The sequence below is a fragment of the Streptomyces sp. NPDC015532 genome (genome assembly GCF_043078065.1).
Lineage (GTDB): Bacteria > Actinomycetota > Actinomycetes > Streptomycetales > Streptomycetaceae > Streptomyces.
Map to the genome: position 1 here is coordinate 171660 of NZ_JBIBSY010000013.1, position 115343 is coordinate 287002.

A 115343-nucleotide genomic window follows, 5' to 3' on the forward strand; every position below is an offset into this window, starting at 1 on the left:
GGAAGCCGTCGTCGTCCCGATACCGCTCGAGCTCGTCGGCGGTGACCAGGTACGGGCCGAGGGTGGTGGCGGTGTCCTTTCCCTTGCACGGGCCGAGACCCACCTTCATCTCGGCGGACTGAAGGTCCCGTGCGGACCAGTCGTTGAAGACCGTGTAGCCGATGATGTGGTCGCGTGCCTGGTCGGGAGTGAGGTCGCGGCCTTCGCGGCCGATGACCGCGGCAACCTCCAGCTCGAAGTCCAGGACGGCGGAGCCCGGCGGCATCGGAATGTCGTCGCCGGACGGGTAGATGGCGTGCGGGTTGGTGAAGTAGAAGGTGGGCGCGGCGTACCACTGTTCGGGCACGCCGCCTGTTCCCTCCACCGAGCGGCGTACGCCCTCGACATGCTCCTCGAACGTGACGAAGTCCCGTACGGAGGCGGGCCGAAGCGGTGGCAGCAGGCGTACCTGGGAGACGTGCGGGCCGGCCGGGACGTCGAGGGTGGCGGCACCGAGATCGAGGAGTGCCGGGAGACCGTTCCCGGTGCCGATGATCTCGGTCAACGAACGGACGCCGGGCACGGGATACAGCACGCCATCGTCGTCGAGGACGGCAACGCGCAGCTGATGCCGGTGTTCGTAGGAGGCGAAGCGCATGAGCAGCTCCTGGCTGGGGCTGGGCCCGAGGCGCGGCGCCGTGTGTCAGGGCAGGTGACAGGCTGCCGCGCCCCGGGAGTTCGGAGAGGGATCAAACCGGCGGGGCGACGAAGCAGCCGCGGTCGGGGTCGTTGAAGGACTCCTTGGCGACGAGCTCGTTCATCGCGTTGGCGGTGCCCCACTGGTCGGTGACCTCGGGCTGGGAGAAGTCGTAGACGTGCGGGTGCCAGGTGTCCTCGTCCAGGCATTCCAGTTCGGTCGTGTACTCGACGGTGTTGCCGTGCGGGTCGAGGAAGTACGTGAAGGTGTTGTCGCCGGCCATGTGGCGGCCGGGGCCCCAGATCTTCTTGAAGCCGGCCCGGATCACACGGCCGGAGCCGCGCATGTACTCGTCGATGCCGCGCATTTCGAACGACACGTGGTGCAGGGAAGCGTGCGGTCCCTTCGCCAGTGCCATCGAGTGGTGCTGGTTGGAGATCCGCATGAAGTGCATGACCTCGCCCATGTGCGGCGAGCTCAGGGTGTCGGAGAGCCGGAAGCCGAGGTGCTGCTCGTACCACTCCTTCGTCCGGTCCAGATCGGGGGAGTTGAGCACGACGTGGGACAGCTTGACCGGGATCGACTCCTTCTCCTCGATCTTGCGGTGCTGCCGTACCGCCACGTCGGCAGAGACCTCGATGGTCCGGCCGTCCACGTCGAAGAAGCGGAAGCCGTAACCGCCGCCGGGTGTGTCCACCTTGCCCGGTTGGGTGATCAACCGCACGCCACCGGACAGGAGTTGTTCGGCGAGAGTGTCCACGTCAGCCGGCGAAGCGGCACCGTAGGAGACGAGGTCGAGGCGCTTCTCCTCGGCCTTGCGCAGCCTGATGACGTACTGCTCGGGGGAGCCTTCGGCGGCGAGGAAGGAGATCCCGGAGTCCTCGGCGACCTTGGTCAGACCCCAGACACCGGCGTAGAAGTCGAGCTGCTTGTCGTAGTCGGGCACGGCCAGGTCGACGTGCCGCAGATGGGTGAGCAGTCGTGCGCTCATGAGGGTTCCTCCTCAGGACAGGGTCAGGTTGAGCAGGGCGGAGGCGGTACCGCCCCGGATGGCCTCGAAGTCGGCCGCGGAGACACGTGCGGCGCGCAGAGCGCCCACGGGGTCCTTCGTGCCCATGTCGAAGGGGAAGTCGGAGCCGAGCAGGACACGGTCGGGCCCGGCGACCCGGATCAGCTCCCGCAGGACGGACGGGTCGTGGACGAGCGAGTCGAAGTACAGGCGCTTCAGATAGCTGCTGGGCGGATGAGCGCAGCCGGCGGCCGCGTCGGTGCGGGCGGACCAGGCGTGGTCGGAGCGGCCGATGTGAGTCGGCAGATAGCCACCGCCGTGGGCGGCGATCACCTTCAGCCCCGGGTGTCGGTCGAGCACTCCTGAGAAGATCAGGTGCGACAGTGCCACGGCGTTCTCCGTGGGCTGGCCCACGGTGTTGGACAGATACCACTGGTCCAGGCGCTCGTCCAGCGTGCATCCGAAGGGGTGCAGGAAGATGACCGCGCCGGTCTCCTCCGCTCGCGACCAGAACGGCTCGTAGGCCGGGTCGGACAGTTCCAGGCCCGGAGCGTGGCTGGAGATCTCCACCCCGGCCAGGCCCTGCTCCAGCGCGTGATCGAGCGCCCCCACCGTGTGGTGCGGGTGCTGGAGCGGTACCAACCCGAGGCCGCGCAGCCTGTGCGGAGCGGCTGAACAGTGCCTGGCTGTTGCCTCGTTGGCCAGCCGGTACAGCTTTTCGGCTGTCTCCTCGTCCGTCCAGTAGTGGTAGTGCGAGGGTGAGGGGCTGACGAGCTGGACGTCCACGCCCTGTGTGTCCATCGCGGCCAGCCGTGCGGCCGGGTCGGTGAGCCGCGGGATGCGCTCGCGCACCATGGGGCCGCTGACGGCGAGGGCCGCGGGGCCGTTGCGCCGGGCATCCAGCGCTCTCGCCATCGCCAGTCCGGGCAGGCCGTCGACGAGGGACTCGACTTCGGGCAGCAGCACGTGAGCGTGGACGTCGACGGTCGGTGAGGTCACGGCAGCTCCCTGAGCATCGTCATCGTGCGGCCCATCAGACCGGGTACGTCCGCGTCGCGTACGCCGTCGAGCTGCCACTGTCCGATCTGCACGGACGCCTCGACCACCGGACGGACGCGGGCGATCCGCCGGTCGTAGTACGCCTGGAAGAGCGCGTCGTCCCAGACCTCGGTGCTGGTCAGCAGACGCGAGAGGACCCACGCGTCTTCCAGGGACAGGGCGGCGCCCTGCGCGAGAGTGGGCGGACAGCAGTGGGCGGCGTCGCCGACCAGGACCACACGGCCCCGGTGCCAGGAGCCTTCGACCAGCATCCGGTCGAACCAGGTGTAGTTGACCTTCGTCGGATCGGTGATGTGCTCGGTGATCTCCGGCCAGAATCCCCCGTAGGCGGCGGCGAGGCCGCGCATCTCGTCGGCGTAGGACTCCGGCGGGATCGACGCCCGGTCGCGATGGGCCTCGACCACGTAGGCGTAGATCGTGGTGTCGCTCGTCGGACAGTAACCCGCGATGTAGGCCGGACCGCCGTAGGCGAGATCCGTGCGGGTCACGCCGGCCGGCCGCGGGACGGCGACGCGCCAGATGGCCATGCCGGTGGGTTCCGGCTTGGCGGTGATGCCGATGGCCGCGCGGGTGGTGGAACCCAGTCCGTCGGCGGCGATCACCAGGTCGTAGCGGCCCTCGCTGCCGTCGGTGAAGCGCGCGTTCACCCCTGTGCCGTCCTGCTCCAACTGCTCGACCCGGGTGCCGAGGCGCACCGACGCGCCGCTGGCACGGACGGCGTCGATCAGGATGCGCTGCAGCCGGGGGCGCTGCATGCCGACGGTGGCGGGCAGGTCGTCGCCGCCGGTCCGAATGTCGCGTGCGACGTGCAGGACCGTTCCGTCGGGAGCGGTGATGCCGACGGATCCGAATCCGAAGCCGGACGCGCTGACCTCCTCCCACACGCCCAGTTCGCGCAGCACACGCAAGGCGTTGCCCTGCAGGGTGATGCCTGAACCCGCGGTGGCGTTCCAGTCGTCCCTCGCCTCGATCAGGTCGACGGTCAGACCGGCCCGGCGCAGCAGAATGGTCATGGCGTTTCCGGCAGCGCCACCACCGATCACCAGGACCGTGCGGGCTGTGCTCATGGAGGACTCCCTTGCTGAGCGCGTCACTTGATCGCGATCGGGTTGACGGGGGAACCGACAGCGCCGGTGATGCGCAGGGGCGCGGCGGCGAGCAGGAACTCGTACACCCCGTCCGCCGCGCAGTCCTCGGCCAGGGCTTCCAGGTCCCACATCTCCCCGATGAGGAGGCCGATGTTGGGTATCGCGACCTGGTGGAGGGGCTGGAAGGCGTTCTCGAACTCGTTGGGACGGACCTCGAAGCCCCAGGTGTCCGTGGCGATCGCCGCGATCTCGGTGCCGTGGAGCCAGCCGGCCGTGGTGAAGGAAAGCCCCGGCGCGGGTCCGCCGGCGTAGTCGCCCCACCCGTCTCGGCGTACGCGGGTCAGCTGACCGGTGCGTATCAGCACGATGTCACCGCGTCCCACGCTCACGCCGTGCGCTTCCGTGGTGCCGGCCAAGTGCTCCTCGGTGATGGCGAATCCGTCGGGCAGCTCGCCGGCGGTGCCCACGACCCGTCCCACGTCCAGGAGCACGCCGCGTCCGGCGACATGGGGAGCCATGTGCTCGATGCCGGTGACCAGGTCGCCGTCGGAGGTGACGACCTTCTCGGCCGCACGGCCGTTCCATGCCTTGCCGTGATCGAAGATGTGCCCGAGCCCGTCCCATTGCGTGGAGCACTGGAGCGGCATGGCGATCACGTCGTCGGCGCCGCCGATGCCGTGCGGGAAGCCCTGGTGGCCGAGCGCGGCGTCGGTGCCGGTGTCCAGCATGGTGTGCACCGGGTTGGTGCGCCGCCGCCAGCCCTTCTGCGGGCCGTTCATGTCGAAGGACTGCGACAGGGAGAAACTGGTCCCGCGCCGGACGAGACCGGCACCTTCGCGGCGCTTTCCCTCGTCCAGGAAGTTCAGTGTGCCGAGCCGGTCGTCCTCGCCCCAGCGGCCCCAGTTGGAGTACGTCTTGGCCGCCAGCGCGATCGCGCCTTCCGGATCGCGGGGATCGACGGCCGTCATGCCTTCGCCTCCGCCACACACCGGGTGCTCTGGACGCCGAGCCCGGTGACCGAGCCCTCCATCACATCGCCGTCGCGCAGAAGGCGGCCCCAGTGCATGCCGTTGCCGGCCGGGCTGCCCGTGAGCACAAGGTCACCCGGGAGGAGACGCGCCGTCTGCGAGGCGTACGACACCATCCGCGCGACCTTGAAGATCATGTCCTTGGTGGACTCGTCCTGCATGGTCTCGCCGTTGAGCTTCAGCGTCACCCGCAGGTCGTCAGGGTCGGCGATGGACTCGGCGGGCACGATCCACGGGCCGAGCGGCGTGAAGCCGGGCGCGTTCTTGCTGCGCAGCCAGTCGGTGCCGATCTGCGGCATGTCCCTGCGGAAGACGGTCGACCGGTCGGTCAGATCGTTGGCGATCGTGTAGCCCGCGATGTGCGCGGATGCCTCCGCGACGGACACCTGGTACGCGGGGCGGCCGATCACGACCGCCAGTTCCAGTTCCCAGTCCGGCTTCTCGGCCCAGGCGGGCAGCACGACGTCGTCGTGGGGACCCGTGATCGCACTGGGCAGGCCGATGAACACATACGGCAGGTCCTCGGTAGCTCGCCGGTCCATGATCTCGGCCGCTTCCGCTCGCCGTTCGGCCTCGGACCGGTCATCGCCGGGGGCACGGTGGGCGACGTGCAGGTCGATCACGTGCTGCCGGTAGTTCGCACCCGACTGGAAGACCTGGCGCGGTTCGACCGGGGCATGGACGTGATAGTCCGTGATCGGCGTGCGGCTGACGCCGGTGTCGGCGGCCAGGGCACGCAGCTGCGGCAGGGTCTTGTCCCAGCGATCCAGCAGGCTCAGCACGGTCAGCTGTTCGTCACCCATTGCGGCCCGAAGGTCGAGAGCGTTGCCGTCCGGCATGACGAGAGCGGGAAAGCGGGGCCCGTCGGGGGCCGAGAGAGTCGCGAGGGCGAACGGTCCGGCGAAGAGTGCGGACGCGGATTCAGGTTTCACGGACATGTCCTCCTGATTGCGGTGGGACTAATCTGGACCCCGCACTACTGATCAGGGAAATCGATTCTATGGATGACCTGCATCCATGCTGTGGATTGCTCCGGGTCGGCATCGCTCTGTAGAGGGACTTTCATGAACCTGGCCCGCTTGGATCTCAACCTCGTCGTCGCTCTGCGCGCCCTGCTGGAGGAGCGCAACGTCACCCGTGCCGGGCAGCGTGTCGGCCTCAGCCAGCCGGCGATGAGCGCCGCCCTCTCCCGGCTGCGCCGGCACTTCGACGACGACCTGCTCGCCCGCGTCGGCGGCCACTACGAGCTGACCGCGCTGGGGCAGGTCCTTCTGGACCGAACCTCGACCGCCTATGACGTGCTGGAACGCCTCTTCGCCAGCCAGGCCTACTTCGACCCGGCCAAGGAGAACCGGGAATTCAAACTGGTGGCGTCCGACTACGCCGTGGCGATCTTCGGCACCGAGCTGGCTCGCGTGATCCATGAGGAGGCTCCCGGGATCCGGCTGCGCTTCTCCCAGACCCCGACGACCGTGGTGGACGACACCGCCACCCTGCTGAGCGCCAGCGACGGTCTGTTCATGCCGCACGGCGTCATCAGCGACTTCCCCGCCACCGACCTCTATGACGACCGCTGGGTCTTTCTCGTCGCGCGGGACCACCCGAGCGTCGACGACCGGCTCACCCGCCAGGACCTTGCCCGGCTTCCCTGGGTGACGTACCAGCGAACGTACGACGCCCCAGCGGTACGCCAGCTCGGCATGCTGGGGATCGAACCGCGGGTCGAAGTCTCCGTCGACAGCTTCCAGTCGCTGCCGCTGCTGGTCGCGGGCACCCGGCGCATCGCGCTGGTCCAGGCACGTATGGCCCAGTTGATGGAACCCATCGCCGCCGTCAAGGTGGTGGAGCCGCCCTACGAAGCCGTACCGCTGAGAGAGGCGCTGTGGTGGCACCCGGTGCACACGCATGACGCGGCACACATCTGGCTGCGTGAGACCGCCGCGCGCGTCGGAGCCCGTCTAGGCCCCCGGGGCTGAGCGCCGAGCCGGCTGTAGCGGCTACCGGGCGGGAAGGCGCTGAAGCCCGACGCAGCCAACGACATCACTATCCACACGATGGATCGAAGGCATCGGCAACTTGGATGACGTGAGGGGTGGGCAGGCCGAGACCCGGAACGCATAGTCGTGGGACACCACCGCGCCCGTGAGCCGACTGCGGGGGCCGCCTGCACAGCCGATTCGGCCCGGTCCGCTACACGGCGCTCCTCCCTTCCTCACGTCCCACGGAGTGCCGCCATGCCCGCTTCCGCCGCCCTGCCCGCCCACGAACGTACGGGGGACCCGGCCGTCTGGGGCAGGCTGCCCGCCGTGCTGCTGATGGCCGGCAGCTGCCTGCCGATCCTGGGAGCTGTCCTCATCGCTCCGGTCCTGCCACGCATGCAGGACGAATTCCAGCACGTCCCGGGCAGCGCCGCTCTCGTCCCGCTCGTGCTCACCGTCCCGGCCCTCTCCCTGGCCGTGCTCGCCCCGTTCGCCGGTGTCCTCGTCGACCGGCTCGGCCGCAAGCGCCTGCTGGTCGTAGCCACCGTGCTGTACGCGCTGTTCGGCACCGCACCCCTGTGGCTGGACTCGCTCGTGGGCATCCTGCTCAGCCGTGTCCTGGTGGGCGTCGCCGAAGCGGCCATCATGACGTGCTGCACCACGCTGATCGGCGACTACTACAGCGGACGGACCCGTGACCGGTACCTCGCCCTGCAGACCATGTGCGCATCGGCGTCCGCCACACTCTTCTTCGTCCTTGGCGGGGCCCTCGGCTCGATCGGCTGGAGGGCGCCCTTCTGGCTGTACGCCGTCGGCCTGCTGCTCGCTCCGGCCATGGCCAGGGTGCTGCCCACTCCGAATCCGACGGCCGAGCCGGCAACAGCCGGCCAACACCCCTTCCCGCTGCGGCGCATGGCGGGGATCTGTCTGCTGACCGTCTTCGGCGCGATGGTCTTCTACACCGTGCCCGTGGAGATGGCGTATCTCATGGACGATCTGGGCGTGCGGTCCACCGGAGTGGTGGGTGCGGTCACGGCGCTGGCCAGCGCGGCCACCGTCCTGGGCTCGGTGCTCTTCACCAGGCTCACCGACCGGCCCCGCCGCCGTATGCCGGCCCTCTTCCTCCTGTGCGCCGTGGGCTTCCTGCTGATGGGGGCGACGGACCACGTCGCCCTTGTCGTCGTCGGCGCCGTCGTCAACTGCGTCGGTACGGGGCTGCTTCTCCCCTCCCTGCTGACGCTGGCACTGTCCCGGCTCGACTTCGCCGATCGCGGGCGTGGAACCGGCCTGTGGACGGCGGCCTTCTTCCTGGGTGAATTCGCCTGCCCGCTCGCCCTGCTGGCCGCCAAGGGCATGCTGGGCACGCTGGCCTCGGCCGTCGTGCTGCTCGGCCTGCTCACGATGCTGGTCTCGGCCGCGCTTCTTCCCCTGACCCGCCGATCACCGAAGACGCTGCCCCAGCATGTTCCCGAAAGCATCTGACTCACTTGGGTCACCGCGCCGGCGTCCGCATGGTCGACCGGCGCACGACCAGTTCCGGCTGCAGCACCACGTGGGTGTGTTCGTGCGTGGCGGCTTCGGCCGTGTCCTCGAGGAGCAGCCGGCCTGCCTCGCGGCCCAATGTGAGGGCGGGGCGTCGTACCGAAGTGAGCGGAACGACGGCGGACGCGGCGAATTCGATGTCGTCGTATCCCACCACTCCGATGTCTTCCGGCACCCGCAGACCGGCCTCGTACAGCGCCTGCATCACGCCGAGTGCAAGCAGGTCGTTGGCGCAGAAGACAGCGGTGGGGCGCTTTCTGAGGCCGAGGATCCTGTGCCCGGCGTCCCTGCCGGCGCCCACGGTGAGCGCCGGGCACGGCAGGTCCCGAAGCGACTCCGCCGGAAGACCGGCCAGGTTGACCGCGATGGCCGCTCCCCGGCGCCGGTCCCGAACCTGCTGGAGACAGTCGGGTCCGCTGACGTAGCCGATCGACCGGTGTCCCTGCTGGATCAGGTGGCGCACGGCGGCCTGTCCTCCCGCGACGTCGTCGATGCCGACCGAACAGGCCCCCGGCTGAGGGGCGTTCTGGTCCGCGATGACGAACGGCACCCCGTTGCGGCGGAAGCCCGCCACCCTGCGCCCCGTGCCGTCTCCCGAGGCCAGGACGGCGCCGCGGACCTGGTGCGAGGTGATCAGCGAAAGGTGGCGGGCCTCGTCGGCCGGTCCTCGGCCGGCCGTGCACACCATGACCCCGAGGTCGGCCTCGAGCGCGGCCTGTTCCACGCCGGCGGCCAGCGCGGTGAAGAAGGGATTGGCCAGGTCGAGGACCAAGACGGCCACGAGCCGGGAAGCGAAGCCGCGCAACTGGCGCGCGCCGTCCGAACGTACGTATCCCAGGGCGTCGATGACGTCCAGGACCCGCTGCCGGGTCGGCGCGGCGACGATGTCGGGGCGGTTGAGGACGTTGGACACCGTGCCGAGCGAGACGCCGGCTTCCCGCGCGACGTCCTTGATGCCCACTCTGCGCCGGGCTCTGGCTTCCCGGGCGGCTGCTGTGTGGTGGCGCGGTGGCTCGCGCCGGACCACGGGCACGGTGGGCATCGTCCGTTCCACGGTCTACCGGCCTCCTGGCGTCGCCGTGCTCTTCCGCACGACCAGGCGCGGAGTCATGGTGGTGCGGATCGCCCGGTCGCGGCGGCCTTCGACTCTCTCGATGAGAAGGCGTGCGGCTGTCGAGCCCATGGTGTGTCCGGCCTGGTCGACGCTGGTCAGCTGGACCGGGGCCAGGGCCGCGAGGGCCGTGTTGTTGTAGCCGACGAGGGAGAGATCGTCGGGGATGCGCAGGCCGAGTTCGTGGGCGGCGCGGTAGATGCCCAGGGCCGCGACATCGGCGCCGGTCATGATGGCTGTGGGTGCGCGTTCCGCGGTCAACAAGGTCATACCGGCTTTGAAACCACCTTCGTCGGAGTACGCGCCATGGTGCACCTGGGCGTGGTCAGCGAGGCCGTGCCGTCGCATGGCCTCCATGTAGCCGGAGGCGAGCACGATCTCGGGTGTTCTCTTCCACCGGCCCGTCTTGGCTCCAGGCGCCGAGACAAGGGCGATGTCGCGGTGGCCGAGGGAGACCAGGTGGTCCACCACCAGGCCCGCGCCGACATCGTCGGCGTCGACGACCGAATCGTGGCTGTCCGCGGCGTCGTCGTGGCCGATCACGACCGTGGGCGTCGACGCAGCCGTGGCGAGGACCTCCGGGCGGGGCGTGCTCGGCGCGATGAGGACCAGGCCGTCCATCTGGCGGTCCACCATGGAACGGATGGTGCGGGCCTGGTCCTGCGCGTCGAACCCGGCCGCTCCGATCAGCACGGTGTAATCGGAGCTGCGCAGCTCGTCCCGGATGCCGTCCAGGATGTCGGCGAAGAAGGCGTTGCGGACGTTGTCCAGCAGGACGCCGATGGTGTAGGTCCGCCCGCGCATGCCACGGGCGGCGGCGTGCGGGCGGTAGTCGAGCGCGGTGATCGCGGCCTGCACCTTCTCGTGCATGGCAGGGCTCACCCCGTAGGCGTTGTTGAGCACCTTGGACACGGCCGCGATGGACACGCCTGCGTGCCGGGCGACGTCGGTGATCGTCACGCGCTTGTTCTGCCTGGGTCCCGCAGCCCCGTCCATCGTCCGCACTCCGGTTCTCGTGGTCGTTGGTGTAACGGTTTACAGGATGTCACACGCTCAGCGTCAAGTCTCTGGTTGAAATCCCGGGTGTTACAGCTCCGTGTCTTGACGGAGTAGGGCGACGGGTGCAGGGTGTTGCCCACTCGACATGGAGAACGTTTTACGAACTCCAGCGTGGCGCGGCCGCCTGTCGCTCTCGGCGCCGTCCTTCCGCCTCACATCTCGCTTCTTCTCCAACCCCTGGGAGTCACCCGTGTCCCTTCGCACGTTCCGCGCTCGGCGCACACGTCTGGGTCTGTTCACGGCCGGCGCGGCCTCAATGGCCCTGCTCGCCACCGCCTGCGGCGGCAGCGGGAGCGGTACCGCGGCGGCGCCGAAGAACTTCAGCTACCTCAGCGTCACCGAGAACACCACCGTCAAGACGGCCCTGACCAGCCTCTCCGAGGGCTCGTGCAAGTCCGCGAACGACGCGCTGCCCCTGAAGGTGGAGACCGTTCCCCAGGCGAGCCTCGACCAGAAGCTGCAACTGCTCGCAGGGCAGGGCGCCCTGCCGGTGCAGTTCGCGGCGGGCAACGCCCCCGCGCTCACCCAGAAGCTCGCCAAGTCGGGGAAGATCGCCGACCTGGAAGCCAAGCTGAAGGAGCTGGGAGTCGACGACCAGCTGGAGCCGGCCGCCGTGTCGACGATCAAGGCACTGTACGGCGGCAAGCTGGAGGTACTGCCGTACGAGTACAACATCGAGGGCGTCTTCTACAACAAGAAGATCTTCGAGGCCAACGGCCTGAAGGTCCCCGCCACCTGGGACCAGCTGGTCGCTTCAGCCGCCAAGCTCCAGGCCAAGGGCATCCAGCCCTTCTCCGCCTCCGGTCAGCAGGGCTGGCCGCTCACCCGCCTCCTCAGCGGCTACCTCTACCGCAGCCTCGGCCCGGACGCACTCAAGGACGTCGCCGACGGCAAGGCGAAGCTGACCGACCCGCAGTACGTCAAGGCCGCCACCGAGATCGCCGCCCTAGGCAAGAAGGGCTACTTCGGCAAGGGCGTCGGCTCCATCGACTACGACACCGCCATGAACCAGTTCCTCACCGGCAAGGCCGCCATGCTCTACATGGGCAGCTGGGCACTGGCGAACATCTCGGACGCCAAGCAGGACAAGATCGGCGCGGACAACGTCGGCTTCATGCCCTTCCCGGCCGTCTCCGGCGGCAAGGGCTCCATCGACCAGTACCCGTCCAACGTGGGCCTCGGCATCACCCTGGGCGCCAAGTCCTTCGACAAGAACACCGGCGCCTGGGTCTCCTGCATCGCCAAGAACTACGGCAGCAAGGCGCTCAAGGACCACGGCTCGATCTCCGGTTTCAAGGTCAACACCCCGGTCACCGACGCCAACGAGGTCACTACCCAGGTGCGCGACACCATCAGTGCCTCCAAGCAGAACGTTCTGTGGTTCGAGGCCCTGTTCGGCACCAAGGCCACCACGATCAGCCAGACCAACGCCGCGGGCCTGGTCAGCGGAAGCATGAGCCCCGAGCAGTTCATGCAGACCGTCCAGGACGCGCTGTCCGCTCAGTGAGCCGACCGGGGCGGCGTGCCTGACGCCGCACGCGCCTTCCGCGCGCCGCCCCGGCGCCTGCTCGGCACAACTCCTCATCGTCATCGAAGTGGATACCACTCATGCACCGCGTACTCGGTGACCGCAGGGCCATCGCGATCCTGCTCGGTCCCGCACTCGTCGTCTATTCCCTGATCATGCTCGTCCCGATGGTGTGGTCGCTCGGCTACTCCTTCACCAAGGGCAACTCCATCGACGGCTTCACCGGCAACGGCGTCGCCAACTTCTCCCGCCTTCTCGATGATCCGGCCGTCCGCCACGCCCTCTGGTTCACCCTCAAGTACGCCGTCGTCGTCACCGCCGGCCAGGTGGTCGCGGGCTACCTCCTGGCCCTGCTCTACGTCTTCTTCCTCAAGCGCGCCTCCGCGCTCGTGCGAACCCTCGTGTTCTTCCCCGTCGTACTGCCCACGGTCGCCGTCGGCCTGCTCTTCCAGAAGTTCTTCCAGGTCGCCCCGCAGACCGGCCCCGTCAACTCACTGCTGAACGCGGTGGGCATCGACTCCATCGACTTCTTCGGCAGCTCTTCGAGCGCCTTCTGGGTCCTCGTCGTCATGGACATCTGGCGCTCCATGGGCTTCTACGCCGTCCTGCTCTTCGCCGGTCTCGTCGACATCCCCGAGGAAGTCCTGGAGTCCGCACGCCTCGACGGAGCGACAGGCCTGCGACTGGTGCGCCACATCGTGCTGCCGCTGTCCCTGCCCGTGCTCATGTCCTCTCTGATCTTCAGTGTCAACGGCACGCTGAAGGCCTTCGACTCCATCGTCGCGCTCACCAACGGCGGCCCGGGCAACGACACCACACCACTGACCCTGTACATGTTCCAGACGTCGTTCACCTACGGCGACTACGGCTACGGCAGCACCATCGCCGTGCTGCTCACCGTGGTGTGCCTGCTGGTGAGCCTGGTCGTCTTCCGCGTCTCACGGCGCGACCTCACGGAAGGCTGACAACCATGGCCATCGACACCCCTGTGAAGGCCACCGCCCATCAGGCGAGCCGCGGACCGTCCGCTGCTTCCGGACGGTCCCGTTCCCGGCGGCGCGTCCGGGTCGGCAAGGTGTGGGTGAAGATCGTCGTCACCCTGCTGCTGGTCGTCGAGATCTACCCGCTCGTCTGGATGTTCCTGACCTCACTGAAGTCCAACAGCGACTACCTCAACCACTCGACCTGGAGCCTGCCCACCACGTGGGAGTGGGGCAACTACACCGAAGCGTGGACCACCGGCCACATCGGCTTGTACGTCAGCAACAGCCTGCTCGCCGTCGTCCCGGCGCTTGCCCTGATCCTGCTGCTGGGAGCGGCAGCCGGTTTCGCGCTCCAGGTCATGGTGTGGAAGGGCCGCAACCTGACCTTGCTGGTCTTTCTGGCCGGCATGATGGTGCCGCCGCAGATGATCCTGCTTCCCCTGTTCACGGTGTACTTCCAGACCGGTCTGTCCGGCACGCTGTGGCCGCTGATCCTCACCTACACCGGCACAGGCCTGCCGCTGACCGTCTTCATGATGGCCACCTACTACAAGTCCGTCCCCCGTGAACTCTTCGAGGCCGCCACGATCGACGGCGCCGGGATCCTGCGCTCCTTCTGGACCATCAGTGTCCCGATGGTCCGCAACGCGCTCCTGACGGTCGGCCTGGTCGAGTTCTTCTTCATCTGGAACGACCTGCTGATCGCCCTCACCTTCACCAACAGCCAGGACCTGCGCACCGTCCAGGTCGGCCTGCTCAACTTCACCGGCGACTTCGGCGCCACCCAGTACGGCCCCCTGTTCGCCGCCATCTGCCTCAACGTCTTCGGCACCCTCCTGATCTACCTCTTCCTCAACCAGAAGGTCATGAAGGGCCTCACTTCCGGAGCGCTCAAGGGCTGAACCTCCGAAGCCCAACCGCTCCCGCACGTGAAGAAAGGTTCCCCTTGTCGACCTCCCAACCCGCCCCGGTCTCCTTCGAACACCTCCCGGACGGCCTCGGTATCGGTACGGCCACCCCACGACTGACCTGGAAGCTTCCCCCCGGCACCGGCAGCCAGCAGGCCTACGAGGTCCGGCTCGAACGGTCCGGCCGTGAGCACAGCACCGGCCGGATCGAAGGAAGCGACCAGCTACTGGTGCCCTGGCCCGGTGAACCGCTGGCCTCACGCGAGAGCGTGACCGTCCGAGTCCGGGTCTGGACAGCCGGAACCGCGGCTCCTTCCGCATGGAGCGAGCCCAGCTTGGTGGAAGCCGGGCTGCTCGACCCGGCGGACTGGAGTGCGATGCCGGTCGGCGGCGGATGGGCCGAGGATCCGGCCGCCGAACGCCAACCGGCCCGGGTACGCAAAGACTTCGACCTGGATCGCCCGATCACCCGAGCCCGCCTCTACGTCACCGCTCACGGCCTGTACGAGGTGGAGATCAACGGACTCCGCGTGGGCAGCGAGATCCTCGCCCCGGGCTGGACGGTCTACCCCCACCGCCTGCGCTACCGCACCCATGACGTCACCGCCCACCTCGCCACAGGCACCAACGTCATCGGTGCCTGGCTCGGCGACGGCTGGTACCGCGGCAAGTACGGATTCGACGGCGGCACCCGCAACATCTACGGCACCGACCAAGCCCTCATCGCCCAGCTGGAAGTGACCTACGACGACGGCACCACCACGGTCATCGCCACGGACGCCACCTGGACGGCGGCCACGGGGCCCATCGCCAGTAGTGGCCTCTACGAAGGCGAGCACTTCGACGCCCGACTCGACGACCCCTATTGGGCGACCCGGGCGCCTGAGCAGCACACAGAATGGACCCCCGTTCGGCTCGGCAACCGGAACCCGCGCACACTCGTCGCCCCCCAGGGCCCGCCCGTGCGCTGCACCCAGGAGATGGCCCCTGTCGCCATCACGCGAACGGCCGACGGCCGTCACCTCCTCGACTTCGGCCAGAACCTCGTCGGCCGGCTCCGCCTCACCGCAGACGGCCCCGTCGGCACCACCATCACCGTCCGACACGCCGAAGTGCTCCAGGACGGAGAACTGGCCACCCAACCCCTGCGCGAGGCGTACTCCACCGACACCCTGATTCTTTCCGGACGTGGTCCGTACACGTGGGAGCCCCGGTTCACCCTGCACGGCTTCCGCTACGCCGAAATCAGCGGCTGGCCAGGGGAGTTGACGCAGGAGTCGGTGACGGCCCGTGTCTATCACACAGACATGCGCCGTACGGGCTGGTTCGAGTGCAGCGACCCGCTGATCAACCGGCTCCACGAAAATGTCGTATGGAGCATGCGCGGCAACTTCGTCGACATCCCCACCGACTGTCCCCAGCGCGACGAACGCCTCGGCTGGACGGGCGACCTTCAGGTCTTCGCCCCGACCGCGAGCTTCCTCTACGACTGCGCCGGCATGCTGGACTCCTGGCTCACCGATGTCGGGCTCGAGCAGCTTCCCGACGGCACCATCCCCTGGTACGTGCCCGTCATCCCCGGCAAACCGATGTGGACGCCGATCCAGCCCGGTGCCGCCTGGGGAGACGTCGCCACGCTCACCCCCTGGACCCTGTACCGGCGCTTCGGCGACCTGCAGATCCTGCGCCGCAACTACGCCATGGCCAAGGCGTGGGTGGACCTCGTCGAACGGCTCGCCGGCCCCGATCGCCTCTGGGACACCGGATTCCAGCTGGGTGACTGGCTCGACCCCGCCGCCCCGCCGGATGACCCGGCTGCCGGCCGCACCGACCGCTACCTGGTGGCCACGGGCTACTTCGCCTATTCCGCCCGTCACCTGTCCCTGGCCGCGGCCGAACTGGGCATGGAACAGGACGCCGAGCGGTACGCCGCACTGGCCGCAGAGGTGGCGGCCGCCTTCCGCCGCCGGTACGTACTGCCCGTCGGCCGCATGACCAGCGACAGCCCCACCGCCTACGCACTCGGTATCGCCTTCGACCTCCTCACCGAGCCGCAACGACGCGCGGCCGGCGACCGGCTGGCCGAATTGGTCCTCGCCGACGAAGCCCGTATCGCCACAGGATTCGTCGGGACTCCGGTGATCTGTGACGCCCTCACCGACACCGGTCACCTGGACGTCGCCTACCTCCTGCTGACCCAGACCGAATGTCCTTCCTGGCTCTATCCGGTCACGCAAGGGGCAACCACCATCTGGGAGCGGTGGGACAGCCTTCGCCCCGACGGCACCCTCAATCCCGGCGGTATGACCTCCTTCAACCACTACGCTCTCGGAGCCGTCGCCGACTGGCTGCACCGCGTCGTCGGAGGCATGGCCGAGTCCATGCCCGGCTATCGGCAGCTTGTCTTCCAGCCCCGGCCCGGCGGCGGCATCACCTGGGCACGGACACGCCACGAAACGCCCTACGGCGCAGCCGAGTCGTCGTGGGAGACAACCGCCGACGGCCGGATGCGCATCCATGTCGTCGTGCCCGACGGCTGCTCCGGCGTCGTGCGGCTCCCAGGGTGTCCGCCGGTCCATGTGGAGCCGGGGGAGCATGAGCTCGACTCCTGGGAATTCCTGGAGAAATCAGCCTGAGAAACATTCACCGATTCCAAACAGTCCGGCGCTGATCACGGCGCCGGACTGTTTGTTTTCGGCATCCTCTGCGGCTTTGCCATTCGGCCTGTCGATGACGCCTATCGATACGGTTTATAGTCAGTCACGCTGCCTGCTGGTTTCAATTGAAATTTCACGCACACTTTTCAATGTGAGTATCAAACTGGCTGGTCAACGGCTTTTTGTTGCACGGCTGACGAAAGGGTTGACCCTGCTGGGCGGGTCCTCTAGTTTTTCCGTTCAACAAGCGTACGCCGCATGGAAATCTCCATTCCCTCACTGCTTCTGCTGCCGCGGGACTCGGTAGGCAAGCAGGTGAGTCCGGGAACACCGCAGGGATCCGTTTCCCTCCCCGAGTCGGGGCCGGCCGTGAACCTGACCCCTCGGCCGGCCCCTTTTTCCATAAGCGTAGATCCGCCCCCCTTTCGGAGAGCCGCCGTGAAAAGAAGATCATTTCTGTCTGCCGCCACCCTCACCGCAATGAGCCTGAGCATGGCTCCCCTGATGACCGAAGCGGCAGCCGCCGCACGGTCCGAGGCACCGCGGGATCAGGCGGACGCGATGCTCGGCCGAATGACAGCGGCTGAGAAGGAAGCGCTCGTCCGGTGCGACTTCGCGACCGTCGCTCACCTGGGTATACCGGCTCTGACCATGGTGGACGCCTCGGCCGGTCTGCGCGGCGAGCAAGGCGTGACCGCATTCCCGGTTCCGGTCGCGCAGGCGGCGACGTTCGACGAGAACCTGGCGGCACGTATCGGCCGCGCGATCGGCGCGGAGGGCCGTGCCAAGGGTTACAACAACCTCCTCGGCCCCACCGTCGATCTCACCCGGACCTGGCATTCCGGCCGACAGTCCGAAGGCATGGGCGAGGACCCGTTGCTCGCCGGCCAGTTGGGCGTGGCTCTCACCACCGGCATACAGAGCCAGAACGTCGCAGCCACGGTCAAGCACTTCGCCGCCTACACGCAGGAGACCAACCGCTTCTCCACAGACACCAAGGTCTCCGACCGTGCGCTGCACGAACTCCACGAAGCACCGTTCCGCCGCGTGGTCACCGCCGCCCCGACCACTTCGGTCATGATGGCCTACCCGAAGATCAACGGGACCTTCGCGACACAGAGTTCGGCTCTCTTCGACGACTTGAAGAAGGCCATCGGACTGCAGGGCTACACCGTGCCGGACTTCTGGGCGGGTGACGACCAGGTCGCCGCCGCGCGAGCCGGCATGGACCTCGCCGGGCTCGGACCCTACGCAGTCAAGATCCCCGCCGGAGCGCTCACGGGCGGTGCGATACCGAGCACCCGGCTCGACGACGCAGCCCGACGCATCCTCGTCACGATGTACGCGAACGGTCTCTTCGACCATCCTGTGCCCACTCCGGCGGCCGACGTCAGCACCCAGGCCCACCAGGACCTCGCCCATGAGACCGGCGTCGCCTCCCTGGTGCTTCTGGCCAACCGCTCCGCAGCACTCCCTCTGCCGGCCACCCTGAAATCCCTGGCCGTCATCGGCCCGGCCGGTACCGACGTCCTCACCGGCGTGGGCGGCTCCACCTACGTCGACCCGGGTACATGGACGACGCCCCTGAACGCCATCCGCGCCCGCGCCGGCAGCGGCGTCACGGTCACGCACGCACAGGGCACCAAGGGAGATCTTCCCCTGACCGCGGTTCCCTCCACCGTGCTGCGCAGCGGCGCTGGGACCCCCGGTCTGTCCGCCACCTACTACTCAGGGGCAGAGGCCTCCGGCACCCCGCTCATCACTCGCACCGACGCCACCGTCGACTTCACCGCTGCTCCCGTGGACAACCTGCCCGACGTGTGGTCGGCGAAATGGACCGGCACCCTGGTGCCGACGACCACGGGCCTGCACCGGTTCTCCCTGCTCGCCGCCGGAACCGCCACCTTGAAGGTCAACGGCACCACGGTCGCCACCGGCACCCGGCACAGTCGCCGATTCTTCCTCGGCCCCTACGACTACCCCCTCCAGGGCGCCACCGCGCTGACCGCCGGAAAGACCGTCACCATCGAGGTGACCTACACCAACGCGACCACCGACCCCGGCACCTGCGGGCTCACCCTCGGATGGCAGCCCGAATCCCTGATCCCCGCCGCTGTCGACGCGGCGCGTGCCGCGGACGCCGCCATCGTCTTCGTCAACCGGGTCGCCGGCGAGGACATGGATCACCTGGCACTCGGTCTGCCTGGTGATCAGGAACAGCTCATCGCCGCCGTGGCAGCGGTCAACCCGCGCACCACCGTCGTCCTCAACACCGACGGTCCCGTAACGATGCCCTGGCTCGGCGACGTCGAGGCCGTGCTCCAAGCCTGGTACGGGGGTCGCGGCATGGGCACGGCGCTGGCCGCTGTCCTCTTCGGAGACAGCGACCCTTCCGGCCGCCTGCCCGTCACCTTCCCCGCCGACGCCACCCAGGGGCCGGGCACCACACCCGCGACCTACCCCGGCGGCAACGGAGCCGTCTCCTACGACGAGGGCATCTCCATCGGCTACCGCTACTACGACAGCGAGGGGCAGCAGCCGCTCTTCCCCTTCGGGCACGGCCTGTCGTACGCCACCTTCGCCCACGGCTCCCTCGAAGCCACATACGACAAGCGCGCCAAGACAGTGACGGTGGGCGTGACCGTCACCAACACCAGCTCACGCAAGGGCACGGAACTCGTGCAGTTCTACGCCGCACTGCCGAGCGCCGCCGCCGCCGAGCCGCAGCGGCTCGTCGCGTTCCGCAAACTCACCCTGGCCCCCGCGGGCTCCCAGCGGCTCACGGTCACCATTCCCGTGGACAACCTCACCATCTGGAAGGCAGGTGCCTGGGCACTTGTCCCCGGCAGGTACACCTTTGCCACAGCGCACAGTTCCCGTGACCTGACCGCGCAGCGAGCCGTTCCCATCAGTTGACCGCAATCCCAGCCGGCGCGTCACGCCGTCCGCCTCCTCGCCACGGCGTGACGCGCCTCAGTCATTCCCGTCCGGCTCGTCGAACCTCCGCCTCCACCACCGCATGGAGCCCGCCAGTGTCCCGCAGACCGAGACCCCTTCGCTTCGCCGCATCCCTTGCGTTGAGCATGACGCTTCTGACCAGCTGCTCCGTCATCGGAGCCGGCAGTGACACGTCGGACACCGAGGTGTCCGTCAGGGCCAACAACACCGACAAGGCTTCGATGCAGGCCGTCGTCGCGGCCTTCCACCGAGCCCGTCCCGGCATCCACGTCAACGTCAGCTACGCCGACACCGACACCCTGCAGAAGGAGCTTCCGCAGCAGCTTCGGGCAGGCAAGGCGCCGGACGTCTTCACCGTCTGGCCCGGCAGCGGCAACCCTGCCTCCGTCCTGGCCTTGAAAGAGGACGACTTCCTGGAAGCACTCAGCCTGCGCTTCTTCGCCGGCCGGATACCGGACAGCATGCGGCCGGTCACCGACGGCGGCGTCGGTACGTACCTGGTACCCGTCACCTTCAGCGCTGTCGGCGCGATCTACTCGGCGGAAACGCTCAGGGCCATCGGCGGAACCCGGCCCACCACCTACAGCGGCCTCCTCGCCCTGTGCGACACCGCCCGCCGGCACGGGAAGGTGCTCTTCGCACTGGGCAACCAGACCCCGTGGGTCACCCAGCTCGTCGACTACGCACTGGTCGCCACCACGGTGTACGCCCACGACCTCGACTTCGACACGCAGATGGAGTCCGGCAAGGAGAGCTTCGCCCGGTCGGGATGGCGCCAAGCCATGGCCAAGTACCTGGAGATGCGCGATCGTGGCTGCTTCAGCACTGCTCCGCTCAAAACCAGTTACGAGGACGCCCTCGACCAAGTGGCCGACGGGCGAGCAGTGGGAGTGGTCCAGGTCGCCGGCACTCTCGCCGCTCTGCGTGCCGCGGCCCCAGGAATGCACTTCCGGATGACGGCCCTGCCGGCCACGGATCAGCCGAACGAAACCCGGATTCCCGGCGCCGTCTCCGCCGCCTACGGGCTCAACGCCAAGGCCCCCCACCGCAAAGCGGCACTGGCGTTCGTGGACTTCCTGGGATCAGAACGGGGCCAGAACCTGTACAACCGGTCCGGAGCAACGCTGCCCGCTCTGCCCAGCAACTCCTTCTCCGTCGATCCCGCCGTCGCGGAGGTGGCACGGAGGCAGAAGGACGGAACGACGGTACCGTTCATGGATCAGCGATGGCCCAACTCAGAGGTGCAGCAGACGCACTTCGAGCAGGTGCGTGCCCTCTTCGCAGGCACCACGGACATCGCTCACGCACTGGCTGCCATGGACAGTGCGTACGAGTAGACGCAGAGACGGACACCGCCCCCGGCCGGGAGACCAGCAGAACGGTTCGCCATGCACACACCTCATCAGGAGTCGGTGCTGTCCAGGGCAGCTCGCATTCTCGAAGCGTTCAGCCAGGACGAGCCGGCGCTGACGGTCTCCGAGATCGCCCGTCGAACCGGCCTGCACGTGGCCACGGTCTCCCGCCTCGTGGCCGAGCTCGCGGCGCACGGTTTCCTGAGCCGGGACTCCGACCGCAAAGTACGCATCGGCGTGCGGCTGTGGGAGCTGGTAACGCGTGCTTCCCCCACTCTCTCCCTGCGTGATCACGCAATGCCGTTCATGGAAGGCGCCCACGACGTCGTGGGCCACCACGTGCAGATCGGCGTCCTCGACGGCGACGACGTGCTCTTCCTCGAACGGCTCTCGGCACCACAGGCGGTGATCAACTACACCCGGATCGCAGGGCGGCTTCCTCTGCACGCCTCCTCCAGCGGTCTGGTGCTCCTCGCCCACGGCCCCAGTGACCTCAAGCAAAGGATCCTGGACAGCCCGCTGACCGCATACACACCGGCCACACCGGCCACTCCGGCACAGCTGCGCGCGACCTTGGCCGAGATCCGGCAGCAGGGTTATGCGTACTGCCCCGGCTACGTCCACGCGGAGGCCCTGGGCGTAGCCGCGCCCGTCCGCGGTGCGGACGGCACGGTGATCGCGGCGCTGTCGGTCATCGTGCCCAATGAGGCCGGCGCCCAGGCCGTGGTCCCCGTCGTACGGACCGCCGCCCGGGGCATCTCCCGCGCGCTGGCCGGACGCGGGACACAGGACACTCCATAGGCATGTGACGGCGATGCGACAGCCACATGACATCTCCGCGAAGTCGGTCTCTCGCTGAATGAGAATGCCGTCGCGGTCCGACGGTGCCCGCGCGCATGCTTCCTGCATTCCACAGACGGGAGGCGACAACGTGGTCGTACACAACCTGCTGCCCACCGCTCCGCTGCAGCAGAACCTCTCCACCGTGACGTTGCAGGTGCAGGACAAGGACCCTGTCGCCGACGGCGTCGTGTCACTCACCCTCGCGCATCCCGACGGCACACGGCTGCCGGACTGGACGCCCGGCTCGCACATCGACCTCATCCTGCCGAGCGGAGTGACTCGCCAGTACTCCCTGTGCGGCGACCGATGGGACCCGTACACCTACCGCATCGCTGTCCTTCGCGAAGCCCCTGGCAGGGGCGGCTCCGCCTACGTCCATGATCAGCTCATGCCCGGGAACCTCGTGGAGGTCGGAGGTCCGCGCAACCACTTCCCCCTGGCGCCTGCCGAGCGGTACCTGTTCATCGCGGGCGGCATCGGCATCACCCCGCTGCTGCCGATGATGCATCAAGCCGACGTGACCGGAGCCGACTGGCAGCTGCTGTACGGAGGCCGCAGCCGGGTCTCCATGGCCTTCCTCGAGGAACTCACAGCCTCCTACGGCGATCGCGTACACATCAGCCCCCAGGACGAGGTCGGCCTGCTCGACCTGGAGGCCTGGCTGAGCGAACCAGACGCGGGAACCAAGGTGTACTGCTGCGGACCGGGTCCTTTGCTCGCCGCTGTCGAGGCAGCATCTTCCCAGTGGCCGCCGTACAGCCTGCGGACCGAGCGATTCACAGCCAAGGCCCTGACAGAGCCGGTGCACCGCGGACCCTTCGAGGTGGAACTGTGCCGCAGCGGGCGGACAGTGACCATCACCCCCGACGTCACCGTCCTTCAAGCCGTTCGGCAGGCAGGTGCCGACGTGCTGTCCTCCTGTGAGCACGGCACCTGCGGCACCTGCCTCACCCCGGTCGTGGAAGGTACCCCGGACCACCGGGACTCGGTGCTGGCCGAACACGAACGCGCCGCCAACGACTGCATGCTGCCCTGCGTTTCACGTTCCCGTTCGGCCCGCCTGGTCCTGGATCTCTGAGCCAAGACCCGCCCCTTCCCGAGCCGCACTTCGCTGGAGCCGCCATGTCCGAAGCACCCGCCGTTGCCGTCGAACCGCCCACGAGCGACGCCGACCCGTTCGCCACCGAACACCTCACGACGCCCGAACCCCTGCACCACGCCCTTCGGGAAGCAGGTCCCGTCGTGCGGCTGTCCCGCTACGACGTCTACGCGCTCGCCCGGTACCGCGACGTGCACGCGGCCCTCGTCGACTGGCAGACATTCCAGTCCGCCGCCGGCGTGGGACTGGCCAACTTCCGCCATTCGAAGCCCTGGCGGCCTCCGAGCCTGCTGCTGGAGGCCGACCCGCCGCACCACGACGCACCGCGCCGCGTCCTGCGCGAGATACTCGCCCCACCAGCACTGCGCCGACTGCGTGCGGCATGGCAGCCGATAGCCGACGACCTGGTCGACACCGTCCTGGCCACCCAGGGAACCGACTTCGACGCGTTCGAAGCCCTGGCCAAAGCATTCCCGCTGCGCGTCTTCCCAGACGCCGTGGGACTGGGACCCGACGGCCGCGACAACCTCCTGCCCTACGGCAACATGGCTTTCAATGCCTTCGGCCCCGTCAACGCCCTCGTGCAGGCAGACGCTGCCAGGGCCGCCGACCTGTCCGCCTGGGTGAACGCCCAGTGCGCCCGCCAAGCCCTCACCGATGACGGATTCGGCGCCCGCATCTGGGCCGCTGCCGACCGCGGCGACCTCACCCACGAGCAGGCACCGCTGGTCGTACGCTCCCTTCTCACCGCCGGCGTCGACACCACAGTGCATGGCCTGGCCGCCACCCTCTACGCCCTCGCCAGCCACCCTGACGAATGGCAGCGGCTCCGCGAACGCCCCGAACTGGCCCGCGTGGCATTCGATGAGGCGGTGCGCTGGCAGTCACCCGTCCAGACCTTCTTCCGCACGGCCACGACCGACGTCGAGATCGCGGGATCCCTCATCCCCGAGGGATCCAAGATCCTCATGTTCCTCGGCGCGGCGAATCGTGACCCGGCCCGCTGGAACGACCCGGACCGCTTCGACCTCACCCGCGATCCATCCGGACACGTCGGCTTCGGCATGGGCATCCATCAATGCGTAGGTCAGCACGTAGCCCGCTTGGAAGCCGAAGCACTCCTCACGGCCCTGGCTCGACGAGTGGAACGCATCGAGCTCTCAGGCGAACCGCGTCGGCACCTCAACAACACCCTGCGCTCCTTCGCAGCGCTCTCCGTACGCGTGCGCCCCGCGAGCTGACCACCGTCCGTCGGAAACCCGAGCCTCACTTCCCATACAGACAGTCGAGAGGATCCATCCATGCCTCAGCACGTACGCGGCGGCGTCGCCCGCGCCAAAGGCGAGCCGGTGCGCGTCGAGACGATCGTCGTGCCCGATCCAGGGCCGGGCGAGGCGGTGGTAAAAGTGCAGGCCTGCGGCGTCTGCCACACCGACCTGCACTACCGGGAAGGCGGCATCAACGACGACTTCCCGTTCCTTCTCGGACACGAGGCGGCGGGCATCGTGGAGTCGGTCGGCACCGGAGTCACCGACGTGGTGCCGGGCGACTTCGTCGTCCTGAACTGGCGGGCGGTCTGCGGCCGTTGTCGCGCATGCCGACGTGGCCGCCCGCAGTACTGCTTCGATACGCACAACGCGCGCCAGAAGATGACCCTCACCGACGGCACCGAACTGTCACCCGCCCTCGGCATCGGCGCCTTCGCCGAAAAGACCCTCGTCGCCGCCGGCCAGTGCACGAAGGTCGATCCGGCCGCCTCACCGGCCGCCGCCGGCCTGCTCGGCTGCGGGGTCATGGCAGGCATCGGTGCGGCGATCAACACAGGAGGAGTAGGCCGAGGCGACACCGTCGCTGTCATCGGCTGCGGAGGCGTCGGCAACGCAGCCGTCGTCGGCGCCAGGCTGGCCGGCGCCGCGAAGATCATCGCCGTGGACATCGACGACCTCAAGCTCGAGACAGCCCGGACGATGGGCGCCACGGACACCGTGAACGCACGCGACACCGACCCGGTCGAGGCGATTCGCGAGGTCACCAGCGGATTCGGCGCCGACATCGTCATCGAAGCCGTCGGGCGGCCGGAGACCTACCGACAGGCGTTCTACGCCCGTGACCTGGCCGGCACCGTCGTCCTCGTGGGCGTCCCCACCCCCGACATGCGACTCGACCTGCCGCTGCTGGACGTCTTCGGACGAGGCGGCACGCTCAAGTCCTCCTGGTACGGCGACTGCCTCCCGTCCCGCGACTTCCCGATGCTCATCGACCTCTACCTCCAAGGCCGCCTGGACCTCGACTCCTTCGTCACCGAGACGATCACCTTGGACGAGGTCGAAGACGCCTTCGCCCGCATGCACAAGGGCGATGTCCTCCGCTCGGTGGTGATCTTCTGATGACCGGGGTCCGCGTCGAACGCCTCACAACCTCAGGCACCTTCAGCCTGGACGGCGGCCTCTGGGACGTCGAGAACAACGTCTGGATCGTCGGATTCACCGGCGACACTCTGTTCGCGGGCGGCCCCGGAGCAATGGGCGCTCGTACTCGGACTTTCCCAGGTTCGTCCGTCGCGGAGGAGTGCCCGGAGGACGTCGACGCGGCGGTGGGCCAGGGCGAGGACTTCCGGCGCGAAGTGTGCACCGCCTGAGCGGTCAGTTTTTCGCCGGGCAGGCCGATCTGCCGGTTCACCTGGGTGTTCGTCGGCGATGAACGGCAGGTCCGTCCGCTCTGATTCGACTACCCTGGTGCAGCTGTCACACGTGAACGAAGGACGCAAATGGCTCGCCCCTACAAACCCGGACCGAAACAGTTCGTCTTCGCTGTCGGTGATGGCAACGACCAACAGGTCTCCGTGGGCGACCCTCAGGAAGCCTACGTAGCGTTCTCTGCGTTCTTCCGTGGTCGAGCGTCTGACACCTACACCATCAATGATGAGCCGTCGGGGCAGAGTTTGGTACTCATGCCCGGGCAAGGTGTGATCTCCCGGATCAAGCATGCGGACCCACCTCGGTCGGAATACCTCCGGGTCGACAGGGGCAATCGCTACCTTCCGAGCGCGATGCTGTTCTTCGAGAACGGCTATGCCGGCCTCGACCGCTTCGGCCAGTGGTTCTCCGACCTCTCCGACCTCGACGCGTCACCGGAGACTCGCGGTGCCGCCCGCGCCGCCACGATCACGACGGAAGCAGCGGCGATCGAAGAAGTCGCTCGGATCTGGGCAGATTCGGGCTGCGTAGACCCGAGCGACCAGTTCTATGTGTTCTTCGACTCGCATGGTGTCGACGACGACCGAGCCGAACGAGCCGAACTGCTCAAGTTGATCGAGTTCCTCGGTATCGAACGAGTCGACGCCCCGGCCGAGGCCGCCGGGGGCGAAGTCTGGGTGCGCACCGACACACGCCTCGACGTCGAATGTGCACGGTGGTCGTGAGCAGATGGTGCGGGACGGGGCTGCAACATCGCCGTGAGGCCGGCCGGTGCCGTTCCAGGAAAGACTGAGTCCATGAGCGACATCGTTTTCACGCGCACGAGCGGCTGGATCCCGAACGTGATCCGCGAGGACGGCGAGCTGAAGCTGATGCTCGGTGCCGGGGCCGACGCCAACCACGATCCCCGCACGTTCACGTTCTCGATCAGCGAAGCCCATCTTGCGGTGATCCGGGAGGACCTGGCCAGACACCTGCTGCTGTGGAGTGCGGTGCTCCCGCTGTGCGACGCCGCCGGAACCCGGGGCCGGCTCGACGAGAACGCTGCCGTCGCGCTCCTGGACCCGATCCTCCTCGCCGCGCCAGCGGACGTCGACACGCTCTTCCAGCGCATCCGCTGGGACAGGAGACGTCTCATCGCCCACGGGGCCGACATCGGTCTACTGGAGCGCGGTCAGGTATGTGCGGCGATGCGCGCGGCGACAGAGACGTCGAACGAGAAACGAGCGCAGGAGTACCACGCGGACCGCCGTCGCGCCGAGCGCGGAGCAGTACTCGGTCCACTCGACGCCGCGATTCTGAGGTACACGGGTCAGTATCTGCACGGCGCGACAGTTCCGAGGCGGATACCCGATGCCGTCGCCCCCGCTCTGCTGCCCGAGGTCATGCGGGTGATCGCCACTGCGGAGCAGACGTGCGCCGGGATGCGGATCGGCCGTGATCCGCGACGGGGAAAACGTGCCACGGACAGGCGCGACTGGGAGCGGATGGAGACGACGGTCCAAGCGGCCGTGCGCCGTGCACACCCTGAGCTCGTCGACGACGCGGTGCGTACCGTGAGCCTCCTGATGTGCTCGGAGGCCGCGGACCGCTCCAGGACCACGCCCATGGAGGAGGACGAGGAGGCTGCCGGCCACCGCGCCGACTTCGGTGGGAGTACTAGGAAGACGGTCCTGTTGTTCACCGACGACAAGGGTGTCGAGAAGAAGTGGCAACGGAACAGTCCCCGCACTGCCGCCGCGGAGTTCTGGGAGTTCGTCGGGGATCGCTCTGCCGCGGACAACGAGGTGTTCACCATCGAGGACGAGGAGATGGGCGAAGGGATCCAGCTCCACTTCTACGCGGACTCCATCGCCCGGATCACGACGCTGCGCGAGGGTGAAGGCACGTCGGATCCGGAGTACCGGGTCGAGTACCGCCTGGTCGACGGGATGGGCGGGTACCGGAACCTGGTGAGCGCCTTCGTCCGCGGCGGTTACGCCGCACTCGAACAGCACGGTCCCTGGATGTCGGATGTCGCCGAGTTCGAGCGCGCGCGTCGGCGGCGCGACGCCCGGTAGTCCCAGCGGGAGTCCGCGCACGCGCCGTCGGAGGAACCTGCGAAGGGCGGGTACGGGAACCCGCGCACGTCCGGAATGGGGCTGGAGATTGAGCGGCCCGAACGCGTCCACGCTGAAGATGGCGCCGGTTTGACACGCCTCGTGACCTGCGGTGTACCAAAGGGCCAACTAGTTGCCGATGGCGGACCGGACGCTGTCCCCGAAACCCGGCACGGTGTCCCGGCGTGCACCGCCGTCGGTCACAGGGCGGTGGCGGCGCGGACCAGCCCCGCGACCGCCGTCGAGCGGCTGTGTGGGGGCCAGGCGATGACCGTGGTGACGCGGGGGGCGTCGGGGACCGGTACGGCGGTGAGGTCCTCGCGCAGGCCGGTGCGGCCCGACTCCGGCACGACCGCGCAGGCGCGGCCGAGGGTGATGAGCTGGGTGAGTTGCGTGTGGTCGCGCACCTGCGGTCCGGGGCCGTCCGGGAAGGTGCCGTCAGGGCGAGGCCAGCGGGGCAGGGGCAGGTCGGGAAGGTCGGTGACCTCGGCGAGCCGCAGGTGGGGGCGGGCGCTGAGAGGGTGGCCCGCCGGGAGGATCGCGACCTGACCCTCGCGGTGCAGGTCCTCGGTGTCGAAGCCGGCCGTGTCGTCGAACGGCCGGTGCAGCAGGGCTACGTCGGCCCGGCCGTCGTGCAGCAGCCGTGCCTGCTCGCCCGGCCCGCACAGCACGACGTCCACGGCGACGGCGCCGGGCTCGGCGGCGTAGGCGTCGAGGAGTTTCGCCAGCAGTTCACCGGAGGCGCCCGCCTTCGCGGCCAGGACCACGGCGGGGCGGCCGGTCGCCGCGAGGGCGGCCCGGCGGGTGCGCCGTTCGGCGGCCTCGACGGCGTCCAGCGCCGCCCGCGCCTCCCGCAGCAGTACCGCCCCTGCCCCGGTCAGGCTGACACCCCGGCTGCCGCGCTCCAGCAGGAGGGTGCCCAGGCGCCGTTCGAGCCCGCCGATCGCCCGCGACAGCGGGGGTTGGGCGATCCCGAGCCGCTGCGCGGCCCGGCCGAAGTGCAGCTCTTCGGCGACCGCGACGAAGTACCGCAGCTCACGTGTCTCCACCCCGCCAGCCTAACGGGGACGGCCAGGAGCGATACCCGGGCGGTATCGCCGTCCACCCAGGCGGTCTTGGACGCCCTGCCCGGTGGGGGAGAAGTATCGATGTCATGAGTGAGACGAACACCGTGAACCACCACAAGGTCGCGCTGGTGACCGGGGCCAACAAGGGCATCGGGTACGAGATCGCCGCCGGGCTCGGCGCCCTCGGCTGGTCCGTCGGAATCGGCGCGCGGAACGAGGAGCGGCGCGAGGCCGCCGTGGACAAGCTGCGCGCGGCCGGAGCCGACGCGTTCGGCGTGCCGCTCGATGTGACCGACGACGCCAGTGTGACAGCGGCGGCCCGGCTGATGGAGGAGCGGGCCGGGCGGCTCGACGTGCTCGTCAACAACGCGGGGATCACCGGCGGCGGACCGCAGGAGCCCACCACGGTCGACGTGAACCGGGTACGGGCGGCCGTGGAGACCAACGTGATCGGCGTCATCCGCGTCACCAACGCCCTGCTCCCTCTGCTGCGCCGCTCGCCGTCGCCGCGGATTGTGAACGTCTCCAGCAGCGTCGGCTCCCTCACGCTCCAGACCACGCCCGGCGCCGAGATGGGCCCCATCGCCATCGCCTACGCTCCGTCGAAGACGTTCCTCAACGCCGTCACCGTGCAGTACGCCAGGGAACTGGCCGGCACCCACATCCTGATCAACGCCGTCTGCCCCGGCTTCACGGCGACCGACCTCAACGGCTTCCGGGGAGTGCGTACCCCCCAGCAGGGCGCGGCCGCCGCGATCCGGCTGGCCACCGTGTCGGCCGACGGGCCGACGGGCCGCTTCTTCGACGACGGGGGAGAGGTGCCCTGGTGACGCGCTTCCGGTTGGCGCCACCCCGGGGAGATGGCGCATGCGCGTCCCCGTGACCGGCGCCGTCAGGCGATGTCGGTGCGGCCGTCGGGTCCGAGCCGCCGGCGGACCACGAGGTGAGGGATCGAAAGGCACCGAGCGGCCGTGACCCAGCAGCCCGCCTTCCAGGTGACAACCAGGCTGCTCCGGCCCGGCCCTTCTGCCGCAGGGGGCGGGCGGCGACCCGGCCGGTTCGCTCCGGGCTGACGGCTGATAGAAAGTTGCAGGTCACACCGGAAAACCTCGGGCGTCCGGTTGCCCGGTCGGTCCGGATCGTTCACCAAAGGATCGAGCATCGTGTCTTCTCGTCGAGTCGTCGTCATCGGTGGCGGGGTCATGGGCTCGTCCGCCGCGTGGCGGCTCGCTGCCCAGGGTGACCGCGTCACCCTGCTGGAGCGCTTCCCGCCCGGCCACGACCGGGGCAGCTCGCACGGCACCTCGCGGATCTTCCGGCTGGCCTACACGGACCCCTTCTACGTCGGTCTCGCCGTGCGGTCGCTGCCGCTGTGGCGGCGGCTGGAGCGGGAGACGGGACGGCAGGTGCTCACCCTCACCGGAGCCGTCGACCACGGCCCGGCCGTCACGACCGAGGCACTGTACGAGGCGCTGACCGTCGCCGGACACCCTGCCGAGCGGCTGGCCGCGGACGAGGTCGCCGAGCGCTGGCCGGGGCTGCGCGCCGACACCGGTGCGGTCTTCCACCCGGAGGCCGGACGCCTGCACGCCGACGAGGCGGTCAGCGCCTTCCAGCAGGCGGCGCGGGCGCACGGCGCGGAGGTCCGGCACGGTGTCCGGGTGACCGGGCTGTCGGTGCACGGCGACGCCGAGGTCCGGGTGGTCACGGACACGGAGGAGGAACTGCGCGTCGACGCGGTCGTGGTCGCGGTCGGCGGCTGGGCGCCCGGAATGCTGGGCGGCGGCACCGCTCCGCCGGTCGGCGGCGTGCCGGTGCTGCGTGTCACCCAGGAGCAGCCCGCGCACTTCCCCGCGGCGGACGCGCTCACCTGGCCCAGCTACATTCACCACCCGGGCGCCGCGCTGCCCATGGACGGCCTCACCGCGGACGGGGTGTACGGACTCGGCAGCACCGACGGCGTCAAGGCGGGCTTCCACGGCGTCGGCCCGGTCGTCGACCCCGACCGGCGCGACCGCACCCCGGACGCCGCGATCCTGCAAGAGCTGGCGGCGTACGCCGAGCGCTGGCTCCCCGGCGTGGACCACACCGCGCCCGAGGCCGTGACGTGCCTGTACACCACCACCCCCGACCATGACTTCGTCATCGACCGGCAGGGCCCGGTCACCGTGCTGGGAGGGTTCTCCGGGCACGGCTTCAAGTTCGCCTCGGTCATCGGCGAGCTGGCGGCCGCGCTGGTACGCGGAGAGCCCGGACCGAGCCGGTTCGCGCTCGGGCGCCCGCATCCCACGCGTCACTGAGTCCACCTCGCGGCCGCGGTCCGGGCCGTGGCGAACTGGACCCGCGCCGGCCCCCTTGGGTGGTGGCCGGCGCGGGGCCGCGTTCACCGGAAGGTCTGGCGCATCTCGCCCAGGCCGTCGATCCGGCTGACGAGGACGTCGTCCGGGCCGAGGAACCGCTGCGGAACGCGACGGTTGCCCACCCCGGCCGGGGTCCCGGTGAAGATCAGGTCGCCGGGGTGGAGCGGGCACACCCCACTGATGAACTCCACCAGCTGCGGAACGGAGAAGATCATCTCGCTGGTGCGCGCCGCCTGGACGCTCTCGCCGTTGAGCAGGCACTCGATCGCGATGTCGTCGCGGTCCGGCAGTTCGTCGAGGGTCACCAGCGCCGGACCGGTCGGGCCGAAGCCCGGATACGACTTGCCCAGCGAGAACTGCGGTGGTCTTCCGGTGAGTTGGAGGACGCGCTCGGAGAGGTCCTGCCCCACGGTGAGCCCGGCCACGGCCTCCCAGCCTTCGCTCGCCGGCACCCGATGGCAGGGCGTGCCGATGACGGCGACCATCTCCAGCTCCCAGTCGACGTTGCCCTTGGGCAGTTCGACCCGCGCGCTCGGGCCGACGATGCAGCTGGGGAACTTGGTGAACAGCAGCGGGATCTCGGGCGGGACGTGGCCGGCTTCGGCGGCGTGCGGACGGTAGTTCAGCGCCACCGCGAAGACCTGGCGCGGTCGGGGGACCGGCGCGTCCAGATCGGCGGTCCGGTACGGACTCGCCGCGGGCAGCTCGGCGCTCCCGGCCCAGGCCCGGAAAGCGGTCCAGTCGTTCAGGACGTCCATGGGGTCCGGGCCGAAGCGTCCCGAGGAGGCGTCGGCGATGTCGACCGCGCCGTCCTCGGTGAGCAGGACGGCCCGGTCGGAAAGCGTGGCCAGTCGCATCTGCTCCGCCTCAGTTCGCCGGGTCGTAGAGATCGATGGAGAACGGCTCGGTGTCGTGCGCGTCCTTCCAGCCGATCACGTGGTTCCGCAGCGTGCCGACGCCCTCGATCTCCGCCTCGATGCGGTCGCCCGGCCGGAGGTAGAAGTCGAACGGATTGGGCTGTACGGCGGCGACGCCCGAGATGGTGCCGGTGGTGATGATGTCGCCGGACGTGTAGCCCTGGGCCGAGTGGTGGGCGATCAGGTGCGGGATCGAGATGATCATCTTCTCGGTGTTGCCGGTCTGGCGTCGCTCGCCGTTGACCCGGAGCTCCATCCCGAGCGCGTGCGGGTCGGGAATCTCGTCCTTCGTGACGATCCAGGGGCCGATGGGGCAGAAGGTGTCGATCGCCTTCGAGAAGGAGAAGACGCCCGACTGCATCTCGCGGCGCTGGATGTCACGCGCGGTGATGTCGTTGAAGACCGTGTAGCCGGCGATGTAGTCCTCGGCCTCCTCCGGCCCGAAGAACTTGCCGCTCTTGCCGATCACGACGGCCAGTTCGAGTTCGTAGTCGAGCTCCTTGGTGAGCCCCTCGGGGTACACGATCGGCTGGTCGGGACCGATGATCGCGTCGACGTTCTGGAAGAAGACGATCCCCTTGTGCACCGGGTGCGACCAGTCCGCGGCGGTCAGCTCGTCGTGGTGGTCGGTGAAGTTGCCGGCGGTGTGGAAGAACTTCTTGGGCACGATCGGTGCCTGCAGGGTGACCTCCCCGAGGGGGAACCGGCGCCCGGTCTCCTGCGCACGGCCACGCCACGGACCGGTACGTACTCGCCGGGGACGCCGACGGCGAGCGCTGGGAGCCGTCCTTCACCCTGCACGGCTTTCGCTACGCCGAGGTGAGGGGTGACTACGACGAACTTGACGTGACGGCGGTCGTCTACCACTCGGACATGCGCCGGACCGGCTGGTTCGAGTGCTCTGACCTCCTGTTCAACCGGCTGCACGAGAACGTCGTGTGGGGGATGCGCGGCAACTTCGTCGACGTCCCCACCGACTGTCCGCAACGCGACGAGCGTCTGGGCTGGACCGGTGACCTCCAGGTCTTCGCGCCCACGGCCGCCTACCTCTTCGACTGCGCCGGCCTGCTCACCTCCTGGCTGGCCGATCTCGCCGCGGACCAGACCGCCGAGAGCGTCGTCCCGCTGTTCGTGCCGCGGATCGACTTCCCGGGCCCGTTCGCGGAGCCGGCGCCGACGGCCGGCTGGAGCGACGCCGCGGTGATCGTCCCCTGGGTGCTCCACCAGCGGTTCGGCGACGCGGGGCTGCTGCGTCGCCAGTACCCGAGCATGCGGGCCTGGGTCGACGGCGTGACCGCGAAGCTGGGGCCGGCCGGTCTCTTCGACACACCGGCGTTGCAGCTCGGCGACTGGCTCGACCCGGCGGCACCCGCGGACGCCCCCTGGCGGGCCGCGACCGACGCGCACCTGGTGGCCACCGCCTACCGTGCGCACGTCGCCGGCCTGCTGTCCCGGATCGCCGCGGTGGTCGGTGAGGAAGCGGACGCGGTCAAGTACGGCGACCTCGCGGGCGCGGTCCGCCAGGCGTTCCACGACGAGTACGTGACCCAGGGCGGCCGGATCGCCGACTCCGGGCAGACCGGTTACGCCCTGGCGCTCGAGTTCGCCCTGCTGCCCGACGCCGAACAACGCGCGCGGGCGGCACGGCGACTGGTCCGGCTGGTGCGGGAGAAGGGCCACAAGGTCGCCACCGGCTTCCTCGGGACCCCGGTGATCTGCGACGCCCTCACGTCCGCGGGAGCGATCGACGACGCCTACCAGCTGCTGCTCCAGACCGAGTGCCCCTCCTGGCTGTATCCGGTGACCATGGGGGCCACCACGATCTGGGAGCGCTGGGACTCCCTGCTCCCCGACGGTTCGGTCAACCCCGGGGAGATGACGTCGTTCAACCACTACGCCTTCGGCGCGGTGGCCGACTGGATGCATCGCGTGGTCGCCGGTCTCGGGCCCGGCTCGCCGGGGTACCGCTCACTGCGGATCGAGCCGCGGCCCGGCGGACGGATCTCGTGGGCACGCACGGCGCACCGCACCCCCTACGGCCTGGCCGAGGTCGCGTGGGAGCGGGCCGAGGGCGAACTCCGCGTCGGCGTCACCGTGCCGACCGGGTCGGTCGCGACCGTCGTCCTGCCGGGCCTCGAACCCACGGAGATCGAAAGTGGCCGGCATCGCTTCGTGGTGCCCCACCCGGGCCCGGCGGAGGATCGCGCATGGCACCCGTCCCCGCCGTTCCCGCTCGACGGAACACTCGCCGAAGAAGAACGCTGACGGACAAGGCCGCGGCCGCCGCCGGGGTGGCCGACATCCCCGGCGGCGCGATGTGGCCACGGGAGCGGTGATCACAGCCGCTGCTGCGGAGCGTCGCTCTCGAGGCCGCCCTGGTCCAGGCGGAACGGTGGGTAGGCGTCCGTCATCAGAGCGGCGTAGGCGGTGACGCGCAGGACCCACCGGTTGAGGCCGATGATCAGGTCGAACAGGTCCTTCGGATACTTCTCGGTGAACGCCAGGATCACGGCCGCGATGACCGTCAGCACGCCGATCAGCCCGCCGGACCACCATCCGAACTGGGCGCCGCCGAGGAAGAAGCCGATGACCACGTATTGCGGGATGGCCAGGAGCCACCACTTGACCAGTACCAGGCCGCGGGAGAGCCGCTGGGGGTAGGCGATGTCCAGCCGTGCCGGGTAGTCCGGTTCCTCGCCCAGGCTGAACGGCGGGTACCGGTCGGTGCCCAGGGCGTCGTACGAGTAGTACGAGACCCGCCAACTCCAGCGCAGCACACCCAGGTTGAAGTCGAACAGGCCACGGGGATAGCGCTCGGTGAACAGGATCGCGAAGAACGCGATCACGGTCACCACGGTGAAGGCGATCCACAGGAAGAACAGCACCACGTAGTGCGGAATGGCGAGGATCCACTTCACGAGCCACAGCCATCGGGACAGTGGCGAGTCGATACGCGCGTTCACCCGGACCGGGCGCTCCGGGAATCCCGCCAGGTTCGTCATGGTGATCAGCTCCTTCGCCTCGGCGCAGGAGTCGCCGAGTGGGCTCATGACCAGCCTGGCCGCTCCCGCCCGATGCCGCGAGGGCAGTCGGCGCCGACGGTTCCGGATCCCAGGTGAGACGGCAGGGCCTCCGCTGCCCTGACCTGCGGCGAAGGCCCTGATCAGGCGAGCACCGAGCGAGATCGTTTACGTCCCCATTGCGCGGGCGGCCTGGATGGCGGTCGGCGCGGGCCGTAGGGTCGAAGCATGGTCTCGGAAGTCATCGAAGCACTGGGCGACCCTGCCGGGGCACGAGAGATCGCCGGCCTTCTGCCGGCCGACCTCGACGAGCCGCCGGTGCGACACACCGCCGCGCTTCGTCCAGTCACCTTGGTGGAGGTGGCAGCGCGATGTGCCCTCCACTGCCTCGTTCCGGCAACGACGGCCGACCGCCGGTAGACCGCGTCGCTCCTGGACTCGCGAGCCGTGGAGATCCGGCATGTGTCGCGGCTATTCCCCGGTGTTGGTGTCAGGCGCCGATGTCAACGACTGCGGTGTACGTGACCTCAGCTGGAAGTGACGCCATACGAGATACGTGGACAAGGCAATCGTGGCACCCGCGACGATCTTGGACGCGAGACCAGGCCTCTGACCAGGTGAATCGGTCGGGGGCGTGCTCTTGCCTGCTGACCGCCGGCGATCGTGAACTCCCCGCAGTTTTCCGGTCGAACGGGCATGGGAGGAGCACGGTGTCGATTGTCTCCAGTGCCGCATCAGTCAACGTTCACGCGAGGCCGCCAAGAAGGACGGCACCGCACAGGCCGGGGAAACAGGCCGGTGGCCATCGGTCGCCGAATCCTGGGGAGTCGTCGCCACCGTCATCATCGGCATCCGCGCCCTGGCCTGGGCCGTGTGGGGCATCCCCTTCGACGCCTCGCACTGGTCCGACGTGCTCTTCGGCGTACAGCTGGTCTTCGGCGTCGCGCTGGTCTCCCGCGCCTACAAACGCCGGCGGGACGCCTCGCCTCCCAGGTGAACGCTCGCCCGTTCATAGCCGGCACAAGCCGTGGTCGACAGGGTGAACGTTGCCTGATGCGGCACTGGACGGCGACCATCTGCCTGGAGTTGAGATCCGCTGCCGACCTGCGGGAAGTCCGAGCTGGCGGCTTGCAGGGGGTATTACACATGGTTACGATTCGCTCACGTGCCGTTCCCTCGGTGCTCCTGGCCGTGCTGGCGCTGGCAGGGACTGGGTGCGGTACGTTCCCGACGGACCCGGCGGATCCTCCCTTGTTCGGCGCTCGCATGGACGGGGCGACGATCGTCGTCAAGATTCCCCTCTGCGACACGGACGACATCCAGCGCGTGGAAGTCGTGGACTTCGACGACGTGAAGCCCGCGAACCCGCGTGTGCTGTGGTGGGCCTCCGAGCCGACGGCAGTCGAGGCCAAGGCCGGATTCGTCAGGCTCTGGTCCGGTGAGGGATTCAAGCACCACAAGGCACCCCTCGCGAAGCACGCGGTTCCTCGCAACCTCGACGTGAGCTACATGGACCCCTCCGGCGACGGCCGCGGTGACGTTCTCACCCTGCGCTCGATCTCCAAGGCGGACCTGAAGGCCGGCGAGTACTGGACCAGCAATGGCCCCAAGACCGCACGACAGATCGACGCACAACTCCACTGCAGGAAAAGCAAGTGAGAGAGAAGCCTGCCGCCCGCCGACGTGCTGATGGTGACGGGCAGCAGCGATGGCGAGTGTTTCTGAGCGCTGGAATCTCTTGGGGTCAACCTTGTCCAGGAGCTCCTGGGCCTTGTTCGTGTGAGTCTCGTAGTCCGCCACAGTTCCCCCTCGTGGTAATGATCCGCACTGTGTTGGCTTACGTTCCGGCGGCGAGATGGTCCTTGCCCGTGGCCGAGTGAACGCCTTGTGGACCTTGATCCGGGACCGGTGCCTCTACAAGGCTGTGCCACTGAGGGTCACAGCGTCGCTCTGATCGTGGGACGCCATCCGTCCAGGACTTCCTGCACTTGACGGTGACCGGCCTCTTCGCGCGACCAGACGAGCGTCCGGCGTCGCGGATTCTCGTGGTCCCAGCTGTCGTAGTCCATGACGGCAACGGTGTCCGACAGCCGCCACTGCGAGGAACCCCATGAGGCTTCAGGCACCACCACCAGGCCGTCGAGGAGTTCAAGGGCCGACACGGCAAGGCTGTCCATGGGCCATGGCTTCCACGTCGCAACGGTGTCGGTGAGGGCATGGGATTCGATCAGATGCAGGAGCGACGGGGCAATAGGGAGGTAGGCACTGCCGCCGTCGATGTCGGTGCCCACACTGCCGTCAGTGTGGATCAAGTCCCGGCACGGCTTCGACACGCGCTCACCGGTCCATTCGAAGTACCAGCCTCCTCTTTCCGGGTCCTGCCATGCTGCCGTCCGCAGACCGAAGTGGTCGTATTCCCACCCGCGGGTGGTCTCGTACCGGTCCCTGTTCACAACCCAGCTACGGCGCACCTCGTAGCGCAGGCCTCCGAACCTCTGCTCGAATCCCTCGCACCGGATGATCAGGTCCATGGGAGCGGGGACGAGTTTCCCCGTGTGATCGCGCACTCGCCAGAGTTCGATCGGCAGCCCGAACCGAGCGGGGCACTCACGCCGGGCTGTTCGAAACAGGAGGTCTTGCGCCCGTCTCGAGAGCTCGGATGGATCTTCCAGGATGTGCACCCTGAACTTCTTTTCCAAAGGAACGTACGTGGCTGTCAGGCAGTCACGTTACCGGCCGTCAGCACGGCCGTGCAGCTTGGCTTCTCCCTTGGGAAGTCGATCACGTCGTTCAATTGACAGGGAGCAAACCTCGGTTGCTCGACGTGAACGCTCACCTCGTACCCTCCGGACATGACTGATGATCCGTTCCAGTGCCGTTGCGTCCTCTGTCATGACTACGGCGACCGGGAGGAAGCGGACAGCATGGATCTGACGATCATCGACCATGTGCAGCAGCACGGATGGCACGTCGCGATGGTTCCCGAAGACGAGATCGGTCCTGGATTCGCCTACACAATCGGTCTCGCGCACACTCACGGCGGACCTGAACTCGCCATGTTCGGGCTCGATGTCCACGCCATGCACCGCATGCTCAACACCCTCGGAGAGAAGTCGGCCGCCGGAGAAGCACTGGCGGATGGCCAGGTCCATCCTGATGTTGCCGTCGGGCATCGGGTCGCGCTCAGGCCGGTTGATCGCGGCTGGTACCGGACCTTCTTCGGGCAGGCGATCGGGTTCTACCGGCGGCCACCCCTCCCCGTGCTGCAAGTCGCGTGGCCTGATGCCAAGGGCCGCTTCCACTGGGATGAGCAGGCTGACGCAAGGCATCGCGAGTCACAGCCTCAGTTGTGGCTGCCTCCGAGTGACCATCCTGTCGGGATCTGGACGACTGAACTTTGATCTCGGACCTTGAAGCGGCGATCGAGTCGAGCCGAGCGAAATCGCCCACGTCGGCCTTGCAACTGCTGCCGAGTGGCCGTTCCTCGGCAGTTCGGCGGTCCCGGGTCCGCTCGGAGCTGCCCGGTCGGCGAGGGCCCGGGCTCGTATCCGAGGCGCATGGGCCGACCTGGGCATCCGGACAGCGGGCCCGGCGGCCGGGCGGTGACGTCAGGAATCGATCGTGTCCGGCTCCTCGGTGGTGTCCGCAAGCAGTCGGGCCGTCAAGGCTCGGCCTTCCTGACCCATCAGATCATCAGGGCCGTAGGAGCGCTTCGGCCAGTACGCCCGCCCGTCAATCCAGGGGACGCCCATCGGCAATCCGTCCGTTCGGCCATGGAGTTCGAGCCTGCCGACGGGCTCCACAGGCAGGTCGGCGGGGAGCTTGCCCGTTCCCAGGAATCGGCGCCAAGTCTGAAGCAGAGGCCTGAGTTCCAGCACCGCATCGGGTCGGTCGTCGTCGCCCCCGGCGGCCGGGAACAGCACCAGCAGGGCGATCCCGCCCCAGGGCGGGTCGTACACCAGGGCATACCGCTTCGGCACGGGCCCGGGCGCGCAGGCCGAACGGGCCAAGGACCTGGCCGTCGCCCCACCGGCTCCACGGAGTTGGTAGACCCCGAAAGTCGCCATGCCGACCGATACCGCGAGCGGGAACCAGGCGTCGGGCAGTATCGAGGGGCCGCCCAGCCAGCAGATCGCCAGCAGAAGAAGCGTGAAGACCAGCGCCGTGGCCAGGGTGGACAGACCTGAGATGGTCCGCAGCGTCCGTACCCGCCACCATCGCACCTTGCGGATGTCCGCCTCGCGACGGCTGCGTGCCGTGGGCCTGGTCAGCGCCGCCTGGCGCCGCGCCTCGGCCGTCAGCATCGCGTACGTGGGTGCGCCGGATCTCGGCGTCGGGCTTGTTCCATCGTCGTGCGACATCGGCCCCCTCTTCTCCGCGGGCATCACCCCGCGCCCCAAATGGCTGTAACGGGCACCGACTTTAGGCCCTCGAAGCTTGTGCAGGCGCACCGGGCCTGGCTCGGAGAACGAGCACCTCACGCTCCGCGGCGGGCAGTTCGGGAGGTGCGTGATGTCAGCGTCGAAATCGCTGAACTCGCCCGCGCCGTAGGCTTTGGACCTATGTGGAGAGAGACAGCGGCACAGACCTTCCCCGGTGTGGGCCTGCGGGAGGCGGTTCAGGAGTCCGGTCTTGCCGTGGCGCAGGAGCGGCTCGGGCGGAGGCTGCCGGCCGAACTGGGGGCGCTGCTCCTCGAAAGCGACGGGGTGATCGGACACACCGACACGGACACTGTCTGGCCCCTGGACCAGATCGTCGAGCAGAATCTTCTCTTCTGGTCTGACGCATCGCTCGCCCGGCTGTACATGTCCTTCGACGCTTTCCTCTTCTTCGGAGACAACGGAGGCGGCGACCAATTCGCCTTCGTGCAAAGGCCCGAGCGTCCCGACATCTTCGTCTGGGAGCACGAGAGCGACAGCCGCCGCTGGGTCGCCGGTGGCCTGCGGGACTACCTCGGCCGCGCGCTGCGCACCGGCGGAGACGACTGGTACCAGTCCTGACATCTGCCTGACGGGAGGTGAGGGGGAGCCGTTGGGGGTCATGACCAGCGGCGGAATCGCCCTGATCGGTCGCTTTGCAGCCGGGGAGTGAGGGCCATCGGACGGTCAGAACCACGGACTCTTCCGGAGGCGTCCGATGATAGGGACCAGGAGAGCGGTGCGTTCTTCGCCCGTCACCCACAAGGCCACCAACCACGTTGTTCCCGGGTCTAGCCTGCTCGTCGTGTACCTTCACGACATTCCCTCGCTCTGGCACCTGCGCATGGTCAATGGTGGGCTCGCCCACATCTGGGCCGATGGTTACGAGGAGGTGGACGGATCCTATGTCTTCGATGTTCTTGCTACGGTCTCCGTCGCCGATCAGCCTCACCTAGCGGTCACGGGGACCGGGCTGGCCAATCCGGAAAGGGTGTGCGTCACCGTCGCACGCATTCCGATGAACGCGGTGCAAGACCTCCACACGGCGAAGATGGGAATGGATCTCCCCTACTGCGCTTGTGATCAAGGGCAGTAGGGGGGTGGCCACGAGGGGACGTTCGAGCACTGGTTCGGAAGATCGCGTATGGGCATCCGGGCTGCGCTGGCGAGACGCTGACGTGCGGTTTCTCGCACTGCTCGCCGACGTTCCCCGTGACTCCCCGCCAGTCGCCGCCCGGTCGGGCACGCAGCCGATCGGCGCCGCACCCTGCGATTCAGCTGTCGACGGTTGTCGGTACTGGTTTTTCGAGAAGCGTGAATGACTTGGGTGCGCCGACCGGCTGCGGTTTGCCTGCCTTGTGTCCGACGATCCGATAACCGGCGTCCAGGTAGTAGTCGTTCAGCCGCGCGTTGTCGGCCAGGCAGTCCAGACGCACCGTACCTCTCCCCGTCGCGGCGACGCGGCGCTCCGCGGCGCGCAGGAGGAGCCGCCCCGTTCCCGGCCGGGCGCTGCTGCGGTCCACCATCAGCCGATGCACGTAGCCGGCCACGGGCGGCTGTGGTCCCCAGGCGTCCTCGTCTTCCCACCACAGCTCCCAGGCCCCGGCCACGCGGCCGTCGGCCTCGGCGATCCAGACCTCACCACGCGTCATGGCCCGGCGGAAATGCTCCTCGTCCAACTGGCCCGGCTGCCACTGGCCGGTGATGCCGTGAGCGAGCATCCAGTGGGCGGCGTCGTCGCGCAGACGAACCAGCGTGGCAAGGTCGGCGGTCTCGGCGAGGCGGAACTGTAGATCATTCACGTCGCGATCCTCGCACGGCCGACCTTGGCCACCCGTGGCCTCAGGCCGGGAGCCGTTGCAGCACCCCCGCGAAGTCCGTCCCCGGCGGCAGCGTTCCGAACGCCAGCCCCCGGTCTCCGGCCAGCCGCGACGCGCAGAAGGCGTCGGCCACGGCGGGCGGCGCGTGGCGCACGAGCAGGGACGCCTGGAGGACGAGAGCGGCCCGTTCGGCGACCCGGCGGGCGCGCAGCGGCGCGTCCTCCGTCAGGACGAGTTCGCCCCGCAACTCCCGCCAGGCGGCGTCGAATCGCGCGTCGGCGCCGGTCGCCGCCTCGATCTCCGCGTGGAACGCCTCCAGCGAGTCGGGCTCCCGGGTGAGCGCGCGCAGCATGTCGAGGGCGCTGACGTTGCCGGAGCCCTCCCAGATGCTGTTGAGCGGGGCCTCGCGGTACAGCCGGGGCATGCCGGACGCCTCGTCGTAGCCGTTGCCGCCGAGGCATTCGAGGGCCTCGGCGACGGCGGCGGGCTGGCGCTTGCACACCCAGTACTTTCCGACGGCCGTGGCCAGGCGCAGGAAGGCGCGCTCCTGAGAGTCGCCGCGCTGCGCGCGGTCCGCGGCGCCGGCCAGCCGCAGGGCGAGGGTGGTGGCGGCCTCCGACTCCAGTGCCAGATCGGCGAGGACGTTGCGCATGAGCGGCTGGTCGATCAGCTTGGCGCCGAACACGGAGCGGTGACGGGCGTGATGGGCGGCCTGGGCGAGGGCCGCGCGGGTACCGGCGGCGGAGCCGAGCACGCAGTCCAGGCGGGTCATGGTCACCATGTCGATGATGGTGCGCACGCCCTTGCCCTCGGCCCCGACGAGCCAGGCCACGGTGTCGTCGAACTCGGGCTCGCTGCTGGCGTTGGAGCGGTTGCCGAGCTTGTCCTTGAGCCGCTGCACACGGAAGGTGTTGCGACTGCCGTCGGGCAGCACCCGCGGCACCAGGAAACAGGAGAGCCCGCCGGGTGCCTGCGCGAGGACGAGGAAGAGGTCGTTCATCGGGGCGCTGGTGAACCACTTGTGGCCGCGCAGCCGCCAGGTGCCGTCGCTCCGCTCGGTCGCGGTGGTGGTGTTGGCGCGTACGTCGCTGCCGCCCTGCTTCTCGGTCATGCCCATCCCGGCGAGCAGGCCGGGCTTCTCGGCTGGGGTGCGCAGGCCGGATTCGTAGACGCGGCTGGTGAGCAGGGGCTCGTAGACCTTGGCGAGTTCGGGGGAGTGGCGCAGGGCGGGGACCACCGCGTACGTCATGGAGACGGGGCACAGATGCCCGGCCTCCAGCATCGTGGCCAGCATGAAGCTCGCGGCCCGGGCGACATGGGCGCCGGAGCGGTCGTCGGCCCAGGCGGCACCCGCGAGACCCTCGCTCACGGAGGCGTCCATCAGCGAGTGGTACGCGGGGTGGAACTCGACCTCGTCCACGCGATGGCCGTAGCGGTCGTGGGTGCGCAGTTCGGGCTCGTGCCGGTTGGCCTGGTCCGCCCACGTCTGTGCCTCCGCGCTGCCGACGAACCGGCCGAACCGGTGGAGGTCGTCGAGGTGCCATGAAGCGCCTTCGCGGCTCACACCTTCCAGCAGAACGGGGTCGGCCGCGGGGTCGTGACCTGTCAACGGCGGTGGCTGGTTGGTCACTTCGTGCGTCACGGCGGTGGGACGGCTGTGCGCCGCGGTGGTCACGGACATGCGGGAACCTCCGGTGTGCGGGTCGGCTGGGACGGTCGGGGACGCGGTGCGAGGGCCTGCCACCGGGGGACCGGTCGGGGGCGCGGTGCGAGGGCCTGCCACCGGGACTGGACGGGGACGCGTGCGAGGGTGCCACCGGGATGGGTCGGGACCGACCGGCTTCGACGCTGCTCTCCGGTCGGCGGGGCGTCCGGCCCTGGGGTGGCCGCACGTTGCCGGGCAGGCGAGACCGTGCGGACAGACACGCCCTAAGGCCCGTCGGACAGGATCGGGGCGGCGGGGGCGCCCGCGCACCGCAGGGCCATGGCGGTGAGCTCCGCGAGGAGCTCGTCGGCGGTGTGCTCGGACGGGGCACCGAGCGGGTCCACGAGAACCTCGCCGATCGCGCCGGTGAGCGCCGCGGCGGTGATCGCGCCGTTCTGGGCGGGCAGTAGGCCCGCCGCCATGCCCTGTTGCACCACCGCGGCGAACAACGCGCGGTAGCGGCGCCGGAATTCAAGGCGTTCGGCGCCCACCGCGGCCTCGGCCGGGGCGGCGAGCAGGGCGTAGGCCAGACCGCGGTTCTCCAGGGCCCGGCGCGCGAACACCTCGATCCCGCGAGTGAGCCGTTCGACGGGGTCGCCCTCGCCGTCCAGTACCGCGCCGAGCACCTCCACCTCCCGTCCGGCGGCGCGCCGGAACACCTCGACGGCGAGTGCCGCCTTGGAAGGGAAGTGCTGGTACACCGAGCCGGCCGAGATCCCCGCCGAGTCGGCGACCGCGGTCACCGACGCCTGAGCCCAGCCCACCTCGGCGACGACCGCCGTCGCGCGGGCGATGAGGTGCTCTCGGGCGGCTTCCAGCCGGCGGACCTCGGAAGGCGTCTTGCGGTAGGGCATAGAAGAAGTGAACCACCATTCAGAACTTCCCGCCAGAGCCGGTACGGCCCGCCGAGGCGCGTCGACTAGGGTCGCGGCATGGCGGAACAGCGGGTGGGACACGAGCGGAGGGGGCCGGGACGGCCGCGGCAGGAACACGTCACCGCGGCGGTGCTGGAGGCCGTCCTGGCGCTGGTCACGGAGAGCGGCATGAGCGCGCTCACCATGGACGCCGTCGCCGCCCGCGCCGGGGTCAGCAAGCCGGCGATGTACCGGCGCTGGCCCACCAAGCAGGACCTCGTCATCGCCGCCGCCGAATCGCGGATCGGGTCGCTGAGCCTGCCGGACATGGGCGACTTCCGTGCCGAGCTGCGCGCCGTCCTGATGGCGCGCATGGAGGCGTACCGGCAGCCCGGTGTCGCCCGCCTGCTCGCCGGGGTGATCGGCACCGCCGCCGAAGCGGGTGCGGAGCCGGCCGCCTATCGCGACTACACGGCCCGGGTGATGAGCCAGACGCGGCAGCTGCTGGAACGCGGTGTCGCCCGGGGCGAGGTGCGGCCCGACGTCGACCTGGGGGACGCCGCGACCCTGGTCGCGTCCTCGCTGTTCTTCCGGATGATCGGGGAACAGCGACTGCCCGACGCGGCGCTCGTCGACTCGATGGTGGACATGATCGGCCGGGCGGTGGCCACCCCGCCGTGACGCCCGGCGGTTGCCGCTCCTCGTCCCGTACGTGCCTGCTCCCCTGCTCCCGTACGTGGCTGCGCTTCCGTAGGTGCCTCCTCGCGAACGTGCCGGGACCCGGCGACCTTCTAGCGCGCCCGCCGGTCCACCCGCCGTGGTCACCAGCGCGTACGTCACCGAGGGGGCGCGCGGCCGGGGGCGTGCGCGCTGGCCTGTCGTCGTGCGCCCATACGCTCCGGGCAGGGCCGCACCGCCGCGTGCCGACGGGAACCGGAGCCGTGTGTCATGGGCACCACGGCGCGCTGTGTCCCCGCGCGCCCGTGCCGGCGGCTCCCGCCCGGGAACAATCTCCCGGCCGTGTCACGGCTCGGCCCCGGCTCGCCTCCGGCGCCGTACAAACTGGGCAGACGGCTCGTCATACTGGACGAGGCCCGGGGGCGGGCTCGGGGCCGAGCAGCGACGGGGGCGATCACACGAGATGGCGGAGAGCAGGCTGATCCAGGGCCGGTACCGGCTCCTCGATCCGATCGGGCGCGGCGGCATGGGCGAGGTGTGGCGGGCGCGGGACGAGTCGCTGGGCCGCCAGGTGGCCGTCAAGTGCCTGAAGCCGCTCGGCCCGCACCACGACCCGTCCTTCACCCGCGTCCTGCGGGAACGGTTCCGGCGCGAGGCCAGGGTCGCGGCGGCCCTTCAGCACCGCGGAGTGACCGTCGTCCACGACTTCGGCGAGTCCGACGGGGTGCTGTACCTGGTGATGGAACTGCTGGAGGGACACAACCTCGGCCAGTTGCTGGAAGAGAACCGGCACCCGCTCGCGGTCGACGAAGTCGTCGACATCGCCGACCAGGTCACCGCCGCGCTCGCCTATACCCACCAGCAGAGCATCGTGCACCGTGACCTGAAGCCGGCGAACATCATGCGGCTGACGGACGGCACCGTGAAGATCTGCGACTTCGGCATCGCCCGGCTCGGCCACGACATCGGGTTCACCTCGCGGCTCACCGGCACCGGCGTCGCGATGGGCACCCCGCACTACATGTCGCCGGAACAGATCAGCGGCTCGGAGGTCGACCAGCGCAGCGACCTCTACTCCTTCGGCTGCGTGCTCTACGAGATCGCCACCGGAGCCCCGCCGTTCGACCTCGGCGACGCCTGGGCCATCCTCGTCGGCCACCGCGACTCGGTGCCCGAGCCGCCCCGCAGCCACCGCGCCGAGATCCCCGAGTACCTGGAGCGGATCATCCTCGACCTGCTCGCCAAACGGCCCGAGCAGCGCCCGCGGGACGCCCACGAACTCGCCCGGCGCATCACCGCCGGGCGCAGCACACCGCTGTACGTGCCGACGGTGGTCGCCCCGGCCCCGTCGCACCCCGCCGCCGAACGGCACTCCACGGCACCGCGGTTCCCGGCCCGGCCCGACCGACCGCCCTCCCGCGCACCCCGGCTGCCGTCCTGGACCCAGGGCATGACCACCGGCCACAAGGCCACCGGCGCGGAATGGCGCGGCACCCCGCCCGACGCGTCCGCCGGACTCACCGGCGAGTGGACGACCCGCCCCTCCGCCGCCGTCCCGCCCCTCCCCGGTCGGGGCGAACGACCCGCTCCCACGACGCAGTCGGTCACCGCACTGGCCGGGCGGCACAACGCCGGACTGAACCTCGGACGGCTCGGCCGGTGGACCGAGGCGGGAGAGATCCACCGCTCGGTCGCCGCCGAACGGGAGCGGCTGCTCGGGCCCGACCACCCGGACACGCTCGCCAGCCGGTACGAGTTCGGCTTCACCCTCAGCCGCACCGGACACCCCGGCGAGGCACTCGGCGAGTACGCGCATGTCGCCCAGGCCAGAGAGCGGGTGTTCGGCGTCGACCACCCCGACACCTTGGCCGCGCGACAGGAAATGGCCTATGTGCTGGGCCAGTTGGGTCGTCATGTCGAGGCGCACCAGGCCTACACGTCGGTGCTCGCCGCCCGCGAGCGCGCCATGGGCCCCGAGCATCCGGACACCCTGCGCTGCCGCCACAACCTGGCCTTCAACCTCAGCAGGCTCGGACGCCTGGAGGACTCGTACCGCATGGCGGCCGAGGTCGCCGCGGCCCGGGCCCGGGTGCTCGGCCCCGACCACCCCGACACGCTCGTCACCCGCTACGAAGTCGCCTACGCGCTGGGACAGTTGGGGCGCTGGCCCGAGGCGCTGCACACCTACCAGGAGGTGGCGGCGGCTCGTGCGAGGGCGCTCGGCCCCGACCATCAGGACACCCTCGCCGCCCGCTACGAGGTGGGCATCTGCCTGGGCAGACTCGGCCGCAGCGCGCAGGCGCTGGACCTGTACCGCTCGCTCGTCGGCGACCGCACCCGCGCCCAGGGCGCCTCCCATCCCGAGACCCTGCGCGCCCGGCACGGGCTCGGCGTGAACCTCGGCCGGCTGGGCCGCTGGGAGGAGGCCCTCACAGAGGCCCGTGACGTGTGCGCCATCCGCGAGCGGGCTCTCGGCCCCGACCATCCCGACACCCTCGTCAGCCGCCGCGAGGTCGCCGTCGGACTCGGCTGGCTCGGGCGCTGGGCCGACGCCCTCACCGAGTACCGGCGGGTCGCGTCCGCCCGTGAGCGGGTGCTCGGCGCCGACCATCCCGACACCCTCGCCGGCCGCACCGACGAGGCGCACTGCCTGGAGCAGCTCGGGCACGGACAGGAGGCGGCGGAGCTGTACCGCAGGGTGGCCGCACTGCGGCAGCGGCGGGCGGCCACGGGACGCTGACCGCCCGATCGGGTGCGGCGCCCGTCCCCCGGAAGGGCCGCTGACCCGCGTTTTCCACGCGAGCCAAAAAATCTTGGCCGACGATGTCGAGAACCTGTGGTCCGCTCCGTCCCAGCAGTGAAGGCGACCACAATGGGTCCCACCAGTACCGAGGAGATCACGATGGCCAAGTACTTGCTGCTCAAGCACTACCGGGGCGCCCCGGACGCCGTCAACAACGTGCCCATGGACCAGTGGAAGCCCGAGGAGATCTCGGCCCACATGCAGTACATGAACGACTTCGCGGCCCGCCTGGAGAAGACCGGCGAGTTCGTCGACGGTCAGGCGCTCGCCCCCGAGGGACAGTGGGTCCGTTACGACGGTGAGGGGCGCCCGCCGGTCACGGACGGCCCGTTCGCCGAGACCAAGGACCTCATCGCCGGCTGGATGGTGATCGACGTCGACAACCACGAGCGCGCCGTCGCGCTGGCCGGGGAACTGTCGGCCGCCCCCGGCGCGGGCGGCGAGCCGATCCACGAGTGGCTCGAACTGCGCCCGTTCCTGACCGAGCCGCCCACCGTCACGGAGTGACCTCGCCCATGAACGAGGCCCTGCTCCGGAGCCTCACCCCGCAGGTGCTGGCCGTCCTCGTCCGCCGCGGAGCCGACTTCGCGGCGGCCGAGGACGCCGTGCAGGACGCGCTCGTCGAGGCCGTCCGTGTCTGGCCGGACGACGAGCCGCGCGACCCCAAGGGCTGGCTGGTCACCGTGGCCTGGCGCCGGTTCCTCGACGCGACCCGGGCGGACACCGCCCGCCGCCGGCGCGAGGACCTCGTCGAGGAGGAACCGGCCGCGGCACCCGCGATCGCCGTGGACGACACGCTCCAGCTCTACTTCCTCTGCGCCCACCCCTCGCTGACACCGTCCTCCGCCGTCGCGCTCACCCTGCGCGCCGTCGGCGGGCTCACCACCCGGCAGATCGCCCGGGCCTATCTGGTGCCCGAGGCGACCATGGCGCAGCGCATCAGCCGGGCCAAGCGCACCGTCTCCGGCGTGCGTTTCGACCGGAACGCCGACGTCGCCACCGTGCTGCGCGTCCTCTACCTGGTCTTCAACGAGGGCTACTCCGGCGATGTCGACCTCGTCGCCGAGGCCATCCGGCTCACCCGGCAGATGGCGGCCCAGGTCGACCACCCCGAGGTGGCGGGGCTGCTCGCCCTGATGCTGCTCCACCATGCCCGGCGCGCCGCGCGGACCGCGCCCGACGGCAGTCTGGTGCCGCTGGCCGAGCAGGACCGCGGCCGGTGGGACACCCGGGCGATCGCCGAGGGCGTCGCGATCCTCCAGGCGGCCCTCGCCCGCGACCGGCTGGGCGAGTTCCAGGCCCAGGCCGCCATCGCGGCACTCCACGCCGACGCCCCCACCGCCGAGGAGACCGACTGGACGCAGATCGTCGAGTGGTACGACGAGCTCGCGCGCCTGACGGACAGTCCCGTCGTCCGGCTCAACCGCGCGGTGGCCGTCGGGGAGGCCGACGGACCGCGCGCCGGCCTGGCCGCTCTCGCGGCCCTGGACGATTCCCTGCCCCGCCACACCGCCGTGGCCGCGTACCTCCACGAGCGCGACGGTGACCTGGTGAGAGCGGCACGGCTGTACGCGGAGGCGGCGCACAAGGCGCCCGACCTGGCCGAGCGTGACCATCTGACACGCCAGGCCGCCCGCCTGAACACCCGTCGGCCGCGCTGACGGGCCCGCCGTTCGCGGTGCCGCCGCTTGCCGCGCACCCCTGGCCGACGTAGATCATCACGTGCTACGAAGAGGCATGCCTGCACACGAGCAATATGACGCCGTGATCGTCGGCGGAGGCCACAACGGACTCGTCGCCGCCGCCTACCTGGCCCGGGCCGGGCGGTCGGTGCTGGTGCTGGAGCGCCTGGGGAACACCGGTGGCGCCGCCGTGTCCACCCGGCCGTTCGCCGGGATCGACGCCCGGCTGTCGCGCTACTCGTACCTGGTCAGCCTGCTGCCCCGGAAGATCGTGCGGGACCTGGGACTCGACTTCCGGGTCCGGGGCCGGACGGTCTCCTCGTACACCCCCGTCGAGCGCGACGGACGGCCCACCGGGCTGCTCGTCGGCGGCGGCGAGCGACGCACCCGCGAGGCGTTCGCCCGGCTGACCGGCTCGGACCGCGAGTACGAGGCGTGGCAGCGCTTCTACGGGATGACCGGCCGCGTCGCGAAGAGCGTGTTCCCGACGCTCACCGAACCGCTGCCCACCCGTGAGGAGTTGAGGGCGCGCGTCGACGACGAGGAAGCCTGGAGGATCCTCTTCGAGGAGCCGGTCGGCATCGCCGTCGAGGAGCGTTTCGCCGACGACCTCGTGCGCGGTGTCGTCCTCACCGACGCCCTCATCGGCACGTTCGCCGACGCCCATGACCCGTCGCTGCGGCAGAACCGGTGCTTCCTGTACCACGTGATCGGCGGCGGCACGGGAGACTGGGACGTGCCCGTCGGCGGGATGGGCGCCCTCACCGACGCGATCACCGGCGCCGCGCGCGCGGCGGGTGCCGTGATCGAGACCGGCCACGAGGTGCTGCGGATCGACACGGACGGCGCGTCCGCCGAGATCACCTACCGGACCGCCGACGGCGAGGGAGTCGTCGCGGCCCGTCATGTCCTGGTGAACGCCTCGCCCCAGGAGCTCGCGCATCTCACCGGGGACGAGCCGCCCACCCCCGCAGAGGGCGCCCAGCTCAAGGTGAACATGCTGCTCAAGCGGCTGCCGAGACTCCGCGACACCTCCGTCGACCCGCGCGAGGCGTTCGCCGGGACCTTCCACATCGCGGAGGGGTACGAGCAGCTCGCGGCCGCCCACGCGCAGGCCGCGGCCGGTGAGCTGCCCGCCGCGCCGCCCTCCGAGATCTACTGCCACTCGCTCACCGATCCCAGCATCCTCGGCCGGGATCTGGTCGAGCGGGGATACCAGACCCTCACGCTCTTCGGTCTGCACACGCCCGCCCGGCTCTTCGAACGGGACAACGACGCCGTACGCGAGGAGTTGCTGAAGTCGACGCTGGCCCAGCTCGACGCGCACCTCGCCGAGCCGCTCGCCGACTGTCTGGCCACCGACGCGGACGGACGCCCGTGCATCGAGGCGAAGACCCCGCTCGACCTGGAACGGGACCTGCGCCTGCCGGGCGGAAACATCTTCCACCGTGACCTCGCCTTCCCCTACGCCCAGGAGGGCACGGGCCGCTGGGGCGTGGAGACCCGGCACGCGAACGTGCTGCTGTGCGGGGCGGGTGCGGTGCGCGGCGGCGGGGTGAGCGGGGTGCCGGGTCACAATGCCGCGAAGGCGGTACTGGAGTCACTGGGCGAGGGACGCTGAGGCCCTTTCCCTGTTCGCCTGGATATCCGCTCGCTGAATGCGTGTTTCGGCGTTGAATAACGCGTTCAGCGGGTGCTTCGGGTTCTTGCCGGTTCTTGCCGGCAAGGTCCGCCACGGCGATTCTTCGGTTTCCTTCGGGCGTGGCAGGTGTATTCCGCTTCCCTCGGGTCGGGAATTCCGTAGCGGCGATCGGACGGAGTCGTGGGCGGTGGACTCGCTGCGACAACTCGCCTCCGAGACAGCCCCGTTCGGCCGTTCCGCGGAAATGACAGACAGGAGGGACATTGCTGAACGAATGTACCCTACAGTTGCCTGTGGAGTTCCCCTTCCGTTAACCTGTCGGCCGCGTGTTCAAGATCACCAGCAGGTCAATCTCGATCTTACGTGTGTTACGAGGCCTGCATTGGCGAGTACGGGGACCGGGACGTCTGGACGTCGACCTGTACCACCCCGGCCGGGCTCACCATCGCCTGATGTGACGTTGTGAAGCATGGCGGCCTTTGCCCCTTCAGGGCGAAGGCCGCTTTTGGTTGCATGGGCGCGGAAGCCGGCATGCTGGGCTCGAAGTGCCGGGATCAGTCCCGGGACGGCTCCCAGCCCGCCGCCGTGATGCGCGCCGCGTCCGCGGGCCGTGACTCGTCGAAGACGACACGGTCACCGGTCGCGACCCGCAGCGCGCCGACGTAGGCGCCACGGCCGACGTACAGCCGGTCGGTGGTGTAGCGCCAGCGCAGCGTGAGCACCGCCGCGCTCGGCAGGCCGGCGCCGAGCCGGTGCCATGCGCGGCCCGACCAGCCGGTGGCCGTGCCCGCCGGATGGTCCTCCGGGGCCCCGGACTGCCGCCGGGTCGTGAAGGGGACCGGCTGCCAGGTCGTGCCGCCGTCGATGGAGGACTCCAGGAACAGGACGTCCGACCGGGGTTCGGTGTCCCACCACAGCGAGCAGCGAAGCCGCGTGGGACCGGCGGTGGTGTCGAGCGCGGGCAGTGTCAGGGTCGCCGTCGACGAACTCGCCATTCCGGAGAACCAGGCTGGACGACCGTGCGCCGGACGCACCGCGACGGCGCGCGCGAGATGGTTGCCGGCCGCGACCCGGGGAGCGGATCCGGATCGCCAAGTGCGCACAGGATGAACGGAGTTGCCGAGGACGATCAAAAAGGAGTCGGTCGTCGGGTCGAGCACGAGCGAGGTGCCGGTGAAGCCGGTGTGGCCGGCGGTGCGCGGTGTCGCCATCGCGCCCATGTACCAGTGTTGGTAGAGCTCGAAGCCGAGGCCGTGCTCGTCGCCCGGGAATGCGGTATTGAAGTCGGTGAACATGAGGTCCACCGACTCCGGCCGCAGGATGCGCGCCCTGCCGTAGGCGCCGCCGTTCAGCAGGGCCCGGCCGAGGACCGCCAGGTCCCAGGCGCAGGAGAAGACCCCGGCGTGACCGGCGACCCCGCCCAGGGAGTAGGCGTTCTCGTCGTGGACCTCGCCCCACACGAGTCCCCGGTCCAGTCCCGACCAGGGCGCCCGGGCGTCCTCGGTGGCGGCGATCCGCGGTTTCCATGAGGCGGGCGGGTTGTAGCGGGTGCTCTCCAGGCCGAGGGGGCCGGTGATCTCGTCGCGCAGCAGTGTGTCGAGGGTCCGGCCGGTGATCCGCTCCAGGACGAGCTGGAGCGAGATCAGGTTCAGGTCGGAGTAGAGGTAGGCGCCGCCGGGCTGCGAGACGGGCCTCTCGTCCCAGATGAGCTGGAGTTTTCCCTCGCGGGTCGGGGCCTTGTACAGCGGGATCCAGGAGCGGAACCCCGAGGTGTGGGTGAGCAGGTGACGGATGGTCACGCCCTGCTTGCCGCCGCCGGCGAACTCCGGGAGGTACGAGGCGACGGCGGCCTCCAGTTCCAGGGCGCCGCGCTCCAGTTGCTGCACCGCGAGGATCGAGGTGAACAGCTTGGACACGGAAGCGAGGTCGTAGACCGTGTCGCGGGACGCGGGGAGCTGGCGGTCGGCGGGGAACTCCACGCCGGTGTCCGTCTTCTCGTCGTACGCCGCGTAGCGCACGGCCATGCCGATCGGTTCGTGCAGGGCCACGATGTCGCCGCGGCCCGCGAGCAGGACGGCACCGGCGTACCAGGGGTGTAAGGGAGAGGGTGCGAGGAACGCCTGCGCGTCCGCGACGAGTTGGCGAAGATGACCGCCGAGCAGCCCGGCCTGCCGGGGTGTGCCGTGCCGGAGCGTCCGGTGGCCGTTCCCCGGCGAGGCCGTGGCCGGGCCCGCGGGGAAGGGGGCGAGGGTCACCGCCCCGCCCACCGCCATGAGACCCCGGCCCCACTGGCGACGGGTCAGCCCGCCGCGCGCTCTGTGCTGTGTGTCGTTCGCCGGGTCCTTCGCGCCTTCGGTCATCGGGAAGCCTCTCGCTCGCGTCGCCTGAAAATATCTTTCCGGGTCTGCCGTGCCGAGTGAAACTTTCCCGTCAGGTGTGGGCGTGTCAACCCCGCCGGGCGGCCCTCTGGGATCTGACGGAGTATCAGAAAAGGGCTTCCCTCGTCCGGACGTCTGCGGCATCCTGCGCCCATGCAGACGGAGCTGAGCAAGGAACTGGGAGTCGAGCACGCCATCTTCGGCTTCACGCCGTTTCCCGCCGTCGCCGCGGCCATCAGCCGCGCGGGCGGATTCGGTGTGCTCGGCGCGGTCCGCTACACCGCCCCCGCGGACCTGGAGCGCGACCTCGACTGGATCGAGGCGAACGTCGACGGCAGGCCCTACGGCCTGGACGTCGTCATGCCCGCCAAGAAGGTCGAGGGCGTCAGCGAGGCCGACGTCGAAGCCATGATCCCAGCGGGCCACCGTCAGTTCGTCGAGGACACCCTCGCCAAGTACGGCGTCCCCGAACTCGCCGAGGGCGAGGCGTCCGGCTGGCGCATCACCGGCTGGATGGAACAGGTCGCCCGCGGCCAGCTCGACGTCGCCTTCGACTACCCGATCAAACTGCTGGCCAACGCACTGGGCTCCCCGCCCGCGGACGTGGTCCGGCGCGCCCACGACCGCGGGGTCCTCGTCGCGGCCCTCGCGGGCAGTGCCCGGCACGCGCGCAAGCACGCCGAGGCCGGCATCGACGTCGTCGTCGCCCAGGGGTACGAGGCGGGCGGACACACGGGGGACATCGCCTCGATGGTGCTCACCCCCGAAGTCGTCGACGCCGTGGGCCCGTTGCCGGTCCTGGCGGCCGGTGGCATCGGCAGCGGACAGCAGGTGGCCGCCGCGCTGAGCCTCGGCGCCCAGGGAGTGTGGCTCGGTTCGGTGTGGCTGACCGTGACGGAGGCCGACATGCACTCCCCGGCCGTCACCCGCAAGCTCCTCGCCGCCGGCTCCGGCGACACCGTCCGCTCGCGCGCGCTGACCGGCAAGCCCGCACGCCAGCTGCGCACCGAGTGGACGGACGCCTGGGACGACCCGGACGGGCCCGGCACCCTCCCCATGCCGCTCCAGGGACTCCTCGTCGCCGACGCCGTCTCCCGCATCCAGAAGTACGAGGTGGAGCCGCTGCTCGGCACCCCCGTCGGGCAGATCGTCGGCCGGATGAACAGCGAACGCTCCGTCCAGGAGGTCTTCGACGACCTGACCCGGGGCTTCGAGCACGCCGTGGACCGCATCAACCGCATCGCGGGCAGGGGAGAAGAGGCATGACCACAGCACCCAACGGCTTCTGGGCCCAGGCCGCCGCCGACCCCGAGCGCGTCGTCCTCGTCACCCCCACCGGCGAGGAGTGGACCGCCGGGCGGCTGCACGAGGCGGCCAACGGCCTCGTGCACGGACTGCGCGCCGCCGGACTGGAGCGCGGCGACTCCTTCGCCGTCGTCCTGCCCAACGGCGTCGAGTTCCTCGTCGCCTACCTCGCCGCCTCGCAGGCGGGCCTCTACCTCGTCCCCGTCAACCATCACCTCGTCGGGCCCGAGATCGCCTGGATCGTCTCCGACTCCGGCGCCAAGGCCCTCATCGCCCACGAACGGTTCGCCGACGCCGCCCGGCACGCCGCCGACGAGGCGAAGCTCCCCCCGGCCCAGCGGTACGCGGTCGGCGCGATCGAGGGTTTCCGGCCGTACGCCGAACTCCTCGACGGACAGCCCGGATCCGCGCCCGCCGACCGCACCCTCGGCTGGGTCATGAACTACACCTCGGGCACCACCGGCCGCCCCCGCGGCATCAGGCGCCCGCTGCCGGGCAAGCTCCCCGAGGAGTCGTATCTCGGCGGCTTCCTCGCCATCTTCGGCATCAGGCCGTTCGACGACAACGTGCACCTCGTCTGCTCGCCTCTCTACCACACCGCGGTCCTCCAGTTCGCGGGCGCGTCCCTGCACATCGGCCACCGGCTGGTGCTGATGGACAAGTGGACGCCCGAGGAGATGCTGCGTGTCATCGACGTACACAGGTGCACGCACACCCATATGGTGCCGACCCAGTTCCACCGCCTGCTGGCCCTCCCCGAGAACGTGAAGGCGCGCTACGACGTCACCTCCATGCGGCACGCCATCCACGGTGCGGCCCCCTGCCCCGACCATGTGAAACGGGCCATGATCGCGTGGTGGGGGGAGAGCGTCGAGGAGTACTACGCGGCCAGCGAGGGCGGCGGCGCCTTCGCGACCGCCGAGGACTGGCTGAAGAAGCCCGGCACCGTCGGCAAGGCCTGGCCCATCAGCGAACTGGCCGTCTTCGACGACGACGGCAACCGGCTGCCGCCCGGTGAACTCGGCACCGTCTACATGAAGATGAGCACCGGCGGATTCTCGTACCACAAGGACGAGACCAAGACCCGGAAGAACCGCATCGGCGACTTCTTCACCGTCGGCGACCTCGGCCTGCTCGACGAGGACGGCTACCTCTTCCTCCGCGACCGCAAGATCGACATGATCATCTCCGGCGGGGTCAACATCTACCCGGCCGAGATCGAGTCCGCGCTGCTCTCCCACCCCGCCGTCGCCGACGCGGCCGCCTTCGGCATCCCGCACGACGACTGGGGCGAGGAGGTCAAGGCCGTGGTGGAGGCCGCGCCGGGCCACGAACCGGGACCGGCGCTCGCCGCCGACATCCTCGGCCACTGCGAGCGGCAGCTCGCCGGGTACAAGCGGCCCAAGAGCGTCGACTTCATCGCGGCCATGCCCCGCGACCCCAACGGAAAGCTGTACAAGCGACGGCTGCGCGACCCCTACTGGGAGGGCCGCAACCGCGCCGTGTGATCCGGCGGAGCGCGGTGCCCGGAGCGGATCCGGACACCGCGCACACCGCCGTCCGCGGTCAGTGCCGGTCGCTCACCCGGACCACCCGCAGCCCCGGCGACGACAGGATGTCCTTCTCACAGAACCGGGACGTCACCCACCTCTCGTCCGAGAACAGCCGCGTCTGATCGCTGTGGTGCGGCGAGTTCGGGTTCGAGGACTGGGAGTACGTCAGCAGGGTGCGGGCGACCGGGCAGCGGCCGCCGTCCCAGCCGACGGCCTGGATGTACGAGGACCCCGTGGTGACCTCCGTATAGCCTCCGGCCGCCGGGTTCCACGGCATCTCCACCTTGTTCCACACCCCGAGCGACTCGGTGCCGCCCGGCACGGGGATGCGCCGGCCGCTCCGTACGACGAACTGGCCGGAGCCCAGCCGCGCGTCGAGCGCGATTCCCGCCGCCCGCAGGTCCGTCACCGTGTCGGCCAGCGCCGTCGCGAAGCCCGGCGCGGAGGTGTCGAGCGTGTTCGGGGTGCGGACCGGATCAGCCGCCGAGAACGGGACCTTCCAGAGCTGCGCCGCCGGTACCGTGGCCGTCAGCTTCCGCCAGAAACGGTCGAAGAACAGCGCGCCCCGGCTGCCGGTGTCCATCGACCGGTCCCACGCCCGCAGCACACCGCACGCCTCACTCACGTCGACGGCCCCGCCGTCGGAGCCCGCCGCCGTGCCGCCCGGCAGCGCGGCGCAGGCACGCGCCGCGTCGGCCGCGACGAGATCACCCGCAGGCACCCGGTTCGCGAACTGCTGCGCCTGGAGATCGCGTACCGTCAGCCGCCCCCGCACGGCCATCCGGGCCACGTCCTCGACGGCGCCGCGCGTACGCATCGAGCGTTGCGTGCCGATCGTGCCGAACACCCGCTCGTAGCCGGTCAGCGGCCGGTCCGCGTTCGCCAGCCAGGCACTGTCGTTGGAGTTCTCCGCGTACGGGGCGTCGTTCAGCACCGGCATCCTCGCCGGACCGAAGATGCCGGGCTGCACGGCGTCGGGATCGCTGCCGAGCGCGCAGTCGCCGCGCGACCCGTCCAGCACGGCGACCCCGGACGACGGGTACAGGGCCCGGCCCAGCGGCGTCGAGCAGCGCTGGACCAGCTCGTCGGTGATGCGCGGGAGCACCTGTGACTGGGTGAACAGCGAGTGGCCGCCGGAGTCGGCGGCGATCGTGTTCACCCACGGCAGGCCCTGGGTCCGTGCGAGGGCCGCGAGGACGCCCGCCGTGTCGCGGGCCCTGCTGAAGCCCAGCGCGGTGTCCGGGGCACGGAGATTGGCCGCGTTCGGGTCGTTGAGCGCGTACGCCGTCGTGGCCGTCCACGGCAGCGGCACCTGCGCGCCGAGCGTGGTGACGACGGGCCCGTACCGGGTCCACCACTGGGTGCGCGTCACCGGCGTGCCGTCCCGCACGGCGACGGTGACGGCGCGCCGCGTCATCCGCTCCGGCCTGCCGTCCACCAGATACGCCGTCGGATCGGCCGGATCGAGTGTGAGCTGATGGAGGTTGAGCGTGACGCCCGTCGCGACGGTGTGGCTCCAGGCGATCCGGGCGGTGTGACCGATGGACACCGTCGCCGTGCCGAGCAGGGCGCCGCCCTGGACGTTCAGCTCGCCGGGGATCGTCTGCTGCACCTGCCAGAAGCGGCGTCCGCCCTGCCAGGGATAGTGCGGATTGCCGAGCAGCAGACCACGGCCGTTCGCGGTCGAGGCACCGCTGAAGGCGACGGCGTTCGACCCCATGTCGGCGGTGTCGAACAGCTCACGCGCGGCCGCGGCGGTGCGCTTCACGTCGGGGTCACCGGTCGCTGCCGCCGTCGCCGATCCGGCAGCCGCCGTCCTTGCCGTCGCCGGCGGCTGCGCGGCGGTGATGCCGTCGACTCCGCGCCCCTGGCCGCCGAGTACGGCCAGCGCGAACCCCCGCGCGGCGACGTCCGCCTGGGTCACCGGGCGGACCCAGGCGGCTCCCCGGCACGCCGGATCGGTGACGCGGTTCCGCGCCAGCCACGCGTTGTAGCCGGCCGCCCAGCCCCGCATCAGGTCCTTGACATCGCGGCTGGGTCCCCGCGGCGCGGGCTCGGCCAGCAGCTTCTCGACCGTGCCGGCCTCACGCACACCGCGGTAGTAGAGGTCGCTGGAGAGGTTCGTGGACGCGGAGGAGAGCGAACCGTCCGGTGCCGCGGCGGACCCGAACCAGCGGGACCGCTCGCCGCGCAGGGTCACGAACCCGTCGGCCAGGGTGCACACCTGGTCGGCGGCCTGGGCCCAGCCGGTGCCGAAGCCGAGGTTCGCGTAGTCCTTGGCGACGATGTGCGGAATGCCGTACTCGGTGTAGCGGATCACGGCCGACAGGCCGCCGTGCGAGGGATGTTCCTGTCCGGCGTGCCGCTCGGCCGCGGCCGCGGGCAGCGTGGTCGCGGCGGTCAACAGAGCGACGGCCGCGACGAGTAACCGTCTTCCACGGGTGCGCATCGTGCCTCCCAACATCATTGAGGGAAGGGGCGGTTGAGCGTACCAACGGGCAGTACGTCGTCGGCCCGTCCGCCCGGCTTCCGCCCGGCTTCCGTCCGGGGCGCGTGCGGCTCGCGTGCGCTGACTTGACCTCCCCCTCCCGTGGACCGAGGATCACGTGACATGACGCCTGGACACGGCAGTACGGTTGACGGGGTACTGCGGCGCAGTGCCCGGCGCACACCGGCGCGGCGCGCCGTCGACTACCGGGAGCGCTCCTGGACCTACGCGGAACTCGACGAGGCCGTCTCCCGGGCGGCCACCGTCCTGCTCGACGCGGGGTTGTCCCAGGGGGACCGCGTGGGCGCCTACGGGCACAACTCGGACGCCTATCTGATCGGCTTCCTCGCCTGCGCCCGCGCGGGCCTCGTCCATGTGCCGGTGAACCAGAACCTGACCGGTGACGACCTCGCCTACATCGTCGGCCAGTCGGGATGCGCCCTGGTCCTGACCGACCCCGGCCTCGCCGGCAGGCTCCCGGAGGGCGTACGGACGCTGCCGCTGCGCGACGCAGACGACTCGCTCCTCGTACGACTGGAGGCGGCACGCCCGTACGACGGTGAGGAGCCCCGCGGCGACACGCTCGTGCAGCTGCTCTACACCTCGGGCACCACGGCGCTGCCCAAGGGCGCGATGATGACGCACCGCGCTCTGGTGCACGAGTACCTGAGCGCGATCACCGCCCTCGATCTGAGCGCCGGGGACCTGCCGGTGCACTCGCTGCCGCTCTACCACTCGGCGCAGATGCATGTGTTCCTGCTGCCCTACCTCGCGGTCGGCGCCTCGAACGCGATCCTCGACGCGCCGGACGGCGGGCAGATCTTCGACCTGATCGAGGCGGGCCGCGCGGACAGCCTGTTCGCCCCGCCCACGGTGTGGATCGGGCTGTCGAACCGCCCCGACTTCGCCGACCGCGACCTGAGCGGCCTGCGCAAGGCGTACTACGGCGCGTCGATCATGCCGGTACCCGTCCTGGAACGGCTGCGCGAACGGCTGCCGAAGCTGGCCTTCTACAACTGCTTCGGCCAGAGCGAGATCGGTCCCCTCGCCACCGTCCTCGGGCCCGACGAGCACAAGGGCCGGATGGACTCGTGCGGCACTCCGGTGCTGTTCGTGGACGCGCGGGTCGTCGACGAGGACGGCAAGGACGTGCCGGACGGGACACCGGGCGAAGTCGTCTACCGCTCACCGCAGTTGTGCGAGGGCTACTGGGACAAGCCCGAGGAGACCGCCGAGGCGTTCCGCGACGGCTGGTTCCACTCGGGCGACCTCGCCGTGCGCGACGCCCACGGCTACTTCACCGTGGTGGACCGGGTGAAGGACGTCATCAACTCCGGTGGTGTCCTGGTCGCTTCACGGCAGGTCGAGGACGCGCTGTACACGCACGAGGGGGTCGCCGAGGTGGCTGTCGTCGGGCTGCCCGACGAGCGCTGGATCGAGGCCGTCACCGCGGTCGTCGTCCCCCGGGGCGAGGTCACCGAGGACGAACTGATCGCCCACGCACGCGAGAAGCTCGCCCACTTCAAGGCGCCCAAGCGGGTCCTGTTCGTGGACGAGCTGCCCCGCAACGCCAGCGGGAAGATCCTGAAGCGAGAGCTGCGGGACCGGTTCGGCCGGGCGTAGGGCGTGTCGTGGCCGGCGGGGTCGCGGGGGTGTCAGGCGCCCCGCGGCCCCGCCGGCGGTCGCTCAGGCCCGCGGGCGCAGGTCCACGATCCGCTTCAGCTTGCCCACCGACCGTTCCAGGGACTCCGGTTCGACGATCTCCACCGTGACCGAGACTCCGATCCCGTCCTTGACGCCCGCGGTGATCGCCCGCGCCGCCGCCTCGCGCGCCTCGGGTGTGGCGCCGTATCGGGCCTCCGCCCGTACGGTGAGGGCGTCGAGGCGGCCCTCGCGGGTCAGCCGGAGCTGGAAGTGCGGAGCGACCCCGGGAGTCCGCAGCACGATCTCCTCGATCTGCGTCGGGAAGAGATTGACCCCGCGCAGGATCACCATGTCGTCGCTGCGCCCGGTGATCTTCTCCATCCGGCGGAAGACCCGTGCCGTACCGGGCAGCAGCCGCGTCAGGTCCCGTGTCCGGTAACGGATCACGGGCATGGCCTCCTTGGTGAGTGAGGTGAAGACCAGCTCGCCCTCCTCGCCGTCCGGCAGCACCTCACCGGTGAGGGGATCGACGACCTCCGGGTAGAAGTGGTCCTCCCAGATGTGCAGACCGTCCTTGGTCTCCACGCACTCCTGGGCGACCCCGGGGCCGATGACCTCCGAGAGGCCGTAGATGTCCACCGCGTCGATCGCGAACCGCCCCTCGATCTCGCGGCGCATCTCCTCGGTCCACGGTTCGGCCCCGAACACGCCGACCCGCAGCGAGGTGCCGCGCGGGTCCACGCCCTGGCGCTCGAACTCGTCGAGCAGGGTCAGCATGTACGACGGGGTCACCATGATGATCTCGGGCTTCAGGTCCTGGATCAGCTGGACCTGACGTGCCGTCATGCCGCCGGACGCGGGGATCACCGTACAGCCGAGGCGTTCCGCGCCGTAGTGGGCGCCGAGTCCGCCGGTGAACAGGCCGTAGCCGTAGGCGATATGGACCTTGTCGCCGGGCCGGCCGCCCGCCGCGCGGATCGAACGGGCCACCATGTCGGCCCACATGGACAGGTCGTTCTCCGTGTAGCCGACGACCGTGGGCCGCCCGGTCGTCCCGCTCGACGCGTGGATGCGCCGGATCCGGTCCTGCGGCACCGCGAACATCCCGTACGGGTAGTTCTCCCGCAGATCCGCCTTCACCGTGAACGGGAACCGGGCCAGGTCGGCGAGCGAGCGGCAGTCCTCGGGGCGCAGCCCGGCCTTGTCGAAGGCGTCGCGGTAGAAGGGGACGTTCTCGTAGGCATGCCGCAGCGACGCGCGCAGCCGTTCCAGCTGGAGCGCCCGCAGCTCCGTCGCGTCCAGCCGCTCGCCCGCGTCGAGCAGGCCCTTCGAGTCCGTCGAGCCCGCCATCGCGCCCTCTCCCTCGCCAACCGTGCCATAGCGGACGACCGATCATTCGGTCGTCCTGTTCCGGACAGTAATTCAGGTGTCCGCCGCCAGTGCAAGGGGTCGGCGGCGCTTTTCGGCGGAGCGGGCCGGGCGGCCGTTCAGCGCACCAGGGCGGGGCGCCGGGGGTCGAACTCCCAGCCGGGAACGAGGTGGCGCATGGCGACGGCGTCGTCCCGGGCGCCGAGCGCCTCCTTCAGGTACAGCTCGTGCGCCGCGAGCAGCCGGTCCATGTCCAGCCGGACGCCCAGTCCGGGAGCGTCCGGCACCGCGATCTCGCCGTCGACGATGCGCGGCGGGTCGACCGTGAGCCGCTCCAGGCCCTCCTGCCAGATCCAGTGGGTGTCGAGGGCGTTGTACGGGCCCGGTGCCGCGGCTCCGCAGTGGGTGACCATCGCGAGCGAGATGTCGAAGTGGTTGTTCGAGTGGCAGCCCCAGGTCAGGCCCATCGCGTTGCAGAGCTGGGCCACACGGACCGAGCCCCGCATGGTCCAGAAGTGCGGGTCGGCGAGCGGGATCGAGACCGACTGGAGTGCCAGGGCGTGGGTGAGCTGCCGCCAGTCCGTGGCGATCATGTTGGTCGCCGTCGGCAGCCCCGTCGCCCGGCGGAACTCGGCCAGGATCTCCCGTCCCGAGTAGCCGTCCTCGGCGCCGCAGGGGTCCTCGGCGTAGGCGAGCGTGCCGACCAGCGGTCCGCACAGGTCGATCGCCTCACGCAGCGACCAGGCGCCGTTGGGGTCGAGCGTGACGCGCGCCTCGGGGAAGCGGTCCTTGAGCGCCTGTACGGCCCGGACCTCCTCGGTGCCTTCCAGGACACCGCCCTTGAGCTTGAAGTCCCGGAACCCGTACAGCTCGTGGGCGGCCTCGGCCTGCCGGACGATCGCGCCGGGCGTCAGCGCCTCCTCGTGCCGCAGGCGGTACCAGTCCACGTCCGAGCCGCTCTCGCGTACGTACGGCAGATCCGTGCGGTCCGGGTCGCCGACGAAGAAGAGGTAGCCCAGCACCCGCACCCGGTCGCGTTGCTGCCCGTCACCGAGCAGGGCGGCGACCGGCACGTCGAGATGCTGGCCGAGCAGGTCGAAAGGGCCGACTCGACGGCCGTGACGGCGTGGACGGCCGTGCGCAGGTCGAAGGTCTGGGCGCCCCGGCCGCCCGCGTCGCGGTCCTGGAATCGCTCCCCGATCTCGCGCAGCACACGCTGGTGGTCGCCCACCTTCGAGCCGAGGACCAGGGGCCCGGCGTCCCGCAGTGTCCGGGTGATCTTCTCCCCGCCCGGCACCTCACCGAGCCCGGTCCGCCCCTCGGAGTCCTTGAGGACCACGACATTGCGGGTGAAGTAGGGACCGTGGGCGCCCGACAGGTTCAATTCCATGCAGTCGCGTCCCGCGACGGGATAGACGGAGAACTCGGTGATCGTCGGTTGCTGACTCTTCATCACATTCCTTGTTTACGAGGGTGACCGGTGCCGGGAATCCCAGGATGGCGGCGACGGGCCCGGCCGGGGGCCGGCCCGCCCAGAGCCTCGCGGGGCCGTTCGCCCGCCTGCCTCAGGCGGGCCGCCGCACCGCTCCGACCAGCGCCAGTCCCGTGTCGAGGATCCGCTCCAGAGCGGCGAGATCGGCCGGGGCGGGATCGGTGAGCGGCGCGCGCACCGGGCCGACGGGCAGGCCCCGCAGCCGGGCGGCGGCCTTGACCAGGGACACGGCATAACCGGGCACGGTGTCGCGCAGTTCGACGAGCGGGACGTAGAAGTCGCGCAGCAGCTTGTTCACCGTGGCTTCGTCGCCGGTGCGCAGGGCGGTGAAGAAGGCGCCGGCGATCTCGGGCGCGAACGCGTGGACGGCCGACGAATAGGCGGGGACGCCGACGGCGGCGTACGCGCGGGCCTGGATCTCGGCGGTGGCGGCCCCGTTGAAGAACAGGAAGCCGTCGGGCGCGGCGAGCGTGAGGCGCTGGAGCCGGTCGAGGTCGCTGTGTCCGTCCTTGAGCCCGATGACGCCCGGGACCGCCGCGACGGCCCGCAGCCCCTCGGGTGTGAAGGCGACCGGGCCGCGCTGATAGGCGATGAGCGGCAGCCGGGTGCCGGCGGCGATCCGGCGCAGCTGCTCGACCAGGCCGGACTCGGGGGCCTCGACGAGATAGTGGGGCAGGACGAGCAGGGCGTCCGCGCCGGCCTCCTCGGCGATGCGGGCGAACCGCAGCGCCTGTGCCCATCCGTAGCCGGTGCCGGCGACCACGGGCATGCGGCCGTCCGCGATCTCGACCGTGGCGATGACGACGGCACGGTACTCGTCCTCGTCCAGCGCGCTGAACTCGCCGGTTCCGCAGGCGGGGAAGACCGCGCCCGGGGCCGTGGCGAGCTGGGCGGCCAGGTAGGCCCGGTAGGACTCCGGGTCCAGGTCGCCGTCCGTCGTGAAGCTCGTGAGCGGGAAGGACAGGACCCCGCTCGTCATGCCGTCCCGCAGCCGCTGGACCACGCTGTCCGGATCCGCGTTGAACCCTGCCATGAGTCTCATCCCTGTATGCAGATGCTGTCTATGTATGAGAACTCAGGTTAGATTCGTGAACCTTCCGGGTCAATGGGGAGGGTGCCGCGGATCCGGTGCGGGCAGGCGCGGAGGGTGCCCGCACAACGCGACGGGCCCGCGGCCGGGGAGGCCGCGGGCCCGCAGTGTTCGGGTCGGAGGTTCGGAGCGGGCCGGGGATCTCCGCGGGAGCGGGAGGACCCGGCCGGGCTCGGGGCCGCCGGTGAGGCGGTCAGTGCGACGCGGTCGCGGCCCCCGGGCCGGGGTTCGGGCCGTACGCCGTCATGAACCGGTCGCGGAACTTGTTCATCGCCCATTCCGGGGCGTCGGCCGCGGGCTTGAGCCCGTCCGTCCAGCCCCAGTCGGACACGCGGTCCAGCACCTTCGGGTCGCGGGCGACGATGGTGACGGGCACGTCCTTGCTGGTGCTGCCCCCCGTGACCGTCGGGACGGGCTGGTGGTCGCCGAGGAAGACGAGGACGGTGTTGTCGTCGCCGTAGCGCTGGACCCACTGGGTCAGGCTGTCCAGGGAGTACTGGATGGCCTTGCGGTACTCGGTCCGCACCCGCTTGGAGCTCTTCCAGACCTCCGTGGGGTTCGTGCCCTCCTTCTTGATCTTGTAGAAGATCTTGCCGTCCCCGAGGTCCTTCCAGTCGATCGTGTGGGCGATGGGGGACCAGGGGTTGTGGCTGGAGGCGAGGATGATCTCGGCCATGATCGGGTCGCGGTTCTTCTTGCCGTGCTCCAGCTTCTGGAAGGACTCCAGGCTGAACTGGTCCGGCACCGGCGTCCAGCTGAAGTACGGGCCCTGGTAGCCGAGGTGCGTCGAGTCGTAGATGTGGTCGAGGCCGAAATACTTGCCCTCGGGCCAGGCCTTGCGCACGCCCGGGACGATGCCGACCGTGCGCCACGCGCCGGTCTTCTGGAAGTAGCTGGTGAGGGTCGCGCGGTCGCTGGTGGTCAGGGACCGGTACCGCTGCTGGTTCTTGACCCACGTGCCGGACAGGAACGTCGAGTGGGCGAGCCAGCTGCCGGCGCCCGTCACCGGCGACTTGAGCCAGCCGCTGCGCGCCGAGAAGCCGGCCGCCTCGAGCCTCGCGTTGCCCTCCTTGAGCGTCGCGTCGACCTCTGGTCCCATCGCCGGATCGTCGATGGCGACCCGGCCGTAGCTCTCGATGAAGGTGAGCATCACGTCCTTGCCGCGCAGCCCGGTCAGCAACTGGTCGGACGGGGTCCTGGCGAAGGCGTCGACGGCCATCTGCTTCTTGTAGACGTCGGCGTCGCCGAGGCCGTCGCGGACGTACTGCACACGGTTGGAGAGGTACTGGGCGTAGCCCTTGGTGGCGATCGTGACGCCGCCGTTCTGTACGCCCATGGTGAAGCAGACGACCCACGCGACGCCGAGGACGAGCGTGGCGCGTACGGCCCCGGTGCGGTGCCGGGCCAGGACGTTCGCCAGTCGCATCATCGCGAGCACGCTCAGGGCGAGCACGGCGATGACCAGGACGATCACGCCGACCACCGCGAGTATTTCGCCCGAGCGCCCGAAGGAGTCCTTCACCCAGTCCGCCCCATCGCTCAGCAGGACCCAGTCGAAGACCAGGTCGAACGGCCGGGCCAGGGTCTGGCGGAAGCCCATGTCGAGGCACTTCAGGATGGCGGACACCCCGAGGAGCACCCCGAGGAACCCGGCCGTGACGCGCCGCGCCCTCGCCGGCAGGACGAGCAGGACGGCCGACAGGAAGACCGCTTCGACCGGGAGGCGGAAGAACGCCTGGACCCTCATCCAGTCGAGGCGGTTGGGCACGATGAGGATGGTGACCACCAGTGCGGCGGCCAGGACGGTCGTGCCCACCCGAACGGCACGCGCGGCCCGGGGGTGGCGACGGCGCCAGCCGAACCAGCCGGGACGGCCGGCGAAGGCGGTGTCCGGGGCGGATTCGGCTTCGTCCAGGGACGCGGGCCCGGACGGAAGCCGCTCGTCGGACCCGGGGGCCGCTTCGTCGTCGGTGGGATGTGGGAGGGCCGGTTCGTCCTCGGCGGTGTCCCCGGAGGCGGCGGGTTCGTCGGGGGCGGAGGCGTGCGGGACGGAGTCCTCGTCGTCGGTGGTGTCCCGCGGGACGGATTCTTTGCCGTCGGTGGTGCTCCGCGAGACGGAGTCTTTGCCTTCGGTGGTGCTCCGCGAGACGGTGGGTTCGCCCTCGGCGGTGGCGTGCGGGACGGAGTCCTCGTCATCGGTGGTGTCCCGCGGGACGGCGGGTTCGTCCTCGGCGGGGTGCGGGACGGTGGCCTCGTCGTCGGCCGGATGCGAGGTGGTGGCCTCGTCGTGGGCGGCGGGGCGCGGGACGGTGGGTTCGACGGCGGTCTCGGGGCGCTCTTCGCCGCCGGCCGCCTCCTCCACCCGCTCTTCCGGGCCGGAACCGGTGTGCGCGCCGGCCCGCTGGGCCGTCTCGGAGTCCCCTCCGCCCGCGCCCGTCGCCGTCACGTCGGGGTCCGGACCCGCGTCGGCATCCGGCAGTTGACGAGGAGGCGTGTGGTGCGACACCCGAAGGTCCTTCCGTGCGTAACCCGGTGCTGGCGCGACGGAGGCTTTTTCCGTCACCCCCCATACGGCCGGCCGTCACCTCCGGTTCAACGGCGGAGGCCGACCGCGCACAGAGTACGTCGACAGGATCACCCGGATGACACCGGCGGCTACCGGTCCGCGGTCACCGCCACCTCCCGGGCCCACCGGTAGTCGGCCTTGCCGCTCGGTGAACGCTGGATGGAGTGCGTGATCACCAGCTGGCGCGGAACCTTGTACCCGGCCAGCCGGGCGCGGCAGTGCGTCTGGATGTCGTCGAGCGACGGCCGGGGCGCGCCCACGCGGAGCTGGACGACGGCCGCCACGTGACTGCCCCACTTCGCGTCCGGCACCCCGGCGACCAGGGCGTCGTACACGTCGGGATGCGATTTCAGGGCCTGTTCGACCTCCTCGGGATACACTTTCTCGCCGCCGGTGTTGATGCACTGGGAGCCGCGGCCGAGGACGATGACGATGCCCTCCTCGTCGACCGTGGCCATGTCGCCGAGGAGCACCCAGCGCTCGTCGCCCTTGCGGAAGAACGTCTCGGCGGTCTTCTTCGGGTCGTTGTAGTAGCCGAGGGGTACATGACCGCGCTGCGCGACCCGCCCCGGCTCACCGGCCGCGACCGGCTCGTACGTCACCGGATCCACCACCTGCGTACGGGCGTTGACGCGGATCCGGAATCCGCGCTCGGGTCCGGAGTCGGCCGTCGCGGTGCCGTTGAAGCCGGACTCCGAGGAGCCGAAGTTGTTCAGCAGCATCACGTTCGGGACGAGTGCCTGGAACTGTTCCCGCACGGTGTCCGACATGATCGCCCCGGACGAGGACACGCTGAACAGGGCGGAGCAGTCCGTGCCCTTCAGGGGGCCGTTCAGCGCGTCGATCAAGGGCCGCAGCATCGCGTCGCCGACCAGCGACACACTGGTCACCTTCTCCTTCTCGATCGTGCGCAGGACGTCCTCGGGGGCGAACTTGCGGTGGAGCACGATCCGTTGCCCGAAGTTGAAGGCGATGAACGCGGTGAGCGTGGAGGTGCCGTGCATCAGCGGGGGAGTGGGGAAGAAGGTGATCCCGGCACCGCCGGCCGCGACGCGCTCGGCGAGCTCCTGCGGCTTGGTCACCGGATCGCCGGTCGGCGCGCCACCGCCGAGCCCGGCGAAGAAGAGGTCCTCCTGCCGCCACATCACGCCCTTGGGCATCCCCGTCGTGCCGCCGGTGTAGATGATGAACTGGTCGTCCGCGGAACGCGGGGCGAATCCGCGCAGGGGTGATCCGGCGGCCTCGGCGTCACCGAAGTCCACGGCGTCCACCGCGCCTTCGGAGCCCGCCGGGCCCTCCGCGCCCGCTCCGGGTGTGGCGGCGCCCACCCGGACCAGATGCCGCAGCCGCGGTGCCCGTGGACGTGCCGCGGCCACCCGGTCGCTGAACTCCGCGTCGAAGACCAGGGCCACCAGGTCGGCGTCCTGGTAGAGGTAGGCCAACTCCTCTTCCACGTAGCGGTAGTTGACGTTGACCGGGACGATGCGCGCCTTCAGGCAGGCCAGCACCGTCTGGAGGTACTCGACGCCGTTGTACAGGTGCAGGCCGAGGTGTTCGCCGGGGCGGATCCCGCTGTCGATCAGATGGTGCGCGACACGGTTCGCGGCCGCGTCCAGCTCCGCGTACGTCAGACGGCGCTCGGCGCCCGTGCCCGGGTGGTCGATGTAGACCAGCGCCTCACGGTCCGGGACCACGTCGACGACCGACTCGAACAGGTCGGCAAGGTTGTACTCCACCGCTCCTCCTGACCGTGCACGTCCGTGGCCCAGTGCCCCGGGGCGTGTCCGCCCCGGACCCGACGGTCATCTCAGCAAAGCCCGACCCAAGTGGGAAGGGTCCCGGCAGAAGAAATCTGACTGTCTGTCAGAAAACCCTTGTACTGGCTCGACGCCTCCTGCAACCTGTTCTCGCATCCGAGACGGGAGGACGCCATGGGTGGGACGGAACACCTCACCGTGCGGCGTGAAGGCGCCACACTGGTGCTCACGCTCAACAGGCCCGAGGCCAGGAACGCGCTCTCGCTGCCGATGCTGGTCGGCCTGTACGACGGCTGGGTCGAGGCCGACGAGGACGACGCGATCCGCTCGATCGTGCTCACCGGCGCCGGTGGTGCCTTCTGCGCCGGCATGGATCTCAAGGCCCTGGCAGGCCGGGGCATGGAGGGCGAGCAGTACCGGGACCGGCTCAAGGCCGACCCCGATCTGCACTGGAAGGCCATGCTGCGCCACCACCGCCCGCGAAAGCCGGTGATCGCCGCCGTCGAGGGGTACTGCGTCGCGGGCGGCACCGAGATCCTCCAGGGCACCGACATCCGCGTCGCCGGAGCCTCCGCGACCTTCGGGCTCTTCGAGGTCAGGCGCGGACTCTTCCCGATCGGCGGCTCGACGGTGCGGCTGCAACGCCAGATCCCGCGCACCCACGCCCTCGAAATGCTCCTCACGGGACGCCCGTACACCGCTCAGGAGGCCGCGGGCATCGGGCTGATCGGTCATGTGGTGCCCGACGGGACGGCGCTGGAGAAGGCCCTCGCCGTCGCCGATCAGATCAACGCCTGCGGCCCGCTCGCGGTGGAGGCCGTCAAGGCGTCCGTGTACGAGACCGCCGAGCTGACCGAGACCGACGGCCTCGCCGCCGAACTGCGGCGCGGCTGGCCGGTCTTCGACACCGCCGACGCCAAGGAAGGCTCCCGGGCCTTCGCCGAGAAGCGCCCGCCCGTCTACCGGCGCGCCTGACCCGCAAGCCCGGCCCCGGACGCGACCGGTCCGCCCCGCGGACACGGCACGGCCGGCCGTTGGAAGGAGAGATCCGGGATGCCCGAAGTCCTCAAAGCCCCCCTCGTCGTCGAGTTCCCCTTCACCCGCTCGCTCGGCCCCGTGCAGAGCGCCTTCCTCACGGGCCTGCGCGAACAGGTCGTCCTCGGCGTGCGGACCGCCGACGGACGCACCCTCGTCCCGCCGGTCGAGTACGACCCCGTCACCGCCGAGGAGATACACGACCTCGTCGAGGTCGCCCCCACCGGCACCGTCACCACCTGGGCCTGGAACCACGAACCCCGCCGCGGCCAGCCCCTCACCACCCCCTTCGCCTGGGTCCTGGTCAGGCTCGACGGCGCCGACACCGGCCTGCTGCACGCCCTCGACGCCCCCGGCCCCGACGCCGTGCGCACCGGGATGCGCGTCCGCGTCCGCTGGGCCCCCGAACGCTCCGGCGCGATCACCGACATCGCCTGCTTCGAGCCCCACGACGGCGCCCCGGACGAACCAGCGGGCGAACCCGCGGGCCACGACGGCCGGTTCGCGGACATGGTCACCGGAATCGTCGCCCCCGCACGGCTCGACTACGTCTACTCGCCTGGCCGCGCCCAGGCCGCCTACATCGCGGGCCTCGCCGAACGGCGGACCCTCGGCGAACGCTGCCCCTCCTGCCACAAGGTCTACGTCCCGCCCAAGGGGGCCTGTCCCACCTGCGGGGTGGCCACCTCCGAACAGGTCGAGGTCGGCCCGCGCGGCACCGTCACCACGTACTGCATCGTCAACATCAAGGCGAAGAACCTCGACATCGAAGTCCCGTACGTATACGCGCACATCGCCCTCGACGGCGCCGGCCTCGCGCTGCACGGCCGGATCGGCGGCATCCCCTACGACGAGGTCCGGATGGGCCTGCGCGTCGAGCCCGTGTGGTCCGAGGACGGCCGCCATCCCGACCACTACCGGCCCACCGGAGAACCGGACGCGGAATACGAGACGTACAAGGAGATGCTGTAGATGGGGACCGCCAGGGACATCGCCGTCGTCGCCTTCGCGCAGAGCGACCACCGGCGCACCACCGACGAGGTCTCCGAGGTGGAGATGCTCCTCCCGGTCCTGCACGAGGTCCTCGACCGGACGGGCCTGCGGGCCGGTGACATCGACTTCACCTGCTCCGGCTCCACCGACTATCTCGCGGGCCGCGCCTTCTCCTTCACCATGGCGCTCGACGGCGTGGGCGCCTGGCCGCCGATCTCCGAGTCGCACGTCGAGATGGACGGGGCCTGGGCGCTGTACGAGGCGTGGACCAAACTGCTGACCGGCGACGCCGACACCGCGCTCGTCTACTCCTACGGCAAGTCCTCGCCCGGCTCCGTACGCGACGTCCTGACACGCCAGCTGGACCCGTACTACGTGGCCCCGCTCTGGCCCGACTCGGTCGCCCTCGCCGCACTCCAGGCACAGGCGCTCATCGACGCCGGTGAGACCGACGAACCCGGACTCGCCGCGGTCGCCGCCCGCAACCGCGCCGCGGCGGACACCAACACCCATGCGCAGCTGAGGGGTTCGGTGCCGCACGGCGACTACCTCGTACGCCCCCTGCGCACCGGCGACTGCCCGCCCATCGGCGACGGCGCCGCGGCCGTGATCCTCGCGGCCGGGGACCGGGCCCGTGAACTGTGCGAGCGGCCCGCCTGGATCCGGGGCATCGACCACCGCATCGAGGCGCACTCCCTCGGCGTGCGCGACCTGACCGACTCCCCGTCCGCCCGGCTCGCCGCCGAACGGGCGGGGGCCTTCGAACGACCTGTCGACACGGCCGAGTTGCACGCCCCCTTCTCCTCCCAGGAAGTCGTCCTGCGCAAAGCGCTGCGGCTCGGCGACAGCGTGCGCGTCAACCCGTCGGGAGGCGCCCTCGCGGCCAACCCGATCATGGCGGCAGGGCTCATCCGCATCGGCGAGGCCGCCGCACGCGTCCACCGCGGGGAGTCCGACCGGGCGCTCGCCCACGCCACTTCCGGCCCCTGCCTCCAACAGAACCTGGTCGCCGTACTCGAAGGGGACGCCCGATGAGCAAGGAGCCCGTGGCCGTCGTAGGGATCGGCCAGACCAAGCACGTGGCGGCACGCCGGGACGTGTCCATCGCCGGACTCGTCCGGGAGGCCGCCCAGCGCGCGCTGGCCGACGCCGAGTTGACCTGGGCCGACATCGACGCCGTCGTCATCGGCAAGGCGCCCGACTTCTTCGAGGGCGTCATGATGCCCGAGCTGTACCTGGCCGACGCGCTCGGAGCGACCGGAAAGCCCATGCTCCGGGTGCACACGGCGGGCTCCGTCGGCGGATCGACGGCCCTCGTCGCCACCAACCTCGTCGCCGGCCGCGTCCACGGAACGGTCCTGACCCTCGCCTACGAAAAACAGTCCGAATCCAACGCGATGTGGGGCCTGTCCCTGCCCATCCCCTTCCAGCAGCCGCTGCTCGCCGGCGCGGGCGGCTTCTTCGCGCCGCACGTACGCGCCTACATGCGGCGTACCGGCGCACCCGACACCGTGGGCTCGCTCGTCGCCTACAAGGACCGCCGCAACGCGCTGAAGAACCCGTACGCGCACCTGCACGAGCACGACATCACCCTGGAGAAGGTCCAGGCCTCGCCCATGCTCTGGGACCCGATCCGCTACTCGGAGACCTGCCCCTCCTCCGACGGGGCCTGCGCGATGATCCTCACCGACCGCGCGGGCGCGGCCCGTTCACCGCGCCCGCCCGCCTGGATGCACGGCGGCGCCATGCGCAGCGAGCCGACCCTCTTCGCCGGCAAGGACTTCGTGTCCCCGCAGGCCGGAAAGGACTGCGCGGCCGACGTGTACCGCCAGGCCGGGATCGCGGACCCGCGCCGCGACATCGACGCCGTCGAGATGTACGTCCCGTTCTCCTGGTACGAGCCCATGTGGCTGGAGAACCTCGGCTTCGCCGACGAGGGCGAGGGATGGAAACTCACCGAGGCGGGCGTGACCGAACTGGAGGGCGACCTGCCCGTCAACATGTCGGGCGGCGTCCTCTCCACCAATCCGATCGGAGCCTCCGGCATGATCCGCTTCGCCGAAGCGGCCCTCCAGGTACGCGGCCAGGCCGGAGAGCACCAGGTCGACGGGGCGCGCAGGGTGCTCGGCCACGCCTACGGCGGCGGATCCCAGTTCTTTTCCATGTGGCTGGTCGGCGCCGCGCCGCCCACCTCCTGACACCGTCCCTCTCACATGGCCTGTGCGCGGCACGGACCGATCGCTAGGCTGGCCGCGGACGACGAACCGGGAGGAGCACGGACGTGGCCGAGAGCACCATCGAGCAGCACCCGCTCGCGGGCTGGGACAAGCCGGAGCTGGACCTCAGCAAAGCCGAGTGGCAGTCCAGCAGCCGAGGGCGCGGAGATGTCCAGATCGCCTTCGTCGAGGGCTTCATCGCGATGCGCAACAGTGGCCGCCCCCAGAGCCCTTCCCTGATCTTCACCCCCGCGGAATGGGGGGCGTTCGTATCGGGGGCCCGCGAGGGGGAGTTCGACCTGACCTGAACCGACGACAGCAGGGCCCCGCCCCCCGGCGAGAGGAGGGCGGCGGCCCCGGCCCCGCGCCCGGAAGGCCGCCCGGCGTCCGTTCCTCCGGCGGCCCCGCCGTCGCTCGTGAGGTTCTGACCAGGAGCGTCCGAACGGGCTGCCCCGTGGATGATCGGGGCGTACGCTGAGGTGCCTGGAGGTCACGGTGCGCATCCGCTCCCCGCGTGGACGCGTGATCGTGGCAGGGGGTGATCATGGGGCAACGCAGCCTTCGCAGCCGTCGGACGCTCTTCGAGCGCGAGAGTGAACTCTCGGCCGCAGACGAGGCGTTGATCGACCTCGTCGGTCCGCGCCGGGAACCGGGCGAGCCACCCGGCCGCTCCCGCGGCGCGCTCCTCGCCTTCGCCGGACGCGCCGGGATCGGCAAGACGACCCTCCTCGGCGAGGTCCGCAGGCGCGCCGCGGCCAAGGGGTGCACCGTGCTCAGCGCGCGCGGCGGAGAACAGGAACAGCGCGTCGCCTTCCACGTCGCCCGACAGCTCCTGCAACCGCAGCTCGCCGGATTCTCCGAGGCCGAACTCCGTGCCTCCCTGGGGAGTTGGTACGCCATCGTCGGCCCCGCGCTCGGCCTCTGCGCTCCGTCCGAGGGCGCCCCGCCCGACCAGCAGGGCCTGCGCGCCGGACTCGACTGGGTGCTCACCCACCTCGCCGTACAGCGCGCCCCCATGGTGCTCCTCCTGGACGACGCGCACTGGGCCGACGCCGAATCGCTCAGCTGGCTGGCCGCGTTCGCGCCCCGCGCCGAGCAACTCCCCCTGCTGCTCGTCGTCGCCTACCGCCCCGACGAACTGCCCGAACACGCCGAGGCGTTCAGGGGACTGCCCGGTCGCGCCGGACAGCGCCCCATCGGCCTCGAACCGCTCAGCGCGGCGGCCGTCGCCCGGCTCGTCCGGGAAGACCTCGGCACCCAGGCCGACGACGCGTTCTGCCGCGAGTGCTGGGCCGTCACCGCGGGCAATCCGTTCGAGGCCGTCGAGCTGACCGCCAAGGTCCGTGACCGCGGCCTGACCCCGACCGAGGACGGCGCGCATCTGCTGCGCGACCTCGCCGCCGCCGTCAAGGGCAGCGGCCTGATCGCCCGCCTCGAACGCCTCGGCACCGCGACCGTCCGCTTCGCCTGGGCCTGCGCCGTGCTCGGCACCGAGATCCACCCGACGCTCGCCGCGGCCGTCGCGGGCCTCGGCTCCGAGGAGGCCGCCGACGCCGCGGACGCCCTGCGCACCGCCCGCATCCTGACCGGCGCCGACCCCCTCGAATTCGTCCACCCGCTGATCGCCACCGCCGTCTACCGGGACATCCCCGGAAGCGTCCGCGTCGCCCTGCACGGCCAGGCCGCCTGGTGCGTGATCGACGAGGGCCTCGGCCCGGCCGCCGCCGCCCGCCACCTCATGGAGACCCACCCGGACGGCGACACCTGGATCGTCCAGCAACTGCGCGCCGCCGCCCGCGCGACCCAGCGCGCCGGCGCCCCCGACACCGCCCGCCGCTACCTCGCCCGCGCCCTGCGCGAACCGCCGCCCTTCCAGGACCGCGCCGCCGTCCTGTACGAACTGGGCTGCGCGTCCCTGCTCACCGAGCCGGGAACGACGGTCAACCATCTGCGCGCCGCCCTAGAGGAACCGATCACCGACCCCGAGCTGCGCCACAACATCGTCTACCGCCTCTCCCAGGTGCTCGCCCACAGCGACCGCCTCGCCGAGGCCTCCGAGACCCTCGCCCGCGAGATCCCCGTCACCGGCGACACCCGGGTACGCCTGCGCATGCAGTCCGAGCAGTTCATGTGGGACGCCTTCCGCGCCGACGAACCCGACTCGCCCGCCCGCTCCCGCCGGCTGGCCCGCCTCGCCGACCGGCTCACCGGCCACGACCTCACCGAGCGCTATGTCATCGGGCTCCGCGCCTGGGACGCCACCCTGCGCGGCGAACCCGCCCCCGTCGCCCTGCACCACGCCGAGCGCGCCCTGGCCGGCGGCCTCGGCTGGGCGGAGGCCGACCGCGGCTTCGAGGTCCCGGTCCTGGTCGCCATGACCTTCATGTACGCCGACCGTCCGGGCCGGACCGAGGAACTCTTCGCCACCGGGATCGCCGACTTCGAATCCCAGGGCTGGCACGGCGCCCACCTCTCCTTCGGCTACACGATCCTCGGATACGTCCGCTTCCGCCGCGGCCGTCTCGCCGAGGCCGAGGATTTCGTCCGCGCGGGCCTCAGGCTCGCCGAACGCGTCGGGCCCGGTACGCCCGTCCACTGGTACGCCGTGGGCACCCTCATCCAGGTCCTGCTCGCCCGGGGCCAGGTCGAGGAGGCCGCGCGCACCGGCGAGGCCTACGCCTTCCACGCGCCCTTCTCGGCCGCCGTGACCTTCCCCGACGCCCAGACCGTGTACGGCGAACTCCTGCTCGCCCGCGGCCTCACCAAGGACGCCGCCGACGAGCTCACGTCCGCCGGCCGCCGGCTCGACCGGCGCGGTATGCGCAACCCCGCCTGGTGCCCCTGGCAGCTCCACCTCGCCCGCGCCGAGAGCCACGACGCCCCGGAGCACGCCGTCGCCACGGCACGCGAAGCGGTGAACCGCGCCCGCCAGTACGGCGCCCCCTCCACGATCGGCCAGGCCCTGCGCGTCGCCGCCGAGGTCTCCCCCGGCCCGGAGCGCGTCCAGCTCCTCGAAGAGTCCGTCGGTCATCTGGAGCGTTCCCCGGCCGCCTACGAACTGGCGTGCTCCCTGGTCGCCCTGGGCACCGAGCTGCGCCGTGCCGGCCGCCCCAGGGAAGCCGCCGAACACCTCTACCGCGGCCTCGACGCGGCGGTCCAGTGCGGTGCCGACGGGCTGATCGAGGACGCCCGCGGCGAGCTGGCCTCGGCGGGGCTGCGGCCGCGCCGGCTGCACAGCACCGAGACGGACACCCTCACCGCCCGCGAACGCACCGCCGCCGCGCTCACCGCACGGGACCGGACCCCGGCCCAGATCGCCGATGAACTGCACATCGACGAGCACGCCGTGGCCCGGCTCCTGTCGGCGGTCTACCGCAAGGTCGGCACCGACCGGAGAGGACTGCCGGCGGCACTGGGGGACCAGGCCACCTCCTGACACCGCCGGGCCGTCCTCCGCTCCCCGCACGCGCGAGCGCCCGCGGCCCCCGTACCCACGGCTCCCGTGGGCCCGGTACGCGCCCGTGCACGTACCATTGCGGCATGTCCTTCCTCCGCCGCCGCAGCGCCACGCCCGCCGGGCCCGAGTTCGATGTTCTGGCCATGGATCCGGGCGACTGGCCCGGCAATCTCGGTGCGGGCCTGCTGCCCGCCCCCGACGGCAGCTGCCAGGGCGTCTTCCTGCGCTACGACCTGTTCGGCGGCCGCGGCCCCGCGATGATCATCGGCAATCTGCCCGAGGGCTCCCAGGCCCGGGACGTCGCCGAGAACGAGGTCCCCTTCGAGGTGGCCCAGCTCCTCATCGCGCTGGAGAACCACGAAGAGGTCACCGTCACCGGGACCGAGGACATGCCGGTGATGCAGGGCGACAACCTCCTGATCGTGCGCCGGCTGAAGCTCTCCGAGACCCGTATCTCCTGCGTCCAGTTCGACCGCAGCGACAACGTCCTGGTGACCATCGCCGCCTGGGACCGTCCGATCACGGACGACCTGTACGCGCTCCTGAAGCCGCTCCCGGCGGAACTCTTCCAGCAGGGCTGAGGCCGCCCGAGGCGGCCCAACACCCCGCCCGGCGTCACAGCTTGAGGGTGAACCAGGTGGTCTTGCCCGCGTCGGTGGGACGCACACCCCAGTTGTCGGCGAGCGCGCGGACCAGGATCAGGCCCCGTCCCGACTCCTCGCCCTCGCCGGCCGTCCGGGGCTGCGGCAGATGCGGGCTGCGATCGCTGATCTCCACGGTCAGGTCGGTCGCGGTGCGGCACAGATGCAGACCGATGGGCCCCTGCGCGTGCTGTACGGCGTTGGTGAGGATCTCGGAGAGCAGCAGCCGGGCGTCGTCCGCCGCGGGAGCACAGTCCCAGGCGGTCAGCGCCTTGGTGAGGAACGCGCGGCCCTCCGGGACCGACTCGGGCAGCGCGGGCAGGTCGGTGTTGACGGTGGCCAGGGGCCCCTCGGGCAGCCGGGTGAGCAGCAGGGTGACGTCGTCGTTGTGCCCGTCGGCGTCCGGCAGCAGGGCGTGCAGCACGTGGTCGGCGGCGTCCTCCAGATCGGGCGCGGTGACGAACAGGTCCGCGAGGGTGGCGGTGAGCTCGGAGAGCTGGTCCTCGATGTCGCTGCCGGGCGTCTCGATGAGACCGTCCGTGTACAGCACGAGGGTCGCCCCGGGCGGGATCAGCGACGTCGCCTGTTCGTAGAGGATGTCGCCGACACCGAGGGGCGCGTTCACCGGCGCGGCCAGCGGCCTGGCACCGGCGCCGGGTGTGGCCACCAGCGTCGGCAGATGCCCGGCCGAGCAGACCGTCACCTCGCCCGCGTCGGCGGAGATGACCAGATAGCAGCAGGTCACGAGCTGGTCGGGCACATCCAGGTCCCCGACGACGGCCTCCAGCGCCTGCATCAACTGCCGAGGCTGCATACCGGTCTTGGCCAAGGCGTGCGCGGCCGACCGCAGTTGGCCCATCACGGCGGCGGCCTCCAGACCGCGGCCCATCACATCGCCGATCAGCACCCCGACCCGGCCGGCCCCCAGCGGGATCAGGTCGAACCAGTCCCCGCCCACGCCCGCTCCCTGCGTGGCGGGCCGGTAGCGGCTCGCGGTGGTCAGACCGGGGATCGCGGGCGGGGTTCCCATGAGGCTGCGCTGGAGGGTGAGGGCGATGTGCCGCTGCTGCTCGTACAGGAAGGTCAGCTCCGCCTCGGCCTTCTTGCGGTCGCTGATGTCCCGGACGATCGCGCACGCGCCGATCACCATGCCGTCCGCGTCACGGGTGGGCCACAGCGTGATGTCCACGTCCAGCAGCGCGCCCGAGCGGGTCAGCCGCAGGGTCTCGAAGTGTTCGACCTTCTCACCGCTGCGCAGCCGGTCGAGGAGCAGGTCGATCTCGCTCCGCCGTTCCGTGGTCGCGAGCAGGGACACGTGCTTGCCCATCACCTCGGCACGCGAGTAGCCGTACAGCCGCTGTGCCGCCGCGTTCCAGTAGGTGATGTGACCGTCCAGCGTCTTGGCGAGGATCGCGTCCTGCGAGGACTCCACGAGACCGGCCAGTTCGTTGATCCGCGCCTCGGCGCGCTTGCGGTCGCTGACGTCGCGGACGGCGGCGGAGACGAGGAGCCCGTCGGTGGTCTCCAGCGGGCTGAGACTGATCTCGACGGGGAACTCGGTGCCGTTCTTGCGCAGTCCGTGGAGTTCGAGCCCCGCGCCCATCGGACGGACCTGCCGGTTGTCCGCGTATCCGTTGCGGTGACGGTGGTGGTGGCCGCGGAAGCGGCCGGGCACGAGGAGCTCGACGGGGTGCCCGAGCAGTTCCTCGCGCCGGTAGCCGAAGAGGGCTTCGGTCTGGGCGTTGACGAGTTTGATGGTGCCGGTGTCGTCGACGATGACCATCGCGTCCGGCGCCGCCTCCAGCAGACCCCGAAACCTTTCCTCAGCGGCCTTGCGGTCGCTGACGTCGCGGACGGCGGCGGAGACGAGGAGCCCGTCGGTGGTCTCCAGCGGGCTGAGACTGATCTCGACGGGGAACTCGGTGCCGTCCTTGCGCAGCCCGTGGAGTTCGAGTTCCGCGCCCATCGGACGGACCTGCCGGTTGTCCGCGTATCCGTTGCGGTGCAAGGTGTGATGGGTGCGGAAGCGGCCCGGCACGAGCAGTTCCACGGGGTGGCCCAGAAGCTCGTCGCGGGTGTAGCCGAAGAGGACTTCGGTCTGGGCGTTGACGAGTTTGATGGTGCCGGCGCCGTCGACGATGACCATGGCATCGGGCGCCGCCTCCAGGAGACCTCGAAACCTTTCCTCGGCCCCCGCCGGCGCGTCGTTGCGCGGTTCGCCACCGCACTCGCATCGCCGAGGGACCGCCGCACCGGCCGGCCGCGTTGAAGTCGCTTTGACGAAGTTGCCCATGCCTGCCCCAGGGTGTCCCGTGTTCCGTGAACGGCCCATCAGAGCGCACGGAGAGCAGCCGCGCCGTTACATGTCGTTAACTGGTCCGACCGAGGCCGAACCTGTCCTCGACGGCACTTTCCCTGGTCGGTTGCCGGTGTCATTGTCTTCGGCGATCCGGACGCCGGGCCCGCCCCGCACGGGCCCGGCGCCGAACCGCCGGACGGTCTACGGAACCAGGTCCACGTCCGCCGCCCGCACGAACTCCACCCGGTGCCCGAACTGGATCTCGTAGTACATGTCCGTACCGATCACGACCCGGTGCGGTGTCGTGTCGAAGGTCGGCGCGTAGAAGTACTCGCCGGGCACCTTGTCCCCTGCCGCGTAGCGCTGACCGGCGAGGATCTTGTACGGGAGGGGCGAGACCGCCTGGACGGGCACGCCCGCCGGGTACGCCTCCTTCTCCGGGTACGCCCTGCCGTACACGGGGATCTCCGCCAGGCCCGCCTTGGGGGTCACGGCCGGCCCCGACGCCCGCACCGCGGTCGGCTGCGTGCGCGGGTTCTTGAACCAGGCCTTCTGGCCCAGGTACCAGATCGCCGTCCAGTCGCCGTCCCGTCCGGCGAGCGCGTACCGCTGCCCGGTGGAGACACGTGAGGCGACGTCGTTCACCCCGGTCGTCGAGGCGTCGCCCTTCGGGTACAGGCCGATGTCCTGGACCAGCGGCGCGCTCTCGTCCGGCTGGGAGTACAGGCGTACCTCGCTGGAGCCGTGCGCGGCGCAGGGCTCGCCCTTCGTGACGCAGCCCGTGTACACCGGCTGGTTCGCGTCGAAGTCGGGCAGGACGGTCACCAGGCCGCCGCTCTTGCCGAGCGCGGGGTGGAACGGGTGCCCGAGGAGGGTGAAGTAGTGCTGCCAGTCCCAGTACGGGCCCGGGTCCGTGTGCATCCCCGGGATGGTGGACGTCGTGGGGCCCGGGACGTTGTCGTGCCCGAGAATGTGCTGCCGGTCCAGCGGGATGTCGTACTTCCGGGCGAGGTAGCGCACCAGACGGGCGGAGGCCCGGTACATCTCCTCGGTGTACCAGGTGTCGGGCGCGGTCAGGAAGCCCTCGTGCTCCAGGCCGATCGACTTCGCGTTGATGTACCAGTTGCCCGCGTGCCAGGCCACGTCCTTGGCCTTCACGTGCTGGGCGATGTGCCCGTCGGTCGAGCGCAGGGTGTAGTTCCACGACACATACGTCGGGTCCTGGACGAGGTTCAGGACACCGTCCCAGGTGCCCTCCGTGTCATGGATGACGATGTACTTGATGCTCTGCGCGGTGGGGCGGTCGCCCAGGTCGTGGTTGCCGTAGTCGCCCTCGCCGAACTCCTCGTACGGGGCGGGGATCCATTCGCAGGACACGGTCCTCGGGCACTCGGTGCCGTCGGCGGAGGCCGTCCGCAGTCCCGCACGGCGCAGCTGCGCGGTGTCCGGGCTCAGCCCGGGCCGGGCGGCGAGCGTCACCTGCTGCCCGGCGTCCGTGGTGCGCCGCTCACCGGTGCGCATCACGTCGTACACGTCGTCGGCGTAGGCCGCCGCGGTGCCGCTGTCGTCCGCTCCCGAGAAGCGGGCCACCGCTCCGTACCAGTCGGAGGGGTCGTCGCTCAGGGGCTCGCCGAGGTCCCGCTGGGCGGCGGCCAGGAGCGCCGCCCCGCCCTCGACGTTCGCGGCCGCGTCGGTGCGCAGCCGCCGGGCCGGCAGGCCGGTGAGGTCGGCGGCCTTGGTCAGGGTGGTGAGCCGGGCCGGGAGCCGGGATTCCGCGGGCACCTGGGTGTCCGGCAGGAGGGCGCGGCGCGAACTGTCGCCGCGGGCGTCCTCCGTGCCGTCGCCGTGATGCGGGGCCGAGGCGACCGCCGTCCGGGCGTCGGTCAGATGCATGGGGCCGTAGCCGCCGGTGACGCTCGGAGCGCCGGCGTGCGTGTCCCAGCGGGACTGGAGATAGGAAACGGCGAGCAGCACACTCTGCGGAACGTGGTACTCGCCGGCCGCGGAGGCGAAGGCCTGCTGCAACCGGGTCGTGGGCACGTCCTCGGCAGGGCTCGAAGGGGCGGCGCCGAGCAGCGGCAGCAGCAGCGCCGCCGAGGCGACGGCCCCCGCGGTTCTGCGTGCGCGTCTGTGCCTGGTGGTGCCCTGGGGTTCTGTCGCGGACCAGTGCAATGCAGCCTCCTGGGACGGTGGGGCGCGGTGGGGCGTGCGAGAGCCGAACGCGTCAGTGCTACCCGCTCTCCGACGATCCGTCAATCATGCCCAGGAGAAGACGATTTCCCATGTCAGCGTGGGGTGAGGGGGGTTTCGTGGCGGGGGGCTCCCGGCCTGCGGGGCGTCAGTGGCGTGGACCAATGCTCCGAACGCCGGACGTGCGTGAGGGAGGTCCGCGGTGCGCCGGTGTGTCGGCGTCACAGCGGACCTCCCTCCCCCCTTCAGCGAGTGCCGACCGCCGCGCGTACGGCCCGGCGGGCCAGCTGGCAGTCGTCGTGCAGCCGCCTCAGCAGCAGCCGCTGTTCCTCGCCGGACGGCGCGGCAGCCGGGTGGGCGGGGCCGGCTGCCGTCGGGGCCGCGTCGTGCAGGGAACGCTGCACGGCCATCTCGTACGTACGGATCTCGCGGGTCAGGACGATCATCAGGTTCACCAGGAAGGCGTCCCGGGCCGACGGACCCGCCGACTGCGCGAGCTGGCTGATCTGACGGCGCGCCACGGGAGCGTCGCCGAGGACCGCCCACAGCGTCGCCAGGTCGTAGCCCGGCAGGTACCAGCCCGCGTGCTCCCAGTCCACCAGCACTGGACCGGCCGGTGAGAGGAGCATGTTGGACAGGAGGGCGTCGCCGTGGCAGAACTGACCCATGCCCTGCCGGCCGGAGGACGTCGCGATGCCGTGCACCAGTTTCTGGAGGTCACCCATGTCCCGGTCGGTGAGCAGGCCCAGCTCGTGGAAGCGGGAGATCCGTTCCGCGTAGTCCAGCGGGGCGTTGAAGGTCCCGGCCGGCGGACGCCAGGCGTTCAGCCGGCAGATCGCGCTCAGCGCGGCACGGATGTCCGCGCGGGGCGGGGCCTCGATCGGATGGCGCTGGAGCGCGGCCACCCGGCCCGGCATGCGCTCGATGACCAGGGTGCAGTTGTCCGGATCCGCCGCGATCAGCCGGGGCACCCGCACAGGCGGGCGATGCCGGACGAACAGACGGTATGCAGCTATTTCGTGCCGGATCCGCTCGGCCCAGACGGGGGAGTGGTCCAGTAAGCACTTGGCGACGGCCGTACTGCGTCCCGTCGTGCCGACGAGGAGCACGGAGCGTCCGCTGCGGCGCAGCACCTGGACCGGAGCGAACTCCGGACAGATCCGGTGCACCGACGCGATCGCCGTGCGCAGCTGGGCGCCCTGAGGGCCGGACAAGTCGAGTCTCCCGCTGAGCGGTTGGGTGCCGAGCCCCGGCACGCGCCGCGTCCGGCCGGCACCGAGCACGGGGGCCGCCTGACGAGCGGGGTCGAGGTAAGGGCCGCTGCCCACCGGGCGGGAGTGCAACGACCGGGGCGGAGCGGACACGGAGGACGATGCTGTGTACATGGGCGAAACAGATCCCTTCGTGTGCCTGCAAGTTGCCGCGCTGCCCGCCCCGGCCGCCTGGTTCATCCTGGGGAATGTCCCTGGCAACCGGGTCGGGGTGGCGCGTTCCTACCTGACACCCGACGTCCACTGGCACACCATCTGGCGCACCCTGGCGAACCCTGGCGAATAGTCGCTCAGCAACTGACAGGCGGTTACTGTCGAAATCAGCCGAGAACCTGGGGGCTTGACGTGAACGGACAACCCAACACTCGTCTGTCGGACCTGTTCGGCCTGGCCGGCTGGTCCAAGGGTGAACTCGCGAGGCTGGTCAACCGGCAGGCGGCGGCCATGGGCCACCCCCAGCTGGCGACCGACACCTCGCGGGTGCGGCGGTGGATCGACATGGGAGAGATCCCGCGCGATCCGGTGCCGCGAGTGCTGGCGGCTCTGTTCACCGAGCGTCTCGGCCGTGTCGTGACCATCGAGGACCTCGGTCTGGTCCGGCACGGGCGCGCGGGGAAACGGCAAGGCGCCGCCGGGAGTGCGGAACATCCCGACGGAGTGCCGTGGGCGCCCGACCGAACCGCCGCGGTCCTCACCGAATTCACGGGAATGGACCTCATGCTCAACCGACGCGGCTTGGTGGGCGCGGGTGCCGCGCTCGCCGCGGGATCCGCACTCAGCCCTGCCATGCACGACTGGCTCCGCAACGATCCGGCCCTCGCTGCCGACGCTCCGAAGTTCGAAGACCCCCTGCACGCCGACCCCGCCGGGTTCGACCGCTACGAGGCCGCCCCCATCGGGTCGCAGGAGATCGAGGAACTGGAGCGCTCCGTCGAGGTGTTCCGGGCCTGGGACGCGGCCCGCGGTGGCGGGCTGCAACGCAAGGCCGTGGTGGGCCAGCTCAACGAAGTGGGAGGCATGCTCTCCTACCGGCACCCCGACCATCTCCAGCGGCGCCTGTGGGGCGTCGCCGCCAACCTCGCCGTCCTCGCGGGCTGGATGTCGCACGACGTCGGCCTGGAGCCCACGGCTCAGAAGTATTTCGTCATCGCGGCCCACGCGGCCCGCGAGGGCGGCGACCGGCCCCGCGCGGGCGAGGCGCTCTCCCGGGCGGCCCGTCAGATGGTGCACCTGGGCCGGCCCGACGACGCGCTCGACCTCATGAAGCTCGCCAAGTCCGGATCCGGCGACGAGGTGCTGCCGCGCACCCAGGCGATGCTGCACACCATCGAGGCCTGGGCACAGGCGTCCCTGGGCAAGGGGCAGGCCATGCGGCGCACCCTCGGCGTGGCGGAGGACCTGTTCGTCTCCGACCGGGGTGACGTCCCGCCGCCCAGCTGGATGCAGTTGTTCGACGAGGCCGACATGCACGGCATGCAGGCGCTCGCCTACCGCACGCTCGCCGAGCACGAGCCGGCCGCCGCGGCGACCGCGCAGCGTCATGCCAAGGAGGCGCTGAAACTGCGGGAGTCGGGCCGGGACCGGTCGAAGATCTTCGACCACATCTCGCTCGCCTCGGCCTGCTTCATCGCCGACGATCCCGAACAGGCCGACCGCTACGCGCGACTGGCCCTGACGTCGATGGGCGCCAACTCCTCCCATCGCACCTGGGACCGGCTGCGGGAGATGTACCGGCTCACCGGGCAGTACTCCAGCTATCCGAAGATCAGCGATCTGCGTGAGGAGATCAAACTCGCGTTGCCGAAGGGTTCGCTCAAGCCCCGGCGCGGCGACGGCGCGCGAGTCTAGGGCGCCGGCCCCGGGGGCCCGGGTCCTCCAGGTCTCCCGTGCGAGCGGGTGTTCGGCGCCGGTCGCGCCGGGGCGGCTCGGTTGACAACGGCGTCAGCCGCCGTCAGGGGAGCAAGCCCGGTCCCGGTCGTCTCTCCGTCCCGTCCGGTTCCGTCACGTCCGGCTCCGGTGTTCCCGGCGTGCGTGTCGCTCCTCGCGTCAGGATCCGATCCGGGCGATGAGCACGCAGGCGTCGTCCTCGCGCTCGGTCGCGCCGCATTCCTCGACAACCATCCGCATACAGTCCTGGGCCGTACGGGCCTCACCGAAGCGTGGGGCCAGGTCGAGCAGCCTCTGGACGGCCGTCACCGCTCCCTGACGCCCGGATTCGTCCGGGCGAGGGGCGCCCGATCGCCGGGGAACCAGCCCCTCGGTGTGCAGGAGCAGCAGGTCGCCCACGCGGAGGGTTTCCTCGGCCTGCCCGTAGACCGCGCCGGAGGTGGCTCCGAGCAGGACGCCGTCCGGTGCGGCCAGTGCGCGCCCCGTCCCGTCGCGGTACAGCAGCGGGGCGGGGTGTCCTGCCTGCGCCCAGCTCAGGGTGCGGGTCTCGGGGAGGTAGCGGCAGCAGACGGCGCTGCCCAGGGCGGGCTGAACGGTGGCGTCGAGCAACTGATTGAGCCAGGAGAGGAGTTGACCGGGCCGGGTACCCGCCACCGCCATGCCGCGCAGGGCACCGAGCAGCATCGCCATTCCCGACGTCACGCCGACTCCGTGGCCGGTGAGGTCGCCGACAGTCAACAGGGTCTCGCCCTCGGGGAGTTCGAGGGCGTCGTACCAGGTGCCGCCGATCAGCGCGCTCGTCGACGACGGCAGATAGTGGGCCGCCACGTCCAGCGCGCCGGGTCCCTGGCGCGGGAAACGCAGGGAGCCGCGCCAGGGCGGCAGCACGGCCTCCTGGAGTTCCACCGCGAGCCGGTGCTCGGTCTGTGCGACGTGCTGCCGGCGCTGGAGGGACTCCCGGGTCTCGCCCACCGTCCGCTGACTGCGGCGCAGTTCGCTGACATCGCGCAGCACGGCCCACATCGAGGCGGTGCTGCCGCCGGCGTCGAGCACGGGCTCACCCATCATGTGCACGGTCCGCACTCCACCGTCGGGTCGCACGATGCGGAACTCCCCGTCGATGGGTTTGGCGTCGATGAGGCAGTCGGTGACCATCGCCGTCAGCATCGGCCGGTCCTCGTCGAGGACCAGTGAGGGCAGCTCGTCGAGGGTGAGCGGGGGAGCGGCGGCGTCGCGGCCCAGGATCTGGTAGAGCTCGCCGGACCAACTGGCCTCGTCCGTCAGCAGGTTCCACTCGGCGCTGCCGACCCGGCTCAGCAGGGAGCCGTGCGGCGGTGCGTCCGGCGCGGTCCGCGCGGCGGCGGTGGCCTCGGGCGGGTCGGGCAGCTCCGTCGGTCCGTCCCGCAGCTGGGCCAAGTGCGTGTCCAGATCGCTCAGTTGATGCAGCGCCAGGGTGCACAGCGCGCGCTGCCAGCGTCCCTGCGCGTCCTCCTCGTCGGCGGGTGCCTCACGCCGTACGGCGTCCACCTCGCCGCGCAGGCGCCGCGTCTGCGAGATGAGCGCGTCGACCGTGCCGCGCCGGGGCGGCTGGGCGGCGGGGCGGTCCGCAGAGAGATGGGGTGGCATGACGTACTCCGATGCGGGGACGGTACGACCTCGGTGACGGAAGGACCATCACGACTGTTGCACAGCCCGCGACGCACTGTAAGTGGTTTGGCAACACCCGATACGGTCATGCTTCTGGTATATGCCGCAGTCCTCCCGGAGTGGGCGACCGGTCCCGATGAGGTAGTCGCCCTTCGGCGTCAAGTCGTAGACACCGTACGCGACTTGAGGGTCGCGGGCAGCCCCGCGCGAGGCTTTCATTCTGTTGTTCGAGGGGCGTTTGTGCGAGCGTTCGGGGGCCGCTCAGAGCGAGCGCGCGAACTCCGTCACCTCGGCCTCGTAGAGAGAGGACGGATCGATGCCCATCGAGGCGAAGTTGCCCTCGATCTCCAGGGTGACGATGCCGTGCAGGTGAGCCCACAGCAGGGTGGAGCGCGCGGCGACCGCCTCCGTGACGTCCTCGAAGCCGTGCCGCTCCCGCCACTCGGTGAACTGTGCCGCCGCGCCGGGCGTGAGCGGCGGCACCGGCTCGGCCAGGGCGCTCACCGCGTCCAGGAGCACGGCCATGGCCGGCTGCGCGGCCTCGACCAGGCTCGCGGCCTGGGCGTCGTAGCCCTGGAGCGGCGCGCGGAAGAGCAGGCGGTAACGGTGCGGCTCGGCCAGCGCCCACGCTCGGTAGGCGTGAACCAGCCCGGTCAGCCGGGCGGCCGGGTCCGCCGGGCCGGTCTCGGAGGCCCGCGCGAGGGCGGACGCCAGGTCTCCGTAGGCCTCGACGACGAGGTCGGTCAGCAGGCTGTCGCGGTTGGCGAAGTAGCGGTAGAGCGCGGGGCCCGTCATGCCCAGCTGCTTGGCGATCGCGTTGAGCGACAGGGCCTCCGGGCCGCCCTCGGCGAGCTGGCGCAGTGCCGCCGTCTTCACCTCCTGGCGCACCTGCGCGCGGAACCGGTCGCGCGGGCCGGTCCCGCTCCGGGTTTCTGCGGCCACGTCGTCGCCTCCTCGTGTCGGGGTGCGGAAATCAAGTTGGTTAGACCTTATCACGAACGCGATGGCCAGTAACGAACGAAGTCCCGTACACGCGATACGCGGCGCGTTCGGAAAACTGGGGTGTGATCCCCCGTAATACCATCGGCTCTCCCGTCGCCGCCCTGCGGTTCGGCCCGGTCGTCCCGGGCAACAACGGCAGGCCGCCCTACGGGAACGGCAGCCTCGGCTTCGAGGTGGCGGGCAAGTCCGCCGCGGACACCAACGACGCGGAGAAGGCGGACTTCGGCAACGCGGTCGACTTCGTCGGGGAGAATCTGCTGCAGGTCGACCGGGTCGGGTTCCATGTCTTCCAGACCACCGAGAACCTCGGCTACGGCGACCCGAACGACGGCAGCCTCGGCGGGACCAACCTGCCGAGCATCAGGTTCGAGCTCGACCCGAACCTGAGCTCGTCGGTGGACAACTACACCGTCGCCGTGTGGCGGCCCGACCCGGTGCCGGTCGCCTCGCTGAACCGCTGGAGCGGGTACCTCGGCGCCGCCAGGACCGGCAGCTGGTATCTGACGGGCGGTGAGACAGCCTGCAACCAGGCCGCCAGGTGCACCTTCGACGAACTGCAGACCTCGCTCGACGACGGTGGCGACGCGCCGAGCATCCTCACCTTCGGTGTGAGCAAGGGCCGTGACTACGCGTGGGTCGGCGCCGTCGACGGCCTCCGGCTCAACCAGTACGTCTACGACTTCGAGGCCAACGGCGTGAACGCCCGCCGGGTCCGGTAGCGCCGCGGGCGGGCCGGTCCACGGGCCGGCCCGCCCGGGAGCGTCAAGGCCACCGGCCACCGGGCGCCGGTGGCCGGTCAGGCGTAGAGGTCCGGGCGCGGGGCGAGTTCGACGGCCACCCGGCCGCCGCTCTCCAGCGCCCGGACTCCCGCCTCGGCGACGGCGGACGCCGCGTACCCGTCCCAGACCCCGGGTCCGGTGACCCGGCCGGCCCGGGTGGCGTCCACCCAGGCCTGCACCTCACGGTCGTAGGCGTCGGCGAAGCGCACGAGATAGTCCTGCGCCACCTCCTCGTGCCTGCCGCCCGCCGTCGTGACGGCCAGGGAGCGCTCGTCACCGATCCGCGCGCTCCCCGACTCGCACACCGCCTCGCACGCCACCTGGTAGCCGAACCCGCAGTTCACGAAGACCTCGACGTCGACCAGGGCGCCGCCGGCCGTCTCGAACAGGACGAACTGAGGGTCGATCAGCCCCTCGGGCGCGGTCGCGGACGAGCGGGGGCGCAGCACGGTCACCGCCGTGAGCTCCTGCCCCAGCAGCCAGCGCGCCGCGTCGATCTCGTGCGAGACCGAACTGTTGACCAGCATCGCCGAGGTGAACCCGGGCGGCGAGGACACGTTGCGGTGGGTGCAGTGCAGCATGAGCGGGCGGCCCAGCCGGCCGCTGTCCAGCAGGGACTTGAGGCGCCGGTACTCGGCGTCGTACCGGCGCATGAACCCGACCTGCGCCAGCCGCCGCCCGAGTCGTACCTCCGCCTCCATCACCCGCAGCGCCCCGGCCGACTCCGGCACCAGCGGCTTCTCGCACAGCACGGGAAGACCCCGGGCGAACGCCGCGAGCAGGGCCTCCTCGTGCGCGGGGCCGGGGGAGGAGACCAGTACGGCGTTCACCCCGGGCGCGTCGAGCGCGGCAGCCGCCTCGGCGTGGACCGACACGCCGTCGATGCCTGCCACCGCCTCCTCGGCGCGACCGGTGTCGGGATCCGCCACGGCGGCGACTCTGGCACCGCTCACCACCTGATCCAAGCGGCGTACATGGTCGGCTCCCATGTGGCCGGCACCCAGTACCGCCACACCCAACAGCTCACTCACGCGGTGCGCACCTCTCCGACGACTGTCCGGGCCGTTCCGTCCCGGTGATCCGATTGTCGGCCTCGAAGATCGATGACGCAGCACCCTGGCGTCGGCCTTTACCTGCGCATTCCGGGCATTTCATTGCTAATCTCACCCGCTTCGCCAGATGAAGTCTCGGTGCTCGGCGCCTACCTCGCCTGGACGCTGATGGCGGCCGAAGTGCTGTTCGTCGCGGCCAAGGACGAGGAAATGCCCCGCTTCCTGTCCCGCTCCACCGCCGCCGACGTCCCGGTGCCCGCGCTGCTCCTGACGACCCTGTTCTCCCAGGTCTTCCCGGTCGTCACGCTGTTCTCGGACGACACCTTCAACTTCGCCCTGGACGTGACGAGCGCGCTGACGCTCATCCCGTTCCTGCTCGCGGCGGCCTTCGCCGTGAAGATCACCCGGGGCAGGTTCGGCGGCGACCTCGTCGTCGCCTCCCTCGCCACCGTCTACACCGCGTTCCTGCTCTACGCGGCCGGACTGAGATTCCTCCTCGTCTCCTTCATCATCTACACGCCCGCCACCGTGCTGTTCGTGATGGCGCGCCGCGAGCAGGGCAGGGCGCCGTTCTCGCCCCGCGAAGTCGTCATCCTCGTCCTCTCGATCGCCGGTGCCGTCCTGGGGATCGTCGCCCTGGAGCCCGGCGTGGTGGTCACCTACGACCGCAACACCCAGACCAACACCCTGCTGCGCAAGGCCGGCGTCGAGGTCATCACCATCGTCGGGTCCGAACTGGGACGAGGGCGCGGCGGCGGTCACTGCATGACCTGCCCCATCGTGCGGGACCCCGTGGACTTCTGACCGCCGGCGCTCGCCGGGCCGCCCCGGCGACTCAGAAGGAGTCCGGATCGGCGGCGGCCCAGTCCGCCGCCCAGGCCGAGGGCGGCTCGGCGAGCAGCACCCCGGGCGCGAGCCACTCGTAGAGCTCCGCGTACGACCTCACCGTCGTCGGTCCGACGCGCCGCAGCAGCCGGTGGGGTGTGAGCTCGCCGGGATCCCGCACGCCCATCGCGGCCATGATCCGGCTCGCGCTGTGCACGGTGGCCCGCTGGTAGCGCCGCACCCGCTCGGACTTGTCCTCGACGTCCAGGGCCCGGAACCGGCGCGGATCCTGGGTCGCCACACCGGCCGGACAGGTGTTCGTGTGGCACCGCCGGGCCTGGACACAGCCGACGGCGAACATCATCGCGCGGGCGGCGTTGGTGTAGTCGGCGCCCTGGACAAGGCGTTTGACGAGGTCCGAGCCGGTCGCGACCTTCCCGCTCGCGCCGATCCGGACCCGGTCGCGCAGCCCGGCCCCGACCAGCGCGTTGTGCACCGTGATCAGACCCTCGGTCAGCGGCGCCCCGACGGTGCCCGCGAACTCGTGGGGCGCGGCCCCCGTGCCGCCCTCCGCGCCGTCCACGACGATGAAGTCGGGTGACACCCCCTCGGCGAGCATCGCCTTGCAGACGGCCAGGAACTGGCGCCGCGAGCCGACACAGAGCTTCAGGCCGGTCGGCTTGCCGCCCGCCAAGTCGCGCATCCGGGCGACGAACCGCACCAGCTCCCTCGGGGTCGAGAACACCCGGTGGTGCGGAGGCGACAGCACGGTGACGCCCTCGGGCACACCGCGCGCCCGCGCGATCTCCGCGCTCACCTTCGCCCCGGGCAGCACCCCGCCGGACCCCGGCATCGCCCCCTGGGAGAGTTTCAGCGACACGCACTTCACCTCGGGCAGCGCGGCCTTGTCCTTGAACTCCCTTTCCTCGAAGTCCCCTTCGGCGGTACGGCAGCCGAAGTACCCGGTGCCGATCTCCCAGACGAGGTCACCGCCACCGCGCAGGTGATGGTCCGACAGACCGCCCTCGCCGGTGTCCTGCGCGAAACCCCCCAGCGCGGCACCCCTGTTGAGCGCCAGGACGGCGTTCGGGGACAGCGCTCCGAAGCTCATCGCGGAGACGTTCAGGAGGGCCATGTCATAGGGCTGGGCGCAGTCGGGGCCGCCCACCCGGACCACGGGCGGCCCGTCCGGAACCGCGACCGGGCGCATCGACGGCTCCAGGAACTCATGGCCGTCCCCGTACACGTCGTGCTCCGTGCCGAACGGTTCCTCGGCCTCGACGCCCTTGGCCCGCTCGTACACGAGGGTGCGGACCGCACGGTCGAAGGGCCGCCCGCCGACGCCGCTCTCGACGAAGGACCGCCGGCGCTCCGGGCGCGGCGTCTCCGGCGGGAAGCGCAGACGGCCGATCAGCGGATGGTTGCGCGGCACGGAGTGGCGGCGCTGTGTCAGGTCATGGCCGCCGAGCGCGGTCAGTGCCAGCAGCGGGCCCGCCGCGCACCACCACCACGCGGAGACGGCGCCCGCCAGGAGCAGCGCCCCGGCCGCACCGAGGGCGACGAGCAGCAGTGGGAGCATCCGGCGCACACCAGGAGTCAAACCCATGGAGGCGAAGGCCGCTGATCGGGACGCCCGAGCGCGCCGTCACCCTCACCCGGTGGGGTGACCTTCAGTAGCCGTCCGTGTCCTGCGGACCGCAGGAGCTGCCGCTGGCCGGCAGCGACCCGTACAGCAGGTAGTCGTCGACCTTGCGGTGCACGCACTTCGAGGACGCGTACCCGGTGTGCCCGTCGCCCTTGTTGTCGAGCACCACGGCCGAGGAACCGAGCCGCTTGGCGGTCTCCACGGTCCAGCGGTAGGGGGTCGCCGGGTCCCCGCGGGTGCCGACGAGCAGGATCTTCGAGGCGGGTACGTCGCGGACCTTCTCGCGTATGTAGTCGGTGCCCTTCGGACGGCCGTAGCACATCAGCACCTGGGCGAGCCGGTACTGGCCGAAGACGGGCGACGCCTCCTCGTAGGCGGTACGCAGTCCGGCGACCTGCTCGGCGACCTGGCCGGCACTGGGCCGGTCGGGGTCGTCGGCGCAGTTGACGGCCATCAGGGCGGCGGGGAGATTGTCGAGGGGGACGTCCTCGGCGTCGACGAGCCCGCCGTTCTGCCGGGGCCCCTGCCGGACGGGTGTGGAGGTGGCGGGCAGGGAGGCGCCGCCGTAGAGCTGGGTGAGTCCGTGGGTGTCGCCGTCCTGGACCAGCAGACTGAGAGCCTGTTCGAGGACGGGCCACATCTCCTTGCTGTAGAGCGCCTGGCTGATCGCGCCCACCAGGTCCTGTCCGGAGAACGCCTGGCCGTACTTCGACGGCACCGGGTCCCGGTCGAGCGACCTGACGAGCTGGACCACCTGCTCGCTCGCGCCGCGCCGGTCCTGTCCGAACGGGCAGGCCATGTTCCTCACGCACCAGGTGACGAAGTCGTCGAGCGCGGTCTGCTGTCCCGCCGCGCCTATGCGGCCCTGCTCGGTGATCGGCTCGGTGAGCGTGTCGACCCCGTCGAGCACCATCCGTCCCGTCTTCTTCGGGAACTGGGCCGCGTACACCGCGCCGAGCCGCGTCCCGTAGGAGAATCCGAGGTAGTTGAGCTTCTTGTCGCCGAGCGCCTGACGCATCACGTCCAGGTCCCGGGCGGCGTCGACCGTGCCGATGTGCGGGAGGACGGGCCCCGAGTTCCGGGCACAGGTGCCGGCGGCCTTCTTGACCGCCTTGAGCGCCGCCTGCACGTCGGTGCCGGCGGCGGTCGCCCCGAAGATCTCGTCCACACCGTCGCCGCAGCTCACGGGGGAGGAGCGGCCGACGCCGCGGGGGTCGAAGGTCACCACGTCGTAGCCGTTGGTCAGGCCCATGAAGTCCTTGCCGGCCGCGGCGAGCCCGGGAACGCCCGCACCGCCGGGACCGCCGAAGTTCAGTACCACCGACCCCCGTGAACGGCCCGTGGCCCGGTAGCGGGCCAGCGCCAGGTCGAGCGTCCCGCGGCCCGGCCTCGCGTAGTCGAGCGGGACGGTGATCTTGCCGCACTGGAGGTCCTTGGGCATGCCCTCGCCCTCGCAGACCGCCCACGTGACCTTCTGGCCGTAGAAGCGGGACAGGTCGGGCCCGTCGGCGGTCGCCACCGTCGGCAGTCCCGCCGCCAGCAGGGTCAGCGTCGCGGTGGCGGCTCCCACGACCGCGATGCGTTGGTGCACGGACAGCATGCCTGCCTCCAGGGTCGCCTGCGGTGGACCGGCGATACCTCCCGGATCACGATAGACGCGGCCCCGGTGGCACGCCTCTGGGCGAGCGGGGCCGGCCGTCGCCGCCCGCCCCGTGCCGGGACCCGCGCGGGGGTGCGGAAGCTGTTCGAAATACACGACGCTCGATGGGGTGAAAGCCCGAGGAGCCATAACCCCGATGGTCCGCAGGCGTTCTTGGCAATGTGGGCGAGTGCCCACGTAGGTGTCAGGAAGGCAGTGAACGTATGAAACGGGTGACCCGAAATGGTTTGATCGCCGCGGCCGCAGCCTCGGGCGCGCTGGCAGCGGCCATGCCGGCGCAAGCCGACTCCGGGGCGGACGGCGCGGCGGCAGGCTCGCCCGGCGTGATCTCCGGCAACACCGTCCAGCTCCCCGTGCACATCCCCGTGAACCTGTGCGGGAACACGGTGAACGTGGCCGGGCTGCTCAACCCCGCCGCGGGCAACCGCTGCGCCAACCTGGGCGGCGGGAGCGGGGTCGCCGCGACCGGCGGCGGGCGGCACGGCGGAGCCGGAGCGCACGGGAGCGCCGTCGGCCGGGGCGGCACGGCCGGTAACCGCGGCGCCGACGGCCGGGACGGTGGCGGAGCGGTCGCGCACGGTGGCGGAAAGGATTCGCCGGGTGTGCTCTCCGGCAACGGCCTTCAGCTCCCGGTGGATCTCCCGGTCAACGTCAGCGGCAACTCGGTGACGGCGGTCGGCCTCGGCAACGCGGCCGTCGGCAACGAATCGGTCAACACCTCGGGTGCCGAGCCCGTGCGGGAGCACCACCGTGTGAACCCCGCCCCGAGGCCGTCCACCCCGCCCGCCGGGACGCCCGACACCGTGGTGCCGGAGCAGGTCCGGCAGCGCGGCGGGGCCGTGGCCACCCTCGCCCACACGGGCGCGGACGCCGCGATGCCCGCCATCGCGGCGAGCGCGGCGATGCTGCTGGGCGGTGCCGTCCTGTACCGCCGGTTCCGGCCCGCAGCGGTGCGCTGATCCGCGGCGGTCACGATCGGGAGGCTCCATCGGACGGGTGACCGGTGGAGCCTCCTCGCTGTCCCGCTGTCCCGCTGTCCCGCTGTCCCGCTGTCCCGCTGTCCCGCTGTGCGTCTGTTCGTCATGCCCGTCTGCCCGTCGTGCCCGGGGTTCCGGCGACCTGGAGTGCCCGGGGTCTCAGGGAGCGGTGTCGTGCCGGACGTGGGCGCCGAAGTGGCCGAATCCCCTCCCGTGCGCGGGGCTTGTCGCTGCGATCGGCACGGAGATCGGGAAGGATGCCGCACGAGTGACCGGCCCGGCGCACCGCGCGCCTGGCATGCCGGCACGCATCCGACCTGTACGCATTGGAGCGCCCCATGACCTCACCGGGACCCGACGGCCTCGTCGTCAGCCAGGCCACGCTCGACGACTGGAAGGTCGTCGGCGGCTGGGCGGCGGACGAGGGATGGAATCCCGGTCTGTCCGACAGCGCGAGCTTCTTCGCCCAGGACCCCGGGGGCTTCTTCATCGGACGGATCGACGGGGAGCCGGTCTCGGCCGTCTCGGTGGTCAACTACAGCGCCGACTACGCCTTCCTGGGCTTCTATCTCGTACGCCCCGACCTGCGCGGGAACGGATACGGCCTCGCGACCTGGGAGACGGCCCTCGCCCACGCGGGCGGCCGGACCGTCGGCCTCGACGGCGTGGTCGCGCAGCAGGACAACTACCGGAAGTCCGGTTTCGAACTCGCCTACCGGACCGCCCGGTTCACCGGTGTCGCCCCCGTGGGGGAGGAGCCGTCGGGGGTGCGGCCGGCCGGCCCGGCGGATCGCGCGGCGATCACGGCGTACGACAGCGCCTGCTCTCCGGCCGACCGGCCGGTGTTCCTGGAGTCGTGGCTGACCACCCCCGGACACCGCACGTTCGTCCGCCACGACGACGGCGGCAGGCTGAGCGGCTACGCCGTGATCCGTCCGGCGCGTGATTCCCTGCGGATCGGCCCCCTGTTCGCCGACACCGCCGATGACGCCCGCGCCCTGTTCGCCGCGCTCGCCGCCGACGCGGACGGCGGCGCGCTCGCCGTCGACGTGCCGCGGACGAACACCGCGGCCGTAGCCCTCGTGGAGAAGCTCGGCCTGACCCCCTCCTTCGAGACGGCCCGCATGTACACCGGGCCCGTCAGGGAGTTCGCGCGGGAACGCGTCCACGGGGTGACCTCACTGGAACTCGGTTAGCCCGGCACGGGAGTGGTGGCGGTGGCGGTGGCTCACCCCGGGGGAGAGGCCGCCGCCACCCCGGTGAGCAGGATCATCCCGGAGTCCCCGTAGTCCGGCAGGGTCGGATCCGAGGGGATGCGGCTGACCGCGAGCCGGTCGGTGAGCGGGGTGAACACCTCGGTGATCACGTCCGTGTCCACCGGGCAGCCGGGCCAGCGGGACGCGGGGCCGATCCGGTAGGTCGGCATGTTCTCCATGAAGGCGGCGACCAGATGCCCGCCCGGTACCGCGCACCGGACGAACCGGCGGCAGAATTCCTTGAACTCCTCGAAGTCCTCGGTGGCCCCCTCCGCCACGAAGTGCATGGAGACGAGGCCGTAGCTCCAGGGTTCGATGGACCTCAGGTCCCCGTGCACCAGACGCACCGAGGACAGCGCCCCCTCCAGCGTCTCGGGTATGTCCGGGTTGAGGTTGCGGCACAACGTGTGGAACGGCACCCAGCTCCTGTCCGGCGTCCCGTTCAACTGCCGCTCCAGATAAGCGGCGTTGGAGGCACCCGCCTCCACGGCGTCGATGCGGCGGCTCGCGGCGGACGCGAGGATCAGCGGATAGAGATTGGGGCCCGCCCCGATCTCCACGGCCCGGCCCACGTCGCCCGGTGCGAACCCGCGGTAGAACGCGCTGTGGTGGCTGATGACCGCCGTGTCCGCGGGATGCAACTCGCGGTAGTTCTCCGCCAGATAGTCCTCGACGGGCCAACTGTCCCAGTCCACGTCGTCATTGAGTACCGTCATCGCTGACTCCCTCCCTCGGCCGCAGCCGATAGCGTTCGGTGAGCCGGGTGAGCGTGTCGTTGAGCCGCTCGACGTCCTCGTCCGAGTTGAGGGCGGTGAGCTGGACCCGGAAACCGACCCGGTCGCGGGGTACGAGGGGGTAGGCCGCCAGCGTCACATAGATGCCGTTGGCCCACAGGAACCCGCCGACCGCGTCCAGGTCGTCGGGGTCGGCCAGGGGGATCTCGATGATCGGCAGACGGTCCGTGTTGAGGGTGCCGACGCCGAGTTCCTCCAGGTGGTCGAGCACACGCCCGGTCTTGCGGTACAGGTCGGCCCGGATGTCGTCCCCGCGGCGGTCGTTGACCTCCAGACCGGCCAGCGCCGTGGCGAGGGAGGCGGTGGGCGAGGGACCCGAGTAGAGGTAGGGGGCCGCGGCGGTCTTGAGGCGGTCCTTGAGCGAGGTGGGCAGCGCGAGGAAGGCCAGCAGCGACGAGTACGCCTTGGAGAAGCCGCCGACGAGCACGATCCCCTCGTACGACTCTCCCGTGTGCCGCACGATGCTGTTGCCGCGGTCCCCGTACGGACACGACTCCTGCGGGCCGCGCTCCCCGATGACACCGAAGCCGTGCGCGTCGTCGACGTACATCAGGGCGTTCCGCGGCCTGCACACCTCGGTCAGCTTCGGCAGGTCGGGGATGTTCCCGCTCATGCTGTTCACACCGTCCAGGCAGACCAGCCGGGGCAGGTCGGCGGGCACCGCGTCCAGCATGGCGGCCAGGTCGTCGGGGCGTTCGGCGTGGAACCGGTGCAGCGTCGCGCCCTGTCCGCGGGCCCCCACGCATCCGTCGAACACGGTCCGGTGCGCCGTGGCCTCGACGAAGACATGGCCCTGGCCCGCGAGGGCGGGGATCACCGAGGCGTGGATCAGGGTCAGCGTGGGCAGCAGCAGCGTGTCCGGCGCGCCGAGCAGGTCGGCGAGCCGTTCCTCGATGTCGGGGTACAGGCGGGGACTGCCGATCAGCCGGGACCAGCTGGGGTGGGTGCCCCAGCGTCGCACGGCCGGCTCGATGGCCTGGATGATCTCCGGGTCGCAGTCGAAGCCGAGGTAGTTGCAGGAGGCGAAGTCGATCATCCAGTGGTCGCCGCTGCGGATGTGCCGGCCGCGTACCTCGTCCAGCACGGCGTCGCTCATGGGGTTGGTCTGCCGCAGGTGTTCCAGGTCGCGCCAGCGTCTGGAGCGGCGTGTACTCGCCCCCTGCGTGCCGTCGGCCTGCGTGCCGTCGGCCCGTGTCCCGTCGGGTCCCGCCGCCTCGGACAGGGCGGGTGTCTCCTTGCCTGGGTCCGCGGACGCCGGCTCCGTCTGTCCCATTCCGTACCTCGTTTCCGCCGTCGCGGCGGCGGACCGCGCCGGGGCGCGAACCCCGTCGTGCTGCCGCAGCAGGAACTCGCTCTGCTGCACCGTCATCGGCCGGGCGAAGAGGAAGCCCTGTCCGAACCGGCATCCCATGCCGGCCAGGAGATCCCGCTGCACCGGATCCTCGATCCCCTCGGCGATCACCTGGATGCCCAGGGTGTCGGCCAGGCCGACGATCCCCTCGACGAGTGCGACCTGCCGGGTGTCCAGCGCGATGTCGTCGATGAACGTCTTGTCGATCTTCAGTACGTCGACGGGGAAGTCCCGCAGATACCGCAACGACGAGTATCCGCTGCCGAAGTCGTCGACGGCTATGTGGACCCCGAGGTCCTTCAGCGAGTACAGGACCGCCTGGATCTGCGCGTCCCGGCGCATCAGCACCGTCTCGGTGAGCTCCAGCTGGAGCGACCCCGGGGCGAGCCCCGGAGTCTCCAGTGCCTTGCGCACCTCGCCCAGGAACCCGCTGTCGCGGAACTGGCGGGGGGAGACGTTCACGCTGACGTACGGCGGGTCCGCCCCGTCGGCCGCCCGCTGGAGCCCGGCCATGTCGGTGGTGGCGTTCCTCAGGACCCACGCGCCGAGCGGCGTGATGTGCCCCGTCTCCTCGGCGAGGGCGATGAACTGGTCCGGCGGGACCGGCTCGTGCTGCGGATGCGGCCAGCGGGCCAGGGCCTCGAAGCCGACGACCTCGCCCGCGCTGATGTCGACGACCGGCTGGTAGCGCAAGGTGAACTCGGACCGGGCCACCGCGCCGTCGAGACGTGCCTGGAGATCGTGCCGTTCCACCATCCGCACCCGGAGCCGGGGCAGGAACCTGCGCCACTGCCGCTTGCCCGCCGCCTTGGCCGCGTAGAGGGCCAGGTCGGCGTGGCCGAGGAGTTCCTCGGCGTCCGTACTGTCCCGGGCGGTGGCCACGCCGACGCTCGCGGACACGCTGACCGAGCCCTCGCGGAGGCTGAACGGCCTGCTCAGCGCCTGGATCACCTGTGCCGCCAGGAGTTCGGCGTCCAGCGGCTTCTTCGCGTCCTCCATCAGCACGGCGAACTCGTCGCCCCCGAGGCGGGCCGCGGTGTCCGTGCGACGCAGGGCTCCCGAGAGCCGTTCGCCGACGGCGGTCAGCAGGTGGTCGCCGGTGGAGTGCCCCATCGTGTCGTTGACCATCTTGAAGTCGTCGAGGTCGATGAAGAGCAGACAGGTGAGCGTCGCCCCGCGGCGGCTGCGCAGGAGCGCGCGCTCGATCCGCTCCAGGAGCAGGGTCCGGTTGGGCAGACCGGTCAGCGGATCGTGGAACGCCCGTTCCGTCAGTTCGTGTTCCAGGCGCCGTTGCTCGGTCACGTCCCGCAGGGTGATGACCAGTCCGGACACCGTGGGGTCCTTGCGCAGGTCGCTGCACCGCACCTCGACCTCGATGCGGCTGCCGTGCCGCAGCACCCACCAGTGGTCATGGGTCTCGGGGGCCCCGCCGTTGCGCAGGGCGGCGAGACCTCTGACCACCCGGGTCCGGTCGCTGGAGTCCACCAGTTCGGGCAGTGCCGCCCCGGTGAGCTCCACCTGGCCGAAGACGGCTCGCGCGGACGGGCTCGCGTACCGGACCGTGTTGTCGTCCTCGATGATCAGGATGACGTCCGAGGCGTTGCGTACCAGCGTGCGAAAGTACGCCTCGCTCTCCTTGCGGATGATCTCCTGGCGCAGCGCGATCCGCTCCACGGCCAGTCCGGCGTGCGAGGCCAGGATCTCCAGCGAACTCTGGATCTCCAGGAGTTGCTGTTCGGGGCCCGCCGCCATCAGCACGCCCGGCAGTTCACCGGCCGGCTCGTCGGGCGGGATCATCGGGCACACCAGGGTGGTCGGCAGACCGTGGAGCCGGCCCGCGATGTCCGTCCCGAGCTCCGCCGTGGGGACCAGGTGCGAGAGGCGGGTCGCCAGGCCGCTCGCGTACTCGGCCGACAGGACCAGGCTCCGGTGCGTGACCTTGGGCCCGAACAGTGTGCTGACGGTGGTGTCGCACGCCCGCGCCACGTCCTGGGGCCGGACCGCCGCGACCAGGGACGTGGCCGCCGTGCGCAGGGCCTGCTCGCGGGCCACCGCGTTGCGGTGGGCCACCACCATCCCGGAGAGCCGGAGGATCACCAGCAGGAAGAGCGCGGCGGAGAAGACCGCGATCACGGCGGCGTCCTGCGCGTCGCCCCGCCGTCCCTCGTACAGCAGGATCCCGGGTGCCACCAGGGTGGCCGCGGCGAGCAGGAGCAGGCGACGGCGTGTGGGCCGCAGGGACTCCTGCCGCTCCACGGGCCGGGTCAGTTCCACCATCGAGGGATGCAGTCCGGCGAGCCCCCAGGCGGTGTAGAACACAATCCAGCCGGCGTCGAGGAGGGTCCCGGTCTGCCACAGGTTGTTCAGCTGGAGAATCCCGTACGCGATGTCGAACGTGAGCAGTGTCGCGGTTCCCAGCACGAGGAGCTGCACGGAGGGGATACGGCCGGAGCCGGGGCTCGCGGACAGCAGGCGGGCCAGCATCGCGAGGACGAGCACGTCGCCGATCGGGTACGCGATGCTGATGGCCCGCTGCTGCCACGTCAGGCCCGGCACATGGGCGAGCGGCTGCACCAGGAACACCCAGACCGGCAGGGCGAGTCCCAGCGCGAAGATCAGCGCGTCGAGCAGACTCGGCAGGTCGTGGCCCGGCCAGCGGTAGCGCACGAGGCCGTAGAGACCGGCGGCGAACAGCGGATACGTGGCGAGGTAGCAGGCGTCCGCGGGCGACGGGAACGGGTTGTTGAAGTGGAAGTACGACTCCATCACGTTGTACGACGTGTCGCCCGCCGCGAACGCCAGCAGCCCCGCGGCCAGCAGCAGCCACGGCCAGCGGTGGGACGGGCGGTTGACCTGGATGCCCAGGAGCATGGCCGCGACGCCGCCGAGTCCGATGACGGCCCACAGCGGGGTCCGGGTCGGGGAGACGGCCATGTAGACGACGGCGGTGGAGGTCACCAGGAGGGCGTACACACCGAGGCGTCGTGGCCGCAGGAGGCCGCCGGTGAGGCGATGTACCCGCAGCAAGCCGAACCGCCTCCCTACGTCGGACGGCACAGGACCGTTCGCCGGGTTACGGGGCACTACTGATCGTAGGCACGTGGGGTGGACCGGTGCATCTTCAGCCTGGACGGCCGCCGTGGGATTCCGTGCCCCGGGTCACCGTTCAGTCCTGCGCGAAGCGGTCCAGCAGGGCGTCCAGTCCGGCGTCCAGGCCGTCCTGGCCGCCCCGCTCGGCGAGGGTCGCGGCGATCTCGCGGAGCCGGGGCAGTTCCTGAGGCGGCATCCGGTGCAGACCCAGCCGGAAGGCGGGGTCCTCCTCGTCGGGGTTGTCCACCATGGCGCGCAGCTCCACGGACACGTACCCGAGGACCCAGCCGGTGAAGGCGCGGAACACGGCCGCCGAGCGGACACGGTCGAACCCCGCCCCGTGGAGCAGTTCGAGCACCCGCTCGTGTTCCCTGAGCACGGCCGGCGGTCTGCGGGCCAGCGGGACGGCGAGCATGCGGGTGGCGAGCAGCGGTACGGCCTGGGGGTGGGCGAGGCAGACCTCGTAGCTGGCCCGCGCGATCCGGTGCAGTTCGTCGCGCCACGCGACCGGGCCGGCCGCCGTGGAGTCCCCTGGCGCGGAACCGGCGCCGAGGCGCTCCGCCAGTTCGAGGTAGAGGGCCTCGACCAGTCCGTCCAGCAGGGCGTCCTTGCCGTCCGCGTAGCGGTACAGCGCCATGGCCTCGACTCCGAGCCGGGCACCGAGGCGGCGCATGCTCAGCGCCGACAGGCCCTCCTCGTCCACCAGCCCGAGGGCGGCGGCGAGCACGAGTTTCCGGCTCAGCCGGCCGTAGTGGCCCCGGTCGCTGGCCCGCCGCGCGGGCTCGGCCGCCTCGCCGTCGTCGTCCCGCGTCCGCTGCCTGGCCATGACTTCCTCCGTACGGCCCACCTGCCCGAAAGCCTGCGTGTCGACTCTATGCGCCTACGGGGCCAAGTGTACGTATACGGCGTATAGGGAGGAAAGGTGTCCCCCTGATGCCTGGATCGACCGGCCGGATCGACCGGCCACCCCCCGGCCATCGACCGGCCATCGACCGGCCGGATTGACCGGGGCGACCCGGCGGGTGATGATGTACGTATACGTCGTAAATATACGTATTTCACAGGTATTCATCGGTGGTGATCGTTGATTGTGTACGGGACCCTCGCCCCCCGTTCCGGGCGGCTGGACGGCACTGGCACTGCCGGAAGCGGGACTCCGCCGCCGCGGGAGGCACCCGTCGAGGCGCTGCCCCCGGCGCCGGTCCTGCCGCGGATCAAGGTGCTGCACGTCATCACCCGCTTCTGGGCGGGAGCCGGGGACGGCACGCTGCTGGCCGCCGAGGGCATGGACCCCGACCGCTACGAGGTGTGGGTCGCCGGCGTGCCGAGCGCCGACCTGTGGGAGCCGGCGCGGGCCGCGGGGGTGCGGACTCTTGAGACACCGGGGTTCCGGCACACCCTGGGTCCCGCGGACATGCTCGTACTGGGACGGCTCGTGCGGCTCATCCGCCGGGAGCGGTTCACGGTCGTGCACACCCACTCCGAGAAGGGCGGCTCCCTCGGCCGGGTCGCGGCACGGTTGTGCCGTACCCCCGTGGTGGTGCACACCCTCCAGGGACAGAGCTTCCACCCGTACATCACGCGCCCCCGGCGCACGGCGGGCCGCGGCCTGCGGCGCGTGACCCGCAGGCTGGCCGCGCGGTTCCTCGCGGCCACCCCGGGCGGGGCGACCACGGCGGCCGAGGAGCGTCCGGTCCTCTCCGGCCGGGGAGACGTGGTGCCCTCCGCCGCACGGCTGGGCGCCGTCCCCGAGACCTTCGACCCCGACGCCCGCGCCCTGCTCGGCATCCCCCGGGAGACGGCACTCGTCGGTAGCGTCGGCCGCTTCGACACCCGGAACGACCCCCTCGCCTTCGTCCGCATGGCGGCCGCGATCCGGGCGGAACACCCGGACACCGCGTTCGTCATGATCGGGGACGGCCCGCTGGCGGGGGAGGTCAGGCGGCTCGCCGCGGACCTGGACGTCGAGGTGACGCTCACCGGACAACGTCCGGGCGCCGACCGGCTCGTGGCCGGACTGGACGTCTTCGTGACCAATTTCCTGTACCAGGGGCCGGGCCGGGCGCTCACCGAGGCGCTCGCCACCGCCCGGCCCGTCGTCGCCACGGCCGTCAACGGGGTGCCCGACCTGGTGGAGCACGGGGCCACGGGACTGCTCGTGGCACCGGCGGACCCGGCGGGCGCCGCCCGCGCGGTCGGCTGGCTCCTCGACCATCCGCGCGAGGCCGCGGTGATGGGCCGGCAGGGCAGCCGCCGGGTCCGCGGCGCCCTCGCGCCCGAGGCCCTGCGCGGAGCCGTCGACGACTGCTACCGCGACCTGCCGCGCCTGCCCTTCACCGGGCGCGCCCCAGGAGGCGTCCCCCGCCCCTGACCCCTTACCCCCACGCACACCCCACCAGCCAGTCGGTCACGAGCCGACCACACGCCGAGCACGGAGAAAGACATGCGTCTGACAGTCATCGGCACCGGATACGTCGGCGCGGTTCACGCCGCCTGCATGGCCGACATCGGGCACGAAGTGCTCGGCGTCGACCTCGACCCCGACAGGATCGCCGCCCTGGCCGCGGGCACCCCCCCGTTCTTCGAACCAGGCCTGTCGGAGACGCTCGTGAGAGCCGTGGATTCCGGCCGGCTGCGTTTCACCACCTCACCGGCCGAGGCCGCCCGCTTCGCCGACACGCACTTCGTCTGCGTCGGCACACCCCAGCACCCCGAAACGGGCGCCGCGGACCTGCGCCATGTCGAGGGGGCCGTCGACGCCCTGGCGCCCCGGCTTCGCGACAGCGGTCACGAACGGGTCCTGGTGGTCGGCAAGTCCACCGTCCCGGTCGGCACCGCGGCCGGCCTGGCCGAACGGCTGCGCGCCACCGTTCCGGGGGCCGAAGTCGCCTGGAACCCGGAGTTCCTGCGCGAGGGCTGCGCCGTCCAGGACACCCTGCGGCCCGAACGCATCGTGGTCGGCACGAGGACAGGCACCGGAACCAAGCCGTGTACCGGCACCGCGACGGACACCGACACGCCTGCCGGCACCGGGACGGGCGCCGGCGCGGAGAACGGCACCGGCTGGCCCGAGGCACGGCTCAGGGAGATCTACGCACCGCTCCTGGAAGCGGGCACCCCGTTCATCGCCACCGACCCGGCCACCGCCGAACTGGTCAAGGTCGCCTCCAACTCCTTCCTCGCCACCAAGATCTCCTTCATCAACGCCATGGCCGAGATCTGCGAGGCCACCGGGGCGGACGTGCTCACCCTGGCCGAGGCGATGGGCCGGGACTCCCGCATCGGACCCCGCTTCCTCGCCCCCGGGCTCGGTTTCGGCGGCAGCTGTCTGCCCAAGGACATCCGGGCCTTCGCCACCCGCGGCGAGGAACTCGGACTCGGCGGCTCCGTCGCCTTCCTGCGCCAGGTCGACGAGATCAACACGCGGCAGCGCCTGCGCACCGTCGACCTCGCCGCACGCCTCCTGGGAGGCTCCTTCGCCGGCCGGAGCGTCGCGGTGCTCGGTGCCGCCTTCAAGCCCGGCAGCGACGACGTCCGGGACTCGCCGGCCCTTGTGGTCGCCGACGAGATCCGCAGCCGCGGAGCACAGGTCCGCGTGCACGACCCCGAGGCGATCGACAACGCCCGAGTGGCCTACCCCGCGCTCCAGTTCGCCCTGGACGTGGCCAAGGCCTGCGAGCAGGCCGATGTCGTCCTGCACCTCACAGAGTGGCCCCAGTACCGCGACCTGGACCCCGCCGCACTCGCGACGGTGGTGCGTTCGCCGGTCCTGGTCGACGCACGGAACACACTCGACCCCGCCCGGTGGCGCTCGGCGGGATGGGCGCTGCACGCGCCGGGCCGTCCGGGGCCCGCCTGACCCGCAGGAGGAGAGACCATGCGTGTCGTCGTGGCCGGCGGAAGCGGCTTCCTGGGATCGCATCTGTGCGAGGCCCTGCTGAACAGAGGTGACAGCGTCTGCTGTCTGGACGACCTCTCCTCGGGCAGACCGGCCAACATCGCCGCGCTCCGGCACGACCCCCGGTTCGCCTTCGAGGCCTGGGACATCACCGAGACGTTCGGCGTCGCGGGTGACGTGGACGCCGTGGTGAACCTCGCGAGCCCCGCGTCGCCCGTCGACTACCAGCGCTTCCCGCTGGAGACACTGGCGGCGGGCAGCCGGGGGACGGAGAACATGCTGCGCCTCGCCGACCGTCACTCCGCCCGGTTCGTCATGGCGTCCACCAGCGAGGTCTACGGAGACCCCAGGGTGCATCCGCAGGACGAGACGTACTGGGGACACGTCAACCCCATCGGCCCGCGCAGCGTCCACGACGAGGCCAAGCGGTATGCCGAGGCCCTGTCCATGGCGTACCGGCGGACCCGGGCGGTCGACGTGGGAATCGTCCGCATCTTCAACACCTACGGCCCCCGCATGCGTTCGTACGACGGCCGGGTGGTCTCCGGTTTCATCCGGCAGGCGCTCCGCGGCGAACCCCTGACCCTCTTCGGGGACGGCAGCCAGACACGGAGCTTCTGCTACGTCGACGACCTGGTCCGAGGCCTGATCGCCATGATCGATTCACACCGGCCGGGCCCGTTCAACCTCGGCAATCCCGGCGAGCGGACCGTGCGGGAGCTCGCGGAGCTCGTCGTCGCGATCACCGGATCGCGCAGCGGACTGCGCTTCCGGCCCCTGCCCGTCGACGACCCGGTCCGCCGGCGCCCTGTCATCTCCCGCGCGCGAGAGGCGCTCGGGGGGTACCCGCGGGTGTCCCTGGAGGAAGGGCTGCGGCCCACCATCGACTGGTTCGCGGCGCAGTCGCGGGTACCTCTGCGGCCGTCGGAGCCGTCCCCGGTTGGGCGGAACCCATGAAAGCGCTCGCGCTGCGCGGCGGAGCGGGGGAGCGGGTGGCCGCGCCCTGGCACGCTGACCGCTCGACGGCCCGGCGAACGACTCCACCGACCTCTGAAGCACCTGGTCATGATGCGAACTCCGGTGCTGCGGACGTACCCTGCAAAGGCGGCCAAGAACACAGCGGCGTGGTTTCGATCATGAACGCACCTATCGAGGACTACGCCCTCATCAGCGACCTGGAAACCGCTGCCATGGTTGGCAGGGACGGTTCCATCGACTGGCTGTGTCTGCCCCGGTTCGACTCCCCGGCCTGTCTGGCCGCGATGCTGGGCACACGGGACAACGGCTTCTGGCGCATCGCGCCGGCCTCACGGGCGGCGCGTGCTTCCTGCGCCGAGCGGGCCTACCGGCGGGACACACTTGTCCTGGAGTCCCGCTGGGAGACGCCCACGGGCGCCGTGCGGGTCACCGACTTTATGCCGCCGCGCAGTCAGCTTCCGTGTGTCGTCCGCATGGTGGAAGGACTGTCGGGCTCCGTGACCATGCGCAGCGAGCTACGGCTGCGCTTCCACCAGGGCAGGGTGGTGCCGTGGGTCCAGGCCGGTGAGGCCTGCACGGTCGCGGTCGCCGGGCCGGACGCCGTCTGGCTGAACACCGAGGGCCTGGACGCGGAACCCGGCGGTGAGAGCTCCATCGTCCACGAATTCACGGTCCTGGCCGGGCGCAGGACGACCCTGACATTCGTGTGGGCGCCCTCGTACGTGCCCGAACCGCCCGCTCCGCTGTCCGTTCCGGCGGAGACGGTGCTCAAGGAGACCACTGACTTCTGGCGGCGCTGGACCGCCCAGTGCCACTACCAAGGGCCCTGGCGCGACGCCGTGGTGCGGTCCCTGATCACGCTCAAGGCACTCACCTACGCGCCCACCGGGGGCATCGTCGCGGCCCCGACGACCTCGCTGCCCGGCCTCATCGGCGGCGAACGCAACTGGGACCACCGCTTCTGCTGGCTGCGCGATTCCGCCCTGACACTGTCCTGTCTGCTCCGATGCGGCTACCGCGACGAGGCGACGGCCTGGCTGGGCTGGCTGGTGCGGGCCATCGCGGGGCAACCCGCCGATCTCCAGTCCGTGTACGGCGTCGGCGGACAGCGGCTGCTCCGGGAGACGGAGGCGCCGTGGCTGCCGGGCTACGAGGGCTCGCGGCCGGTCCGCTTCGGGAACTCCGCCATGAGCCAGTTCCAGCTCGACGTGTACGGCGAGGTGCTCGACGCGCTCCTGCTGTCGCTGCGGGCCGGCATCCCCATGCCGGGCCATGTGTGGAGCCTGGTGGAGGCCATGATGGGACAGCTCCGCCGGCACTGGCGTGAGCCGGACCAGGGCCTGTGGCAAGTGCGCGGTCCGGCACGGCAGTTCGTGCACTCCAAGGTCATGGCCTGGGTGGCCGCCGACCGCGCGCTGCGCATGGGCGAACTGCTCGGCAGGAACGGGCCCTCGGACGTCTGGCGGACCTTCCGGGACGACGTGCACCGGGAGGTGTGCCGGGAGGGGTGGGACGCGGGGCGCGGGTCCTTCGTCCAGTCCTACGGTTCGCCGGCGCTGGACGCCTCGGCGCTGCTGATTCCGCGGCTCGGTTTCCTGCCCGCCGAGGACGAGAGGGTGCTGGGCACCGTGCGGGCGATGCGGGAGCTGACCCACGGCGGGTTCGTGCGGCGGTACGCCCCGAACGGGCAGGGCGTGCACGGCGTGGACGGGATGCACGGCGGCGAGGGCGCGTTCGTGGCGTGCTCCCTCTGGTACGCCGACGCGCTCGCCACGACCGGACACCGGGAAGAGGCGACGGAGGTGTTCGAGCGGGTGCTGGGCATCCGCAACGACCTCGGTCTGCTCTCGGAGCAGTGGGATCCCGACGCGGGCCGCCAACTGGGCAACGCACCGCAGGCGTTCAGCCACATCGCACTGGTGGAGACCGCGTTCCTGCTGTCGGAGGAATGACGGGAGCGACGGGGGAGTGACAGGGGAGACCGCGTCCCGCCGCCGGAGTACCCGGCGGACACCGCGTTCCCGCTGTCGTGGCGAACGCCGCAGTGAGAGCCACCGTCACTGAGCGAGAGTCACAGCCGCTGAGCCGGAGTCAGGCCGCGGTGTCAGAGCCGCGGTACGAGAGCCGATCCGCTGAGGCGCAGCCAGGGCCGCGGAGTCAGAGCCGCGGAGTCAGAGCCGGGCCGGGTTGTCGGAGCCGGAGTCGCGTGGGTGTGTCAGCCCTTGCCGGAGGAGCGCCGGGCGGACCCGGCGTAGCCGTGCGGGTTGAGTTGCTGGAACCGCCACGCGTCCCGGCACATGTCGGCGAGGTCCCGCGAAGGGTGCCAGCCCCAGGCGCGACCCACCGCCGAGGCGTCCGCCACGAGTTCGGCGACATCGCCGGGACGGCGCGCGACCATCTCGTACGGTACGGGCCTGCTGCACTCGGCGGAGAAGGCGGCGATCACGTCGAGGACCGAACTGCCCCTGCCGATGCCGAGGTTGTACACGCGCATGCCCCGTTCGTCGGCGAGGTGGTCGAGGGCGACGCGATGCGCCTCGACGGTGTCCATGACGTGCAGATAGTCACGGATCGCCGTCCCGTCCGCCGTGGGGTAGTCGTCGCCGAAGACGCGGAGGTGTTCCCGTCGCCCGATGGCCACCTGGGCCAGGGTCGGCAGCAGGTTCTCCGGAGAACCGCCCGGGTCCTCGCCCAGAAGCCCGCTGGGATGGGCGCCCGCCGGATTGAAGTACCGCAGACACAGCACGGTGTACTCGGGGTGGCGGTGGCAGACGTCGGCGAGGATCTGCTCGCAGATGAGCTTGGAGGCGGCGTACGGATTGGTCGGCCGCGCCGGGGTGGACTCGTCGAGCGGTCCGTGGCCGGCGTCGCCGTACACGGAGCAGGACGAGGAGAAGACGAGTTGGTGCACGCCGTGCTCGTGCATGGTGTTCAGCAGCGCGGTCGTTCCGCCGACGTTGGTGTCGTAGTAGTCGATGGGCTTCCGTGTCGAGGTGCCGACGGCCTTGTGCGCGGCGAAGTGCACGACGGCGTCCACGGAGTGGCGGTCGAAGACGGCCGACAGGGCGCGTCGATCACGGATGTCCAGTTCGTAGACGGTGCCGAGGAAACGGCCCGCGATGCGTTCCACGCGGGCGAAGACCTGGGGACTGCTGTTGGAATAGTCGTCGACCACGATCAACTCGTAACCGTGGTCGAGCAGTTCGACGCAGGCGTGACTACCGATGAATCCTGCGCCGCCCGTGACGAGAATGGTCGAGGGGGCGCTCATGGGCCCGGCTCCTTCGTGTGCGGGCGGGCGGCGATCGGAAGGCGAACGTCGCGTCGGCACGGCGGACCCGGTGTCGGGGGGAGGGGCCGGCCGGCGCGTCGGGAACCCCGGCTCCGGCGGCCCCGCTCCCGGAAGGGTCCGCGCGACCGGGCTTGCCGTGCGCCATGACGCGACGCTCCTGAGGGAAACCAATGGACAAACGACGTATGTTTACGACGTATATGTACCACTCTGCCCCTGTCTGGCCCCCGCGTCAAACGGCGGCGGCACCCTTCGCCGCCGGGCTCCGTCAGCCGGCCAGCTCCCGGGCGCGCCGCGCGGCCTCGCCCACCGGGGTGCGGTGCACGGGCCCGTGTCCGGGCAGCAGCACATCGGCGGCGAGGGCCTCGATGCGGCCGAGCGAGGCGAGTGCTTCGGCGCGCTCGGTGTCGAACATCCTGGGCAGCAGCTGGGGCCCCTGTATCCGCGAGGTGGGGTGACCGCTCACCAGGGCGTCCCCGGAGATCAGCACTCCGGCCTCGGGCAGGTGGTAGACACAGTGGCCGGGCGTGTGGCCCGGGGTGTGCACCGGGACGGGCCGGCCGGGCAGGTCGAGGGGGCCCTCGTTCGGGAAGGCCTCGGGTTTCGTCATGGCCACGTCCGCCGTGCCCCCGGAGCGGATGGCGTGCACGGCCCATGGCAGCACGCCGGGGCGCCATGCCTGCCGCATGACCTGCCCGATGCTCACCTGGTGGAGGAACTCGCGGCGCGCGTGCGGCACCTCCGTCGCGTGCAGCCGCACCGGAGTGCCGTAGGTGCGGTTCAGGAACTCGGCCGAGCCGAGGTGGTCGCTGTGCGCGTGGGTGATGAGCACGGCCGTCACCGCCTCGGGCGCGTGCCCGAGGGTCTTCAGCGACGCCAGGAGGTTCTCGCGGTCGCCCGGATAGCCCGTGTCGATCAGGGTGACCGCGTCGCCCTCGGACAGCACCACCCAGTTCGTGTTGCTGCCGTGCACCAGATGCACTCCGGGTGCCGCTTCGACGATCGCTTCCTCGCGCATGACCATCCTGACGTCGGACAACTGCTGATGCCCAGAGGGCTCTGACAGGGCGAAAGGTATCGCGAGCGCCCTCCCGGCGGCGCACGGCCGTCGCTTCCCGCCCGCTCCGCGCCCCGGAGGGAGGTGTGGAGGCGAACGGCCTTGCGTGGCGCGGGACTTGACGTGATGCGGTCAAGGCGCTGCCATAGGGCGAGCCGCGTTTGCTTTTGTTCGACTCTGCGAACAAACCCCTCAAGGGAGAGCCGCATGTCCCCTCTTTCGAACATGCCCGGTCTGCTGCGCCTCCTCAGACGCGCCGGTGTCCATGGCGCCGTCCTGCTGCTCACCGTCGCCGCGCTGACCGGGCTCGGCCGCCCGGCCGCGCCGCTGCGGGCCACTCCGGCCGCCGTCGCCACCACCCAGGCCGCGGTCACCCCGGCCCCGATGGGCTGGGCGTCCTGGAACAGCTTCGCCAGTGCGATCGACTACGCCACCATCAAGGCCCAGGCGGACGCCCTGGTCTCCTCCGGCATGGCCGCCGCCGGATACACGTACGTCAACATCGACGAGGGCTGGTGGCAGGGCGCCCGCGACAGCGGCGGCAACATCAGTGTCGACACCGCTCAGTGGCCGGGCGGCATGAAGGCCATCGCCGACTACATCCACGGCAAGGGTCTGAAGGCCGGCATCTACACGGATGCCGGGAAGAACGGCTGCGGCTACTACTACCCGACCCCCTCCACGACACCGGCCACCCCCGGCACCGGGCTGGAGGGACACAACCTGCAGGACCTCCAGACCTTCCAGAACTGGGGCTTCGACTTCATCAAGGTCGACTGGTGCGGCGGAGACGCCGAGGGCCTCGACCAGGAGACGACGTACAAGGCGATCCGCGACGCGAACACCGCCGCCACCGCCGTCACCGGACACTCGCTGGTCCTGTCCCTGTGCGAATGGGGGACGGGCAACCCGTGGAACTGGGCCGCCGGCACCGGCGACCTGTGGCGCACCAGCACCGACATCGTCTACTGGCCCGCCAGCCCCTCGATGACGAGCGTCCTCGCGAACTTCGACAAGTCGCTGCACCCCGCCGCCCAGCACACCGGCTTCTACAACGACCCCGACATGATGACCGTCGGCATGACGGGTCTGAGCGCGGCCCAGAACCGTACCCACCTGGGACTGTGGGCCGTCTCCGGCGCACCCCTCCTCGCGGGCAACAACCTGGCCACCATGAGCGCGTCCACCCGATCGGTCCTCACCAACTCCGAGGTCATCGCCGTCGACCAGGATCCGCGCGGTCTCCAGGGCGTCAAGGTCGCCGAGGACACGACGGGCCTTCAGGTCTACAGCAAGGTCCTCTCCGGCACCGGCAGGCGCGCGGTCCTGCTGCTGAACCGCACGTCCGCCGCCGCGAACATCACCGCCCGCTGGACGGACATGGGCCTGACGACGGCCGCCGCCACCGTACGCAACGTGTGGACCGCCACCAACGCCGGTTCCTACGCGACGAGTTACACCGCCGGCGTGCCCGCGGGCGAGGGTGTCCTGCTCACCGTCGGCGGCACCGAGGGCTCCGGGACGACGTACGAGGACACCACCTCGGCGACGACCCCCACCTTCACCGGCGTCAGCACCTCCGCCGCCGGCACCCGGCTCGTCGACATCAGCTACGCCAACGGCGGTTCCACGGCCCGCCGGGCGACCCTCCAGGTCAACGGCCAGTACGCGCAGACCCTCACCTTCCCGCCCACCGGGTCGGCGAGCACGCACCGCACCGTCTCCGTCCTCGCCTCGCCGGCCAAGGGCTCCAACACACTGAAGTTCGCCGCGACTTCGGGCACGGCACCCGACATCGACGCGGTCACGGTCCGCGCCCTGCCCGGGACCGACGGCACCGCGATCGTCGGCACCGGCTCCGGGCGCTGCCTCGACTTCTTCAAGAGCGCCATCGCCGACAACACCCAGGCCGAACTCTGGGACTGCGGCGGAGGCCAGAACCAGACGTTCACCGCCACCTCGCGCGGCGAACTCGTCGTCTACGGCAACAAGTGCCTGGACGCCTACGACAGCGGGACCGCGAACGGCACCCGGGTCGTCCTGTGGGACTGCAACGGCGGCACCAACCAGAAGTGGACCGTCACCTCCGGCGGCACCATCACCAGCAACGTCTCCGGCCTGTGCCTCGACGCGTCGGGCAACGGCACGGCGAACGGCACACCGATCGTCCTGTGGTCGTGCAACGGCGGATCGAACCAGCGGTGGACCCGCGACTGAGCAGGCGCGCCGCACCAGCCCACCGGACCGCCCACGGAAAACCCGGTGCCGGTACCGCGCCCGGTTCCCTACACTCGCCGAGGAATCACACACCGGCACCCCGGGTGCCGTGTGTGCCGTGACGAACGAGGGGAGCCGGGCCGTGCGTTACCGCACCGCTGTCGTCGTCCCCCCGTCACAGTACGAGGTGATCCTCATGTCCTCGTGGGCCCGGTACCGGCTGCGCGGCCGGAACCGGACGCCCGCGACGACCTTCTGACCTCCGCCCGTACGGCGGCGACCGCATGCCCGGTCGCCCCGCGCCGTGCCCGCCGGAGGCGCCATCCGCCTGATCCCAGGTGTGTCGTCCGGGAATCGCGCCGACCCGTTTCCGGATCGTCCGAAAGGCCCTCGGCCATGCGTACCGACCTGCACCGTCACCTCACCGGCTCTGTCACCAGCCCCCTCGCCGCCGTCCGCAACCTGGGCATCCTCGCCCATGTCGACGCCGGCAAGACCACCGTGACCGAACGGATCCTCTACCTCACCGGCACCATCCACAAGCGCGGCGAGGTCCACGACGGCACCACCGTCACCGACTTCGACCCGCAGGAACGCGACCGCGGCATCACCATCTTCGCCGCGGCCGTCACCTGCGCCTGGGACGGCTACCGCATCAACCTGATCGACACCCCGGGCCACGTCGACTTCTCCGACGAGGTGGAGCGCTCGCTCCGCGTCCTCGACGGAGCCGTCGCGGTCTTCGACGCCGTGGCGGGCGTCGAGCCGCAGAGCGAGTCGGTGTGGCGGCGGGCCGACCGGCACGGCGTCCCGCGGATCGCCTTCGTGAACAAGCTGGACCGCGCCGGCGCCGACCTGGACACAGCCGTCGACTCGATCCGCGAACGGCTGCATCCGGCGCCGCTGGTCGTCCAGTTGCCGATCGGCACGGAGGACGCCTTCACCGGCGTGGTCGACCTGCTGCGGATGCGCGCGCTGGTGTGGGCCGACGGCGCCGAGCCGGCCGAGGAGATCCCGGTGCCGCCGGAGCTGCTGGAGGAGGCCCGACGCCGGCGCCGGCTGCTGGAGGAGGCGGTGGCGGAACTCCATCCGGCGGCCCTGGAGGAGTTCTGCGCCCGCTCCACCCTGACGGCCGGAACCCTCACGGCCGCACTGCGCGACCTGACCCGAACGGGCGAGGGCGTGGTCGTGCTCTGCGGCTCGGCCTACCGCAACCGCGGTGTCGAACCGCTGCTGGACGCCATGGTGACCTACCTGCCCTCGCCGCTCGACGTGCCCGCCGTCCGCGGCACGCACGACGGCGCGGAACAGGAACGGGCGGCGGACCCGCGAGCACCGTTCGCGGGGCTGGTGTTCAAGGTGAACGCCACCGCGACCGGACGGATGACGTATCTGCGTGTCTACGCGGGCACGGTGGAGAAGGGACAGACGGTGCTGGACACGGGCACGGGACGCACCGAGCGGATCGCCCGCATCCTTCGGGTACGGGCCGACCGTCACGCCGAACTGGAGCGCGCGGTGGCCGGGGACATCGTCGCCGTGATCGGGCCGAAGTCCGCCCGGTCCGGCGCGACCCTGTGCGCCCCCGCGGCGCCGCTGCTCCTCGAACCGCCGGTCGCCGCCGATCCGGTGGTGTCCGTGGCGGTCGAGGCACGCAGGAGCACCGAGACCGACCGTCTGGTGTCGGCGCTGGCCCGGCTGGCCGAGGAGGACCCCTCACTGGTCGTCCGCACCGACCCCGAGACCGGGCAGACGGTGCTGTCGGGCATGGGAGAACTGCATCTGGAGGTGGCGGTGGAGAAGATCCGGCGCTCCCACGGGCTCGACGTCGCCGTCGGGCGGCCGAGGGTGGCCTACCGGGAGACGGTGGCCCGCGGGGTGTCGGGTCTGGTGTACCGGCATGTCAAACAGGACGGCGGCGCCGGGCAGTTCGCCCATGTCGTCCTCGATGTGGAGCCGCTGGGGACGGACCCCGGCGGTCCGCGGGGGACGGCGGCGGACTTCGTCTTCCGTTCGGCGGTCGTCGGCGGCCGGGTGCCGCAGGAGTACGTCCGGGCCGTGGAGGCGGGCTGCCGGGACGCGCTCGCCGAGGGCCCCCTCGGCGGTCACCCGGTGACCGGGCTGCGCGTCACCCTCACCGACGGGGCGACCCACGCGAAGGACTCCTCGGAGATGGCGTTCCGCGCGGCCGGCCGGTTCGGGCTGCGTGAGGCGCTGCGCGCCAGTGCCCTGCTCCTGCTGGAACCGGTGGCCGAGGTCACCGTCACCGTGCCCGAGGACGCGGTGGGCGGGGTGCTCGGCGACCTCGCGGCCCGGCGCGGCCGGGTCTCCGGCTCGCACAGCCGCGGGAGTACGTCGGTGATCACCGCCACCGTGCCGCTGGCCGAACTCTTCGGCTACGCGACCCGGTTGCGCAGCCGGACCCAGGGCCGGGGCGTGTTCACCACCCGGCCCGCCGGCCTCGCCCCGGCCCCGGCCCAGGGAGCGCCCGCCCGGTGACCCGGCGCGGTCCCGCTCCTGACGACGGCCCCGCCCCGGCAAGGGCGGGGCCGTCCGGGCCGCTTGCCGCCGGAGGCCGCACCCCGCGGGGCGCGGCCTCCGGCGTCCCCCTCGCGGCTGTTCAGCCCATCTGGTCCTCGTCCGAGAGGTGTTCGACCGTCTTCCCGGTCTCGGTGAAGGTGCGTGTCACCTGGCCCGAGGAGTACACCCACAGGATGCGCAGCGGGCGGTCGCCGGTGTTCCTGAAGAGATGGGGGACCGGGGAGGGGACGTAGGTGGTGTCGTACCGCCTCAGCTTCGTCACCTCGCCGTCGACCACCACCTCCGCCTCGCCCTCCAGGATCGTCACGTGCTCGTCGCAGTTGTGCGAGTGCAAAGGCGCTCCGGAGCCGACCGGGTAGACGCTCATCCCGCTGGTGATGCGGTTCTCCCCGCCCGCCGAGCGCGTCGTGATGAGCGGTGTCGTCACGACGGCGCCGCCCCGGTCCAGCAGGGGCACGGACGCGGCTTCGATGATCGTGGTCATCCGGAGTTCCTCTCCCGTCGACGGTGATGCGTCGACCGACGTTAGGTCGCGTCCCCGTGAACGGGTGCCGTCCGGCGTGCAGTTTTACCTTGCATTCCGGGAAGGGTGAGCTTCCCGTACCCGGCTGTACCGTCGGCTGGCATCGCACGGCATCCCCGTACGTGCCGGAAACACGCCGGAAAGAAAAGGCAGGTGGCAGCCACATGAGGCTCCCCGTTCTGACCGATGAGGACATGGAACCGCGCCAGCGGGAACTCGCCGCCCGCATCGCCGGCCGGCGCGGCGCCGTCCGTGGTCCCTTCCGGGTCTGGCTGCACAGCCCGGAGATGTGCGAGCGCGCCGAATCCCTCGGCGCCTTCGCCCGGTTCGACTGCAGTCTGCCCAGGCACCTGCGCGAACTCACGCTGTTGATGGCCGCCCGGAACTGGGACGCGCAGTACTCCTGGAACGCGCATGTGGACCAGGCGATCGAGGCCGGAGTCCCCGAGGCCGCGGTCAAGGCCGTCGCCGAGAACCGGGAGGCGGTCT

87 protein-coding genes and 3 pseudogenes (2 of these 90 cut by a window edge) are annotated in these 115343 nt (G+C 70.8%); 52 read left to right on the top strand and 38 right to left on the bottom strand.

The features are described 5' to 3' along the window. The 6 genes from ACF07B_RS31595 to ACF07B_RS31620 all read right to left on the bottom strand — a co-directional run. Positions 1–637, bottom strand: partial view of a fumarylacetoacetate hydrolase family protein gene (locus tag ACF07B_RS31595; protein WP_392181477.1) — the 5' portion only. 335 nt of this gene lie to the left of the window's left edge; only the first 637 of its 972 coding nucleotides appear in the window; the start codon lies at positions 635–637; the stop codon falls past the left edge of the window. A 91-nt stretch (positions 638–728) separates the two neighbouring features. Beyond that, positions 729–1667, bottom strand: a complete 939-nt coding sequence (locus ACF07B_RS31600) for a VOC family protein (RefSeq protein ID WP_392181478.1) — start codon at positions 1665–1667, stop codon at positions 729–731. A gap of 12 nt (positions 1668–1679) precedes the next feature. Further along, entirely contained in the window at positions 1680–2684 is a 1005-nt protein-coding gene (locus ACF07B_RS31605; RefSeq protein WP_392181479.1) for an amidohydrolase family protein, read from the bottom strand. Next, positions 2681–3811, bottom strand: a complete 1131-nt coding sequence (locus ACF07B_RS31610) for an FAD-dependent oxidoreductase (protein ID WP_392181480.1) — start codon at positions 3809–3811, stop codon at positions 2681–2683. Before ACF07B_RS31610 ends, ACF07B_RS31605 begins: the two co-directional genes overlap by 4 nt. A gap of 23 nt (positions 3812–3834) precedes the next feature. Further along, entirely contained in the window at positions 3835–4800 is a 966-nt protein-coding gene (locus tag ACF07B_RS31615) for a cyclase family protein (protein WP_392181481.1), read from the bottom strand. After that, positions 4797–5798 (bottom strand): fumarylacetoacetate hydrolase family protein, encoded by a 1002-nt coding sequence (locus ACF07B_RS31620; RefSeq protein ID WP_392181482.1) that lies wholly within the window; start codon positions 5796–5798, stop codon positions 4797–4799. Before ACF07B_RS31620 ends, ACF07B_RS31615 begins: the two co-directional genes overlap by 4 nt. A gap of 126 nt (positions 5799–5924) precedes the next feature. Between ACF07B_RS31620 and ACF07B_RS31625 the strand changes: the two genes are divergently transcribed. Both ACF07B_RS31625 and ACF07B_RS31630 read left to right on the top strand, forming a co-directional pair. After that, positions 5925–6836: a LysR family transcriptional regulator gene (locus ACF07B_RS31625; RefSeq protein WP_392181483.1), complete on the top strand. Its 912-nt coding sequence runs from the start codon at positions 5925–5927 to the stop codon at positions 6834–6836. Between the two features lie 258 nt (positions 6837–7094). Continuing rightward, a complete protein-coding gene (locus ACF07B_RS31630) occupies positions 7095–8321 on the top strand; it encodes an MFS transporter (RefSeq protein WP_392181484.1) in 1227 nt (408 codons plus the stop codon). 10 nt (positions 8322–8331) lie between these two features. Here the strand turns inward: ACF07B_RS31630 and ACF07B_RS31635 are convergent, their stop codons facing one another. Together ACF07B_RS31635 and ACF07B_RS31640 are read right to left on the bottom strand one after the other, a co-directional pair. Beyond that, positions 8332–9435, bottom strand: a complete 1104-nt coding sequence (locus ACF07B_RS31635) for a LacI family DNA-binding transcriptional regulator (protein WP_392181485.1) — start codon at positions 9433–9435, stop codon at positions 8332–8334. A 3-nt stretch (positions 9436–9438) separates the two neighbouring features. Next, entirely contained in the window at positions 9439–10452 is a 1014-nt protein-coding gene (locus tag ACF07B_RS31640; protein ID WP_392181486.1) for a LacI family DNA-binding transcriptional regulator, read from the bottom strand. Positions 10453–10741: 289 nt separating this feature from the next. Here ACF07B_RS31640 and ACF07B_RS31645 point away from each other — a divergent pair, with 289 nt between their 5' ends. From ACF07B_RS31645 to ACF07B_RS31705, 13 genes and pseudogenes are all read left to right on the top strand, one after another. Further along, a complete protein-coding gene (locus ACF07B_RS31645) occupies positions 10742–12058 on the top strand; it encodes an ABC transporter substrate-binding protein (protein WP_392181487.1) in 1317 nt (438 codons plus the stop codon). Between the two features lie 101 nt (positions 12059–12159). Next, complete coding sequence (locus ACF07B_RS31650; RefSeq protein WP_365881653.1) at positions 12160–13044, top strand: sugar ABC transporter permease; 885 nt, start codon at positions 12160–12162, stop codon at positions 13042–13044. Between the two features lie 5 nt (positions 13045–13049). Further along, a complete protein-coding gene (locus ACF07B_RS31655) occupies positions 13050–13964 on the top strand; it encodes a carbohydrate ABC transporter permease (RefSeq protein WP_392181488.1) in 915 nt (304 codons plus the stop codon). 44 nt (positions 13965–14008) lie between these two features. Beyond that, positions 14009–16606 (top strand): family 78 glycoside hydrolase catalytic domain, encoded by a 2598-nt coding sequence (locus ACF07B_RS31660; RefSeq protein ID WP_392181489.1) that lies wholly within the window; start codon positions 14009–14011, stop codon positions 16604–16606. A gap of 594 nt (positions 16607–17200) precedes the next feature. Next, positions 17201–19543 carry a glycoside hydrolase family 3 protein gene (locus ACF07B_RS31665; RefSeq protein ID WP_392181490.1) on the top strand — a complete coding sequence of 781 codons (2343 nt, stop codon included), beginning with the start codon at positions 17201–17203 and terminating at the stop codon, positions 19541–19543. 167 nt (positions 19544–19710) lie between these two features. After that, positions 19711–20922, top strand: coding sequence for an ABC transporter substrate-binding protein (locus tag ACF07B_RS31670; RefSeq protein WP_392181491.1), 1212 nt, complete (start codon positions 19711–19713; stop codon positions 20920–20922). A gap of 51 nt (positions 20923–20973) precedes the next feature. Beyond that, a complete protein-coding gene (locus tag ACF07B_RS31675) occupies positions 20974–21738 on the top strand; it encodes an IclR family transcriptional regulator (protein WP_392181492.1) in 765 nt (254 codons plus the stop codon). Between the two features lie 130 nt (positions 21739–21868). Continuing rightward, positions 21869–22858 carry a PDR/VanB family oxidoreductase gene (locus ACF07B_RS31680; RefSeq protein WP_392181493.1) on the top strand — a complete coding sequence of 330 codons (990 nt, stop codon included), beginning with the start codon at positions 21869–21871 and terminating at the stop codon, positions 22856–22858. A 44-nt stretch (positions 22859–22902) separates the two neighbouring features. Continuing rightward, on the top strand, positions 22903–24120 hold the full coding sequence (locus ACF07B_RS31685; protein ID WP_392181494.1) for a cytochrome P450: 1218 nt from the start codon (positions 22903–22905) through the stop codon (positions 24118–24120). A 60-nt stretch (positions 24121–24180) separates the two neighbouring features. Then, on the top strand, positions 24181–25266 hold the full coding sequence (locus tag ACF07B_RS31690; protein ID WP_392181495.1) for an S-(hydroxymethyl)mycothiol dehydrogenase: 1086 nt from the start codon (positions 24181–24183) through the stop codon (positions 25264–25266). Further along, positions 25266–25361: pseudogene (locus ACF07B_RS31695) on the top strand (MBL fold metallo-hydrolase); the annotation flags it as partial. The gene ACF07B_RS31690 and the pseudogene ACF07B_RS31695, both read left to right, overlap by 1 nt. Before the next feature lie 285 nt (positions 25362–25646). Further along, on the top strand, positions 25647–26300 hold the full coding sequence (locus tag ACF07B_RS31700) for a hypothetical protein (RefSeq protein WP_392181496.1): 654 nt from the start codon (positions 25647–25649) through the stop codon (positions 26298–26300). A gap of 72 nt (positions 26301–26372) precedes the next feature. Beyond that, complete coding sequence (locus tag ACF07B_RS31705) at positions 26373–27635, top strand: DUF6357 family protein (protein ID WP_392181497.1); 1263 nt, start codon at positions 26373–26375, stop codon at positions 27633–27635. Positions 27636–27874: 239 nt separating this feature from the next. Here ACF07B_RS31705 and ACF07B_RS31710 read toward each other — a convergent pair whose 3' ends face one another. Next, positions 27875–28723, bottom strand: a complete 849-nt coding sequence (locus ACF07B_RS31710) for a LysR family transcriptional regulator (RefSeq protein ID WP_392181498.1) — start codon at positions 28721–28723, stop codon at positions 27875–27877. Positions 28724–28827: 104 nt separating this feature from the next. Between ACF07B_RS31710 and ACF07B_RS31715 the strand changes: the two genes are divergently transcribed. Then, entirely contained in the window at positions 28828–29571 is a 744-nt protein-coding gene (locus ACF07B_RS31715; protein ID WP_392181499.1) for an SDR family oxidoreductase, read from the top strand. A gap of 333 nt (positions 29572–29904) precedes the next feature. Then, a complete protein-coding gene (locus tag ACF07B_RS31720) occupies positions 29905–31041 on the top strand; it encodes an FAD-dependent oxidoreductase (RefSeq protein WP_392181500.1) in 1137 nt (378 codons plus the stop codon). 83 nt (positions 31042–31124) lie between these two features. Here the strand turns inward: ACF07B_RS31720 and ACF07B_RS31725 are convergent, their stop codons facing one another. Next, the gene (locus ACF07B_RS31725; RefSeq protein ID WP_392181501.1) at positions 31125–31958 is read right to left on the bottom strand and encodes a fumarylacetoacetate hydrolase family protein; all 834 of its coding nucleotides are present in this window, start codon (positions 31956–31958) and stop codon (positions 31125–31127) included. 10 nt (positions 31959–31968) lie between these two features. Next, positions 31969–32685 (bottom strand): fumarylacetoacetate hydrolase family protein, encoded by a 717-nt coding sequence (locus ACF07B_RS31730; protein ID WP_392181502.1) that lies wholly within the window; start codon positions 32683–32685, stop codon positions 31969–31971. Positions 32686–32837: 152 nt separating this feature from the next. Here ACF07B_RS31730 and ACF07B_RS31735 point away from each other — a divergent pair, with 152 nt between their 5' ends. Further along, positions 32838–34283, top strand: coding sequence for an alpha-L-rhamnosidase C-terminal domain-containing protein (locus tag ACF07B_RS31735; protein WP_392181503.1), 1446 nt, complete (start codon positions 32838–32840; stop codon positions 34281–34283). A gap of 71 nt (positions 34284–34354) precedes the next feature. On the opposite strand, the gene ACF07B_RS31740 is transcribed toward ACF07B_RS31735, so the two are convergent. Continuing rightward, on the bottom strand, positions 34355–35020 hold the full coding sequence (locus ACF07B_RS31740; protein WP_392181565.1) for a DUF4389 domain-containing protein: 666 nt from the start codon (positions 35018–35020) through the stop codon (positions 34355–34357). A gap of 889 nt (positions 35021–35909) precedes the next feature. Between ACF07B_RS31740 and ACF07B_RS31745 the strand changes: the two genes are divergently transcribed. Continuing rightward, entirely contained in the window at positions 35910–36035 is a 126-nt protein-coding gene (locus tag ACF07B_RS31745) for a hypothetical protein (protein WP_392181504.1), read from the top strand. 269 nt (positions 36036–36304) lie between these two features. Then, complete coding sequence (locus tag ACF07B_RS31750; RefSeq protein ID WP_392181505.1) at positions 36305–36697, top strand: hypothetical protein; 393 nt, start codon at positions 36305–36307, stop codon at positions 36695–36697. Between the two features lie 278 nt (positions 36698–36975). Here the strand turns inward: ACF07B_RS31750 and ACF07B_RS31755 are convergent, their stop codons facing one another. Further along, on the bottom strand, positions 36976–37569 hold the full coding sequence (locus ACF07B_RS31755; RefSeq protein WP_392181506.1) for a hypothetical protein: 594 nt from the start codon (positions 37567–37569) through the stop codon (positions 36976–36978). 321 nt (positions 37570–37890) lie between these two features. Between ACF07B_RS31755 and ACF07B_RS31760 the strand changes: the two genes are divergently transcribed. Next, on the top strand, positions 37891–38439 hold the full coding sequence (locus tag ACF07B_RS31760) for a DUF4262 domain-containing protein (RefSeq protein WP_392181507.1): 549 nt from the start codon (positions 37891–37893) through the stop codon (positions 38437–38439). A gap of 207 nt (positions 38440–38646) precedes the next feature. Here the strand turns inward: ACF07B_RS31760 and ACF07B_RS31765 are convergent, their stop codons facing one another. Next, on the bottom strand, positions 38647–39342 hold the full coding sequence (locus ACF07B_RS31765; protein ID WP_392181508.1) for a hypothetical protein: 696 nt from the start codon (positions 39340–39342) through the stop codon (positions 38647–38649). Positions 39343–39600: 258 nt separating this feature from the next. Here ACF07B_RS31765 and ACF07B_RS31770 point away from each other — a divergent pair, with 258 nt between their 5' ends. Continuing rightward, positions 39601–40038, top strand: a complete 438-nt coding sequence (locus tag ACF07B_RS31770) for an SMI1/KNR4 family protein (RefSeq protein ID WP_392181509.1) — start codon at positions 39601–39603, stop codon at positions 40036–40038. A 223-nt stretch (positions 40039–40261) separates the two neighbouring features. Further along, positions 40262–40552: a hypothetical protein gene (locus ACF07B_RS31775; RefSeq protein WP_369480139.1), complete on the top strand. Its 291-nt coding sequence runs from the start codon at positions 40262–40264 to the stop codon at positions 40550–40552. A gap of 178 nt (positions 40553–40730) precedes the next feature. Here the strand turns inward: ACF07B_RS31775 and ACF07B_RS31780 are convergent, their stop codons facing one another. The 3 genes from ACF07B_RS31780 to ACF07B_RS31790 form a co-directional block, all read right to left on the bottom strand. Continuing rightward, positions 40731–41258: a GNAT family N-acetyltransferase gene (locus ACF07B_RS31780; RefSeq protein ID WP_392181510.1), complete on the bottom strand. Its 528-nt coding sequence runs from the start codon at positions 41256–41258 to the stop codon at positions 40731–40733. 40 nt (positions 41259–41298) lie between these two features. Further along, complete coding sequence (locus ACF07B_RS31785) at positions 41299–42957, bottom strand: isovaleryl-CoA dehydrogenase (RefSeq protein ID WP_392181511.1); 1659 nt, start codon at positions 42955–42957, stop codon at positions 41299–41301. A gap of 248 nt (positions 42958–43205) precedes the next feature. Next, complete coding sequence (locus ACF07B_RS31790) at positions 43206–43835, bottom strand: TetR/AcrR family transcriptional regulator (protein WP_392181512.1); 630 nt, start codon at positions 43833–43835, stop codon at positions 43206–43208. A 78-nt stretch (positions 43836–43913) separates the two neighbouring features. Here ACF07B_RS31790 and ACF07B_RS31795 point away from each other — a divergent pair, with 78 nt between their 5' ends. From ACF07B_RS31795 to ACF07B_RS31815, 5 genes are all read left to right on the top strand, one after another. Further along, positions 43914–44516, top strand: a complete 603-nt coding sequence (locus tag ACF07B_RS31795) for a TetR/AcrR family transcriptional regulator (protein ID WP_392181513.1) — start codon at positions 43914–43916, stop codon at positions 44514–44516. A gap of 460 nt (positions 44517–44976) precedes the next feature. Further along, complete coding sequence (locus ACF07B_RS31800; RefSeq protein WP_392181514.1) at positions 44977–47253, top strand: tetratricopeptide repeat protein; 2277 nt, start codon at positions 44977–44979, stop codon at positions 47251–47253. 162 nt (positions 47254–47415) lie between these two features. After that, positions 47416–47823 (top strand): YciI family protein, encoded by a 408-nt coding sequence (locus tag ACF07B_RS31805; protein ID WP_369480187.1) that lies wholly within the window; start codon positions 47416–47418, stop codon positions 47821–47823. An 8-nt stretch (positions 47824–47831) separates the two neighbouring features. Continuing rightward, positions 47832–48977 carry an RNA polymerase sigma factor gene (locus tag ACF07B_RS31810; protein ID WP_392181566.1) on the top strand — a complete coding sequence of 382 codons (1146 nt, stop codon included), beginning with the start codon at positions 47832–47834 and terminating at the stop codon, positions 48975–48977. Positions 48978–49053: 76 nt separating this feature from the next. After that, a complete protein-coding gene (locus ACF07B_RS31815; RefSeq protein WP_369480145.1) occupies positions 49054–50619 on the top strand; it encodes a phytoene desaturase family protein in 1566 nt (521 codons plus the stop codon). A 575-nt stretch (positions 50620–51194) separates the two neighbouring features. Here ACF07B_RS31815 and ACF07B_RS31820 read toward each other — a convergent pair. After that, positions 51195–53000: a serine hydrolase gene (locus ACF07B_RS31820; protein ID WP_392181515.1), complete on the bottom strand. Its 1806-nt coding sequence runs from the start codon at positions 52998–53000 to the stop codon at positions 51195–51197. A 171-nt stretch (positions 53001–53171) separates the two neighbouring features. Here ACF07B_RS31820 and ACF07B_RS31825 point away from each other — a divergent pair, with 171 nt between their 5' ends. Together ACF07B_RS31825 and ACF07B_RS31830 are read left to right on the top strand one after the other, a co-directional pair. Next, positions 53172–54284 (top strand): NAD(P)H-dependent flavin oxidoreductase, encoded by a 1113-nt coding sequence (locus tag ACF07B_RS31825; RefSeq protein ID WP_384233813.1) that lies wholly within the window; start codon positions 53172–53174, stop codon positions 54282–54284. After that, on the top strand, positions 54281–55831 hold the full coding sequence (locus ACF07B_RS31830) for an acyl-CoA synthetase (RefSeq protein WP_392181516.1): 1551 nt from the start codon (positions 54281–54283) through the stop codon (positions 55829–55831). The genes ACF07B_RS31825 and ACF07B_RS31830 overlap by 4 nt, the downstream gene beginning before the upstream one ends. A 58-nt stretch (positions 55832–55889) precedes the next feature. Here the strand turns inward: ACF07B_RS31830 and ACF07B_RS31835 are convergent, their stop codons facing one another. Then, positions 55890–58325, bottom strand: a complete 2436-nt coding sequence (locus ACF07B_RS31835; protein WP_392181517.1) for a penicillin acylase family protein — start codon at positions 58323–58325, stop codon at positions 55890–55892. Positions 58326–58487: 162 nt separating this feature from the next. On the opposite strand from ACF07B_RS31835, the gene ACF07B_RS31840 reads away from it, so the two are divergent. Beyond that, the gene (locus ACF07B_RS31840; RefSeq protein WP_392181518.1) at positions 58488–59987 is read left to right on the top strand and encodes an acyl-CoA synthetase; all 1500 of its coding nucleotides are present in this window, start codon (positions 58488–58490) and stop codon (positions 59985–59987) included. 63 nt (positions 59988–60050) lie between these two features. Here ACF07B_RS31840 and paaK read toward each other — a convergent pair whose 3' ends face one another. The 5 genes and pseudogenes from paaK to ACF07B_RS31865 all read right to left on the bottom strand — a co-directional run bounded on the left by paaK (position 60051) and on the right by ACF07B_RS31865 (position 68260). After that, positions 60051–61358: a phenylacetate--CoA ligase PaaK gene (paaK, locus tag ACF07B_RS31845; RefSeq protein WP_369480150.1), complete on the bottom strand. Its 1308-nt coding sequence runs from the start codon at positions 61356–61358 to the stop codon at positions 60051–60053. A gap of 137 nt (positions 61359–61495) precedes the next feature. After that, a pseudogene (locus ACF07B_RS31850) lies at positions 61496–62829 on the bottom strand (enolase C-terminal domain-like protein). Between the two features lie 112 nt (positions 62830–62941). Continuing rightward, entirely contained in the window at positions 62942–63901 is a 960-nt protein-coding gene (locus ACF07B_RS31855) for a 5-dehydro-4-deoxyglucarate dehydratase (RefSeq protein ID WP_392181519.1), read from the bottom strand. A 250-nt stretch (positions 63902–64151) separates the two neighbouring features. Beyond that, a complete protein-coding gene (locus ACF07B_RS31860; protein ID WP_392181520.1) occupies positions 64152–66464 on the bottom strand; it encodes a sulfatase in 2313 nt (770 codons plus the stop codon). Between the two features lie 149 nt (positions 66465–66613). After that, positions 66614–68260, bottom strand: coding sequence for an acyl-CoA synthetase (locus ACF07B_RS31865; RefSeq protein ID WP_392181521.1), 1647 nt, complete (start codon positions 68258–68260; stop codon positions 66614–66616). Between the two features lie 195 nt (positions 68261–68455). On the opposite strand from ACF07B_RS31865, the gene ACF07B_RS31870 reads away from it, so the two are divergent. The 7 genes from ACF07B_RS31870 (at position 68456) to ACF07B_RS31900 (ending at position 76563) form a co-directional block, all read left to right on the top strand. Continuing rightward, on the top strand, positions 68456–69256 hold the full coding sequence (locus tag ACF07B_RS31870) for a crotonase/enoyl-CoA hydratase family protein (protein WP_369480155.1): 801 nt from the start codon (positions 68456–68458) through the stop codon (positions 69254–69256). A 78-nt stretch (positions 69257–69334) separates the two neighbouring features. Next, positions 69335–70288 carry a Zn-ribbon domain-containing OB-fold protein gene (locus tag ACF07B_RS31875; RefSeq protein WP_392181522.1) on the top strand — a complete coding sequence of 318 codons (954 nt, stop codon included), beginning with the start codon at positions 69335–69337 and terminating at the stop codon, positions 70286–70288. After that, a complete protein-coding gene (locus ACF07B_RS31880; protein ID WP_384235831.1) occupies positions 70289–71344 on the top strand; it encodes a thiolase domain-containing protein in 1056 nt (351 codons plus the stop codon). After that, complete coding sequence (locus ACF07B_RS31885; RefSeq protein WP_369480158.1) at positions 71341–72507, top strand: thiolase domain-containing protein; 1167 nt, start codon at positions 71341–71343, stop codon at positions 72505–72507. Before ACF07B_RS31880 ends, ACF07B_RS31885 begins: the two co-directional genes overlap by 4 nt. A gap of 83 nt (positions 72508–72590) precedes the next feature. Next, a complete protein-coding gene (locus tag ACF07B_RS31890) occupies positions 72591–72833 on the top strand; it encodes a DUF397 domain-containing protein (RefSeq protein WP_081222806.1) in 243 nt (80 codons plus the stop codon). A gap of 236 nt (positions 72834–73069) precedes the next feature. Next, positions 73070–75961 carry an ATP-binding protein gene (locus ACF07B_RS31895; RefSeq protein ID WP_392181523.1) on the top strand — a complete coding sequence of 964 codons (2892 nt, stop codon included), beginning with the start codon at positions 73070–73072 and terminating at the stop codon, positions 75959–75961. Positions 75962–76065: 104 nt separating this feature from the next. Then, entirely contained in the window at positions 76066–76563 is a 498-nt protein-coding gene (locus tag ACF07B_RS31900) for a hypothetical protein (RefSeq protein WP_369480160.1), read from the top strand. Between the two features lie 34 nt (positions 76564–76597). On the opposite strand, the gene ACF07B_RS31905 is transcribed toward ACF07B_RS31900, so the two are convergent. The 3 genes from ACF07B_RS31905 to ACF07B_RS31915 all read right to left on the bottom strand — a co-directional run bounded on the left by ACF07B_RS31905 (position 76598) and on the right by ACF07B_RS31915 (position 82497). Beyond that, the gene (locus ACF07B_RS31905; protein WP_392181524.1) at positions 76598–78916 is read right to left on the bottom strand and encodes a PAS domain S-box protein; all 2319 of its coding nucleotides are present in this window, start codon (positions 78914–78916) and stop codon (positions 76598–76600) included. Positions 78917–79123: 207 nt separating this feature from the next. Next, on the bottom strand, positions 79124–81094 hold the full coding sequence (locus tag ACF07B_RS31910) for an N-acetylmuramoyl-L-alanine amidase (RefSeq protein ID WP_392181525.1): 1971 nt from the start codon (positions 81092–81094) through the stop codon (positions 79124–79126). 263 nt (positions 81095–81357) lie between these two features. Continuing rightward, positions 81358–82497 (bottom strand): aminoglycoside phosphotransferase family protein, encoded by a 1140-nt coding sequence (locus ACF07B_RS31915; protein WP_362394122.1) that lies wholly within the window; start codon positions 82495–82497, stop codon positions 81358–81360. Here ACF07B_RS31915 and ACF07B_RS31920 point away from each other — a divergent pair. After that, complete coding sequence (locus ACF07B_RS31920) at positions 82496–82669, top strand: hypothetical protein (protein WP_158997174.1); 174 nt, start codon at positions 82496–82498, stop codon at positions 82667–82669. The two genes, ACF07B_RS31915 and ACF07B_RS31920, sit on opposite strands and share 2 nt — an antisense overlap. Positions 82670–82728: 59 nt before the next feature. Then, complete coding sequence (locus ACF07B_RS31925; RefSeq protein ID WP_328664853.1) at positions 82729–84231, top strand: hypothetical protein; 1503 nt, start codon at positions 82729–82731, stop codon at positions 84229–84231. 198 nt (positions 84232–84429) lie between these two features. Here the strand turns inward: ACF07B_RS31925 and ACF07B_RS31930 are convergent, their stop codons facing one another. Both ACF07B_RS31930 and ACF07B_RS31935 read right to left on the bottom strand, forming a co-directional pair. Then, positions 84430–85896: a PP2C family protein-serine/threonine phosphatase gene (locus ACF07B_RS31930; RefSeq protein ID WP_392181526.1), complete on the bottom strand. Its 1467-nt coding sequence runs from the start codon at positions 85894–85896 to the stop codon at positions 84430–84432. Positions 85897–86178: 282 nt separating this feature from the next. Then, on the bottom strand, positions 86179–86859 hold the full coding sequence (locus ACF07B_RS31935) for a TetR/AcrR family transcriptional regulator (protein WP_392181527.1): 681 nt from the start codon (positions 86857–86859) through the stop codon (positions 86179–86181). 122 nt (positions 86860–86981) lie between these two features. Between ACF07B_RS31935 and ACF07B_RS31940 the strand changes: the two genes are divergently transcribed. Further along, complete coding sequence (locus ACF07B_RS31940; RefSeq protein ID WP_392181528.1) at positions 86982–87638, top strand: hypothetical protein; 657 nt, start codon at positions 86982–86984, stop codon at positions 87636–87638. Between the two features lie 77 nt (positions 87639–87715). On the opposite strand, the gene ACF07B_RS31945 is transcribed toward ACF07B_RS31940, so the two are convergent. Further along, positions 87716–88729: a Gfo/Idh/MocA family protein gene (locus tag ACF07B_RS31945; RefSeq protein ID WP_392181529.1), complete on the bottom strand. Its 1014-nt coding sequence runs from the start codon at positions 88727–88729 to the stop codon at positions 87716–87718. Positions 88730–88882: 153 nt separating this feature from the next. Here ACF07B_RS31945 and ACF07B_RS31950 point away from each other — a divergent pair. Further along, positions 88883–89554: pseudogene (locus tag ACF07B_RS31950) on the top strand (arginine deiminase family protein); the annotation flags it as partial. Positions 89555–89585: 31 nt separating this feature from the next. Here the strand turns inward: ACF07B_RS31950 and ACF07B_RS31955 are convergent. Both ACF07B_RS31955 and ACF07B_RS31960 read right to left on the bottom strand, forming a co-directional pair. Beyond that, positions 89586–91154, bottom strand: a complete 1569-nt coding sequence (locus ACF07B_RS31955) for an FMN-binding glutamate synthase family protein (protein WP_392181530.1) — start codon at positions 91152–91154, stop codon at positions 89586–89588. A gap of 91 nt (positions 91155–91245) precedes the next feature. Beyond that, on the bottom strand, positions 91246–92820 hold the full coding sequence (locus ACF07B_RS31960; RefSeq protein ID WP_392181531.1) for an alpha/beta hydrolase: 1575 nt from the start codon (positions 92818–92820) through the stop codon (positions 91246–91248). Positions 92821–93083: 263 nt separating this feature from the next. On the opposite strand from ACF07B_RS31960, the gene ACF07B_RS31965 reads away from it, so the two are divergent. Both ACF07B_RS31965 and ACF07B_RS31970 read left to right on the top strand, forming a co-directional pair. After that, positions 93084–93839 carry a chaplin gene (locus ACF07B_RS31965; RefSeq protein WP_392181532.1) on the top strand — a complete coding sequence of 252 codons (756 nt, stop codon included), beginning with the start codon at positions 93084–93086 and terminating at the stop codon, positions 93837–93839. Positions 93840–94195: 356 nt separating this feature from the next. Next, the gene (locus ACF07B_RS31970) at positions 94196–95053 is read left to right on the top strand and encodes a GNAT family N-acetyltransferase (RefSeq protein WP_392181533.1); all 858 of its coding nucleotides are present in this window, start codon (positions 94196–94198) and stop codon (positions 95051–95053) included. Between the two features lie 32 nt (positions 95054–95085). Here the strand turns inward: ACF07B_RS31970 and ACF07B_RS31975 are convergent, their stop codons facing one another. The 3 genes from ACF07B_RS31975 to ACF07B_RS31985 form a co-directional block, all read right to left on the bottom strand. Then, positions 95086–95829, bottom strand: a complete 744-nt coding sequence (locus tag ACF07B_RS31975) for a class I SAM-dependent methyltransferase (RefSeq protein ID WP_392181534.1) — start codon at positions 95827–95829, stop codon at positions 95086–95088. After that, positions 95813–100192 carry an aminotransferase class I/II-fold pyridoxal phosphate-dependent enzyme gene (locus tag ACF07B_RS31980; RefSeq protein WP_392181567.1) on the bottom strand — a complete coding sequence of 1460 codons (4380 nt, stop codon included), beginning with the start codon at positions 100190–100192 and terminating at the stop codon, positions 95813–95815. The genes ACF07B_RS31975 and ACF07B_RS31980 overlap by 17 nt, the downstream gene beginning before the upstream one ends. 232 nt (positions 100193–100424) lie before the next feature. Continuing rightward, the gene (locus ACF07B_RS31985; RefSeq protein WP_392181535.1) at positions 100425–101174 is read right to left on the bottom strand and encodes a TetR/AcrR family transcriptional regulator; all 750 of its coding nucleotides are present in this window, start codon (positions 101172–101174) and stop codon (positions 100425–100427) included. Positions 101175–101438: 264 nt separating this feature from the next. On the opposite strand from ACF07B_RS31985, the gene ACF07B_RS31990 reads away from it, so the two are divergent. The 4 genes from ACF07B_RS31990 (at position 101439) to ACF07B_RS32005 (ending at position 107176) form a co-directional block, all read left to right on the top strand. Beyond that, positions 101439–102719 (top strand): glycosyltransferase family 4 protein, encoded by a 1281-nt coding sequence (locus ACF07B_RS31990; protein WP_392181536.1) that lies wholly within the window; start codon positions 101439–101441, stop codon positions 102717–102719. Between the two features lie 72 nt (positions 102720–102791). After that, entirely contained in the window at positions 102792–104207 is a 1416-nt protein-coding gene (locus ACF07B_RS31995; protein WP_392181537.1) for a UDP-glucose dehydrogenase family protein, read from the top strand. Positions 104208–104225: 18 nt separating this feature from the next. Beyond that, positions 104226–105203: a UDP-glucuronic acid decarboxylase family protein gene (locus ACF07B_RS32000; protein ID WP_392181538.1), complete on the top strand. Its 978-nt coding sequence runs from the start codon at positions 104226–104228 to the stop codon at positions 105201–105203. 179 nt (positions 105204–105382) lie between these two features. Beyond that, positions 105383–107176 carry a glycoside hydrolase family 15 protein gene (locus ACF07B_RS32005; RefSeq protein WP_392181539.1) on the top strand — a complete coding sequence of 598 codons (1794 nt, stop codon included), beginning with the start codon at positions 105383–105385 and terminating at the stop codon, positions 107174–107176. 263 nt (positions 107177–107439) lie between these two features. Here the strand turns inward: ACF07B_RS32005 and galE are convergent, their stop codons facing one another. Both galE and ACF07B_RS32015 read right to left on the bottom strand, forming a co-directional pair. Then, positions 107440–108495, bottom strand: coding sequence for a UDP-glucose 4-epimerase GalE (galE, locus tag ACF07B_RS32010; RefSeq protein WP_392181540.1), 1056 nt, complete (start codon positions 108493–108495; stop codon positions 107440–107442). 289 nt (positions 108496–108784) lie between these two features. Next, positions 108785–109534: an MBL fold metallo-hydrolase gene (locus ACF07B_RS32015; RefSeq protein WP_392181541.1), complete on the bottom strand. Its 750-nt coding sequence runs from the start codon at positions 109532–109534 to the stop codon at positions 108785–108787. Between the two features lie 246 nt (positions 109535–109780). On the opposite strand from ACF07B_RS32015, the gene ACF07B_RS32020 reads away from it, so the two are divergent. The 3 genes from ACF07B_RS32020 to fusA all read left to right on the top strand — a co-directional run bounded on the left by ACF07B_RS32020 (position 109781) and on the right by fusA (position 114289). After that, positions 109781–111790, top strand: coding sequence for a lectin (locus tag ACF07B_RS32020; protein WP_392181542.1), 2010 nt, complete (start codon positions 109781–109783; stop codon positions 111788–111790). Positions 111791–111908: 118 nt separating this feature from the next. Then, entirely contained in the window at positions 111909–112049 is a 141-nt protein-coding gene (locus tag ACF07B_RS32025; RefSeq protein ID WP_392181543.1) for a hypothetical protein, read from the top strand. 137 nt (positions 112050–112186) lie between these two features. After that, positions 112187–114289 carry an elongation factor G gene (gene fusA, locus ACF07B_RS32030; protein ID WP_392181544.1) on the top strand — a complete coding sequence of 701 codons (2103 nt, stop codon included), beginning with the start codon at positions 112187–112189 and terminating at the stop codon, positions 114287–114289. Between the two features lie 121 nt (positions 114290–114410). Here the strand turns inward: fusA and ACF07B_RS32035 are convergent, their stop codons facing one another. Beyond that, positions 114411–114815, bottom strand: coding sequence for a cupin domain-containing protein (locus ACF07B_RS32035; RefSeq protein ID WP_392181545.1), 405 nt, complete (start codon positions 114813–114815; stop codon positions 114411–114413). A 233-nt stretch (positions 114816–115048) separates the two neighbouring features. Between ACF07B_RS32035 and ACF07B_RS32040 the strand changes: the two genes are divergently transcribed. Next, a protein-coding gene (locus tag ACF07B_RS32040) for a carboxymuconolactone decarboxylase family protein (protein WP_392181568.1) crosses the window boundary here: on the top strand, positions 115049–115343 show its 5' portion. 266 nt of this gene lie beyond the right edge of the window; 295 of the gene's 561 nt are visible here — the first part of the coding sequence; the start codon lies at positions 115049–115051; its stop codon lies beyond the right edge, outside the window.

Bases quoted from the DNA above. Each gene is read 5' to 3' on its own strand.
- ACF07B_RS31600 (WP_392181478.1), bottom strand. From the start codon at position 1,667: ATGAGCGCACGACTGCTCACCCATCTGCGGCACGTCGACCTGGCCGTG.
- ACF07B_RS31610 (WP_392181480.1), bottom strand. From the start codon at position 3,811: ATGAGCACAGCCCGCACGGTCCTGGTGATCGGTGGTGGCGCTGCCGGA.
- ACF07B_RS31615 (WP_392181481.1), bottom strand. From the start codon at position 4,800: ATGACGGCCGTCGATCCCCGCGATCCGGAAGGCGCGATCGCGCTGGCG.
- ACF07B_RS31620 (WP_392181482.1), bottom strand. From the start codon at position 5,798: ATGTCCGTGAAACCTGAATCCGCGTCCGCACTCTTCGCCGGACCGTTC.
- ACF07B_RS31625 (WP_392181483.1), top strand. From the start codon at position 5,925: ATGAACCTGGCCCGCTTGGATCTCAACCTCGTCGTCGCTCTGCGCGCC.
- ACF07B_RS31630 (WP_392181484.1), top strand. From the start codon at position 7,095: ATGCCCGCTTCCGCCGCCCTGCCCGCCCACGAACGTACGGGGGACCCG.
- ACF07B_RS31650 (WP_365881653.1), top strand. From the start codon at position 12,160: ATGCACCGCGTACTCGGTGACCGCAGGGCCATCGCGATCCTGCTCGGT.
- ACF07B_RS31655 (WP_392181488.1), top strand. From the start codon at position 13,050: ATGGCCATCGACACCCCTGTGAAGGCCACCGCCCATCAGGCGAGCCGC.
- ACF07B_RS31665 (WP_392181490.1), top strand. From the start codon at position 17,201: ATGACAGCGGCTGAGAAGGAAGCGCTCGTCCGGTGCGACTTCGCGACC.
- ACF07B_RS31670 (WP_392181491.1), top strand. From the start codon at position 19,711: ATGACGCTTCTGACCAGCTGCTCCGTCATCGGAGCCGGCAGTGACACG.
- ACF07B_RS31675 (WP_392181492.1), top strand. From the start codon at position 20,974: ATGCACACACCTCATCAGGAGTCGGTGCTGTCCAGGGCAGCTCGCATT.
- ACF07B_RS31685 (WP_392181494.1), top strand. From the start codon at position 22,903: ATGTCCGAAGCACCCGCCGTTGCCGTCGAACCGCCCACGAGCGACGCC.
- ACF07B_RS31690 (WP_392181495.1), top strand. From the start codon at position 24,181: ATGCCTCAGCACGTACGCGGCGGCGTCGCCCGCGCCAAAGGCGAGCCG.
- ACF07B_RS31700 (WP_392181496.1), top strand. From the start codon at position 25,647: ATGGCTCGCCCCTACAAACCCGGACCGAAACAGTTCGTCTTCGCTGTC.
- ACF07B_RS31705 (WP_392181497.1), top strand. From the start codon at position 26,373: ATGAGCGACATCGTTTTCACGCGCACGAGCGGCTGGATCCCGAACGTG.
- ACF07B_RS31715 (WP_392181499.1), top strand. From the start codon at position 28,828: ATGAGTGAGACGAACACCGTGAACCACCACAAGGTCGCGCTGGTGACC.
- ACF07B_RS31725 (WP_392181501.1), bottom strand. From the start codon at position 31,958: ATGCGACTGGCCACGCTTTCCGACCGGGCCGTCCTGCTCACCGAGGAC.
- ACF07B_RS31740 (WP_392181565.1), bottom strand. From the start codon at position 35,020: ATGACGAACCTGGCGGGATTCCCGGAGCGCCCGGTCCGGGTGAACGCG.
- ACF07B_RS31750 (WP_392181505.1), top strand. From the start codon at position 36,305: ATGGACGGGGCGACGATCGTCGTCAAGATTCCCCTCTGCGACACGGAC.
- ACF07B_RS31755 (WP_392181506.1), bottom strand. From the start codon at position 37,569: ATGGACCTGATCATCCGGTGCGAGGGATTCGAGCAGAGGTTCGGAGGC.
- ACF07B_RS31760 (WP_392181507.1), top strand. From the start codon at position 37,891: ATGACTGATGATCCGTTCCAGTGCCGTTGCGTCCTCTGTCATGACTAC.
- ACF07B_RS31765 (WP_392181508.1), bottom strand. From the start codon at position 39,342: ATGCTGACGGCCGAGGCGCGGCGCCAGGCGGCGCTGACCAGGCCCACG.
- ACF07B_RS31770 (WP_392181509.1), top strand. From the start codon at position 39,601: ATGTGGAGAGAGACAGCGGCACAGACCTTCCCCGGTGTGGGCCTGCGG.
- ACF07B_RS31785 (WP_392181511.1), bottom strand. From the start codon at position 42,957: ATGTCCGTGACCACCGCGGCGCACAGCCGTCCCACCGCCGTGACGCAC.
- ACF07B_RS31790 (WP_392181512.1), bottom strand. From the start codon at position 43,835: ATGCCCTACCGCAAGACGCCTTCCGAGGTCCGCCGGCTGGAAGCCGCC.
- ACF07B_RS31795 (WP_392181513.1), top strand. From the start codon at position 43,914: ATGGCGGAACAGCGGGTGGGACACGAGCGGAGGGGGCCGGGACGGCCG.
- ACF07B_RS31800 (WP_392181514.1), top strand. From the start codon at position 44,977: ATGGCGGAGAGCAGGCTGATCCAGGGCCGGTACCGGCTCCTCGATCCG.
- ACF07B_RS31805 (WP_369480187.1), top strand. From the start codon at position 47,416: ATGGCCAAGTACTTGCTGCTCAAGCACTACCGGGGCGCCCCGGACGCC.
- ACF07B_RS31810 (WP_392181566.1), top strand. From the start codon at position 47,832: ATGAACGAGGCCCTGCTCCGGAGCCTCACCCCGCAGGTGCTGGCCGTC.
- ACF07B_RS31815 (WP_369480145.1), top strand. From the start codon at position 49,054: ATGCCTGCACACGAGCAATATGACGCCGTGATCGTCGGCGGAGGCCAC.
- ACF07B_RS31820 (WP_392181515.1), bottom strand. From the start codon at position 53,000: ATGACCGAAGGCGCGAAGGACCCGGCGAACGACACACAGCACAGAGCG.
- ACF07B_RS31825 (WP_384233813.1), top strand. From the start codon at position 53,172: ATGCAGACGGAGCTGAGCAAGGAACTGGGAGTCGAGCACGCCATCTTC.
- ACF07B_RS31830 (WP_392181516.1), top strand. From the start codon at position 54,281: ATGACCACAGCACCCAACGGCTTCTGGGCCCAGGCCGCCGCCGACCCC.
- ACF07B_RS31835 (WP_392181517.1), bottom strand. From the start codon at position 58,325: ATGCGCACCCGTGGAAGACGGTTACTCGTCGCGGCCGTCGCTCTGTTG.
- ACF07B_RS31840 (WP_392181518.1), top strand. From the start codon at position 58,488: ATGACGCCTGGACACGGCAGTACGGTTGACGGGGTACTGCGGCGCAGT.
- paaK (WP_369480150.1), bottom strand. From the start codon at position 61,358: ATGGCGGGCTCGACGGACTCGAAGGGCCTGCTCGACGCGGGCGAGCGG.
- ACF07B_RS31855 (WP_392181519.1), bottom strand. From the start codon at position 63,901: ATGGCAGGGTTCAACGCGGATCCGGACAGCGTGGTCCAGCGGCTGCGG.
- ACF07B_RS31870 (WP_369480155.1), top strand. From the start codon at position 68,456: ATGGGTGGGACGGAACACCTCACCGTGCGGCGTGAAGGCGCCACACTG.
- ACF07B_RS31875 (WP_392181522.1), top strand. From the start codon at position 69,335: ATGCCCGAAGTCCTCAAAGCCCCCCTCGTCGTCGAGTTCCCCTTCACC.
- ACF07B_RS31880 (WP_384235831.1), top strand. From the start codon at position 70,289: ATGGGGACCGCCAGGGACATCGCCGTCGTCGCCTTCGCGCAGAGCGAC.
- ACF07B_RS31885 (WP_369480158.1), top strand. From the start codon at position 71,341: ATGAGCAAGGAGCCCGTGGCCGTCGTAGGGATCGGCCAGACCAAGCAC.
- ACF07B_RS31895 (WP_392181523.1), top strand. From the start codon at position 73,070: ATGGGGCAACGCAGCCTTCGCAGCCGTCGGACGCTCTTCGAGCGCGAG.
- ACF07B_RS31900 (WP_369480160.1), top strand. From the start codon at position 76,066: ATGTCCTTCCTCCGCCGCCGCAGCGCCACGCCCGCCGGGCCCGAGTTC.
- ACF07B_RS31905 (WP_392181524.1), bottom strand. From the start codon at position 78,916: ATGGGCAACTTCGTCAAAGCGACTTCAACGCGGCCGGCCGGTGCGGCG.
- ACF07B_RS31920 (WP_158997174.1), top strand. From the start codon at position 82,496: ATGGGCGAAACAGATCCCTTCGTGTGCCTGCAAGTTGCCGCGCTGCCC.
- ACF07B_RS31915 (WP_362394122.1), bottom strand. From the start codon at position 82,497: ATGTACACAGCATCGTCCTCCGTGTCCGCTCCGCCCCGGTCGTTGCAC.
- ACF07B_RS31930 (WP_392181526.1), bottom strand. From the start codon at position 85,896: ATGCCACCCCATCTCTCTGCGGACCGCCCCGCCGCCCAGCCGCCCCGG.
- ACF07B_RS31955 (WP_392181530.1), bottom strand. From the start codon at position 91,154: ATGCTCCCACTGCTGCTCGTCGCCCTCGGTGCGGCCGGGGCGCTGCTC.
- ACF07B_RS31960 (WP_392181531.1), bottom strand. From the start codon at position 92,820: ATGCTGTCCGTGCACCAACGCATCGCGGTCGTGGGAGCCGCCACCGCG.
- ACF07B_RS31965 (WP_392181532.1), top strand. From the start codon at position 93,084: ATGAAACGGGTGACCCGAAATGGTTTGATCGCCGCGGCCGCAGCCTCG.
- ACF07B_RS31970 (WP_392181533.1), top strand. From the start codon at position 94,196: ATGACCTCACCGGGACCCGACGGCCTCGTCGTCAGCCAGGCCACGCTC.
- ACF07B_RS31975 (WP_392181534.1), bottom strand. From the start codon at position 95,829: ATGACGGTACTCAATGACGACGTGGACTGGGACAGTTGGCCCGTCGAG.
- ACF07B_RS31980 (WP_392181567.1), bottom strand. From the start codon at position 100,192: ATGGCCGTCTCCCCGACCCGGACCCCGCTGTGGGCCGTCATCGGACTC.
- ACF07B_RS31985 (WP_392181535.1), bottom strand. From the start codon at position 101,174: ATGGCCAGGCAGCGGACGCGGGACGACGACGGCGAGGCGGCCGAGCCC.
- ACF07B_RS31995 (WP_392181537.1), top strand. From the start codon at position 102,792: ATGCGTCTGACAGTCATCGGCACCGGATACGTCGGCGCGGTTCACGCC.
- ACF07B_RS32000 (WP_392181538.1), top strand. From the start codon at position 104,226: ATGCGTGTCGTCGTGGCCGGCGGAAGCGGCTTCCTGGGATCGCATCTG.
- ACF07B_RS32005 (WP_392181539.1), top strand. From the start codon at position 105,383: ATGAACGCACCTATCGAGGACTACGCCCTCATCAGCGACCTGGAAACC.
- galE (WP_392181540.1), bottom strand. From the start codon at position 108,495: ATGAGCGCCCCCTCGACCATTCTCGTCACGGGCGGCGCAGGATTCATC.
- ACF07B_RS32015 (WP_392181541.1), bottom strand. From the start codon at position 109,534: ATGCGCGAGGAAGCGATCGTCGAAGCGGCACCCGGAGTGCATCTGGTG.
- ACF07B_RS32020 (WP_392181542.1), top strand. From the start codon at position 109,781: ATGTCCCCTCTTTCGAACATGCCCGGTCTGCTGCGCCTCCTCAGACGC.
- fusA (WP_392181544.1), top strand. From the start codon at position 112,187: ATGCGTACCGACCTGCACCGTCACCTCACCGGCTCTGTCACCAGCCCC.
- ACF07B_RS32035 (WP_392181545.1), bottom strand. From the start codon at position 114,815: ATGACCACGATCATCGAAGCCGCGTCCGTGCCCCTGCTGGACCGGGGC.